This window comes from Providencia sp. PROV116 (assembly GCF_028482485.1).
In the GTDB taxonomy this organism is placed as follows: domain Bacteria; phylum Pseudomonadota; class Gammaproteobacteria; order Enterobacterales; family Enterobacteriaceae; genus Providencia; species Providencia rettgeri.
Map to the genome: position 1 here is coordinate 1 of NZ_JAMPQO010000019.1, position 115,343 is coordinate 115,343.

Annotated in this window: 91 protein-coding genes and 1 tRNA gene (1 of these 92 running past the window's edge); 49 read left to right on the plus strand and 43 right to left on the minus strand. The window is 40.9% G+C overall.

The genetic code is table 11. The features are described from left to right. Nucleotides 1-1,188 precede the first annotated feature (1,188 nt). Nucleotides 1,189-1,482, plus strand: a complete 294-nt coding sequence (locus PSE72_RS13340; protein ID WP_004912555.1) for a helix-turn-helix domain-containing protein — start codon at nt 1,189-1,191, stop codon at nt 1,480-1,482. A gap of 246 nt (nt 1,483-1,728) precedes the next feature. Here the strand turns inward: PSE72_RS13340 and PSE72_RS13345 are convergent, their stop codons facing one another. From PSE72_RS13345 to PSE72_RS13365, 5 genes are all read right to left on the minus strand, one after another. Then, nucleotides 1,729-3,495 (minus strand): potassium/proton antiporter, encoded by a 1,767-nt coding sequence (locus tag PSE72_RS13345; RefSeq protein ID WP_232800858.1) that lies wholly within the window; start codon nt 3,493-3,495, stop codon nt 1,729-1,731. 360 nt (nt 3,496-3,855) lie between these two features. After that, nucleotides 3,856-4,524 carry a methionine ABC transporter permease gene (locus PSE72_RS13350; RefSeq protein WP_004264861.1) on the minus strand — a complete coding sequence of 223 codons (669 nt, stop codon included), beginning with the start codon at nt 4,522-4,524 and terminating at the stop codon, nt 3,856-3,858. Beyond that, the gene (locus PSE72_RS13355) at nt 4,521-5,534 is read right to left on the minus strand and encodes a methionine ABC transporter ATP-binding protein (RefSeq protein WP_198641530.1); all 1,014 of its coding nucleotides are present in this window, start codon (nt 5,532-5,534) and stop codon (nt 4,521-4,523) included. Before PSE72_RS13355 ends, PSE72_RS13350 begins: the two co-directional genes overlap by 4 nt. A 3-nt stretch (nt 5,535-5,537) precedes the next feature. Next, a complete protein-coding gene (locus tag PSE72_RS13360; RefSeq protein WP_115166990.1) occupies nt 5,538-6,998 on the minus strand; it encodes an NAD(P)-binding domain-containing protein in 1,461 nt (486 codons plus the stop codon). A 4-nt stretch (nt 6,999-7,002) separates the two neighbouring features. Next, on the minus strand, nt 7,003-8,127 hold the full coding sequence (locus PSE72_RS13365; protein ID WP_115166991.1) for a CMD domain-containing protein: 1,125 nt from the start codon (nt 8,125-8,127) through the stop codon (nt 7,003-7,005). Between the two features lie 213 nt (nt 8,128-8,340). On the opposite strand from PSE72_RS13365, the gene PSE72_RS13370 reads away from it, so the two are divergent. Further along, nucleotides 8,341-9,183: a MetQ/NlpA family ABC transporter substrate-binding protein gene (locus PSE72_RS13370; RefSeq protein ID WP_004912542.1), complete on the plus strand. Its 843-nt coding sequence runs from the start codon at nt 8,341-8,343 to the stop codon at nt 9,181-9,183. A 227-nt stretch (nt 9,184-9,410) separates the two neighbouring features. Then, on the plus strand, nt 9,411-10,148 hold the full coding sequence (locus PSE72_RS13375; RefSeq protein ID WP_198641532.1) for a cyclase family protein: 738 nt from the start codon (nt 9,411-9,413) through the stop codon (nt 10,146-10,148). 52 nt (nt 10,149-10,200) lie between these two features. On the opposite strand, the gene PSE72_RS13380 is transcribed toward PSE72_RS13375, so the two are convergent. Continuing rightward, complete coding sequence (locus tag PSE72_RS13380; RefSeq protein WP_115166992.1) at nt 10,201-11,436, minus strand: SLC13 family permease; 1,236 nt, start codon at nt 11,434-11,436, stop codon at nt 10,201-10,203. Nucleotides 11,437-12,065: 629 nt separating this feature from the next. On the opposite strand from PSE72_RS13380, the gene PSE72_RS13385 reads away from it, so the two are divergent. The 4 genes from PSE72_RS13385 to PSE72_RS13400 all read left to right on the plus strand — a co-directional run bounded on the left by PSE72_RS13385 (nt 12,066) and on the right by PSE72_RS13400 (nt 16,334). Beyond that, on the plus strand, nt 12,066-14,015 hold the full coding sequence (locus PSE72_RS13385) for a PTS mannitol transporter subunit IICBA (protein ID WP_109911503.1): 1,950 nt from the start codon (nt 12,066-12,068) through the stop codon (nt 14,013-14,015). An 11-nt stretch (nt 14,016-14,026) separates the two neighbouring features. Next, the gene (locus PSE72_RS13390; protein WP_115166993.1) at nt 14,027-15,187 is read left to right on the plus strand and encodes a mannitol-1-phosphate 5-dehydrogenase; all 1,161 of its coding nucleotides are present in this window, start codon (nt 14,027-14,029) and stop codon (nt 15,185-15,187) included. Nucleotides 15,188-15,287: 100 nt separating this feature from the next. Continuing rightward, the gene (locus PSE72_RS13395; protein WP_004912528.1) at nt 15,288-15,818 is read left to right on the plus strand and encodes an MltR family transcriptional regulator; all 531 of its coding nucleotides are present in this window, start codon (nt 15,288-15,290) and stop codon (nt 15,816-15,818) included. Between the two features lie 96 nt (nt 15,819-15,914). Next, complete coding sequence (locus tag PSE72_RS13400; RefSeq protein ID WP_115166994.1) at nt 15,915-16,334, plus strand: GNAT family N-acetyltransferase; 420 nt, start codon at nt 15,915-15,917, stop codon at nt 16,332-16,334. Nucleotides 16,335-16,348: 14 nt separating this feature from the next. Here the strand turns inward: PSE72_RS13400 and PSE72_RS13405 are convergent, their stop codons facing one another. The 22 genes from PSE72_RS13405 to PSE72_RS13510 form a co-directional block, all read right to left on the minus strand. Beyond that, nucleotides 16,349-16,684 (minus strand): hypothetical protein, encoded by a 336-nt coding sequence (locus PSE72_RS13405; RefSeq protein WP_147281935.1) that lies wholly within the window; start codon nt 16,682-16,684, stop codon nt 16,349-16,351. A 613-nt stretch (nt 16,685-17,297) separates the two neighbouring features. Next, a complete protein-coding gene (locus tag PSE72_RS13410; RefSeq protein ID WP_115166996.1) occupies nt 17,298-18,641 on the minus strand; it encodes a VasL domain-containing protein in 1,344 nt (447 codons plus the stop codon). A gap of 22 nt (nt 18,642-18,663) precedes the next feature. Beyond that, nucleotides 18,664-19,092: a type VI secretion system baseplate subunit TssE gene (gene tssE / locus PSE72_RS13415; RefSeq protein WP_115166997.1), complete on the minus strand. Its 429-nt coding sequence runs from the start codon at nt 19,090-19,092 to the stop codon at nt 18,664-18,666. 1 nt (nt 19,093) lies between these two features. After that, entirely contained in the window at nt 19,094-19,633 is a 540-nt protein-coding gene (gene tssJ / locus PSE72_RS13420) for a type VI secretion system lipoprotein TssJ (protein ID WP_115166998.1), read from the minus strand. 15 nt (nt 19,634-19,648) lie between these two features. Further along, a complete protein-coding gene (gene tssG / locus PSE72_RS13425; protein WP_198641534.1) occupies nt 19,649-20,740 on the minus strand; it encodes a type VI secretion system baseplate subunit TssG in 1,092 nt (363 codons plus the stop codon). Continuing rightward, nucleotides 20,716-22,467, minus strand: a complete 1,752-nt coding sequence (tssF, locus tag PSE72_RS13430) for a type VI secretion system baseplate subunit TssF (RefSeq protein ID WP_115166999.1) — start codon at nt 22,465-22,467, stop codon at nt 20,716-20,718. The genes tssG and tssF overlap by 25 nt, the downstream gene beginning before the upstream one ends. A 23-nt stretch (nt 22,468-22,490) precedes the next feature. Continuing rightward, the gene (tssA, locus tag PSE72_RS13435; protein ID WP_217007923.1) at nt 22,491-24,101 is read right to left on the minus strand and encodes a type VI secretion system protein TssA; all 1,611 of its coding nucleotides are present in this window, start codon (nt 24,099-24,101) and stop codon (nt 22,491-22,493) included. A gap of 19 nt (nt 24,102-24,120) precedes the next feature. Then, a complete protein-coding gene (locus PSE72_RS13440; RefSeq protein WP_217007924.1) occupies nt 24,121-27,498 on the minus strand; it encodes an ImcF-related family protein in 3,378 nt (1,125 codons plus the stop codon). Between the two features lie 43 nt (nt 27,499-27,541). Further along, on the minus strand, nt 27,542-28,759 hold the full coding sequence (locus tag PSE72_RS13445) for a hypothetical protein (RefSeq protein WP_272690982.1): 1,218 nt from the start codon (nt 28,757-28,759) through the stop codon (nt 27,542-27,544). Nucleotides 28,760-28,763: 4 nt separating this feature from the next. Then, nucleotides 28,764-29,030 carry a PAAR domain-containing protein gene (locus PSE72_RS13450; protein WP_129466700.1) on the minus strand — a complete coding sequence of 89 codons (267 nt, stop codon included), beginning with the start codon at nt 29,028-29,030 and terminating at the stop codon, nt 28,764-28,766. A 165-nt stretch (nt 29,031-29,195) separates the two neighbouring features. Then, nucleotides 29,196-30,143: a DUF6708 domain-containing protein gene (locus tag PSE72_RS13455; RefSeq protein ID WP_109911515.1), complete on the minus strand. Its 948-nt coding sequence runs from the start codon at nt 30,141-30,143 to the stop codon at nt 29,196-29,198. A gap of 2 nt (nt 30,144-30,145) precedes the next feature. Next, nucleotides 30,146-32,791, minus strand: a complete 2,646-nt coding sequence (locus PSE72_RS13460) for a T6SS effector BTH_I2691 family protein (RefSeq protein WP_217007925.1) — start codon at nt 32,789-32,791, stop codon at nt 30,146-30,148. Next, the gene (locus PSE72_RS13465) at nt 32,788-33,657 is read right to left on the minus strand and encodes a DUF4123 domain-containing protein (RefSeq protein WP_109911517.1); all 870 of its coding nucleotides are present in this window, start codon (nt 33,655-33,657) and stop codon (nt 32,788-32,790) included. Before PSE72_RS13465 ends, PSE72_RS13460 begins: the two co-directional genes overlap by 4 nt. An 8-nt stretch (nt 33,658-33,665) precedes the next feature. Further along, nucleotides 33,666-36,062, minus strand: a complete 2,397-nt coding sequence (locus tag PSE72_RS13470) for a type VI secretion system Vgr family protein (protein ID WP_115167002.1) — start codon at nt 36,060-36,062, stop codon at nt 33,666-33,668. After that, complete coding sequence (gene tssH, locus PSE72_RS13475; protein WP_213942554.1) at nt 36,059-38,722, minus strand: type VI secretion system ATPase TssH; 2,664 nt, start codon at nt 38,720-38,722, stop codon at nt 36,059-36,061. The genes PSE72_RS13470 and tssH overlap by 4 nt, the downstream gene beginning before the upstream one ends. Nucleotides 38,723-38,889: 167 nt before the next feature. Continuing rightward, nucleotides 38,890-39,381: an Hcp family type VI secretion system effector gene (locus tag PSE72_RS13480; RefSeq protein WP_004912469.1), complete on the minus strand. Its 492-nt coding sequence runs from the start codon at nt 39,379-39,381 to the stop codon at nt 38,890-38,892. A gap of 2 nt (nt 39,382-39,383) precedes the next feature. After that, nucleotides 39,384-41,120, minus strand: a complete 1,737-nt coding sequence (locus tag PSE72_RS13485) for an OmpA family protein (RefSeq protein ID WP_198641544.1) — start codon at nt 41,118-41,120, stop codon at nt 39,384-39,386. Between the two features lie 2 nt (nt 41,121-41,122). After that, a complete protein-coding gene (tssL, locus tag PSE72_RS13490) occupies nt 41,123-41,779 on the minus strand; it encodes a type VI secretion system protein TssL, short form (RefSeq protein ID WP_198641545.1) in 657 nt (218 codons plus the stop codon). Further along, on the minus strand, nt 41,776-43,113 hold the full coding sequence (tssK, locus tag PSE72_RS13495) for a type VI secretion system baseplate subunit TssK (protein ID WP_004912456.1): 1,338 nt from the start codon (nt 43,111-43,113) through the stop codon (nt 41,776-41,778). The genes tssL and tssK overlap by 4 nt, the downstream gene beginning before the upstream one ends. A 22-nt stretch (nt 43,114-43,135) precedes the next feature. After that, nucleotides 43,136-44,680, minus strand: a complete 1,545-nt coding sequence (tssC, locus tag PSE72_RS13500; protein WP_115167003.1) for a type VI secretion system contractile sheath large subunit — start codon at nt 44,678-44,680, stop codon at nt 43,136-43,138. A gap of 19 nt (nt 44,681-44,699) precedes the next feature. Next, the gene (gene tssB / locus PSE72_RS13505) at nt 44,700-45,197 is read right to left on the minus strand and encodes a type VI secretion system contractile sheath small subunit (RefSeq protein ID WP_110732011.1); all 498 of its coding nucleotides are present in this window, start codon (nt 45,195-45,197) and stop codon (nt 44,700-44,702) included. 651 nt (nt 45,198-45,848) lie between these two features. Next, a tRNA-Arg gene (locus PSE72_RS13510) sits at nt 45,849-45,923 on the minus strand. A gap of 354 nt (nt 45,924-46,277) precedes the next feature. Here PSE72_RS13510 and mlaA point away from each other — a divergent pair. Next, the gene (gene mlaA / locus PSE72_RS13515) at nt 46,278-47,030 is read left to right on the plus strand and encodes a phospholipid-binding lipoprotein MlaA (protein WP_004912414.1); all 753 of its coding nucleotides are present in this window, start codon (nt 46,278-46,280) and stop codon (nt 47,028-47,030) included. Between the two features lie 567 nt (nt 47,031-47,597). On the opposite strand, the gene fadL is transcribed toward mlaA, so the two are convergent. After that, nucleotides 47,598-48,923, minus strand: a complete 1,326-nt coding sequence (gene fadL, locus PSE72_RS13520) for a long-chain fatty acid transporter FadL (protein ID WP_115167004.1) — start codon at nt 48,921-48,923, stop codon at nt 47,598-47,600. Nucleotides 48,924-49,276: 353 nt separating this feature from the next. Between fadL and PSE72_RS13525 the strand changes: the two genes are divergently transcribed. The 4 genes from PSE72_RS13525 (at nt 49,277) to sixA (ending at nt 54,213) form a co-directional block, all read left to right on the plus strand. Beyond that, the gene (locus tag PSE72_RS13525) at nt 49,277-49,573 is read left to right on the plus strand and encodes a YfcZ/YiiS family protein (protein WP_004912408.1); all 297 of its coding nucleotides are present in this window, start codon (nt 49,277-49,279) and stop codon (nt 49,571-49,573) included. Between the two features lie 271 nt (nt 49,574-49,844). Next, nucleotides 49,845-51,164 carry an acetyl-CoA C-acyltransferase FadI gene (fadI, locus tag PSE72_RS13530; protein ID WP_115167005.1) on the plus strand — a complete coding sequence of 440 codons (1,320 nt, stop codon included), beginning with the start codon at nt 49,845-49,847 and terminating at the stop codon, nt 51,162-51,164. Continuing rightward, nucleotides 51,164-53,386 (plus strand): fatty acid oxidation complex subunit alpha FadJ, encoded by a 2,223-nt coding sequence (fadJ, locus tag PSE72_RS13535; protein WP_115167006.1) that lies wholly within the window; start codon nt 51,164-51,166, stop codon nt 53,384-53,386. The genes fadI and fadJ overlap by 1 nt, the downstream gene beginning before the upstream one ends. Nucleotides 53,387-53,730: 344 nt before the next feature. Further along, nucleotides 53,731-54,213: a phosphohistidine phosphatase SixA gene (gene sixA / locus PSE72_RS13540; protein ID WP_004912397.1), complete on the plus strand. Its 483-nt coding sequence runs from the start codon at nt 53,731-53,733 to the stop codon at nt 54,211-54,213. A gap of 19 nt (nt 54,214-54,232) precedes the next feature. Here sixA and smrB read toward each other — a convergent pair whose 3' ends face one another. Further along, entirely contained in the window at nt 54,233-54,775 is a 543-nt protein-coding gene (smrB, locus tag PSE72_RS13545) for an endonuclease SmrB (protein ID WP_004912393.1), read from the minus strand. Between the two features lie 224 nt (nt 54,776-54,999). Here smrB and hutI point away from each other — a divergent pair, with 224 nt between their 5' ends. The 11 genes from hutI to PSE72_RS13600 all read left to right on the plus strand — a co-directional run bounded on the left by hutI (nt 55,000) and on the right by PSE72_RS13600 (nt 67,054). Continuing rightward, complete coding sequence (hutI, locus tag PSE72_RS13550; RefSeq protein WP_115167007.1) at nt 55,000-56,247, plus strand: imidazolonepropionase; 1,248 nt, start codon at nt 55,000-55,002, stop codon at nt 56,245-56,247. A gap of 255 nt (nt 56,248-56,502) precedes the next feature. Beyond that, nucleotides 56,503-57,240: a histidine utilization repressor gene (gene hutC, locus PSE72_RS13555; protein WP_042851623.1), complete on the plus strand. Its 738-nt coding sequence runs from the start codon at nt 56,503-56,505 to the stop codon at nt 57,238-57,240. Between the two features lie 322 nt (nt 57,241-57,562). Continuing rightward, nucleotides 57,563-59,242, plus strand: a complete 1,680-nt coding sequence (gene hutU / locus PSE72_RS13560; protein WP_115167009.1) for a urocanate hydratase — start codon at nt 57,563-57,565, stop codon at nt 59,240-59,242. A 12-nt stretch (nt 59,243-59,254) separates the two neighbouring features. Then, nucleotides 59,255-60,787, plus strand: coding sequence for a histidine ammonia-lyase (gene hutH, locus PSE72_RS13565; protein WP_109911528.1), 1,533 nt, complete (start codon nt 59,255-59,257; stop codon nt 60,785-60,787). An 89-nt stretch (nt 60,788-60,876) separates the two neighbouring features. Beyond that, the gene (locus tag PSE72_RS13570) at nt 60,877-62,268 is read left to right on the plus strand and encodes an amino acid permease (protein ID WP_004912378.1); all 1,392 of its coding nucleotides are present in this window, start codon (nt 60,877-60,879) and stop codon (nt 62,266-62,268) included. Between the two features lie 213 nt (nt 62,269-62,481). Continuing rightward, complete coding sequence (prmB, locus tag PSE72_RS13575) at nt 62,482-63,414, plus strand: 50S ribosomal protein L3 N(5)-glutamine methyltransferase (RefSeq protein WP_004912375.1); 933 nt, start codon at nt 62,482-62,484, stop codon at nt 63,412-63,414. 115 nt (nt 63,415-63,529) lie between these two features. After that, on the plus strand, nt 63,530-64,618 hold the full coding sequence (gene aroC, locus PSE72_RS13580; RefSeq protein WP_109911529.1) for a chorismate synthase: 1,089 nt from the start codon (nt 63,530-63,532) through the stop codon (nt 64,616-64,618). Between the two features lie 177 nt (nt 64,619-64,795). Further along, nucleotides 64,796-65,599: a TSUP family transporter gene (locus tag PSE72_RS13585; protein WP_217007692.1), complete on the plus strand. Its 804-nt coding sequence runs from the start codon at nt 64,796-64,798 to the stop codon at nt 65,597-65,599. Between the two features lie 17 nt (nt 65,600-65,616). Next, on the plus strand, nt 65,617-66,165 hold the full coding sequence (locus PSE72_RS13590) for an elongation factor P hydroxylase (protein ID WP_125891342.1): 549 nt from the start codon (nt 65,617-65,619) through the stop codon (nt 66,163-66,165). Nucleotides 66,166-66,193: 28 nt separating this feature from the next. After that, nucleotides 66,194-66,466: a YfcL family protein gene (locus PSE72_RS13595; RefSeq protein ID WP_004257217.1), complete on the plus strand. Its 273-nt coding sequence runs from the start codon at nt 66,194-66,196 to the stop codon at nt 66,464-66,466. 72 nt (nt 66,467-66,538) lie between these two features. Beyond that, nucleotides 66,539-67,054 carry a GNAT family N-acetyltransferase gene (locus PSE72_RS13600; RefSeq protein ID WP_115167010.1) on the plus strand — a complete coding sequence of 172 codons (516 nt, stop codon included), beginning with the start codon at nt 66,539-66,541 and terminating at the stop codon, nt 67,052-67,054. Nucleotides 67,055-67,058: 4 nt separating this feature from the next. Here the strand turns inward: PSE72_RS13600 and mnmC are convergent, their stop codons facing one another. After that, nucleotides 67,059-69,098: a bifunctional tRNA (5-methylaminomethyl-2-thiouridine)(34)-methyltransferase MnmD/FAD-dependent 5-carboxymethylaminomethyl-2-thiouridine(34) oxidoreductase MnmC gene (mnmC, locus tag PSE72_RS13605; protein WP_115167011.1), complete on the minus strand. Its 2,040-nt coding sequence runs from the start codon at nt 69,096-69,098 to the stop codon at nt 67,059-67,061. Between the two features lie 201 nt (nt 69,099-69,299). Between mnmC and fabB the strand changes: the two genes are divergently transcribed. Beyond that, nucleotides 69,300-70,514: a beta-ketoacyl-ACP synthase I gene (gene fabB / locus PSE72_RS13610; protein ID WP_115167012.1), complete on the plus strand. Its 1,215-nt coding sequence runs from the start codon at nt 69,300-69,302 to the stop codon at nt 70,512-70,514. 159 nt (nt 70,515-70,673) lie between these two features. Next, a complete protein-coding gene (locus PSE72_RS13615) occupies nt 70,674-71,510 on the plus strand; it encodes a hypothetical protein (protein ID WP_115167013.1) in 837 nt (278 codons plus the stop codon). 33 nt (nt 71,511-71,543) lie between these two features. Here the strand turns inward: PSE72_RS13615 and PSE72_RS13620 are convergent, their stop codons facing one another. Further along, nucleotides 71,544-71,996, minus strand: coding sequence for a hypothetical protein (locus tag PSE72_RS13620; protein ID WP_217007693.1), 453 nt, complete (start codon nt 71,994-71,996; stop codon nt 71,544-71,546). Between the two features lie 183 nt (nt 71,997-72,179). Here PSE72_RS13620 and PSE72_RS13625 point away from each other — a divergent pair, with 183 nt between their 5' ends. Further along, nucleotides 72,180-72,407 carry a hypothetical protein gene (locus PSE72_RS13625; protein ID WP_115167015.1) on the plus strand — a complete coding sequence of 76 codons (228 nt, stop codon included), beginning with the start codon at nt 72,180-72,182 and terminating at the stop codon, nt 72,405-72,407. Nucleotides 72,408-72,523: 116 nt separating this feature from the next. Here PSE72_RS13625 and PSE72_RS13630 read toward each other — a convergent pair whose 3' ends face one another. From PSE72_RS13630 to PSE72_RS13640, 3 genes are read right to left on the minus strand one after another with little or no spacing between them, the layout of a single operon-like run. After that, on the minus strand, nt 72,524-74,029 hold the full coding sequence (locus PSE72_RS13630) for a tripartite tricarboxylate transporter permease (RefSeq protein ID WP_198641548.1): 1,506 nt from the start codon (nt 74,027-74,029) through the stop codon (nt 72,524-72,526). Between the two features lie 11 nt (nt 74,030-74,040). Continuing rightward, nucleotides 74,041-74,472, minus strand: a complete 432-nt coding sequence (locus PSE72_RS13635; protein ID WP_109911536.1) for a tripartite tricarboxylate transporter TctB family protein — start codon at nt 74,470-74,472, stop codon at nt 74,041-74,043. Between the two features lie 11 nt (nt 74,473-74,483). Continuing rightward, a complete protein-coding gene (locus tag PSE72_RS13640) occupies nt 74,484-75,458 on the minus strand; it encodes a Bug family tripartite tricarboxylate transporter substrate binding protein (protein ID WP_196718720.1) in 975 nt (324 codons plus the stop codon). A 311-nt stretch (nt 75,459-75,769) separates the two neighbouring features. On the opposite strand from PSE72_RS13640, the gene tctD reads away from it, so the two are divergent. Both tctD and PSE72_RS13650 read left to right on the plus strand, forming a co-directional pair. Next, nucleotides 75,770-76,438, plus strand: a complete 669-nt coding sequence (gene tctD, locus PSE72_RS13645; RefSeq protein WP_115167017.1) for a transcriptional regulator TctD — start codon at nt 75,770-75,772, stop codon at nt 76,436-76,438. Beyond that, nucleotides 76,435-77,865, plus strand: a complete 1,431-nt coding sequence (locus PSE72_RS13650) for a sensor histidine kinase (RefSeq protein WP_115167018.1) — start codon at nt 76,435-76,437, stop codon at nt 77,863-77,865. The genes tctD and PSE72_RS13650 overlap by 4 nt, the downstream gene beginning before the upstream one ends. Nucleotides 77,866-77,934: 69 nt before the next feature. On the opposite strand, the gene PSE72_RS13655 is transcribed toward PSE72_RS13650, so the two are convergent. The 3 genes from PSE72_RS13655 to PSE72_RS13665 all read right to left on the minus strand — a co-directional run bounded on the left by PSE72_RS13655 (nt 77,935) and on the right by PSE72_RS13665 (nt 86,215). Continuing rightward, a complete protein-coding gene (locus PSE72_RS13655) occupies nt 77,935-80,025 on the minus strand; it encodes a hypothetical protein (protein ID WP_272690983.1) in 2,091 nt (696 codons plus the stop codon). Nucleotides 80,026-80,274: 249 nt separating this feature from the next. Next, nucleotides 80,275-84,939 carry a tetratricopeptide repeat protein gene (locus PSE72_RS13660; protein WP_272690984.1) on the minus strand — a complete coding sequence of 1,555 codons (4,665 nt, stop codon included), beginning with the start codon at nt 84,937-84,939 and terminating at the stop codon, nt 80,275-80,277. A 355-nt stretch (nt 84,940-85,294) separates the two neighbouring features. Beyond that, nucleotides 85,295-86,215, minus strand: a complete 921-nt coding sequence (locus PSE72_RS13665; RefSeq protein ID WP_004912327.1) for a DMT family transporter — start codon at nt 86,213-86,215, stop codon at nt 85,295-85,297. 101 nt (nt 86,216-86,316) lie between these two features. Here PSE72_RS13665 and PSE72_RS13670 point away from each other — a divergent pair, with 101 nt between their 5' ends. The 12 genes from PSE72_RS13670 to PSE72_RS13725 all read left to right on the plus strand — a co-directional run bounded on the left by PSE72_RS13670 (nt 86,317) and on the right by PSE72_RS13725 (nt 98,015). Beyond that, nucleotides 86,317-87,129: a helix-turn-helix transcriptional regulator gene (locus PSE72_RS13670; protein WP_004912323.1), complete on the plus strand. Its 813-nt coding sequence runs from the start codon at nt 86,317-86,319 to the stop codon at nt 87,127-87,129. An 86-nt stretch (nt 87,130-87,215) separates the two neighbouring features. Then, nucleotides 87,216-88,352 carry a 4-phosphoerythronate dehydrogenase PdxB gene (pdxB, locus tag PSE72_RS13675; RefSeq protein WP_109911542.1) on the plus strand — a complete coding sequence of 379 codons (1,137 nt, stop codon included), beginning with the start codon at nt 87,216-87,218 and terminating at the stop codon, nt 88,350-88,352. A gap of 74 nt (nt 88,353-88,426) precedes the next feature. Further along, nucleotides 88,427-89,437: an aspartate-semialdehyde dehydrogenase gene (locus PSE72_RS13680; protein WP_004912316.1), complete on the plus strand. Its 1,011-nt coding sequence runs from the start codon at nt 88,427-88,429 to the stop codon at nt 89,435-89,437. After that, a complete protein-coding gene (gene truA / locus PSE72_RS13685) occupies nt 89,437-90,252 on the plus strand; it encodes a tRNA pseudouridine(38-40) synthase TruA (RefSeq protein ID WP_109911543.1) in 816 nt (271 codons plus the stop codon). Before PSE72_RS13680 ends, truA begins: the two co-directional genes overlap by 1 nt. A 65-nt stretch (nt 90,253-90,317) precedes the next feature. Further along, nucleotides 90,318-91,004, plus strand: coding sequence for a DedA family protein (locus PSE72_RS13690; RefSeq protein ID WP_042851864.1), 687 nt, complete (start codon nt 90,318-90,320; stop codon nt 91,002-91,004). Between the two features lie 104 nt (nt 91,005-91,108). Further along, the gene (accD, locus tag PSE72_RS13695; RefSeq protein ID WP_004912308.1) at nt 91,109-92,080 is read left to right on the plus strand and encodes an acetyl-CoA carboxylase, carboxyltransferase subunit beta; all 972 of its coding nucleotides are present in this window, start codon (nt 91,109-91,111) and stop codon (nt 92,078-92,080) included. After that, nucleotides 92,070-93,359 (plus strand): bifunctional tetrahydrofolate synthase/dihydrofolate synthase, encoded by a 1,290-nt coding sequence (gene folC / locus PSE72_RS13700; RefSeq protein WP_115167021.1) that lies wholly within the window; start codon nt 92,070-92,072, stop codon nt 93,357-93,359. The genes accD and folC overlap by 11 nt, the downstream gene beginning before the upstream one ends. A gap of 5 nt (nt 93,360-93,364) precedes the next feature. Beyond that, the gene (gene dedD, locus PSE72_RS13705) at nt 93,365-94,006 is read left to right on the plus strand and encodes a cell division protein DedD (RefSeq protein WP_004912302.1); all 642 of its coding nucleotides are present in this window, start codon (nt 93,365-93,367) and stop codon (nt 94,004-94,006) included. 179 nt (nt 94,007-94,185) lie between these two features. Continuing rightward, complete coding sequence (cvpA, locus tag PSE72_RS13710) at nt 94,186-94,689, plus strand: colicin V production protein (protein ID WP_004912301.1); 504 nt, start codon at nt 94,186-94,188, stop codon at nt 94,687-94,689. A 14-nt stretch (nt 94,690-94,703) separates the two neighbouring features. Further along, nucleotides 94,704-96,221 (plus strand): amidophosphoribosyltransferase, encoded by a 1,518-nt coding sequence (purF, locus tag PSE72_RS13715; RefSeq protein WP_004912298.1) that lies wholly within the window; start codon nt 94,704-94,706, stop codon nt 96,219-96,221. Nucleotides 96,222-96,513: 292 nt separating this feature from the next. Next, nucleotides 96,514-97,338 carry a YwqG family protein gene (locus tag PSE72_RS13720; protein ID WP_115167023.1) on the plus strand — a complete coding sequence of 275 codons (825 nt, stop codon included), beginning with the start codon at nt 96,514-96,516 and terminating at the stop codon, nt 97,336-97,338. A 104-nt stretch (nt 97,339-97,442) separates the two neighbouring features. Next, nucleotides 97,443-98,015, plus strand: coding sequence for a UbiX family flavin prenyltransferase (locus PSE72_RS13725; RefSeq protein ID WP_004912293.1), 573 nt, complete (start codon nt 97,443-97,445; stop codon nt 98,013-98,015). A gap of 3 nt (nt 98,016-98,018) precedes the next feature. On the opposite strand, the gene PSE72_RS13730 is transcribed toward PSE72_RS13725, so the two are convergent. Beyond that, nucleotides 98,019-98,930: a TIGR01777 family oxidoreductase gene (locus tag PSE72_RS13730; protein WP_217007696.1), complete on the minus strand. Its 912-nt coding sequence runs from the start codon at nt 98,928-98,930 to the stop codon at nt 98,019-98,021. 353 nt (nt 98,931-99,283) lie between these two features. On the opposite strand from PSE72_RS13730, the gene yfcD reads away from it, so the two are divergent. The 5 genes from yfcD (at nt 99,284) to PSE72_RS13755 (ending at nt 104,593) form a co-directional block, all read left to right on the plus strand. After that, nucleotides 99,284-99,826, plus strand: coding sequence for an NUDIX hydrolase YfcD (gene yfcD / locus PSE72_RS13735; RefSeq protein WP_004912292.1), 543 nt, complete (start codon nt 99,284-99,286; stop codon nt 99,824-99,826). A 238-nt stretch (nt 99,827-100,064) separates the two neighbouring features. Further along, entirely contained in the window at nt 100,065-101,309 is a 1,245-nt protein-coding gene (locus PSE72_RS13740) for a M24 family metallopeptidase (RefSeq protein WP_115167024.1), read from the plus strand. A gap of 10 nt (nt 101,310-101,319) precedes the next feature. Beyond that, nucleotides 101,320-101,517 (plus strand): DUF3311 domain-containing protein, encoded by a 198-nt coding sequence (locus PSE72_RS13745; RefSeq protein WP_115167025.1) that lies wholly within the window; start codon nt 101,320-101,322, stop codon nt 101,515-101,517. Beyond that, nucleotides 101,514-102,956 (plus strand): sodium:solute symporter family protein, encoded by a 1,443-nt coding sequence (locus tag PSE72_RS13750; protein WP_109911547.1) that lies wholly within the window; start codon nt 101,514-101,516, stop codon nt 102,954-102,956. Before PSE72_RS13745 ends, PSE72_RS13750 begins: the two co-directional genes overlap by 4 nt. A 278-nt stretch (nt 102,957-103,234) precedes the next feature. Then, a complete protein-coding gene (locus PSE72_RS13755) occupies nt 103,235-104,593 on the plus strand; it encodes a hypothetical protein (RefSeq protein ID WP_115167026.1) in 1,359 nt (452 codons plus the stop codon). A 100-nt stretch (nt 104,594-104,693) separates the two neighbouring features. Here PSE72_RS13755 and pta read toward each other — a convergent pair whose 3' ends face one another. Both pta and ackA read right to left on the minus strand, forming a co-directional pair. Further along, the gene (gene pta, locus PSE72_RS13760; protein WP_198641588.1) at nt 104,694-106,823 is read right to left on the minus strand and encodes a phosphate acetyltransferase; all 2,130 of its coding nucleotides are present in this window, start codon (nt 106,821-106,823) and stop codon (nt 104,694-104,696) included. Between the two features lie 87 nt (nt 106,824-106,910). Beyond that, the gene (gene ackA, locus PSE72_RS13765) at nt 106,911-108,113 is read right to left on the minus strand and encodes an acetate kinase (protein ID WP_198641555.1); all 1,203 of its coding nucleotides are present in this window, start codon (nt 108,111-108,113) and stop codon (nt 106,911-106,913) included. 593 nt (nt 108,114-108,706) lie between these two features. On the opposite strand from ackA, the gene yfbV reads away from it, so the two are divergent. From yfbV to PSE72_RS13785, 4 genes are all read left to right on the plus strand, one after another. Further along, nucleotides 108,707-109,162 (plus strand): terminus macrodomain insulation protein YfbV, encoded by a 456-nt coding sequence (gene yfbV, locus PSE72_RS13770; RefSeq protein WP_217007697.1) that lies wholly within the window; start codon nt 108,707-108,709, stop codon nt 109,160-109,162. Between the two features lie 150 nt (nt 109,163-109,312). Then, the gene (locus PSE72_RS13775) at nt 109,313-109,807 is read left to right on the plus strand and encodes a YfbU family protein (RefSeq protein WP_004912269.1); all 495 of its coding nucleotides are present in this window, start codon (nt 109,313-109,315) and stop codon (nt 109,805-109,807) included. Between the two features lie 465 nt (nt 109,808-110,272). Beyond that, nucleotides 110,273-110,947, plus strand: a complete 675-nt coding sequence (locus tag PSE72_RS13780; protein WP_115167029.1) for a sugar phosphatase — start codon at nt 110,273-110,275, stop codon at nt 110,945-110,947. A gap of 88 nt (nt 110,948-111,035) precedes the next feature. Further along, nucleotides 111,036-112,865 (plus strand): SLC13 family permease, encoded by a 1,830-nt coding sequence (locus PSE72_RS13785; protein ID WP_115167030.1) that lies wholly within the window; start codon nt 111,036-111,038, stop codon nt 112,863-112,865. A gap of 636 nt (nt 112,866-113,501) precedes the next feature. Here the strand turns inward: PSE72_RS13785 and yfbR are convergent. Next, complete coding sequence (yfbR, locus tag PSE72_RS13790; protein ID WP_004912262.1) at nt 113,502-114,083, minus strand: 5'-deoxynucleotidase; 582 nt, start codon at nt 114,081-114,083, stop codon at nt 113,502-113,504. A gap of 408 nt (nt 114,084-114,491) precedes the next feature. After that, nucleotides 114,492-115,343 carry the 3' portion of a pyridoxal phosphate-dependent aminotransferase gene (locus tag PSE72_RS13795; protein WP_004259802.1) on the minus strand. Its footprint extends 363 nt past the window's final position, so 852 of the gene's 1,215 nt are visible here — the last part of the coding sequence; the start codon falls outside the window, past its right edge — the gene reads right to left on this strand; it ends in the stop codon at nt 114,492-114,494.

Sequence of the window (115,343 nt, forward strand, 5' to 3'; positions counted from 1 at the left end):
GGCATGAGCTACCATCCAGGTATAGTGTTATTGCAGACTAAATCTTGCGAATACACACATATTATGGCAGTTTCATTTCTTAAAGGACTCAATAAGGATTAAAGTAATTAGCAATTATACTGCTTGCCTGATATGTAGAATAATTCAGAATACGCTTTGCAATGATCATTTCGTTCTTACACCTATATTTCTATATGGCATTAGCAGAATATATTTTACTACTAATAGATAATAAAGGAGTAAGCGATAGACTATAATGATTTAATTAGGCATAAATGACAAAATAAAATTGTATAAATGAATGTCTAATTGCTATTTTGTGGAATAGAGAAAGTACATATCAATTTTTTATAAACTATTTTTATTATATCGTAAATGTGAGACACTACATCTTGGTTATAAACTCTGAGATCGTGTTTGTTTTTGAAATATTATAGCAATCTGCGTACTGTAAAAAATAGAAACTAGTAAGAACCAAATTAGATTGTCGATGAAAGTCATTTTTCATAATTTTGTGATGCTCATCTAGTAAAATGAATAATAAGCTTTCTTAACGTTATGGTTTTGTTATGTTTGGTACTTGAATATTATAAATTTTATTCTTGCTACTTTAAAAATTTACTATTTCGCTAATTGTAACAGGTTAACTGGCTTTTTAGCGTACTGATATTTTGTCGAATCAGAGAGTTTTAGAGATAAAATTGATTGTTTTTACTATTTTTTACATAAAAGTACCATCTAAACTGGGTTTATCACATTTCTCCAACTTAAATTGTATCAATAACATTAATATTGTTACAGTGTTAAATAATTCTGTTTATTTCCTTTGTTTTTAGATTATACATCGGCTATATGGGTCTTTTTTAGATAAATATTCCAAAGAAAGGTGGGTGTCTTATGGAATATAAGCATGAGGTATTACTCATTTTGTGCGTAACTAGGTGATATTACAGCACTATTTTGATTTTAAACATGAAGTGTATAGAGTGAAATACTTTGTTACATAGTTGCAATGTCAATTTAGGACTAGTTGAAACTAATTATAATGGTAGTATATCATTCTTTCCGATATATGCTGAATCGACTATAGCATTATCAAATGTTATACACATAAATATAAAAATAAAATATGTAGATAATTATCTGCTAATTTTTATTTCCTTAATATAAATTGAAGCGAGAATGTTTATGAACACGAAATATCCTGTCGCTTGTGCAGTTGGACAAAAAATAAAAGCCCTTAGAAGAGCTCAAGGCTTTACTGTTTTTCAGTTAGCTAAAGAGATAGATATAAGTGAACAGCAGCTATTTCGTTACGAGCGCGGTGTTAATCGTATTGATATAGATTGCCTTGTTCGAGTGTTAAAAGTTTTAGACGTTAACATGGGTGAGTTTTTTAGTGAAGTCCTACAAGATGATACTCAAGTAGATGAGAGCACTGGTGATAAAGGGTTTGAAAGCTCTGCATATACCCTTGTATAACCAAATATCCATATTGTCTCAGAATGAAACGTAATTAACTTTCGTTCTTAATTATTTCAATTGGGAACGTAAATTAAATGTATCTGCTGTGTATGATTTAAATAAGACAATAGCTATTTTTAGCTTATGTTTCATAATAGAACAAATAAAAGCCCGAAAGGGCTTTTATTTTTATATCCTTAAACTAACAATTACTTAATATTTCACTCGGTATGGGGGTAGTTTTTCTGGCGTGCTTATGCTTAGTTAACTTTCTTGTTCTTGAATTGGCTCTAATATTACTGTGACGATACGTGTTTCGATCATTTCTCCAATTCTTAATTGCAGTTGTTCTAGTTTTATGACGGTATCTTGTAAAGGACTCGATATAGAAGCATAAATAAATTGGTTAAGCGTCCTTTCATCGCCGTTATCAATTTGAATACCATAAGAGGATTGGATCTCATTTAATCGCGTCGTTCCTTTTAGACTTAACCCTGTATCGGGTAGCTCAATAGGTATGTGCTCAGAGATATTTTTTTCTGAAAAAAGACGTTCAAGGAAAATACGGTTTTCAGGTTTAAGAACAACGAATAAATGGTCATCAGTGTGAAGAATAGTTGACCCCCTTGGTGGTAAAACACTTTTTTCTCGCGTAATCATTGCAATGACAGTTTGGTCTGGTAATGCTAATTGTGATAACCGACGACCTACCGCAGAGCAATCCTCCCCTAAAGTATATTCCACTAAATCAGCATCTATTTGGTCTACTGCGGTAATATCTAAAGTTGCTGCAGGGATCAATGGAGGTGGCTGCATTAAATTCAATTTACGTGCTACATAAGGCAAGGTTGAGCCTTGTAAAGTTGCTGAGATTAATACCACAAAGAAAACCACGTCAAAAATCAGATGGGCATTAGGTAGCCCGTAGATAAACGGGAAAATAGCGAGAATAATAGGCACTGAGCCACGTAAACCTACCCAGGAAATCAATGTTATTTCAGGTTTTGGAAAACCAAATAATTTTAGGACAGGTATTACAGCCAATGGCCTCGCAATAAAAGTTAAGACAAGGGCGATAACTAAGCCTTCAAGCCAGACTTCAATAAGAGAACTTGGGTTGACAAGTAACCCTAACATAACGAACATGATAATTTGGCTTAGCCATGCTAATCCATCATGGAATAAAAATGTATTACGTTGAAAAACAAACCGATGATTACCAATTACCACACCGGTAACAAAAATAGATAAGAAACCACTGCCTTCTAAGTTACTGGCGAGCCCGAAAGAAAGTAGTCCACATGCAGCGACAAGGACAGGATATAATCCAGTTGCTAGTAGCTTAATCTTATTGATAATTTTGACTGAAACCCAGCCAACACTCAAGCCAACAACTGTCCCTATTCCCATCTGGCTAAAAAATAGCAAAATTAATTCACTACCTGAAGCTTGTGGATTCATTAAGAGTTGTAATAAACCAACCGTTAAGAATATGGCAGTAGGATCATTGGTTGCACTTTCTATTTCTAAAGTAGATTGCAGACGCTCGTTTAAATAGATCCCAGCGTTGCGCAGTAAGGAAAAGACAGCAGCAGCATCGGTAGAACCGACGATAGCGCCAAGTAATAGCCCTTCAAGCAGAGGGACGCCGAGAATATAAGCTGCTGCGAGCCCTGTCACGCCAGCGGTTACAAGAACGCCAAGTGTTGCTAGCGTAAAAGACGGTTTCCAAACTAAACGAATTGACTTTACGGATGTTTGCAGACCTCCATCAAATAAAATTAAAGCAAGAGCAAGAGAACCAACGGCATACGAAACATTAACGTTATCAAACGTAATCTTACCTATCCCATCTTCACCGGCTAACATGCCAATAAATAAAAACATGACTAGCATGGGTAAACCAAGTCTAGCTGACAATTTGCTAGAGAAAATACCCAAAAGAATGAGTATAGAAATCAATAAAATGAGTTGTTCAATAGTTGGCATAATCAGTTTAATCTGTAAGTGAATAAAACGCTGACGATGCATCGTAAAGCGCGCGTAGAAAGCAAAAAATGTCAAAATAGCAAGATAACTAAATATACACTGAGAATAGATTATTTTAGCGAAAAGCCGATAATATCCATTAAAAAGTATATCTACATGATTATAATATAAATAAATTTAAATAATTTGATTATTTATCGCATTTTTTGTCATTAAAGTGAGTTAAAGCACGTAAAAAAACGATAAATTTGAATAAGTAAGCATCGAGGTGGGCTTATTATATTTTTTTAATCAAAGATAATTATGGCGTGGGGAGAGAAGTATTGAAGGGAGGGAATAGGCATTTATAAAGTAAGGTCAAAATAAAGAAGGCCGAAAAAATTTTCGACCTTCACCATTACACTAATGATAGCGAGCTTTTTTAGCTAAATAGTCGCCAATAAATTGCATGCCTTGAACGATAATTACCAATGTAACAACGGTGATAGCCATTGCGACATTATCAAAACGCTGGTAACCATAGTTTAAAGCTAAGTCACCCACACCACCACCACCAACGGCGCCTGCCATGGCGGTTGCACCAACTAAAGTAATACTGGCAGCGGTTAAACTTAGGATTAATGATGACTTCGCCTCAGGTAAAATAAAGTGCCAAACAATTTGCCAATTTGTTGCTCCCATAGAATCAGCCGCTTCAATAATACCTGAATGTACGCTGAGTAATGAGTTTTCAACTAAACGTGCAGTATAAGGAGCAATAAAAATAACTAATGGTACAATTGCTGCAGTTGTTCCTATTGAGGTTCCAACCATAAAGCGTGTTAGGGGGATCATTGCAACTAATAATATGATAAAAGGCAATGAGCGAATAATATTAATAATAGGGTTCACTATACGATAAATACATTTATTTTCCCAAATACCGTCTGGCCTCGTTACAACAAGTACGATACCTAACAGAATCCCAAATATAGAGCCTAATACGAGTGCAACGCTGACCATCGTAAAGGTTTCTGACATCGCTAATAAAAACTGTTTAGTTGTTAAAGCGGTTTCGAATAATTGTGTCATATTGCCCCCTTATTGACAGCAACCCCACGTTGACGAAGAAAAGAAACCGCCTCATCCATTTTTTCTTTATCACCAATAAATTGGACAAACATGCTACCTAGCACGACACCACTGATTTCTTTCATGTTGGCAAATAAAATATTTATTTTGACAATTTCTTTCAGTATTAACTCATTAACAATAGGTTGTTGAGCGGAAGTTCCTAAAAATTCAAGACGATAAACATCTTGTTGATGTTCTAAGTTATGTAGAACGCGCTCTGGAATTTCTTCGTTTAACACGGTTCCTACAAACTTTCTGGTTGTGTCTTGGCGTGGGTTGGCAAAAATATCAAGTACGGTTCCTTCTTCGACAATTTTACCTGATTCCATAACAGCAACACGGTTACAGATTTGTTCAATAACTTCCATTTCGTGAGTCACGAGTAAGATAGTAATATGTTGTTCTTGGTTGATCTTTTTTAATAATTGCAAAATTGAGCGAGTCGTTTGTGGGTCAAGTGCTGAGGTGGCCTCGTCACATAATAAAATTTGTGGGTTATTGATCAAAGCGCGAGCAATACCAACTCGTTGTTTTTGTCCACCAGATAACTGCCCTGGGTATTGGTTTTTTTTATCGCTAAGTTCGACATATTCAAGAATGCTATCAACCCGCTGAGTGATTTCCTGTTTATCGATACCTGAGAGTACTAAGGGCATCGCAATATTTTGTGCGACAGTTTTCGTTTCCAGCAAATTAAAATGCTGGAAAATCATACCGATGCTTTTTTTATGTGAACGAGTTTCTGCTGGGGTATGCTCAGCAATATTTTGGCCATTAATGATAACAGCACCACTGGTTGGTTTTTCTAATTGATTCACTAGGCGGATAAGTGAGCTTTTACCAGCTCCGCTATAACCAATAAATCCAAAGATATCCCCTTTATTGATATGCAAATTAATATCTTGCAATGCAACTAAAGACTGCCCATCTTTTTCATAGACTTTTTGAATATTTTGAAAGGTAATCATAATTTACTCTACATTATCAGTTAATTGCATACGTTCTGAAGGTGGTGCAGCGGGGAGCCACTCATCACCTAATAATTCAGCTTCTTGGCTATTTTTGACTTGCTCAAGATGTTGTTCTTGATGGTTCAGATACAATTGAGCGGCAATATGGTCAGCCAATCGTTCAGCTCCAACATTCGTTCCGGGGATTAACCCTATAACGGGCCCCATGCTGAGTGATGCGCTTAAATTAAAACAATATAACTGATTGATTTTTAATGTGTCTGTGTTGCTTTTAGCTTGAAATTCAAAGTGATTACCTAAATAAGGGTGTGAAGCTAACTCTGCATTTTCCTCATGGAAAGATGGTGTGTATGCATCCCCCCATGTTTTGACTAGCGGAGATAATTGATGAAAAGCTCTGTCCTTAGCCCAATTAATTCGATAGCCAGTTGCCAAGATTAAATAATCTAATATGAATTTGCCTGTTGTGGTCGTGACGTGCAACTTTTTGTTTTTTACTTCAATAAATTTAACTTGAGTATTGAAATTGAAATAAGCATTTTCATGGCGAGAGACTCTCAAGGTACTTCCGTGAGGGGCTGGTGTTTTAGCTTTAGCAACATAATCCGTGTAATGCCACTTTTGAGCATCGGTAAAATAGGTATATGCATTGGTAAAACCTGTACTTCCAGCAACTTTTCCTCGGTTTACACGAGGCATATCGTTAGCTCGGATCAAAATTTCAACCGAATTAGCGCCATTTTCTAATGCCGTTGCTGAGCTATCCATCGCTCCTGCACTATAACCTACAACACCAATATCTAAGCCTTTAAAACGGCGATAGTCAGTGCCTGCGTAGGAGTGTTCCCAATAGGCTGTTGGAATATCATTCATAAAGCTAGGGATATTGGCCTCACTAAAAGACTCCATACCCGTTGCTAAAATAACATGTTGTGCTTGATAACTGACTGTTCCTTCAGGGGTATTAAAAATTAATTCACGGTAGTTATCATTAAGTTGTACATCAACGAGATGGTATTGATTAAGCACATGGGGTTCAGTCATGGTTTTATACCATTGCAGGTATTCACCCCATTGCAAACGTGGAATTTTATCAAGTTCATCCCATTTTTGAATACCAAATTGGGCTTTAAACCAAGCTTGGAAAGTTAATGAGGGAGATGCAAGTGCAGGGCCAACCACATGTTTTGGTGAACGTAATGTTTCCATTAGTGCAGGGCTTTGCCATGGGCCTTCTTTGCCAGAAGCGGCCTGATCGAAAACAATGGCGTTAATTCCGCGTAATTTCAGAGCGAAAGCTGCTGTAATCCCTGACATGCCCGCGCCAATGATAGCGACATCAATAACTTGGTTTTCAGGACAGTTTTTTGATAATGACCAAGACGTTATTGGTAAATTTAAATATTGCAAATCTTGTTTTATTTGCGCTTCTAATGCCTCTAAACCCATAATCAGTTCCATTGAATTACTCCTTGTCCTCGGCTATTTCAAAGGGTTCTCCTAGTGATAACATTAAGCGGTTCGCCCATGAAAAGAAGGCTGTTGATTGAACTAAATCGAGTAATTCAAGTTCAGACAAGCCTAGCGTTTGTAACTCTTTAATTTGTGATGATGTCGCTTGGATGGGGGTTGCAGACAAGGAAGCAACCAAATCTGTGATGGCTAGCAGTCTGTCATCAAAACCTTCTGCAAGTACTGAACCTGTCGCCGTTGCTAATAGTTTATCAACATCAGCGCGTCGCTCTTTTGCATATTGACTGGCTTTTCTTGCGTGAACAGAAGCACAGTATATGCAACCATTAACTTTACTAGTTACAGCTGCTGCAAATTCACGTTCCCAGCGAGGTAGCCCTTCAGAGGTATAAAATACGCCACGGTCAATTAAAGTTCGTAATTCTAAAATTTTGCTTTGATGGGCAAGTAGTAAAAAATATTCAGAGTTTAATTGACCAAATTTTTTCATAACTTGGGCTTCTTCAGCGGATAATGTATTCGCATTTCTTGCTGAAATCCAAGCTTCCCATCCTAAATTATCTTGTGTAAAAGCGGTTGGGGATGAATTTCCTTTGCGGGTTAAAGGTTGGTGGTTCCACTTACCTGCAACAACTTTAGGTGCACTATTTGTAAGATTACTACTATCCGTCAGTAACAGAATCCCTTCGATTAGCCGAGCTTGATAAGTGACATAAGTTATTAATTGAGCAAGTAAAATAATGTCACTTTCTTGCCAACCTTGGTTAGTTAATTCGGCAATCAATTGGTAATGAGTGTCTTTCGGTGACTGTGTTAAAACTTGCAGATATTCTTTCGCTGTGGCAAGTGGTTTGCTAAGCGGTTCATCAGGAATTGAGTTTATTAATTGCAAATAAAATTCAGCAAGGCGGGGACTTCCTGTAATTTTTGCAACTTCATGGGCAAAATAATATTTCACATCACTTGTTAGCCGTGTCGAGGGCGCTGAAAAAATGGCTTCAAATACGGCTTGAGTATTTTCAGTCGCCACATTACGTTCATGGCGAATCTTAGTTAGACTGGAATCTGGTGTTAAGTTAGTTAAATAATTAATTACATCATTATTGGAAATAGTCATAAAGTAACTCACTTTTTTTAAACGTTTTTTATCTCCTTCATTACATATCAATCACATCACTAATCGAACGATCTATTTGTTATATGCTTATAACCAAAAGAAATTAAACTAAGCCCTTATATTACTTTTGTATTAAGTTATAACGATATAGTCTAAGTCGTGCTCTCTAATTATGATTATACTGCCCAAAATATCTTTACAGGGTTGTTACATATGTTAAAACAAAAAATAATAGGCTTGTCTTTAATTACTACGGCTTTAGTTGCGTTGGCAGGTTGTGGTGATAATAGTGAAAAAGATAATCCGAATAAAAAACAAATTACGATAGGCTTTGGTGTTGGTAATTATATTGACCAAGTGGATAAAGGTATCGTCCCGATTTTAGAGAAAAAAGGTTATACGGTTAATTTGCGCCAATTTTCGCAGAATAGGCAAATTAATCCTGCTTTTGAAGAAGGTTCAATCGATGCTTCTGTTAATCAAAGCCGCGCCTATATGGAGGCTTATAACAAAAAGAATAATATTAACATGGTGGCATTGACGGATTCACCGAGTGCGCCACAAAGTCTGCGGTCAAATAAACATAAAACACTGGATGATGTGAAAGATGGTATGATCGTCGCGCTATCTAATGACCCTGTTAATGCAGAACGTGGTGCTAGAATTCTGGAACAGTTAGGTTGGATTAAAATTAAGCCAAATGTGAGTACATTAAGCTTTAGTGTTAATGATATTTCGCCTGATAAATATAACTTAGATATCCGAGAAACTGATGCAGCACAAGGGTTACGATTATTAGATGATGTCGATTTTGTCGTTGTGAATGGCAACTATGTTGCAAGTGCAGGTCAGCGCATTGCTGATGGCTTGGTCGTAGAAAATTCACCGCTAGAGCATCGTGTTATTGTGACTGTCATGCAAAAAGACCTAGATGCTCAGTGGGCAAAAGATTTGAAAGAAGCTTTTGAGTCTAAAGAATATGCAGATTATATTCGTTCGCAGCGTATTTACGATGGTTTTATTGAACCTGAAAGCTGGAACAAATATCCTAAATAAAACCCTAGTCTGTTTTTTTATTATTAGTATTACGTTAACCACTAATTTTTATTAATTAGTGGTTTTTTCTATATAAACTAAATATCTTACTGATTTAATGTGAAAAATATTCGTGTTGAATTTGTAGACAATCTGATGTTTTTTCGTTATTTAATAGATTAAGAGCTGAATTATAAAAATAGAATATAGATAAGTTTATGTAAAAAATAAAACTGACAGGGGAAAGTATGAGTAACGAATTAATTGATGCATTTAATGTAATAAAATCTAAAAGATGGGTTGATTTGACACATAGCTTCGATAAAGATTCACCGCATTTTTTTATGTTTGATTCTGCTGAGTTTAAAACATTATTTGGTTATCCAGAGGGTTTTTTTGCACAGCAATTTACATTTCCAGGCCAATATGGCACTCATATTGATGCTCCTTGTCATTTTGTCGAAGGAATGCGTTATTTACATGAACTTGAATTAAAGGAACTTGTTCTGCCATTGATTGTTATTGACCAGTCAGAAAGGGCAAAAGAAGATCCAAATTTTGCATTTTCTCAAGATGATATTCTCAATTTTGAAGCACAAAATGGCCGAATTGAATCTGGGAGTTTTGTTGCATTACGCACCGATTGGAGTAAACGTTGGCCATCACAAGAGCTTATGGATAATAAAGATGATGAAGGCAATAACCAAATACCGGGTTGGGGTATGGACGCTCTCAAATTTTTATTTGAAGAACGTGGAATAAAAGCTATTGGACATGAAACATTTGATACTGATGCAGCAAAAGATTTTCGAAAAAATAATGCATTACTCGGTGAGTATTATGTATTAGAGCAAGATACATACCAAGTTGAATTACTCGCTAATTTAGACCAAGTACCCACACGTGGTGCCGTGATTTTTAATATTGTCGCTAAACCAAATAATGCCAGTGGTTTTCCTGTGCGTTCTTTTGCAATACTTCCATAGGAAATATAATTATAACCAATCTGCTAATGTAATAGCAGATTGGTTAAAACGGCTATAAAGCAATTATAATCCATGCAGCGGCTAATAGCATACACAATAGCGCGACAACTCCTCCAGATTTAGAAAATTCACCGAAAGAGATTTTTACACCATATGCCGCTGATTGTTCAACGACAATAATTCCAGCAAGGCTACCGAAGACCAGTAAATTACTTGAAAAGCCTGAACCCAATACAAGAGCTGCGCCTAATGAATCGGCATTACCATCAGGTGTTAAGAATGGGACGAGTAACATAACTGAGGGATTATTTCCAACGATAGTGCTTAGAACACCTGTCACTAAAAATAGGGCTAATGGATTATTGAGATCCACACCGTAGCTTCGTAAATCCGTTAATAATTGCTGAGGAAGGCCTGTGGCGGCAAAAGCAGCGTTAACAACAAATAACCCCATGATGAGTAATAGAAGATTACCGTCGACGAGTTTAAGCATATCACTCGAGGCAATGGACCGGTTTAATAATAAAAAACCAGCAGCAGTCAATGCTATAAGTTCTTTAGGAATATCAGTCACAATAAAGGCAATGATGACTGCGAAAGTAATAACACCAGCTTTTGCTGTCTCCCATACATTTAATGTTTCTTGGGTTGTTTGTGGGGAAGCTGCTAGCGTATTTTCTTTAGCCAAATACCAACGATTACGATATAACCAAACGAGTACCAACCATGTTAATGGTAAAGAAAGTAGGGCTGGTATTGCTGATGCTTGTAATAAGCCAACAAACGATATATCAAGCCCTTGGGCTGCGATCATATTTTGTGGGCTACCAATTAATGAACCGGCCGCGCCATTATTCGCCGCGAAACAAAAACCAAGTAAAAATGGAATTGGGTTTAAACCGCGAGATAAACTAATTGATACTAATAATGGTGTCATGGCGACAACAACAACATCGTTAGTGAGTAATGCAGAAAGAAAGCCACCGACAAGAATTAAAACCGCGAGTAATGTAGGGGGTGAAACTTTTAGCATTGCCACTCGGTTTGCGGTCCAACTATAAAAACCAGACACAACAAAAGAAGCAGAAACGACCATAAGCCCAAATAGCATACCAATCGTTCGGTAATCGATAGCATTCCACGCATGAGGCGGTGTAATACTGCCGATAGCCATCATAGCGAGGGCGCCAATAACCGCAGTGCCCGTTCTATCAACTTTGAAGCCAGGTAGCTTACCAAAGCCCATTGCAATATAAACCAAAAGAAAAACAATAACGGTCAACGTCATGATATTCACATTTTAATTAAGAAAATTAGAGGTAATTTATCGATGAACACTCAGCGAAGCAAGGCTAAATAATGTATTGATAATAACATGTTGCAGTTAGCTCCATTTAAGATTGTCGCCAAAAGATAACAATAATGAAATTAAGAATGAAGTTTACAAATTGCGATAACAAGCATTGATTATAAGAAACGATAATATGATTTATTGCAGCATAAAAAGAAAAACAAAGAAAATACATTTGGTAATTTTATTACAAAATTAAAAAAATACCTGTACAGGTGAAAATTTGATGGCAGCTCATAGGATTAAAAAAGAGAAATTGAAAATTAATTGTGATAAAAGTCACTATTTGAAGATAAATAACGGTTTTTGATTTGTGATTAAAATCACATAAAGTGATTTTTTAGTGCAAAAAAAGAGCAGTGTAATTTAGCAACATGAATTTTTTGTGAACTATATCAATATAAACATAGAGTGGATAGGGGGGGAATGGTGACGTTGATCACATAAAGGCCCACGTGGTGCGAATCTGATAAAGCTCATGCTAGAGTGAAAGTGTTGAAAAAATCACGGACGTTATTTGGCGATAACGTTACAACTTTATCATTCTCGTACCACGGGGTTCTGTCATGGTAACATCAAATATCAAATTAAAGGTACAGAATTTTGGGCGTTTCCTCAGTAATATGGTTATGCCTAATATCGGTGCTTTTATCGCTTGGGGATTAATTACTGCGTTATTTATCCCAACTGGCTGGTGGCCTAATGAGACATTAGCTCAACTTGTAGGCCCTATGATCACCTATTTACTACCACTATTAATCGGTTATACCGGTGGCCGTTTAGTCGGTGGAGAGCGGGGTGGAATAGTCGGTGCAATAACAACAATGGGCGTAATTGTTGGTGCCGACATGCCAATGTTTATGGGGGCAATGATTGCTGGCCCATTAGGCGGATATGCAATAAAACGTTTTGATTTGTGGATAGAAGGCAAAATTAAAACGGGTTTTGAAATGTTAGTGAATAATTTTTCATCTGGCATTATCGGTATGTTATTAGCCATTTTGGCTTATTTAGCGATTGGGCCTCTTGTTGCAGGGCTATCCAAGATATTAGCAGCCGGTGTAAATGTGATGGTGGAGAATAATTTACTTCCACTCACGTCTATTTTTGTTGAACCTGCCAAAATCTTATTTCTTAATAATGCTATCAATCACGGTATTTTTTCACCACTAGGTATTCAGCAAGCATCAGAAACAGGTGCATCCATCTTTTTCTTAATTGAAGCCAACCCTGGACCCGGTTTAGGTGTTTTACTCGCGTATATGTTTTTTGGCAAAGGTAATGCTAAGCAGTCTGCGCCAGGAGCCGCAATTATTCACTTTTTTGGTGGCATCCATGAAATTTATTTTCCTTACGTCTTAATGAATCCTCGGTTAATTCTTGCTGTTATTCTGGGTGGAATGACAGGGGTATTTGTGATGAACCTTTTTCATGCTGGGTTAGTCTCTCCTGCATCCCCGGGCTCAATATTTGCAGTTCTACTGATGACGCCTAAATCATCACTTATCGGCGTTATTTTATCGGTCGCAAGTGCTACAGTTGTTTCTTTCATCGTTTCAGCTCTTTTATTAAAACGAACACGAATTGGTGATGATGATGAACTCGAGAGTGCGACGAAAAAAATGCGTAATATGAAAACGCAATCAAAGTCATCATCAGTAAATTCAATCAATAAAGATGCTTCTATCAATTTAGCTCAAGTGCACAACATTATTGTCGCTTGCGATGCAGGCATGGGCTCAAGTGCAATGGGAGCGGGGGTATTAGCCAAAAAAGTACGTGATGCTGGCTTGCTAGACATCACCGTCACTAATATGGCAATCAACGATTTACCAGAAAATGTTGATATTGTTATCACCCATAGAGATTTAACGCAAAGAGCGAAATCATTTGCGCCAAATGCAATCCATATTTCTTTAACAAACTTCTTAGATAGTCAAACGTATAATGATTTAGTCACGAATTTAATAGCTAAAAAAAATCCTAAGGCAGCTAATGATGGGCATTTAATTAAACAAACTATTGTTGCGGCTAATGATGAGTCATATGACATAACCGAACATGAAGAGGCTTTGTTTACTTTAAGTGCGAAGCACATTCATTTAAATCTGGCGGCAGAAAATAAAACCCAAGCTATCCGCTTTGTAGGGCAGAAGCTAGTTGAAGGCGGGTATGTTGAGCCTGAATATATAGAGGCTATGCTAGCTCGTGAAAAACTAACACCAACATATCTTGGAGAGTCTATTGCGGTACCTCACGGAACAATAGAAGCCAAAGACCGCGTATTAAAAACTGGCATTGTTATTTGCCAATATCCTAAAGGCGTACAATTTGGTGAAGAACCCGATGAAATTGCTCGCTTAGTGATTGGTATTGCAGCACAAAATAATGAGCACATTGAAGTTATTACACGAATTACTTCCGCTTTAGATGAAGATGGGGTCATTGAGCGTTTATGTGAAACCCAAGATGTTCAGGAAGTACTCGAAATTTTAGCGTCTCAAAGTGCAGCATAAGGAGAATAATAATGAAAGTCATTCATTTTGGTGCAGGAAATATAGGCCGCGGTTTTATTGGTAAATTATTAGCAGACGCAAATTCACAAGTCACTTTTACGGATGTCAATCAGCCATTAATTGACCAACTAGCACATCAACAATCTTATAATGTTCATGTTGTTGGTCAGGAAAATCGTATTGAGAAAGTCCAACACATTCACGCTGTTAATAGTAATGACCCTAAAACGATAGAGTTTATTGCAACGGCAGATATGCTTACAACAGCAGTCGGGCCTCAAGTGCTTGAAAAAATTGCCTCAACAATAGCTAAAGGCATTATTCATAGAAAATCGTTGGGAAATAACCAGCCACTCAATATTATTGCATGTGAAAATATGGTGAGAGGAACTAGCCAATTAAAGCAACATGTATTGGCTCAATTGCCTGAAGAGTTACATCAATGGGTTGAGCAGCATATTGGTTTTGTAGACTCCGCAGTTGACCGTATTGTTCCTCCGATGGAGGCAGCGAATGATGACCCGCTTGATGTTACCGTCGAATCCTTTAGTGAGTGGATTGTTGATCAGACACAATTTGTTGGTGATATTCCTATTATCGAAGGAATGGAATTAACGGATAATCTAATGGCATTTGTCGAACGTAAGCTATTTACGTTAAATACAGGCCATGCAATAACAGCTTATCTGGGACAATTATATGGATACCAAACAATTAGTGAAGCGATTGGCGATTTGAGGATCCACACTATTGTTAAATCGGCAATGAAAGAAAGCGGGCAAGTATTAATTCAACGTTATGGCTTTGATTCGAAAATACATAATCAATACATAGATAAAATACTGAGCCGCTTTGCGAACCCATATTTAAAAGATGATGTTAGCCGAGTAGGACGACAACCTATGCGAAAATTAAGTTCAAATGATCGCCTAATTAAGCCGTTATTAGGTACATTTGAATATCAATTATCACATGAAAATCTGATCATAGGTATTGCAGCGGCATTGCATTTTAGGTGTGAAACTGATCCCCAAGCAAATGAAATGGCAAAGTTAATTGCAGACAAAGGACTTACCCAAGCGGTCATTCAACTTTGTGGAATAGAGCAATATCCAGAGGTAATTGATAAAATTTGTACTCAATACCAGTTAATGATGTTGAGTAAAAAGTAATATTACGGATAATGGGTTAATTATTGAGGTTCAATCACTTTATGGCTACCTACTATGTGAAAGCAAGTAATATAGCCATAAAGTGATAAAAGAAGCTAATATGGAAAATAAACAAAACATTGAAAATCAAATTCTTGAGCGGTTGAATCAACGACCAGAGGTGCACTTATTTGTTCAAGATGTCGTTATTTTAATTTCACAAGCTATTGATAAATTAATGTTAAAAGTTTTCAGAAAGGATGACTATGCAGTAAAATATGCAGTTGAGCCTCTTTTAACTGGAAATGGCCCATTAGGGGAGTTATCGGTTCGTTTGAAACTCTTATTTGCGTTAGGGGCTATTTCTCGTGAAACCTATGAAGATATAGAATTATTTCTTGCTTTGAATGAGTCATTATCTGCAGAAAAAATAAATATAAATTTTACGGATGATGAAATTTTAGGCAGTATTAAAATGCTTCATTGTATGGAACCATTACCAGAAATGATGAGATTTAATCAGCCGGAAGATCTTATTGATAATCAATTAATTGAATTGCAAAAACACCGTTTTCAGCAAATGATCAAATCTTCATTGATATTGTCTGTAACAGCCTTAATTACCCAAATTATCGAAACGGATGTATTTTAAAATAGGTTATTCTATTATCTCTATTTTACTGTTTACTTACCAAGGTAAATATGTTTGAAATAATACGTTATTAGCCGAGAATCAGCAGAGTATCGAATGAATATTATTATTGCACATGAAATCACCACTGAAGATAAAGAGGAGTTACTTGCAGGGTTGCGTAGTTTTAATACTCAGTTTTTAAATGCCGACCGGTTTGGTTCATTAGGAATTTATTTTAAAAATGATGATGGTGTGATGCTTGGTGGTTTACTTGCCTCAATTAAGGCAAATTGGTTATGTATTGATTATTTATGGGTTAGTGAAATTGTCAGAAATGATGGATTAGGGCGTGAATTGATGTATACCGCTGAACGGGAAGCAATAAAATTAGGTTGTATTCATAGCTTAGTTGACACATTTAGTTTTCAAGCCTTGCCATTTTATGAAAAATTAGGATATGTGAAACAAATGTCATTACCTGACTTCCCGGAGACAGGCATGCAACGACATTATTTAACTAAACGTGATATATAAAAAGTACCTATAAATTATGGCATGATCGGTTTAGTCGATAAATATTGTGCTGCATAATCAGGTAGGCGGGCCTTTATTTTATCAATTGTTATTTCAGCAATGACACCACTTGTCGGTACTAACTCGTTTGTTTCAACGAAAATATTCTCTGAACAAAAGAACTGATTAGATGAGAATGATTTTTCTGGTGAAGTAACTAATGGTTTACTCTTAGTCCTATTGATAAAGCGATTAGAGAAAACCAGATAATTTTTAATATTAATAGATTTATCTTCAGTATCTACAAAATTTTGCCAATAGCTAATTAAAGCGTCAGATAAATAATTATTAAAAATGAAGGTGTCTTGCATAATTAACCGATTAATAAGCATTTTGACGAACTTTAAAGGGTTGTAAAATCCTATTCCAGATTTCAATCATTTGTTATATTTGTCTTAATAATGAATTCTAAAATTTCTTTAAACATTTCTTTTCTATCTAAATTTATAGAATATTTAGGCACTGTACCGTCACCGTGCCCGCCCTCATAATCCATTGATGGCGTACTTTTCCATTTATTGCTAGATTTGAGTAACGCATATTTGCGCTTATCGCCATACATCTCAGTAGAACGGTTGTCGTCAGACAGAATCGCCCGTATCTTTATGTTTTAAGTTAGACTCCATAATGCCAGGTAAAAAAATAACAGGAACCACTTTGGTTGCAGGGACATAAAGGTGGGCTTTGGCGTTCCGTGATTGATGTTCAGTCGTACATTCCCAAGAAACCCGTTTTTTCACATCAAATTGACAAAATGGTGCTGGATATTTTCGCCTTGTTCATCCTGACTCATTGTATTTTCTTCAAATTGAGCATGCCGATGATTGATTTGATATTCCCACTTATACTCAAATACATTTATTTATGAAAAATAAGGCGAGAATGATGACAATATCGATGAGCAATTTATCGAGTGATAGGAAATTATTTATTTTGCTGAATCAATGCATACCGGTTCAATAGTTGCTTAAAGTGGGTATCAATACGTTGATATTCTGATTCAGGTACAGTGCCTTGCGCTTGTAATTGTTCTAGTTGGCGTAGCTCTTCTTCGAGTGGCAACCCTTGATGAAAATGTTGACGTGCATTAAAAATAATCGTTTTTAATTCAGACCCAGTGATATAGCTGCGAGGTTTACCATCGAGACTGTCTAAGCGCGTACTGAGATTATTTAACTCTGACATTCCTTCAGACCACTGTTGGAGTTTATCGCGAGATGACGCATTGATTTGCATATTTTGCTGCCATTTATCGTTTAACGCTCTGACTTCTTGCCGTTCACCATATTGCTTCGTGAGGTAACTCACCATGCTTAATCCATACTGTTGAGACCAAATTGGGGAGACGGACTCTAATTCTACGAGGTAGTTATCGATTACCTTGAGTTTTTCAGGAGAAAAACTATTCGGTTGCGCGGCATTAGGTTGTAATTGTTGCTCAAGAATTGAGGCAATATTCGGCGTAAAGTCAGGTAACTGGGGTAGCGCTTGCGCTAAAACGTGGTTATTGATTTGCGGGTGTAACACATACAAAGTTCCTGCACACAGCGCGCCTGTGAGCACAATACCGAAAGCCAGACCCACACAAATGCCTTTGCGGTAAGAAGGCTTGGTCGGTGTCGGTGTGCTGATAGTGGCATTGGCCTTGATGGAAATTGGCGTTGCTGCGGCACGGGCATGAAATGATGATGGCGAAGTTTTTGGCAATTGCAGTGGCGTTGGTGGAATAAAGCCACTGTCGGGAACATCGGTATTTTCGAGCTGCTTGGCTTGGGTGGTGAGCAAGTTTTGCAGTCGTTCCAGCTGAGTGAGGTGTTTGAGCTCTAATGTTTGCAGCAACTGTCCGATTTGGTTGAGGGTGGCTTCAGTTTGATACAGTGCTGGCAGGTCTGCATAAACAGGTGCATGAGCGCGTAACCCTGTCATGAGTTGTTGGCTCAGCGTAGCGAGGATCTCAACCCGGGCATGGGTCTGTTGTGGCCATAATCCTTGCCAGTGGCGGCTCAGTAAATGTTGGAGTAAAGATAAGCCTTCGTTTAATCCCGCAATGCCATTTTGATGCTGGCGGATCAGGGTAAACCACGCGCAAGTTTGTAAATCAGCGCCATTTTGGTTGAATAAGGACAAACATAGCCCATGAGCTCGAGCCCAGTCAACATCAGGGCGGGCAGGGTGGAAGCGTTTGTTTAACTCGTCTTTAAGGGCAGAGAAATCAGTCAAGGTGCGAGGGTCGCCACCAAGGCGTAATGTGTTTAAATCTGGGGTCATAGTCTTCTCACGCTATCGTCGGTTAAATCGTATCGAATTGTTTTTTCAGATGGTGGACGAGAATGCGTCCATCCGGCATAAACTCAGTGCCATAACGGATTAACCCTTGCGCATGTAATTCAACCTCAAGGGCGTAATGGAGTGCCCCAAAGCTATTTTGCGGTAATAACACTAAAGAGAGTGATTTGATACGGGGCTCATACTTGAGTAACGTTGCTGATAAAATGGTCATCATATTGTGAGCGGTACCGGGGAGACCTTGGATCATTTTACTCATATCGGGGAGTCCGTAGTCGGGAAGATGTTCGATGCTACCCGCTCTGGCGTTGAGAATGCGGCGAATATTGTCCATCACGGACACCATCACTTGGTCATGTTCTGGGATAGCATCAATATCTAATCCTCCCGCAAAATACCCCGTCAACATTTCATATAATGAAGGCTGGGACATGCTATTTTTCTCCGAGTGGTTTCAAGGTCATGGTGTTATCCGCGAGGGTAAGTAAGCGTGGGTCATCGGGTAATAACCGCTTTTTGGGGATCACCACGCGCCAATCATCGGTGACAAGGTCTGGATGGTGAAACATCACGGCGATAGCAACAAACTCAGCGCCTTCTTCGAGAGGCATATCAAGAGAAATTGATTCGCCAGGGCGAATTCGCAGGTCTTTTTGTGTGACTAATGAGGATTTGAGTACTTGGCTATCTTTAGCGAAAAGGGTGGAATAGTCGCTTTCTACAAAGCTTTCAAAGTTTTTTAGTTGATAAACACGGATAATCGTTGATAACGATGCGCCAGTATCATCGGTATTTAATGCTTCACGTGCGACAAAATCTAAGTGTACGACTTTCACTTGCTTATAAAATATCGCATTTGCTGCACTGCGAGTGCCATCGCTGACCATTTGAGTAAGTCCGCATCCAGTGAGGTTTAATGCTGTCAGAAGCACCAATGTCTTGCCGCAAAATGACAATAAAGGGAGTTGTTTCATAGGTGAGTCCCAGAATTAGAATCGATAATTAGCATAATGTGAGGGCGGCGTAGAGTGTGATGTTGCCGATAACCGCTGATAGCGCCCCAAATTTAAGGTAATAATGTGTTCTCGGTGAGGGGCATTAGGCGCCAATGTGCCCATCGCGGCGGTACGTCCCAGTTGAACACCTTGGCGAGATTGCGTGCTTAACGTTGCGTTAGGGAGCAACTTTCTGGGTAATTTGAGACAAAGACGGGCATTGACTCTTGACCCTAGGTAAACATGCAACAGCGCCATTAAATCTTGATACAGTTGTCCGTCAGGCAGCCAATTGCGGGCTTCATCAAAGTTATCTGTCTGTAAGGTAATCAAAATTTGGCTGTTTATATCGGTAGAATACTGACCTAAAACAGGCTTGTTGGTTAAGGTCATCGGTGTTCTGCAGGATAACCCTGTTTGAGTGGCTTGCTCAATGCGTCTTGGGTCATGAGGCTTGATGTTAACTTGGGTATCAGGCGCGAGTAATTTAACTAATGATATAACCCCTTCGGCGGTACGAGTTGGAAAACGTAGCGTACCCAGTAATGCGAGAAATCGGGATAACGGAGCTTGTATATGTTGCGCCGTGCCGGGGATCCCCAAGCCAATTAACCCATATAAATACTGGGAAGTTTCGTCTTCACCTCCCGCTAAAAATGTTGCAGGGTAAGAGTATTTTCGCCAAATACGATAAAATTGCGTCGTCAGTCGGTGGTTAAAAATATCTAAAAAATCGGTAAGAGACTCGGTTCCCTCACGTCGTTGTGCAATGTCATCAAGGTAGGTTGTCGGTAGCGGGGAAGTGACACCATATAACCCTAAAAATGTCGTTCGAATACTGGGTGTGTTGCTATCTCGGTAGCGGTCTTCAATGTCGATGCCTTTAATTTCGGTGACAGGAAAACCCATCCCACGATGGGGACGAAACCGGATAACATCTGTTTTCGGGTCTTGGGTGCTACCGAGTGGCGGGCGCTGTTTATTACTCTGTTCTAGCAGTTGGCAAAAACGATAGAAGTTAACCAGTGGTAGACGCTCCCCTAGTGCATCAAAAAGCTGATTTACTGAGGATGATTCTCTGTCCATGTGAGGCTATTTCCTTTTGGTACAATATGGAGAGTTAATTGGTTAAATAGATGCACGTCGGTATAAAGCGCGAAAAAGCGATTGAGCATTTCACCAAAGAGATGAATATCACCTTCACCGTTAAATCCGTTGCTATCAAGGGTGATATCGATGGCAATACCACGCTGTAAAAAGCCTTTTTCAAATCGTTCGATGAGATGCTGCTCAACGTGGATCATGGCATCGAGTTTACGGCTGTTTAGATCATCATCTCGCCAGTCATAGAGTGCCAATGTGCCACGTAATACTTCTACGTTATCCATCATATTGAGGAAGCTAGCGCCAAGGTGACTGAGGACACGCCAATGGAACCGATCTTCTGCAGGGGGATAGCACGGCAGGGTTGGCTTACATAAATTACGAACCTGCAATTGGGTTTGTAGCGTTTCTTCGGTTCTGTCGAGCAATGTACTTTGCAGCGCTTTGCGTGGAAGTTGTCCGTTAGTGCCGGTTAATTGTAAAGATAAGGTTTCACTTTCAAGGGTAGCGGTCGGTTGTTCGCGTTCTCCCCCTAAAATCAGCCATGTATCATGTAACCCACTGACACCACGCTTAACACGAGTGTGGTAGTAGTGTTCTGGCGCATTGCGGCGCAACATGCCGCCTCTGTGGCGGAAACTGCTGAATGGAACATAGTGAATGTGTTCATCTCGTCTTGTGCCATGAACCGTATCGACAGCATAAATTTCGGTGTGCCCATCTTGTAGGCGACGGGGACGCAGTAAATATTCACTTTCTAACCCGTTAACGGTGAGTGGGTCAGCTTCAATATTGAATAAGTTGATCACCGGAACGCTGTGCAGTTTTAGGTTATCCGTACTTAATGGAATGTCGCTATCCCATAGCGTATCAAGCACAATTTCGAGTTCAAAATGATTCAATCCTTCAGGTAATTGAATCTCACCGAGCCCGTTTAAGTTGACGAAAAAAAATTTTTCACGGAAAGAAAAATACTCCAGTAATAGCTGGTAGCCGCTGAAAGTGCTATCGCTTTTAGGCCACAGTTGGTCTTCTTCAGCAAAGCCCCCCGGGGAAAACCAAAGGGGTAAACGAATACGATCAGGGGACGATGGCAGGCGAATATAGATGGCTGCAACTTGCTTAGTCAGCGCTAAATGGAGTGCATAGGTCGTTGGAACGTCACCAGAGAGATAAAAGGAGAGTGCATTAAGTGCGGTTTGTTTCCAGTCAGCGAGCTTCGCACAATCGAACTGCAAACGAATTACGGAACGGCCATCAGGCTCTGTGGTTAAATTAACGGTTGATAGCACAATGGGATTGAGCGTTAAGTCTCGCGTTGTGCGATAGCGACAGACTGTCTTTTTGGGACCAATCGGGCGCGAAAGCACTTCAAAGTTAGCAGGGATCACCGATGAGAGTTTCATATCGTGAATATCTGGCGCGAGTTCAACGACAGAAAGTGATGGAATGGTTTGTAGATAATGAGGCCAAAGTAAGCTAACTAACCCTTCTGTTAACTCAGGTAAATCATCATCAATTTTTTGGCGCAATTGCCCCATGGAGAAGGCAAAACCTTCAAAAAGTCGTTCAACAAAAGGATCAGGAATGCCCACTTTGTCTAAATCTAATAACGCCGCACGATCGGGGTGAGCTTGAGCGAATTCTTTAGCTGCTTCACGCAGATATCGCATCTCCGCATCATAATAGCGAAGGGTTAAATCATCCATTTGTGTGGTTCTCATTGATTAATTTAGGGGTAGAGCACTAAGGCTCGCACAGGATCTAATCGTGTTAGTTGAGCCAGTAACTCAGACATCTGATGATGCAGTTCAGCTTTGTCAGGCGTATTACGCTGCGTTTTCCCTCGCAACAGTTGCAATTGGCGGGCTTTAACTTCAAATAACGAGTGTGGTTCCCAATCAGCGAGACGCATCTGCTCAGCACTGTGGTCTAATTCACGAAGTAAATTCAGTGCCAAATCATAACGAGCAAATTGTTCGGCCACTCTTGCCATCACTAATTGCAGCAACCATTTTTGACGGGGTGTTTGGATATTCGGACGTGACATTAACCAGGCTAATGCGGCTTCAACGCCTTCAGTGTCAGCTTGAGTTAACGCTTCTTGTTCTAACGAAAATATTGAGTCGTTATCATCGTCACTTGTGCCACGAACAGGCATGTGATGGAGAGACTGAATATTCTCTTCTAGAATATGCTGTTTGATCCACGCTAATGTGACTTCATCAGCGAAAGGTGTGCCATCTTCCCAAGCGAGATTTTCTAAACCCGGCAAGCGAAGTAAGAACTGCTTTAAATCAGAAGCAATCACCTCTGCCCAGCCGTCCCACGGCGCAGGGGATTTACTCAATGCCTGATGCAAATACCACTGCACATCTAACCAAAAATGGTTAACTCCTTCTGCAAACAATCGATCAGCTTGCTCGGTGAGTTCGAGCCAATTTTGTTGCAGATATAAACGTTTTAGCTGCGCTTTGGCATCTGAGCGTGGTGGGGCTAATCGAGTACAACCTTGCTGATTTTGTGGTGGCGATTGGTGCAGGGTATCCCAACGGACAGATTTCATCAGCCGGTGACCCGACAGCCAGCCGTTCGGTTGATTACGCAGATAATTGGCGAGTACTTTGGCTTGATCAAGTAATTCTCGACCAGACTGAATAGGCGTGATAGCGCTGATACCCGATGATGTCTGTTTCGTTGAGATATTTTCTGTTGATTTAATATTTTGTGGAACAACACTATTCGCACCACCAGATTGTGCAAGTCGATTTTCTAATGCGCGTAGTAGTGGTGCAAGATTAGGACGGTTTGCTTCATCCCATGTACTAAATTCATCCACAATCGAGCTAAGTAACGCCACGATACGTGCAAATTCGTTACTATCCACTTCAGGATAAAGGGATAAGCTGTCGATAACCCGTTGACCCGCCAACCATTCAATGGCCAACTTTCGGCTATTTGGGCGATTTGGTAGCAAGTCATCATGGTAACGGTGGAGTAACCCTGACAGTAATCCTAATCCATCGGCTAGGCCCGTTTCACCTTCTTGATGCAAGCGTGCCCAAACGTAGTAAGTGATCACGCGTGCGTCTTTACAGACATGAGTTAAGAGATTTTCGGCAAGTGTACAGATTAATTGTGTATCTGAGCCTGATAACTTGTTGACTTCTTCTTTCATGCGTTCGAAGTCATCGTCATAGCCAGGGTCTTCCCCAACCGGATTTTCAGCTGTGATTGGCAATAACCAGCGTTCCCATAACACGACTTGTTGTTCCACTAATTGATTAGCGACAAGCGGATTTCCGGTAAAACAGGCTGTGCGTAAGGCAGTTAATAAAGGCATAGGTGATGTCCTATCGAGGCTAATCCAAGAAGATTTTTTCAGGTAGCACAAAGTTACGTAGTTTTAATAGCGCCAGCGGGCCTTGGCCCATTTCAGTGCGCAGTTGGTAATTGAGCGTGTTGCTATCTGGTGTTACCCATGACACGGTATAGCTACTGGTGCTTCCTGCATAAGGCGCGACATTGGCTGTCTCGAGTAAACGGATTAACCCCCAGACACCAGGATGATCGCCATAGAGTCGGGTACCGGTGGAGGTCGTCATCCAAGACAATGAGGCGCCTGACGCGACGGTATCGGCAGGCCATACAAACCGTTGCCATTGCGGGAACTGGTTATCGTAGGTGAGATTTTGCTTATCGATCACCAGTACGGTCTGCATCACCTGTTTACTGGTTCCCGGACGCATTTCAAAATAGAGACGTGCTTCTCCGTTTGCGAAAGCCACATCGCCTAGCTCACTCAAGGTATTCATCGCCTGAATAAACTCAGGGTTAAAGCGTAAGCCTTGAGCATTCGTGCTATTGGGTACCCAATGGTTGCCTTCTTTGCGTAAGACACCTTGCAAACGTGTTTCTAAGAAACGCTGAATACGTCCACTATCAGGGCGAAGATATTGTGCCATCAGAGGCAAAGAAATATCACTTTGCGTATCTTTCAAGGGATAGCGACCGCCAAATGCATTATTCCATTCATTGACAATCGCATTTTGCCATTCGCTATTGATCCCTTGAGCGGTAGGTGTGAGTAGCTGTTGCCATGCCTGAGTCATGGGCTCCACCAACAGTGCATAGCCAAAAGGTTGCCACTCTTGCCCAAAACTGGCGGCAATCAAGCTCCCCATATCCCGCGTTTCGGCAAAATCGACACTTTTACCTTCTAGAATACTTTGTGCGAAGGCTTGGGACATGGCTTGTGGGTCGGGGGCATTCACCACTTGCTGAAGTTTTAAACGCACACGAGTAATACGGGTTAAATACGCTTGTAAACTCAGATTATCACCGGTTTGTGAGGTGGCTTGAGGATCAACAAAGTTTAGGATAGGACCAAACGTCTCTTCCAATGGCCCCGTAAAATCGGCTTTTTGGTTAATCACCGGTTTTTGTTCTTTGTTGAGCAGCTCTTTTGCCGAATTAACAAACGAGTCGGCCAGTTTTTCTGCCTGACGTCCGGTTTTCCCTTGGTAGGCGAGGGTATTCATCAGGGCAATGACCGGAGATTGGCGAACATCGCTCATTAATGTGAGCTGGTCAATAGTATCGGACAGGCTGTCGGTCTGTCGCCATTGCAGGCTGTTTAAAAAATTTAACCAGCTACTTGAAAAATCGGCAAAATAACGCTCGGTGAGTTGCTGTTTAAGTACGTCAGGCGAAATATCTTGGCTCAGTTCGTGTTGGCTATCACTCAGTACCCAATCAATTTCATTGCGGCGCGACTCGACCGTTTTTTTGATGGCGGGTTGAATGGATTCTTCCCACGCTTTGCGGGTAAAAATGCCCGGTACAAACTCTTCTGTCGTCAATAAAAAGCTAACATCAGTATCGTTTGTCATGTCATTGAGAGTCATATCCGGAAATTGATTCTGTGCCTGCAAAAGCACTTTTTGGTATAGCGAAGCACTTTCGCTGCGTTGGCCGATTTGTCGAATGAGTAAGGTACGGCTTTGATTAATCAGGTTATTGTTAGCCGATAATTGCCAGTCAGGATGCTTGGGTAGCTGCTGCGCGTAGAACATGAGCAACTCTTTGCCAAGAGTGTGCCATTCTCCTTCATCTATTCCCTGAGGGGCGGGTAGGGTAGTTAGGATACTATCAGTGAAAAACGCCGGATCCATGCGCTCAGGCGTACTCATCATGAGATAAGTTTTTAAATCTTGATATGCACGTTGTGTCGCTTGGCGACGCTCATCACTGTTTGGCGATAATTGTGCATAGGCTTGCAATCGTTGCTCAAGTTGTTGACGGATATTATCTCGCAGAGGAGGGAGTACCGTCTGCTGATACAGCGGCCATAAATGCGCTAAGAGCGGCTCATTGCTATTCAAGCCAAAATGCAGCCAAAAAGGCACTGAGTTCTGTTCCCGATGAGTTAACAGCCCAAGAGTTTGCTGAAAATCATACTGAGCTTTGAGGCGTTCAGTTTCCGACAATTGGCTGTTAGCGGCGACGTTCGCGCTTTGGTAGCTCTCTTCGATAAGCTGGCGATTGGCGAAATAAGAGACAATCATCCCTGCACCCCACAAGGTCATGGCGGTGGCAGCACCGTATTGAACGAGACGTTTTTTGTCAAAGCCTAAAGAGGCAGGCTGTAAACCGGATGCCAGTTCAGATTGCACATTCAACCAGCTTGTCCAGCGGGTATCAGGGTGCCAACTATTGGGTAACCGTTGCTGATTTAACGAATTGATAGAAGGGCTAAATGCGATGCCAGAAAAAGGCAGCGTACGCAATTGGGTGTTGAGTGGCGCTAATGCGGTCGCGAGTTGTTGGCTGCCACCGTTTTGTAAAAATTGGGCTAGAGCAAGCAGATAGGTGTGTTTCTGTTCATGCAATAACGCTTGGGTTCCGTTGATCACAAGTGTGGGGATCAGGCTTAATAAGCTAGGTGATAGCGCCTCGGCGGGCATATTTTGCTCTGTCATGCAGAGGATAGAGGGCGTTTCAACTGCGCTGAGGGATTGTTGGTCACTGACACTCCATACCCAAACAGGCGCACGCCAACCTAATGCTTGGAAGAGGTTTTGGATTGCACGCCCTGCGTTATGGGCTGTTGCGGTATTGAGGTTAGTGAAAGTGACGCTGTTGTCTAAAAGCTGAGACGAAATGCTGTTTTCTGTCACCCAAATCACACCATCAAGTGGACGACGTCGGCGCAGGTGTTTGAGAGTATTGAGTCGCTCGGAGTCTATTGTTCCACCGATATCGCCGCCGTAAATCAGTAAGGTGCCGTCACACTCTTGCCAGATTTCTTGCGTCAGGCTAGGGGCGAGTTTTTCGACGGCGGAGTGGGAGCCGAGGAGGAGCTGAATGGAGACTTTGGAATGCCAGAAAGTGCCATATTGGGATTTTAGGGTGTTTTGGATTTCTAGTAGTAATACATTCTCCGTATCATTATGATTTTTAATGATGTTATTTGTTTTTTCTTTTGTTCCACTATAAGCATGTTTACCTATCCAGCGACTAACAGTAAAAACAACAATAGAAGCCAAGCCAATAAAACCACTAACCCATACGAGGGTATTCAGAGCATTATATTGTTTTTCCGAATTAGGCTGAATTTCTAATATTTCTGGTGAGAAATAAAGAATGAAGCCAAGGGTTATAGCTATGCTGAATAACACTAATAGAATAACCCATGGTTTTTCTAAATTTTTTAGTATGGAGAGTAAATAAGATTTCATATCGTGGCTCCAGATACGATGAAAATAAAGTAATTAATGTGTTTCAATGTAATGAAGCATTAAATTCCGATGGGAGGGTAACTATCCAAACAAATATTTCATTATTTTGATGTGTAATCGCAAGTTGGGCAGCTTCGGTTTTTATTAAACATGAAATGCTAATATAAAGGTTAACCCAAGGGGCGGCATGCTGAGTACAGCCAATAATATTATCAATACTATATAAAGGAATTTTCCCTCCGTTTTCGGTAAATAGAACTTCTGTTCTAGTATTATCCAGATTGCTGATTGAAAAAGCATTAATAAAAATAGACTTTACTTTGGTTAGCTCGACATTCCCCCAAAGGAGAGCATTATCAATAGATTTACTTAACTCCAGCGTATTGTTCTTATGCTGGGGTATAGATTCAGGTCGGTGAATAAAAGCGATATATTTGTTAAGCGTTTTTTTAGGCGATGATAATAAATGAGCCACACTAACCTCTGTGTATTTATCAATAGGGTGTTTAATCAGGTAAAGGTTTATAGTGAGTAAGTATTCAAAATCATCAACTTTATCTAACCAGTTATCTATAATGCTAATTGGGATATTTTTTTTATAATTAATACGGAATGGTCTTTCGAGTAATTGAGATATTTCTTGATTAATTTGTTTAGTATCATTTTCACTTAGAATGATACTTTCACCAATCGAAACTAAAATATTTAATGATACATTGTTAGATAGACATTTGATTGCGGTTAGCATTGATGGCTCACTAATTAACGCTTTAATTCTATTGATAACTCTTTCTACATCTGATGTGTTGCTATCAATGAACTGAGCACAGTAACTTGCTTTACCGTTGACTAGGTTAGGAGGCAAAAGAGATGTTTTACTGGCAATTATTTGTGTTGATAAATCTTTGCAGTTTGTTATGTGAGGAAGAATCATGGCTTGTGCTAAAAGTGTAACTTTTCTTTGGCCTATCGATATTCTTTTATCTTTGTCTATTTGTCTTTGTGTATCCCATCCATCAGCTGCCCATTTATTAAAAAGAAAAAATATGTATCTAACAGAATATAAACCTAGCCAAATTATGATGGTGAAAATGAGTAAATTAAACTCTGGTATTTTTTCTATTAACGACTGGGAAACTAAAAATCGATGTGAAATATAAATGACTACTGATAGTAAAACAAAAAAAATGCTCCATCGTTTAATTGATGGGAAATCTTGACGTTTTGCTTTTGGCGGTAGTGATAATAAATCAACAGGCATCAGTTTAGAGGCTCGCTTTGGCATTAGGAAGAGAGGATATCAAGGTGCAGCCACAGCTACATTTATGACCATCAAATGCAACAGGGATCCCATTATCTAAAAATGTGGGATGGCCTTGTGCAATAACCACATTATTGTGTCCTTTTTTAGGACAATAAACGGGATCACCTAAGCGAGCCACACCAATACCATTAAATACCATGAGTGATGAGCCGGAGAGAACTTGACCACCGCCTGTAGTTTTATCGCCAGTTCGAATAATACCTTTCATGATGAGGAGCCTTTAGATTGTGATTGATAGAGTGTAAAATTGGATTGATGAGGAATGCATTCAATGTTTTTATGGCGTGCAAAATGAATCTGTGACGGTAAGGTAAAAGACAATCACAGACTCAGGGAGTTAAAATCCCCAATATTGTTAGTATTTTTTTGCTATTTAAAAAAAAGTTTTCCACAAATTTTTAGGGTTGGTGGAGGCATCCAAATAGTAAGGGTCATTTTCATCTACTATCGCTTGCTTTTGAATATTATCAGGCCAAACAGGGCGACGGCTGGTTAAAATTGCAATATAGCGAGGTATTGCGTATAAAAAAGCTAAAGGGACTGTGATAGGGAACAGTATCACGGGTGTACCATTATGTTGCGTCATGGAGTAGAAGAAGGTAAATCCAAAACTTTCTTTTTTATTGGCGATTGGTAAACAAAAAGGAATACGTTCTTTCATACCTTGTGGGCCTTCTTCCATATAACGACGCACAAATTCCCAGTGGGCTCTCAGCTCTTCAAGATTGCCATGTGAGGCAGGTAGACAAAAGGTATCGATAATCGTGATGCCATCTTCAGCCAAAACATGCCCACTAATATAGTAATCCTTGCCAATTTCTTTGCGATGGTTTAATCCGGTCGTGAAAAATATGTCTTGCCAAGGGACAGTAAAGACCGAGCCATCAATGCGAGTTGCGTGGACCAACTGATTTTTACGATCAAATCGGATAGGGTAATGAGTCCATGCGAACCACTCTTTTTTTAATAAGAATAGCATCCAGAATGCCATCGGAAATATTATTAGCAAACCAACTAGAATAGCCAGTAAATACCCTACTTCATAGAATGACCGAGTAATAACATCAATAGCTAGCCAAGCAAATGTACCTATAAAAAATAAGCAACCAAAGGAAGCGGCAAGTGATAATAATCCCTTGGAAGAATAAAATTTATCCACCATTTCTAAGTAATTAGAGTTTATAGTAATAACTTTTAAATCCGGCATGAGTTGTTTTGTATCGATATTTACTCGTATTTTTTGCTCTAATTTTCCAGAAAACTCACTTTCATTTAATGGTCTATTGATTTTAAATTGTGGAAATAACCCGTAATAATCCATATTTATTGTCCTATTGCGCGTTTAAACTCAGCCATTTCCATCCACATAGAGGGGTAGATTTCGGGCCATTTATCTACAGGGATATGTTTGGGGACGCGTCGCCACCAGCATTGCTCTAACCATTTTTGAATATTGTCCTGTCCTTCATACGCAATGAAAATAGCAGTTCCTAATGCGATGAGTACGGCAATCACGGTGCCAAAAACAGGTATTGTTGATACAAGTGCAGCAAAAATAAGCAAAACACCACTGGCAGCAGAAAGAAGATAAGCAATAAAAAGCCCATAGTTGTTCTTGCCTATCTCATCTATGGCATTAAAAATATCAAACGCAACAGCTACTATCCCAGCCCCTACACCTAAACGTACTCCAACTGTTTTAAGGGTGTTATATGCCGTGATATTTTTGAAGCTTCGTAATAGCACAAATCGTTGAACACTTTCATCCAATACACCGATAGTTCCACTGATGATACCAGCAATGCCTGATAAGAAACGGCTATGTGCTTCAAATTGATCTTCAGAAAGTGTTTTTTTATCACTTAAATCGGCGGAATGGAACAAGGCTAAGCTTTGTAAAATTACTGATAATCCACCAGCACTGACAATTATCGCGGATTTTCCTGTCCCAGAGGTCATACTGGTGCGATATTGGGCGTAATTTGTTGCTTCGGTTTCACTGAATAGTCGTAAGAGTTTAGTTAAAGCCCTCTCTTGTTGTTGCGGGGGAAGCTGTTTTACTCGGTCAAGCTCTCTAGTATCAATATCAACCCAATAATCCAAGATTTTATTTTTGTTCATCGGTAAACCTGAAACCCGTAAACGCTTTAGCTCTTCGTGGGCAAGCCGCCTAATTTCAGACTCATTTAATGTATTGTTGCTATCGCTTAATCGAATCAAGGCGTCTGACACTTTTTTAACAAAATGGCCAAATTTTGCCTTTTCATGAACTCGTACAATTTCTTTATTTTGAAATGCACCTATTGCGATAGCAAAAGCATAAACTTTAGGGGAGCTGATGGTGCTATCAAATGCTTTCATTGTAATGGTGGCTAGCCGCCCTAAATAGATTGCTATGACTGATTGTGATGCTAAACGCTGAGGCTCTATCACTTTTGCAAAAGCATCAGCTAGTCCAGACCAAGGCAATGTAATTTTGCTGACGGAAATATTTTGGTCGATGGTAGACCATGGTAGCTCAAGCACTTCAATTGATTGCTGTGCTGTTGCTTCATCAATTTTCTCCGCTAAAATTGCTTGATTAAGTACTAAAGCTCTTCCCAGAATATTACTAGGATCAGACAAGTTATTTAAAAGTGACTGATGAAAAAAATCCAGGCTACCTTTTTTGTCTGACATATTCGTAATGCAGTAGCTAACAATCGTTGTGTAAGCAATGCCGCTTAACAAATCATTAGGATCAAAGTATTGTTGAAAATAGTATTGTAGTGTTGAAGACTGAAACCAATCCAAATAGAGTTTTGTTCGAGGGCTGACAACACGCTGATTATATTCGGTTAATATTTTTTGGAATTTGAGTCTAAAATCATCAACGGCATCCGCATAATAATACTGTTGATATTTTGCCCAGTTGGCATCTGCAGCTGCTGACATGCGTTTATCACGAACAGGCGTATATATTGTTTCAATCGCGGGTTTGTTTCTGACATGGAGGTACTCAAAAACACCACCTCTAGCGATCTTATCATTAAACTCTGTTTCTGCGGTATAAGCTCTTTCAAAGTCTGTTCTCATACCCGCTTTCAAGCTGGATATAGCTCCATAGAGTGCTACTTTTCGCTCAATATCTGGTCGGCTATAGACGTTTTTATCCAGTTCATATTGAATTAATGTCGGGAGGTCTTTTAATATTCCCGTAGGGTCTTGCAGAACAAAAATAGCACCACGAGGATCTAATTGGTCATTTTGGCTTTGAACTGCGGTTTCAATTTTCTCCCCTGAGGCCGTTGGCGTAAACCACTGTGTTTTAAATCGGTAAGAATAGGTAATAAATCCATCAAGTGCTCGAGATAATAGCGAGGTAGACCAGTCTCGCATTTGACTTTTTTGGGCATGTTGGTTGTATTCTGCAATGGTGTTTTCAATTTGTGCTAATGGCAAGGCTTGCTCAGTATTTTGGTTATTTAGCCAAGCATCCATATCAAAGCGTTGCATATACTGTTCACGATGACTTTTCTCTTCGAATTGTTTTCGAATGGTATCGGTCCATTTGACTTCAGACCAAGCAAACCAGAACTGGCCATTTTTCATGCCTTTCGGCATCATAGGCAATGCAATGAGTGAGGCTTTTGCTAATTCTTCAGGCTGGGAGATGCAAGGTTTGATTTTCCCTGAGACTACATTGTCAGGTACATCCCCATCAGGTGGTAAGGGGTAATAAAATCCCTCCTCAGTAATATAGTAATTGATCCATTCATTGCCGATTTCATCCCAAATGTTTAAGTAGCCAGAGCGCAATAATCGCAAGGTATACGCTGTTTCCCCTTGGGCTTCAACGGGAACGTGTATGCTTTGAGGCATGACAGGGAGAATATCCTGTTTAGACATGATGGCTGGGCGAGCAAGTAAGATGGGCAATCCCTGACGAATACAGAAATTGCACCCTTGCGATTGATTTTGTTCGGTCATCTTGAGAGTCCTTTAGAAAAAGCCAATATGGAGGTGTGGGATTTAATTTCTTGCCAATGAGAGTCATGCCAGCTGGATGTTATGCGGCTGTAATAGTTGGGGTTGTGGGCTGAGATTTTTAATAACGCTTGAACATCATGATGTAGCCAAAAAGCACATTGCAAAGAACAGCCTTGTTTGACAAAAGTCATAATATCTTCGTTTGTGTTTAAACCATATTCAGTAGCTCTTAATAACAATGAATCAATCTGTTGACTAAGGATATTCCTTTCGTCTAAAGAGACGAACGGTGAATACTTGCTCAGAATTTGATTAATAAGACCGATACGGTGTAATTGAGCTAGTGGCAAATCAATAGGGGTATTTTTATGATAATTGATTTTTTCTGAAAAATTTAATGTATGCCATTGTTTATCTAGCCAAAATGTCCATGAAGGAACCACTTGAGTTTTTAAATAAATTTGTAATTGCCAAGGGGTGAGCATCCATGATAACTGAAATAACACGCGTGGATCGTAGTAGCGTAGCAGATAATTTTGGTGTTTTTCATCGCTAATTAATAGGGCGTTAGCTAATTCATTACATAAGGATTCAGCGGATAATAGACTCTCTAAAAATAAACATACTTTTGGTGTCGATGAATCGACAGACTGCTGTTTTATTTCTGCCAGCAGCATTTGCCAGTCAGATGCGGGCAATTCATGTAGTGATATTAACGCAGGGTACAAATGTGCTTGTGGTTTAAGGTGTGCAGAGACCATATCTAATGAGGGAAAACGTTCAACTAATTCGCTGGCGAACGCTTTGTCAATGATGGCAAATTGATGTTCACCAAGCGCTTTGGGTTGAGATAAATAATATTCCATATAAACTCCTAGCGCAGTGGAACCGTACCCGTTCCATTTTGGGCAGCTTCTGAAGCCATGGATTCACAAGCTGTAAATTGTGGATATGGCATATTCAATGTTGCAGCATCCATATATTGAAGATTTGAACTTTTTACATTGAAATCTCCACTAGTTCCGTGCTCAATTTGTGAACCTTCAATGGTGATATACGAGCTACCAGATTGCAGTGTAATTTTTTTCTTCGCACTGATGATAATTTCATCATTGCTACTAGTAATATTCAGCCCTTTTTGTGCAATGATGTCGACTTCACCTGTTTGAGCTTGAATTTCTATCTTGCCTGCCGCACTCACTAACTTCATGCCTAACTCATGGGCGAATAACACCATCTTTTTCTTAGCAAATAAAACCATACGTTTGAGTGATGATATTTCTGTGTTACCTGCCGCTGTGTAGATTTGATTGCCATTACTACTGTGCTGAATATGTTTGGGGGTGGATACTGCAATACCACCGGGAGCTCCTGCAAGGATCACGGGTTCTTGTAATTGCGTAATATTGCCATGTAAAAAGGTCTCTTGCGTTTGATTATCTAAAGGCTCAACCTCCGCTTTCTCTAATATTGTTGAGAGAGATTCAGCCATGGATAATGCATCAGAAAGTTGACGTTTGATTTCATCGATATTGAGTTGTTGCTCGTTCGCTTTTTCTTGCTCATGAGTACTTATTAACAACCCTTTACCCGCACGGATCGCGCCCCAGCTATCTGTGCGTAACTCAAAACCGTCGCCGCGTTGTTCGCGCTCGGCGTTCACCAAATGCCCCAAGTTTAACTGGGTTTTTCCACCATACTCGGTGCTGAGCTTAATATGCTCTTGCCCGCGCTTATCCTCCATACGCAGTTTGTTATTCGCAGGCGTGCGGATCACATTGCGGGTGTTATTTTTATCCGTTACGTGGTCGGGGTGGCGGGAGTCATGGAGTGCATGAGCAATGTAAGGACGGTCTGGGTCACCTTCATGGAAGGCGATAGCGACTTCGGTCCCTTGAATCAGTGGGAAATGCATCCCATACGTATCGCCGGCGTAGGGTTTCGCCAAACGTACGGGCATACTTTCATAACCCTTGGTTTTATCATCACGATCCGCATCGAATTTTACCCAATAAAACCCATGTTCATTTTGGTGGGCATAAATATCGTGGTCTTTTGCGCTGGTGACGCGCGCCATTAATGTTCCTGCAATGACTGGGCGCGGTTTTAGTGCAGGGCGCCAGCACAGTGATTCCGTGTAAGGCACAGCATCGAAACGGACGGTTAGCGCTTTATCTCGGCTGGCGGTAAAGCGTAGGCGAGTAATTAAAATCGGTGATTTGAATACGCTGGGTAACGTCGAACTGAGCGGGTTATCTTGAATACTTAGCACTAATAATGGCGTCAGATCCGCCGCGCTACTTTCTCCGCGTAGTAAAGTCTGGCGAGCTAAAAAACGCTCGTGATCGAGTCTTGCCCAGAAGTTAGCGGTTTCAGTTTCAGGGCGAATTTTATCCCCACGGGTGAGGTGGCGGCCTTTATAGTGATAAACATCGCCGTAGTTGGTTTTCTCTCCATCACCACGAGTCATGTCCGCCACCGCTGAAATTAAGGTATCTTCCGCCAGTCGGTGGTTATAGTCTTTAGTAAAAACAGTGCTTTCAACCACTTGATGACGTAAAGATAATCCCCAAACACTGTCGACATAATTATCACTGAGTCCCGACGGACTATTTAATGGCAGCGTTTTGTCATACACATAACCGCGTTGGCTATCGGTAAAGTGGAGCACCTCGGTTTGGGTATCATCTTGTAAACTGAAACGGTAGAAAATGCCGACTTCACTGAGTAAGCGCTCAATAAATTGGCGGTCGCTTTCATTGATTTGATTAATTTGCTCGCGCTTTGGATATGCTTTTTCGAGATGAAATTCGAATTCCCAGCCTTTGAAATTATGTTCACGCAGAATTTGTTCAACCACATCAGGGATGGATTGGTTGATAAAAAAACGGTGGCTGCGAATTTGATGGCGCAGTAGCGCAAAAAAAGGCTCGATAACTAACTGGTAGCGGGCTTCATCTGCAGAGCCAGAGAGGCGACGGAAATCCGTCACCACGCCATGAACGCGCTTGGCAACGCTCGGCTGAGTGGCGAGTCCCATTAAGTTATTCATCGGTGCCGAAAAGGTCAGGCTAGCATTACGACGCAGTAATTGTTGAGCAGAAAGATCTTGAGCGGAACAGGTAAACGTAATCTGGTAGCGATAGGGTTCGCTAGCGGCTTCACGCCCGGTAAAATGTTCAACGTCCAGTAGGTCTGAGCAGCCTTGCACTTCAAGGCGATAGCGGTTTTGACCTTGAAGGAGGTTTTTGGCTGTATCGAGTAGGCTCATGGATTTATCTCCTCAATATCACTGAAACTCAGGGTGATCCCGTCTTCTTCGCTATACCCTAACGTCAGGCTTTGTGCTTGCTGCTGGTTAGCTTGGCGCATAAGTAATTGTTGGCTAAGTACCGGTAAAATTTGTTGGTTAAGTAGGCTGTCTATATTGCGTGCGCCGGTGTCGGGTAATAAACAGGCGCTCACGAGGGTGTCATACAGCGCTTCTTCGATAATACCCTCAAGCTTGTAGTGGGTGTAGAGACGCTTAATGACGCTACCCAGTTTCATTTCAACAATTTGGCGCAGTGCCACAGGGCCTAATGGACGATAAATTAGGGTTTGGAAGCGGGCAAGTAATGCAGGTTGGAAGTGGTCACGCAAGGTTGGGCGCAGCAGTTCTTGTAACTCGCCGTCGGTCGACTCAGGGAATTCTTCGAGTTGTTGCATGATCAAGTCACTGCCCAAGTTGGCTGTCATTAAGATCACGGTATTGCGAAAATCAATTTCACGGCCTTCGCCATCGCGCATGAAACCACGGTCAAACACTTGATAAAACAGGTTAAGTACATCGCGGTGCGCTTTCTCCACTTCATCGAGTAATACGACGCTATAAGGGCGCTTGCGAACAGCTTCCGTTAAAATCCCGCCTTGACCATAACCCACATAGCCTGGAGGCGAGCCTTTTAATTGGCTGACGGTATGGGCTTCTTGATACTCAGACATGTTGATGGTAATTAAGGATTTTTCGCCGCCAAACAGGACATCAGCCAAGGCGAGGGCTGTTTCCGTTTTCCCTACGCCACTTGGGCCGACCAGTAAAAATACCCCTTGCGGACCATTTTCTGAGGCGAGACCTGTGCGAGCTGCACGCAGTCGTTGTCCAAGCGCCAATAATGGGCTTTCTTGACCGACTACGCGTTTACCTAGCGACTCTTCTAACTCAAGTAGCTCGGTTTGTTCATCTTTTAATAGGCTGGATAAGGGCACGCCTGTCCAATCAGCGATGACAGTGGCCACCGTTCTGACATCCACATCGGGGGTGATTAGCGGTTCATTTTGCTGAATAAGTTCTAACTGTGATTGGATATCGCTGACATCTTGGGATTGACGGCGCTGTTCTAAGAGCTCACTGATAAGATTTTTTTCTTGCTCAAAACGCTGTTCTAATTCAGTCAGCTGTATGGCGATTTGCGCATCTTGAGTGACTAATTCGCTCAGGAGGGGTTGGTTGGTGGTGTTGCCAATCACCAAATCATCAAGGATCGCTTGCTGTTCAAGTTCTAATGCAGTGCGCTTGGCTTTTAAACGTGTCAGTTCTTCAGGGAGTGTATCGAGGCTCATCCGGATACGAGCGCTGGCGGTATCAAGTAAATCCACAGCTTTATCGGGGAGTTGGCGACCGGTTAAGTAACGGCGAGATAAGGTGACAGCGGCTTTGACCGCATCATCGGTAATGTGAACACCGTGATATTTTGCATAGCGAGGTTTTAATCCACGCAGCATTAAACAGGCTTTTTCATCATCAGGTTCATCGACTTTGACCACTTGGAAGCGGCGTTCTAAAGCGGCGTCACGCTCGAAATATTGCTTATATTCAGACCAAGTGGTTGCGGCAATCGTGCGTAATTCACCACGGGCAAGGGCAGGTTTGAGTAAGTTAGCGGCATCTGCGCCACCGGCTTGGTTGCCTGCGCCAATAATGGTATGGGCTTCATCGATAAATAGTAAAATTGGTGTTGGGGATTGTTGTACGGCTTCAATCACGTTTTTTAAGCGCTGCTCAAATTCCCCTTTGACGCCAGCCCCCGCTTGCAGTAACCCTAAATCTAAGGTGCGTAATGAGGTTGTTTGCAGGCTGACAGGCACATTGCCCTCAACAATGCGTAAGGCTAAGCCTTCCACTAACGCCGTTTTCCCGACACCCGGTTCGCCCACGAGAATGGGGTTGTTTTTGCGACGGCGAGAGAGAATATCCACCATTTGACGTATTTCGTCATCACGTCCAAAGACAGGGTCAATCGCGCCTTCGCGCGCTTTATCGGTGACATCCACCGTAAATTTATTCAGCACTGCCAGTAAGGCATCGTTCAGTGTGTTACCGATGACATTCGGTGCTGTAGTTTCGTTTGTTGATTGCGTTTCAAGTGGCGCTTCTGCCGGTAAAGATTGATTATGTACCGCAAGTTGCTGAACTTCCGGGCGCTCATCGGATTGCGCATCAAGCATCGGTCTTAAGCGTTGTAATTGTGTGATGCTTAAGGTCATTAATGGCCAAAGGGCGTCGTTCGGAACTAAAGAGGGTTGCTTCACCATTGCCGCAAGAATATGGACGCTGCGAATGTGCTCGATATCTTCATCCAATGAGGCTATCACCCAAGCGTTTTGAATTAAGTTTAGGAGTGATTTTGAGAGGGAGGGGCGGCTATGGATAGAGCGCGGTAAGCTATCGATTTTAGTCAATAAGCTTTGCCAAAGTGTGGACATATCCCATTCATAGCGGCGAGCTAACACCGTGATATCACTTTCCCCCATTTCCAATAATTTGAGCAACCAATGTTCAATGGTAATTTCCGCATGCGCTCGTGTCTGGCAGAGTGAAGCTGCCGCTTCTAATGCGCTGGCACAGTAAGGGTTTAGGCGACGTAATAGCATCACGGATGAATTGTCCATATTCTCTCTCTTGTATTGGGGGGAAAATGGTTAGAGACAGCAAGGAACGCTACCGCCCCTAACCGTTAACCGAGGTTCATTAGGTATCAAGATAAATTGTGTGTTGTGTGTCATCGGCGTACGAATACGTACAAAAAAGCAGACGCCGAAACGCCTGCTTGTCTTAATTAAGCGGTAGCACGCTCATTCCACGAGTCGGAATGAATGATGTTGCCGTCTTTGTATGTCCAAGTGATTTTTTCATAGCGCAGCTCAATCTCTTCGAGATGGTTGTGCTTCTCTTTATTAGGGTCTTTAATGTCGTGCATTTTTGGCGCGACTTTGACCACTTTGACGTTTTCGAGCTTGGTATTGAAATATTCGACTTCTTGTCCCGCATCATCAATGCGGTACCATTTGAATTCGGCTTCTTTCAAGGTTTGGCCAGTCGTTACCGCTTTGTACAAATAAGGGCTTGATGCATCAATTTCTTTCACGAAAATAAACGGGGTATGAATACGTGTACCCGTTAACTTACCGGTATTGTTATCGGTTGGGATGTACAGGTTATGGTCTTGTGCGACCACTTCAATACTGCCTTCACGGTCTTGTACATTAACAGAGCCCTTGATATCTGCGCCGCCGTCATCTTTTAGCCATAAATAAACAGGAATAGCCATTGTTACTTCTCCTTTCGGGTCGAATGTGTGTCATCGTCCATCGGTGACACGGTTTGATTATCTGTCTCTTGGCAAGCATCTGCCTGAGGGATGAGTCGTATTTCAACGCGCCGATTCTTCGCTCGGCCTTCAGCGGTTTGATTATTGGCAACAGGGTTATTCTGGCCATCTCCTCGAACGGCAAAACAGGCTGGACTGATATCACTGGTCTTTATCATCCAATCTCTGACCGATTCGGCGCGTTTCAGGGATAGTGTTTGGTTGAGTGCTGGGTTTCCGGTGTTATCGGTATAGCCTGAGATGACAATCAACCAACCGGGTTTCGCTTTAATATTGAGTAAGGCGTCGACCAAAACCTTGGTGGCACCTGCTTTTAGCGACGATTGTCCCACATCGAATAGCGATAAGCTGTCAAGGCTGACTATTTCGGGGGCATTTTGAACAATGATAGGCGCAGGAGGCGGTGGGGGAGCCCAACCACTTAATAGTGTGTGCAAGTAGGGTAATATTCTCGCTCCCTGATATAACGCTAAAGAATGAGAGGTTGGGACTCCTTCGCGTTCCCAGCGCGCTAATTGAGCTGCATCATCTTGCAGTTGCTGGTAAGCAGTCTGTTTTGGTGCAAGTGGTGTATCTGACAGTTGCGAAAAACGCGCAATATCTTCACCAATATGACGAATGAGTTGCTGATTATGGTAGTAACTTCCGATTAATGTGCCTATTAAGAAAACACCAAAAATAATTCCGATAGCGCCGAGGGTTCTTTCTGTACGGCTTAAGCTAATATCATGGTGTAAGCGACGCAACATTACATCGGGCAAAGGTAGCAAATCAGTAGTTTGAATTGATGAATATAGAGGCAGCATGGTTTTTTCTTGAATAAATTGCTGCCATAAATTGTTTGGTTGGCTAGTGATATCAATCCACTGAATAGCCCATGCTGAAGGGATTTGTTTCGGTGCTCCAGCTTGAGGTAGTATGAATTGAGGAACTAAAACTTGGTTTAGCCAGCTTTGTAAGGTATCTAGCCATAGAGAAAATTGCAGGCTTTGTTCTGACTGACCGATATGCGTGGGTAGCCACACAGAGTAAGGGACTGACATTGTACCTTCTTGCTCCACCTGAAATTCAGTTTGGTGGCTGAGTAACGTCATCCAAGGGGTATGTTCATCATCAACATGCATAGCGGTATCAGCGTGATGAGGTTTAGAAAGGTATACCGTTACCCAAAATGGCAATTTAGCACCGATTTTTTGACGACCTTCCCCAATAGCTCGACGCCAATTGAGTAGCGCTTGTGTTAGGGTTTCTTGTTGTGTCAGTTGCTCGGGTAATACAACGTATAGTAAGGATAAGTGCCCAGATAGCGATGGGGCATATTCCACCAATGCGGCAATCAGTTTAACGAGCTCAGTGGGCGCGGATACACGAATATACCAACCTTGATTTGTTTCTCTGTGTAATTGGGCATCCAGAAATAGCGCTTGAGATTGACCACAAACTAAAATGACAGGCCCCTGATAATTATCAGCCGGAAATGCACCTGTATAATCATGTTCAGTGGATAACACTTGGCGTTGTTGTTTATATTGCCAAAACAACATTCCACCCGTCAGTACTAAGACGAAGACGGAAACAAAAATGGAGACACTTTGCCCTAGAGACCAAAACCCCCAAAGTAGCCACAAGAAAAGTCCCGTAGCAAAAAGCGTCAGACACGGTTTGATTGGATTTTGCATGCCTATCCTTGTGTCATCCACTGTTGTAGTAAATGTTCTAGCGAAGCACTGAACCCCCACCACATGGCGGCGAGTATGAGAATGCCGCCTATCCAACCAAACCAGTAAAGTCTGCGACGGCTAAACTGTAATTTAGGTTTTACGACGAGAGGTAATTCTGAAGTGACCAGATAGTCCGGAAGTTGAACATTGAGTTGAGCGACGATCCGCTCACGTTCTGGCGCTTCTTTTTGACGAAACTTACCGACAAACCCGAGGGTAAGCACACGATGAAAACAGAGCAAAACGTCAGGATTCGGGGCGGTTTCGTTTAAAATGCTGCGTAGGCGATCCCAAAGTTTGTCTCCCGCTTCTAATGTATTGAAATAACGTGCTTGCAAAGGAGATTGGATCCAAGTGTTGTAGCCATCATCTTGGTGCTGGCGATTCATCACGCTTTCATCAATTAGCGCACATTGGGCATATTGCATATGCTCAATGGCGGATTCAGGGTAGCCATGTTCGAGTAGTTTTTGACGTGTTTCATCAATGAGTTGGCAAACACGACGATAAAAACTATCCCCTTGAGTGATGGCAGTGCCTTGATGTAATTGGCAAACCATCAGCCAAGTTTGAGCGAAGATCATGTCGATAGTATGGTGCGATGTTGTATTGTTCATGAGCGAAGTACCGCAAACAGCTCTAATTGAATGTCACCTAACGTGCTTGGAACATAGAACGCACACTGCCCAGAAGAGAGCATGGCTTGACCCGCAGGTGTTTCAATATCTAGCGCAAAATATTGATTTTCTAAGCGAAGAGGGACCGCCGTTGGGACATGGCTGAGCGGTTTCAATGGAATACCATTGAGTGCCACATTAACGACGTCAGCCACATCATCACTACTACCCGCTTTGCAAAGGAGTGGAAATTGAGCGATTAATAAGTGAGCAGGTAATGATGAGCGAACCGATAAGTAAAAATCGGCTTCTTCACGTAATCGACCGTCATGGAGTTGACCTTTCCAGAATGGACCTTCTTTTACTAATTCAATACTGATAACACGCGAAGGTAAGCTGGCTTCAAGTAGCGTATTTAATAAAGAAAAAAGCGGTGGAAAAACCTGCTCAGGCTGCTCATGTTTGTATAGTGGTATATCTTCCAATTTATGTTCTAAAGAGAAGGTTAATAAGCTCCCTGCTAAACGAGCAAGTTCTCGGTAGAGTAATTCAGGATGACGATGTAATGCAGACCCGAGTTCATTGAGTACGGGTTCAGCGCTGTTTAGTGAATTCAATAGCCAAAATAATGAGACATCAGCAACCACAAAGTCGGCCATTTTTTCATTACTTTCGCGACGTAGCGCCATTAAACGGCGGCGTTTAGCTACTAATCTATGCATAAACTCCGAGAGTAATGAACGTAATTCAAGGCTACCCTGACAAGCAAGCAAGGGGGGAATAAAACGGTTGTCGAATTCCCACATCCCTTGAGCGTTGCGGATAAGCCGTGCAACCGGACAGGTCATATAGGCTTCATTCTCATCATGGGCAAAACGTAGCGTTGCCACATGACGCAATACTGCAATATCCGTTTCCTCATGTCCGAGCAGATCTTGAACTTTAACCCACTCTTGACTAAATCGACGAGGGCGATCGGTACCCGCTTCAGAGGCTAAGTTGCCACCATTTGCTAGCATTAAAGGTAATGCTAAAACGATGTCTAACGACTGGCGGTCTGCGTAGTCAGCAAGGGATAACACAGGAGGAAGCGCATCAGCTAGAGTGGTATCAATAAGTGTGCCATCATGGAAACGCACAACCATTTTTTGTGCGCTAACGCGAGATAAGGTTAACGCACTGGCATCAAATTCCGCGCTAATCACCCCCCACGTTGAGGCAATGCCCATTTGAGCAACGACTTCAGCGACATGGCTGTCCCAACGGGCTTGTTGTTGAAATTGTTGAGGGGCCAAAAAGGCCCCGTCTGTCCATAGGGGACGGTAGATTTTCATCCTGAATGACCTTTATGAACCGTTAGGCTTTGGCTTTAGGCATTTGTGAAACTAACGATAAATCAACATCCATACCTTCGACTTGGAAGTGTGGGACGGCATACAGTTTCACGCGGAAGAAGCCAGGGTTATCTTCAATATCTTCGACAACCACTTTTGCATCGCGTAAAGGATGAGAGGCTTGTAAATCATCCCCCGGATCGGTCATTTCAGTCACTAAACCACGCACCCAGTTGTTGAGTTCTAATTCAAGGAGGCGTCTATCTTTGGTGGTACCAATGTTTTCACGTTGAATAAGTTTCAAGTAATGGGCGATACGAGACAGTAAGAAAATGTACGGTAAGCGGGCGTTGATGCGGCTGTTCGCGGTGGCATCAGCGGTATCGTATAACGCCGGTTTTTGCGCCGAATTAGCGGAGAAGAAGCAGGAGTAATCACGGTTTTTGTAGTAAGACAGCGGGATAAAACCAAGGTTCGCAAACTCAAACTCGCGGGTTTCTGGGATCATCACCTCAGATGGGATTTTGACCTGACTACCTGTTCCTAAATCAAATAAATGAATAGGTAAATCTTTCACTGCGCCACCTGCCTGCGGGCCACGAATTTGCACACACCAGCCATTATTGATAAAGCTTTTTACCATATTAGCAGCAAAGGCAAATGTGGCATTCGTCCACAAATATTTCTCGTGATCTGGCCCTTTTACTTCTTCGACGTAATTGAAGCTACGAACAGGTACTGTATCTGGACCATAAGGTAGGCGACCCAATACACGCGGCATGGTTAAACCAATATAACGGGCATCATCCGAGTCACGGAAGGCTTTCCATTTGATGTATTCAGCACGATCAAAGTAGTTACCAATATCTTTGATTGCAGCCACTTCTTCCATGGTTTCTTTGCCAAAGAATTTTGGTCCAACAGAGCCAATAAATGGCATATGGGCAGATGCGGAGACTTTAGAGATACTACGTAATAAGGCGATATCTTGAGGGCTGCGATCAAATTCATAGTTAGAAATCATCGCTGCAATAGGCTCACCACCTGGAGTGTCATATTCCGCAATGTAGGTATGGTGGTAAAGGCCACTTTGGATAATTTCCGGGCTATCTTCGAAATCTTGGCGTAGGTCATCTTTGGCGATATCCAGTAGCTCAATTTTGACGTTTTGACGAAAATCAGTGCGATCAACGAGGAATTTTAAACCACGCCAAGTAGATTCAACTTTTTGGAAGTCTTGATGGTGCATCACTTCGTCAAGTTGTTGACTAATTTGCTTATCAAGTTCAGCAATATGATGATCAAGTAAGTTGCGGTCTAAACGTTCCACTTTTTGACCGGATGATTTTAAACGGTCTAAAAAGACTTGAACAGCAACCGTGACACGTTCATCCGCAGTTGCATCCGCTAGTGCAGCATTATCTTGGAATTCATTAATATCACTGATTGTAGCAACAGGGGTTAAATTAATTTTTTCAAATAAAGAAGCATAAACACCATGATTAGACGTATCATCAAGTACAGTCGTTGCACCTTGGGTTGATTCAGTTTTTACAGACATCAGCATAATCCTTTAGTAATCCAAATTAATCTTTCTTCGGTGCAAGTTGGGCTAGCTCTTCGCGCAGTTCATCACTGAGTGTTGGATCCTTAAGGATATTTTCCAATTCACGGCGAAACGTGGCGTTATCGAGGAGATTAGATTTTAGGTCGCGTAACAGATTACGCATGGCTAACATTGCGCGCAGTTGTGGGATTTGACGAGCCACTTGCTCGGGTTCAAAGTCCGCCATGTTTTTAAACGTTAATGCGATACTTTCTTCACTTCCATCCCCTGCTAAGGTGTTTTTAACCGTTAGATTGACTGACGGTGAGAATTCATTGAGGACGCTGTCAAAGTTATTTTTATTGATATTTACTTTTTCACGTTCAGATAGCGCACGATCATCTTGCCCATGACTATAATCACCAACCGCTAACAGCTTCAGGGGTAACTCGACTTTTTTCTGAGCCCCCCCCGTGTGCAGATCTAATTTAATATTAACCCGCGCTTTAGGGACTTCATTTTGAAAGCTATCTGACATGAGTGAATTTCCTTGAATTTTAACAGGTATATTTCTTGGTTATTGTTAAATGGTTACAATTGAATTTGATATATTTAACTTATGTAGTTATTTTATTTATATCTTCACCAAATGAATAAATCAACTTTTCTTATCAATAAGTGTGAGTGCAAATTAATGTATTTTTTTGAGTTATCTTAGTTTTGTAATTTGAAAAACCAATCATATCAACATCTAATGGCTTTATTTTCTTATTGTTATGATTTTCCTGTGTCAACCAAACCTTTTTGTAACACTTTATTTCAAGTTGTTACAGAGTGATTCATAAGAATATTTACTCGTTTGTTGTGTAAGAACCCTGATTTTGAAATAGGAAATTACTTTATGAAAAGGAATTGATGAACCCTATGAAAAATCATCGTTTTTAATGGTCGTTGAAAGAAATGTGTGACATCGGGCATTATTACGACCGCAGTAAAAAAGGGATATTGCAAAACAGCCACGGCCATTTGAATACAAACGCAAAAATTGGGTTGTCATCAATCTAAAAAGCTATTTTGGTGTGAGGATGAAAAGGTAAATACATCAAGCTTGCGGAAAGCTTTAAAAGAAGGATATAAAGAGATTTAATTGATTAGAAAGGATTTTTATTGAGTCAGGTAGACTTCGGCATGGTGTCCCCTGCAGGAATCGAACCTGCAACTAGCCCTTAGGAGGGGCTCGTTATATCCATTTAACTAAGGGGACTTTTGGAGTCAAAATTACGACAGCGAGGGCATTTTACTGTTCAGACCTAATTGAATCAAGTTGTTACGAGCAAATAATCGAATTTATCTACCATAAATGTTTTTTTGACTGTTTTTTATTCGAAAGTAGGGTGGTTGTCATTTTTAAAATTGAGTGAGGGAGTATTTCTGTTTTGTACTAATTGTTCAATTTTCTTATAATAAGAACATGATTAAATGGCTTATAATTAGTCTTTAAGATAATCAAATAACTCAAAAGGATTAACATAATTCTTTTTTTAGCCTTACTATAAGCAAAATAGTTATTACAGTGGAAAGTACCGTAGTAGAACGGTGCAGGGAATGGAGAAATGTTATGAAGTTTCGCATGACGGGTGTTTTTCTGGCAGGGGTGCTGATTGCAGGTTGTGCAAGTAGCATTGACCCAGAAACACATGAGCGTTCAGACCCTTTAGAGGGGTTCAACCGAGCAATGTTTAATTTCAACTATAACGTCCTTGACCCTTATGTCTTGAGGCCTGTAGCGGTTGCTTGGAATGATTATGTCCCGATGCCTGCTCGAAATGGATTAACCAATTTTTTCGTTAACCTTGAAGAACCTGCAAGTATGTTAAATAGCTTCCTACGTGGTGAAGTGACTCAAGGTTTCAAACATTTTAACCGCTTTTTCCTTAATACTGTCTTTGGTATGGGGGGCTTGATTGATGTGGCATCAATGGCCAATCCTCAGCTAGTTAAGGAAGAACCCAAACGCTTTGGTAATACCTTAGGTTATTACGATGTGGGCTATGGTCCTTATGTGGTGCTACCGGGATATGGTAGTGCAACACCAAGGGAACAAGGTGGTGATTTAGTTGATGATTTATATCCAATGCTAAGCTATCTCACATTCTGGATGTCAGCGGGTAAATGGGCACTGGAAGGAATTGAAACCCGAGCAAGGTTATTAGATTCAGATGGATTGCTGAAAAACTCTTCAGACCCGTACTTAATGATGCGAGAAGCCTATTTCCAACGTAATGACTTCTTATCAAGTGGTGGGGCGTTAAAAGCAACAGAAAACCCAAATGCGGCAGCGATTGAAGACCAGCTTGATTCGATAGATTAGTAAATTGAATTGTTTTGGAAGGTTTATCACTCTCTTGTATACGAATGATACTAGAGAGTGATAAATAAAAAGCTAATCATTGTCTCTTTTTCCTCGTTGAGAGATAGTGTCAATCAGGGCGATTACCCCTAATACACCAATAAAACCGACAGTAAACAGTGTTCCCATAAAGCCTCCTAAGTTTTTGTCATTGTTGCCTCTTTTACATGCCTTCACGGCCGTAGCCAATAATAGAATATAGCGCGATTAATACAGTTTGATGAAAAGCCATATATATTAGTGGGTGTCATCAGTATAAATTATGCTATTGGGTTGTAATTGCAAATAAGAACATTCAGAGAATGAATTATAATTTAATGAAATATAAAGCGATTTATATCAAAAATGCGATTGCGTATATTTTATAAAGAAATGATAAGGTGAGCTATATACTTAACATTTAATTTACATATGATGCGGGTTAGGGTCAAGAAAATTTATGTTAAGTTTTGAAAATTAGTTCGTCGAATATTTGAAGGTAACTTCAGCATCAGGAAGAGAACCCCCTGATGCTGAAAATTCAATTAGCTAGAATGTATAGTTGAAGTTCACACCGTATAACCAAGCAGAACCTTCAGATTTGAAATGATATGCAGGAAGAGTGCTCTCTGGAATGTTCTCACTTAACCGTTCCTTGATATCAACTTTCTTACCGTGCATGTAGGATATACCGACATCAACAGAAGCATTTTCATTAAATGCATAAGTGGTACCGGCACTTAACCAGTAACGATCTTGGTCAGGTATAGAAATTGAACGGTAGTCAGAGCGTACAGGCGTTTGGTCGTAGGCAATACCTGTACGGAATGTCCAGTTTTCATCATAGAAATAAGTGGTACCCAGTGCTAAACGCCATGCATCTTTAAAGTGCTCAGGTTTATGGAATAATTCTTGGCCGTCACTTTTTCTGTAGGCGGTTAATTCTTTAAATTCACTCCAGCCAGTATAGGCAACGCTATAGTGTAGAGCCCACTTAGGTGCAACTTTATGGTACCCAGAGAATTCCCAGATATCAGGTAAATTAAGGTCTAACTTACCTTTGATTTTTTCACCACCAGTTCCGACAAGTCCTCCTGGGAGTGGTGTGTTAGGTAAATCGTTGGAATATTTACCATCTTCAAATTTCACTTTAACTTTTGAACGATAGCTTAGGCTTAAACGGTTATCATCATTGATTTCATATAAAATACCGGCATTCCAACCATAACCCCAGTCATCGCCTGTTAGTTTAGCCATCGTAGTGCTGGCTGGAAATGGAGATAATCCCAATGCAGGAGCTAAAGTACCTAGGTCGCCAGCATGGCGTGTAATCTCAGCATCTGCATATACTGCGTTAGCACCTAAACCGAAACTAAAATTATCATTTAAGCGGTATGCACCACTTAAGTTTAGATTAACCGTTTTTAGATCTGTCTTACCGCCGATAGGGCCTGCTGCATAATTTTTATTAAAATCAGTGGCTAAACCAAAGTTGGTGGTCATTGACGTACCGACTGCCCATTTGTCATTAATTGGGAAGATAAAGTGTGCATTTGGTACAACAGCACTTGGCGCAATGTCATTTGCGGTGGTATTGCTACCGAGACGTGAACCGCCTTTGCCTTTAATATCAACACTTGGGTCAATATAAACGGCACCAATAGAAAGAGAAGGGCGATCAAACAACATCATGGCAGCAGGGTTTCGGCTTCCCTCACTTGCGTTGTCGCCCATCGCACCAGCTCCCGAAAATGCGCGTCCCAGTGCGGATGTAGAATATTCATTAAGCAAAAAACCAGCCGCGCCTGCGTTGGATGATACAATTGCCACTGCTATTGCTAAAGCTGATCTAGAAAACAGGTTTTTCTGGCTCATGACCAAAACCCTCTTATGTTTTATTTTGAATAAAGCGACTTCTATCGCAAGAAGCGCAGAATTGTAGGGTCCCTTGCCGTTATGACAAATCAGACCAGTTACTAGAGTATAGGTCTGACCACCTGATATGTTGCAAGCTTGTTTTGTGGTTATTGTGATTTTGTTTTCAAAAATGCGACATATTTAACAAAATAGCAACACAAGCGAACGTATTGAGAGCAATAAGTATGCTAATACGGGGTGAGATCAAACTTATGTTTAATTATTAGCGATATATTTTGATACACACTAGTTTTTAGCACTTTTTCAGCGTTATGATAGCGACTTAACAGTTTGTTTATTTGGAGAGTAAAATGACTGATGCGATTAACCGTTGTAGCGCGGATGAAACCGCAGCCTGCTGCTGTGTAGATGTGGGAACAGTATTGGATAATAAAGACTGTACTGCGTCGTATCAGCATGTTTTTGCTACACAAGGTGAAGCTGAAACTATGTTGAAAACACTCACAGAAAAAGCAAAGTCTGTTGAGTCAGATCCTTGTGTAATAACCCATTCTATTAAGCCTGTAGAGGGTGGTGTTGAGCTGACGGCTGAATTTAGTTTTAGCTGTGAAGCAGAAAGCTTAATTTTTCAATTAGGCCTTCGTTAATCAAACGTTTGAATTTGCTCTGATTTGCCTTTTATCGCTAAAACGGTGGTCTGATTAACACTCAGTGATAAAAGGCTTCCTTCATCCCCTCGTTTTCCCTTACTGCAATTTGTTGTATTTTTACTCTAAGTTGCGTACCTGCTCGCATTTTTTATTAATACCCATTGATAATTGTGAATTTTATGTTAACAATCATTACAGGTCAGACCTCTTTATTCGGTTAGTGAGTGAGTTAACTATAATTTTCATTTTTGCTTTAGCAGGAGCGACCATGAATCAACATCTCCACCATGGTGAAAATACAGATAAAACAAATGAAAGGATCGCCATTGTCAGTGGTCTACGCTTGCCTTTTGCAAAGCAATCTACGGCATATGCAGGAATTCCTGCAGTCGATTTAGGTAAAGCGGTAGTTGCTGAGTTATTAGCCCGTAGTGATTTAGACAAAAACCTGATTGAGCAACTGGTATTTGGGCAAGTGGTGCAAATGCCAGAAGCGCCTAATATTGCGAGGGAAATTGTTCTTGGAACAGGTATGAGCGTCTCAACGGATGCTTATAGTGTATCTCGAGCGTGTGCGACTAGTTTTCAAGCAATTGTTAATGTTGCACAAAGCATGATGGTAGGTGATATTTCTATCGGTATTGCTGGCGGTGCTGATTCATCTTCTGTGCTTCCTATTGGCGTATCAAAAAAATTGGCAGAGACATTGTTAGCTTTAAGTAAAGCAAAGTCTGTTGGGCAAAAATTATCATTGCTAACGAAATTACGTTTGAAAGATTTAGCGCCTGTCGCACCGGGTGTTGCGGAATACTCTACGGGGCTACGCATGGGGGATACCGCGGAGCAAATGGCGAAAAGTTATCAGATCAGCCGAGCCCAGCAAGATGAACTCGCTCATCGTTCGCATATGTTAGCGGCAAAAGCGTGGGAAAATGGCGTTTTAAATAATGAAGTTATGACCGCCTATATGCCTCCTTTTAAGCAAGCATTTTCCCAAGATAACAACGTGCGTACAAACTCAGTTTTGTCTTCTTATGCGAAATTAAAACCCGCATTTGACCGCAAGCATGGCAGCGTTACTGCAGCAAACAGCACGCCGTTGACGGATGGCGCCGCTGCGGTATTGATGATGACAGAGTCTCGAGCGAAATCTCTGGGTTATACACCGCTTGGTTATATTCGAAGTTATGCGTTTTCCGCAATAGACGTATGGGAAGATATGCTATTAGGGCCTTCTTATGCCACTCCACTCGCTTTAAAACGTGCAGGGTTATCGTTGCAAGATTTATCCCTGATTGACATGCATGAGGCCTTTGCTGCGCAAACACTTGCTAATTTAAATATGTTTGGTAGCCGTAAATTCGCACAAGAGAAACTGGGAATGGATCACGCCATTGGCGAAGTGGATATGGACAAATTTAATGTCTTAGGCGGTTCTATTGCTTATGGGCACCCATTTGCGGCTACAGGCGCACGAATGGTGACACAAACTTTAAATGAGTTACGTAGACGCGGTGGTGGGTTTGGGTTAACAACAGCTTGTGCTGCGGGTGGTTTAGGTGCAGCAATGATTTTAGAGGTGGAATAATGGCTCAAAATTCTGCTATAGAAGTTACAAGAGAAAAAACACAACAGGCCTTTAGCTTAGAAATTTATGACGGTAATGTGGGGGTTATCTTCATTGATGTCCCCAATGAAAAAGTAAATACACTAAAAGCGGAGTTTGCGGAACAATTTCTGGCGATTTTACAACAAGCGCAGTCGACTTCAGGCTTGAAAGGCTTAGTTATTACCTCAGGAAAAAAAGACAATTTTATTGCAGGCGCTGACATTAGCATGATAGCAGGCTGTGAAAATAAGTCTCAAGCCAGTGAGTTGTCAAAAGCAGGTCACGTACTGTTTGATAAAATCGATAACTACCCATTGCCAATTATTGCTGCGATACATGGTGCGTGTTTAGGGGGTGGGCTAGAACTTGCCTTGGCATGTCATGCGCGGGTTTGCTCCAATGATGATAAAACGAAATTAGGCTTGCCTGAAGTACAATTGGGGCTATTACCTGGCTCCGGGGGAACTCAGCGTTTACCTCGGTTGATTGGTATTCCGCATGCATTGGATTTAATGCTGACAGGCCGCCAACTAAAAGCTAAACAGGCGCTGAAAATAGGGTTGGTTGATGATGTAGTTCCTGAGCCTATTTTACTCGACGTTGCGGTGAAAATGGTAAAAAAAGGGGGCGTTCAGCGTCCAGCTATCCATTGGCAACAGCGTTTATTAAGCAGCAAATTACTACGTAATAAAGTGTTTGAGAGTGCCAAACAAAAAACACTCAGCAAAACTAAAGGCCATTATCCAGCCCCAGAAAAAATTATTCATGTCGTGAAAACCGGCATGAATAAAGGTTTGCAAGCAGGCTATACGGAAGAAGCGAAAGCTTTCGGTGAGCTCGTGATGACACCAGAGTCTGCTGCATTACGTAATTTATTTTTTGCGGTTACCGCATTAAAAAATGACACAGGGGCACAAGCAACGCCATTGAAGATTAATCAAGTTGGTGTGCTTGGTGGCGGGTTGATGGGCGGTGGAATTGCTTATGTCACCGCTTTTCAAGGTAAATTACCCGTCCGCATAAAAGATATTTCAGACAAAGGCGTCACACAGGCCTTGCGCTATAGCTGGGATCTACTGACCCAGCGAGTTATCAAGCGGCGGTTATTAGCCCGAGAACGTGCAGCTGTTATGGCTAAGGTATCAGGCACATTAAATTATCAAGGGCTTGAAAATGCGGACATCGTGATTGAAGCGGTATTTGAAGATTTAGCACTGAAACAAAAAATGGTTGCTGAAGTTGAGAAGATGTCGAAACAGCAAGTTATTTTTGCTTCTAATACATCATCTTTACCTATTCACCAAATTGCACAGAAAGCGATTCATCCCGAAAAAGTGATTGGCTTACACTATTTTAGTCCCGTCGATAAAATGCCTTTAGTTGAAGTGATCCCCCATCAACAAACAGATGAAACTACAATTGCGACAGTGGTTGCTTTAGCAAAACGCCAAGGTAAAACAGCGATTGTTGTGGGGGATGATGCAGGTTTCTATGTAAATCGCATTTTAGCGCCATTCTTATGTGAAGCAGCGCAATGCCTTGTTGAAGGTGAATCAATAGAACACATTGATCGTGCTTTAGTTGAATTTGGCTTCCCTGTTGGGCCATTTAATTTGTTGGATGAAGTGGGCATTGATGTAGGAACAAAAATTTTACCGATTTTAGTTGAACGTTTTGGTGAGCGTTTTAAGGCGCCTGATATCCTCGACAAAGTGGTTAAAGATGACCGTAAAGGTAAGAAAAACGGCAAAGGTTTTTATGAATATGGTCATCACACCAATAAGTTGTGGTTTTGGAAAAAAGCCAGTAAACGTCAAGTTGATAAAACCATTTATTCACTAATTGAAATGGTTCCCAACAATAAACTGACTAAAGCGGATATTGCACAGCGCTGTGTCATGATGATGCTTAACGAAGCTGCTCGCTGCCTTGATGAAAACATCATTAGAAATGCTCGTGATGGGGATGTGGGAGCGGTATTTGGTATCGGTTTCCCGCCCTTCTTTGGTGGCCCGTTTAGGTATATGGATAGCCTAGGGATTGCAAAAACGGTGGAAACTCTGAATAACCTCGCCGTGAAATATGGTGATAAATTCCAGCCTTGTGGATTGCTATGTGACATGGCAGAGAATAATCGAACCTTTTTTTCTACCAATGTAGAAGGTGGAGTTGATGTAACAAAACCAAGTAATGAACAATAATGGCGCGGTGAGCTAGCCTATTAACTGTTTGTTGCTTTTTTAATAAAACCAATCAATGCCTGATACCAAACATATTTTTGGTTGTCAGGCTCTTTTTCGTAAAGCTCGTATGATTAGAATAAATCATTATATTAAATTTAACTAATTGATAATAAATACTAAAATTTAACATGCGACATGGACTGCTAAAAAAACATACACAAAAATTTACTCAAATCATTTTCTTTGTTGATCATTTCATGCAGAATCACATTTCACCCCAACTGATGGTTACTTTTACAACAATTAGCTTAACAACAAAAGAATAACCTCCTTAATTAGGTAGGTTACTCAGATGGTGGATTATGCAAGTTTATATTATGCGTCACGGTGATGCAGCGATACACGCGCCTAGCGATGCTGAGCGCCCATTGACACAAAAGGGAAAAGACGACTCAGTATTGATGGCTCAATGGCTACAGAATCAAGGTATTAAAATTGATTCTGTGTTAGTGAGCCCCTATTTAAGAGCAGAACAAACTCGGCAAGTTGTGAGCCAGCACCTTGATTTGCCAGCAAAGTCGGAAGTTTTAGGGCAATTAACGCCAGGAGGGAATGCCGCATTTGTGGCTGACCATATTCGGGATGTTGCTGTGCTAGGCGCAAATGCGATATTGGTTGTATCTCATTTGCCACTGGTTGGCTATTTAGTGTCGGAGTTGTGCCCACATAAAGAACCACCGATGTTCACGACATCAACAGTGGCATGTGTTGACATTGATGTGGCTCATCAAAAAAGTCAGTTTGAATGGATGTTGAGCCCATCTCAATTGCTATTTGCTAAATAATACAGAACAACATGAGCGCTTAGCGGCGAGCGCTCTCAGCAGTTTCTATAAGCAGCAATAAGGCTGCATTACCGCCCCATTCTTTAGGTGCTTGGTGAAAAGCAATAATATCAGGGTGTTGGGCAAGCCAAAGTGGTGTTTGCTGCTTTAAAACATGTTTACCATGGCCGTGCATAATGCAGGCGCAATAGACATTTTCACGCTTACAGGCCGCAATGAGCGCGCCAATTTCTTGCTTTGCTTCCATTTGTGTTAAGCCATGTAAATCTAAAAACAACTCCGGAGCGTAATCACCGCGGCGAAGTTTTTTTAATTCATAAGGGTTAGCATCGGGCCTTAAATAACGCGTTGGGCCTTCATTTTCAAGTTGAGGTTGAAATTCATCTGAAAAATAAAAGGAGGCGTCAACCTGTTCCTGTATGACTTTTTTATTAGATGGTTGTGTCACTTTGGCGCGGACAGGTGCGTGCAGGACTTGGTCCTGACGGATTTTTTTTGCTCCATTAATGGCTTCTTTGAAAAGACGAATATCTTCATCTTCTAGACCAAATTTTTTCTTCATAATTTTACTAATGTATTTTTGTGATTAATTTTTCTGGTTGGTAGTGTAACTCATTTTTGATGAATGGTGATAATCGCAGATTGTTCGTGCGAAGTAACATATTTATAACCTTTTTACAGCTAAGCATTGACAAAAGGGGACTTGCTAGTCTAATTGTATATACATATCTATACGATTTATTAATGCAATGAATAAAACTGAATTCAACAACAATAGGAAAAACGATGGTATTCAAAACACACTCTCGGGATGTCGTTTGGCGTAATGGCCGTATTGCCACTATGGACCCAGTACTATCAGCTCCTTATGGACTGATTAATCACCATGATTTAGTTGTTCGTGATAATAAAATAGTTGCAATTGTTCCTACTCAAAATATTGAATTGAATGACTGCGAACTTATTGATGTTGAAGGTAAATTAATAACCCCTGGATTAATCGATTGCCATACACATTTAGTTTTTGGCGGTGACCGAGCTTCTGAATGGGAACAGCGAATGAATGGGGTTTCTTATGAAACTATTAGTGCGCAAGGTGGCGGAATTAATTCGACTGTACGTGAAACCCGCAAAATGAGCGAGAACGAATTATTTGAGCGGGCAAAGCCAAGGCTCGAAGCATTAATTCAAGAAGGTGTCACAAGTATTGAAATGAAATCAGGCTATGGGCTCGACTATGAAAATGAAGAGAAACAATTATTAGTCGCAAAGCAGTTATCTGCACAATATCCTATTTCAGTCAGTTCAACATTGCTTTCTGCTCACACCGTCCCCGCTGAATATAAAGATAAACCTGATGAATATATTGATTTGATTTGCCAAAAAATCATGCCTGAATTATGGGAAAAAGGCTTGTTTGAGGCAGTAGATGTCTTCTGTGAAAGTGTGGGGTTTTCCCTCGCTCAAAGTGAAAAGTTATTTTCAGCGGCTCAGAAATTAGGGATCCCAGTAAAAGGGCATGTGGAGCAGTTATCAAACTTAGGTGGGAGCGAACTGGTTGCCCGCTACAAAGGTTTGTCGGTTGACCATATTGAATATTTGGACCTAGAAGGGATTAAAGCACTTAAAGCGAGCGGAACCGTAGCCGTCTTATTACCGGGGGCATTTTATTTTTTACGGGAAACCAAACTACCACCAATTGAGCTGTTACGGGAACATGACGTTCCTATGGCGGTTTCAACAGATTTTAACCCAGGAACCAGTCCTTTTGCCTCATTGCGTATTATTATGAATATGGCGGCCGTATTATTTAAACTGACACCTGAAGAGATATGGGCTGGGGTGACACGTAACGCGGCTAAAGCGTTAGGCCGTGAAAATAGCCATGGACAATTGAAAGCGGGCTTTATTGCGGATTTTGTTGTGTGGAATGCGCAAGAGCCCGTAGAAATGATTTATGAACAAGGGAGTAACCCACTGTTCATCAGAGTACATGAAGGCAAAATTACCCATCGTAATGGGCGAAATGGGTGAGTCGCTGTTTTAACTATAACAATAATGAATAGCGGTGAATGAGGTTGTTTGCCGCTTTTGACCCTAAAAGTTTGCTGTTTTTTGTTTGCTTTTATTAAAATTGCATCGTTTAATTATGTTAATGCTTAATAATTAAGCATGATGTTTTTATTCGCGACTGTCAGGATAAAAAATGTCCGATAGCACTAAGGTCGTGTTGTATGCTATTCAACGAATAGCATATTAATACTTAAGATTTTAATCATTAAATTGGAAATGACTGTGACAGCCGATAAAAAGGATAAACAAGGGGCACCGCTCCCGCTATATTTGCAAGTAAAACAATCAATAATTGAAAAGATCCACACCGCAGAATGGCAAGCAAATGACCGTATTCCATCCGAGTCTGAGCTCGTGACACAGTTTCAATGTAGTCGAATGACGGCTAACCGGGCACTACGTGAATTAACCGCTGAAGGGTTATTGGTTCGCTTGCAAGGTGTGGGAACCTTTGTGGCTGAGCCAAAAGGGCAATCTGCACTATTTGAAATACACAGTATTGAAGCGGAAATACTGGCAAGAAACCACAAATACAGCTGTAGGATAATTAAGCTGGAAGAAATTCAAGCGTCACCTGCGCTCGCAAATGAGTTAAATATCAGCCCAGATACCATGGTGTTTCATTCGATTATTGTCCATTTAGAGAATGATGTTCCTGTTCAAATTGAAGACAGATATGTCAATGCGTTAGCGGCTCCGGATTACTTACAGCAAAATTTTTTATCGATTACACCACATGATTATTTGTCTCAAGTTGCTCCTTTAACACAAGGGGAGCATATTGTGGAGGCCGTGGAGGCAGATGAACGTTCCGCGAGGTTATTGCAAATTAATACAGGTGCATCTTGCTTGTTAATTACAAGACGTACTTGGTCTCAGTCCTTTACGGTGACAAGTACAAAATTATTGTTCCCGGGTCATCGTTATAAGCTGAAAGGCAGTTTCACGTCATAAGTTTTTTTCACCACGTCAAAGTATGGGCGGAACGATATAAAGCATATTTTCCGCTTATCATCTCGAGTGCATGCCTTCTTTACCTATTTTGTGTGAATTTATTGTAAATCAAATGTGATCTAGTATGCAGATTTAGAATAAAGAAAATACAGCAAAATATCAGGTGATTTATTTATTCCATTGTTTTATTTGACTAAAAATATTTTTATATCATATTTTTTTAATCTTTATGTTAAAAGATTAATTGATCGTACATGTATATACAACTATATCTATAGGAACAAGAAAGGTAGCTAATGGACAGATAAAAGAGGGTATACAAGTGACAGCATTGAATAATAAATATCGAAATATCGAAATTAGGGCACCGAGAGGGAATACATTAAATACCAAAAGTTGGCTGACAGAAGCCCCATTACGCATGTTAATGAATAACCTTGACCCGGATGTTGCAGAAAACCCTCATGAATTAGTGGTATATGGCGGTATTGGGCGTGCAGCACGTAATTGGCAATGCTATGACCAAATTGTCGAGTCCCTGAAGCAGCTTGAGAGCGATGAAACACTACTGGTTCAGTCAGGTAAGCCTGTCGGTATTTTCAAAACCCATGAAAATGCGCCACGTGTTTTAATCGCCAATTCAAATCTCGTACCACATTGGGCAAACTGGGAGCATTTCAATGAATTGGATGCGAAAGGCCTTGCCATGTATGGGCAAATGACCGCAGGTAGCTGGATCTATATCGGCAGCCAAGGCATTGTTCAAGGAACGTATGAAACCTTTGTGGAAGCCGCTCGCCAGCACTTTAACGGTGATTTAACTGGGCGTTGGGTCTTAACTGCAGGGCTTGGTGGAATGGGGGGAGCCCAACCTCTTGCTGCCACACTGGCGGGGGCCTGCTCATTGAACATTGAGTGCCAACAAAGCCGTATCGATTTCCGTTTAAGAACTCACTATGTGGATGAACAAGCGACTGACCTTGATGATGCGTTAGCGCGTCTGAAAAAATACACATCGGAAGGAAAAGCCATTTCTATTGCACTATGCGCCAATGCCGCTGAAATTCTTCCTGAGCTTGTCAAACGTGGGGTGAAACCGGATATGGTGACCGATCAGACAAGTGCTCATGACCCTTTGAATGGTTACTTACCCATTGGTATGAGCTGGGAAGAGTACCGTGAACGCAGTGTTCAAGACCCGCAAGCCACTGCATTGGCTGCAAAAAAATCTATGGCTGAACATGTTAAAGCGATGCTGGCATTTAAACAGCAAGGCATTCCCACCTTTGATTATGGAAACAATATCCGCCAAATGGCACTGGAAATGGGCGTAGAAAATGCGTTTGATTTCCCCGGTTTTGTACCTGCTTATATCCGCCCGCTATTTTGTCGCGGTGTTGGTCCATTCCGCTGGGTTGCGTTATCAGGAGATCCTGAAGATATCTATAAAACAGATGCGAAAGTGAAAGAGCTGCTGCCGGATGATAAGCACTTGCATCGCTGGTTGGATATGGCTCGTGAACGTATTAGTTTCCAAGGTTTGCCAGCGCGTATTTGCTGGGTTGGCCTTGGGGATCGCGCTAAATTAGGTTTGGCATTCAATGAGATGGTAAGAAGCGGTGAGGTTTCAGCGCCGATTGTTATCGGCCGTGATCACCTAGATTCAGGTTCAGTGGCCAGCCCAAATCGTGAAACGGAATCAATGAAAGATGGTTCTGATGCAGTTTCAGACTGGCCATTACTCAATGCGTTATTAAACACAGCCAGTGGGGCGACGTGGGTATCTTTACATCACGGTGGTGGCGTAGGTATGGGCTTCTCTCAGCATTCTGGAGTGGTAATTGTGTGTGATGGAACGGATGAAGCAGCAGAGCGCATTGCCCGAGTACTGCACAATGACCCTGCAACTGGTGTCATGCGCCATGCCGATGCAGGCTATGACATAGCTATCGCATGTGCGCAGGAAAAAAATCTTAATTTACCGATGATTAAAACACGTTAAGGAGTGCCATTAATGACTAAGTTAACTATTCACCCAGGAAAAATGACACTCGAAGACCTGCGTATTGTTTTCCAACAATCGGTAACAGTGGCATTAGATAAACGCGCTCACGGTGCTATCGAGAAAAGTGTTGCGACGGTCAATAAAATTATTGAAGAAGATAGAACCGCTTATGGTATCAATACCGGCTTTGGTTTACTTGCTAATACGCGTATTGCGACTAAAGATTTGCAATCATTACAACGATCTATTGTGATGTCTCACGCTGCTGGTGTGGGTGAACCGTTAGATGATGACCTCGTGCGCTTAATCATGGTACTCAAAATTAATAGCTTAGCTCGTGGTTTTTCAGGGATCCGCCTTGAAGTTATTAATGCCTTGATCGCATTAGTGAATGCGCAAGTTTATCCATTTATTCCTGCGAAGGGGTCAGTGGGGGCTTCTGGCGACTTAGCACCATTGGCTCATATGAGTTTAATTCTGTTAGGCGAAGGAAAGGCGCGTTATGAAGGCAAATGGATTTCAGCGAAAAAAGCGTTAGAAAAAGCGGGGTTAGCACCTCTAAAATTGGAAGCCAAAGAAGGTTTAGCCTTATTAAACGGCACGCAAACATCGACGGCTTTCGCGTTGAAAGGGTTATTTGAGGCAGAAAAATTGCTGCTATCTGGCATTGTTTGTGGTGCGCTGAGTGTTGAAGCCACTCTGGGCTCTCGCAAACCCTTCGATGCTCGAGTTCAAGAAGTTCGAGGACAAAAAGGGCAAATTGATGTTGCGGCGATGTTCCGTGATGTTTTATCACCGACCAGTGAATTGGCGAAGTCCCATGAAAACTGTGTGAAAGTGCAAGACCCCTATTCATTACGTTGTCAGCCGCAAGTGATGGGCGCTTGTTTAACCCAAATTCGCCAAGCAGCTGAAGTGATATTAATTGAATCGAATGCTGTGTCGGATAACCCGTTAGTCTTTACCGATAATGGCGATATTATTTCAGGCGGTAACTTCCATGCAGAACCTGTTGCTATGGCAGCCGATAATATTGCGCTGGCGTTAGCAGAGATCGGTGCGTTATCCGAACGTCGCATTGCATTACTTATGGATACCCACATGTCACAGTTGCCACCTTTCTTAGTGAATAACGGAGGAGTTAACTCAGGATTTATGATAGCTCAAGTCACTGCGGCTGCATTAGCCAGTGAAAACAAAGCATTAGCCCACCCTTCGAGTGTTGATAGCCTACCGACATCGGCCAACCAAGAAGACCACGTATCGATGGCGCCTGCGGCGGGTCGTCGTTTATGGGAAATGGCAAAAAATGTCACGGGTATTTTAGCTATTGAATGGCTTTCAGCGTGTCAGGGAATGGATTTCCGTGAAGGTTTGAAGTCGAGTGAAACCTTGGAGAAGGCACGTAAAACACTGCGTGACCAAGTGGCTTACTATGATAAAGACCGTTATTTTGCCCCTGATATCGAAGCGGCAATTAATCTAATTAACCAATATAAACTGTCTGCGCTGTTCAAGGCTGGCGCTGTTTTCCCTAACTAGTTTATCAAGCAAATAAAAGGTGGTCGGCAATGTACTGGCCACCTGAAGTATTTATCTGCACGACAATAAAATAATACGAAGGATAAATCATGCAAAGCACATCACAACTTGCGCGAGGGCTTTCTGCGCGTCACATTCGATTTATGGCTTTAGGTTCTGCGATTGGTACAGGTTTATTTTATGGTTCAGCTAAAGCAATAGAAACCGCTGGGCCTGCGGTATTACTCGCTTATATTATCGGCGGTGCCGCTGTATTTATGGTCATGAGAGCACTGGGTGAAATGGCCGTCCACCGGCCACTTGCGGGATCGTTCTCACAGTACGCTAGCCATTATTTAGGGGCTAGAGCCGGTTTTTTTGCGGGTTGGACTTATGTTTTTGAAATGCTCATTGTTTGCTTGGCGGACGTGACAGCATTTGGTGTGTATATGAAACTGTGGTTTCCTGAGGTTGCGCAGTGGATCTGGGTATTGAGCATTATTTTCTTTATTGGTGCAATAAACCTATGCCATGTGAAAACTTTCGGCGAAATGGAATTTTGGCTGTCAATCATTAAAGTTATCGCGATTATTGCGATGATTGTTGGTGGTGCCGCTATTATGATGTTTGGTTTTGGCCAAGCGGCTGATCATGCGGTTGGGGTATCAAACTTATTTATTCACGATGGGTTTATGCCAAATGGTATTGGTGGGGTGATTGCGTCCTTTGCCGTGGTGATGTTTGCGTTCGGGGGAATTGAAGTTATTGGCATTACAGCGAGTGAAGCGAAAAACCCTGAAACCACGATTCCAAGAGCGATTAATGCCGTGCCAATTCGTATCTTACTGTTTTATGTCCTGACTTTATTTGTCTTGATGTGCATTTACCCATGGAACCAAATTGGGCAGCAAGGTAGCCCGTTTGTGCAAATTTTCGATAGTTTAGGTATTCAATCTGCAGCGAATATCTTAAATATTGTGGTGATCACTGCGGCAATTTCGGCAATTAACAGCGATATCTTTGGTGCTGGGCGTATGATGTATGGCATGGCACATGAAGGACAAGCACCGAAAGCCTTTACTAAGCTGACAAAAAATGGTGTGCCTTGGATGACGGTATTAGTGATGGTCGCGGTATTGCTGGTGGGTGTGGTATTGAACTATGTCATCCCTGATGATGTGTTTGTGGTGATTGCGTCAATTGCGACGTTTGCAACGATTTGGGTATGGTTGATGATCTTACTGTCGCAGTTTGCAATGCGCAAAAAAATGTCGCCAGAAGAAATTAGCCAATTAAAATTTCCTGTACCTATGTGGCCTGTTGCTCCTATTTTAGCCATCGCATTTATGGTATTTGTTTTTGGTGTTTTGGGATATTTTGAATCGACACGAATTGCATTATATGTCGGCGTTGTTTGGTTAGTATTGCTGACTATCGCCTATGCACTTTGGGTAAAAAAGCCAGCGAAAGAGGCGGAAGTGGTACTGCAAAACGAAAGTTAGTATCGTGACTTCTTTACTGAACAGGTTATTTTTCTTCACGCCCTTTAGCTAAAATAAAGGGCGTTTTTACGACCAAAGATGCTTCAATAAGCGCGATAACCAGATTTCCTCAGCAAATTTTATTACATTAATCTGCTGATTTGTCTTTCACTTCGTGGCAAACTTTAGCTATTCATATATTCCCTTTCAAAATACAGGCTGGAGAACCCCTTCTTGGAAAAGATTTTCGTTGATGAAGCCGTTGCAGAACTTCATACCATTCAAGATATTTTACGTTGGACAATGAGCCGCTTTAATGCTGCCAATGTGTACTATGGTCACGGTACAGATAACCCATGGGATGAGGCGCTACAATTGGTGTTACCAACACTTTACTTGCCTCTAGACCTGCCCGATGAGTTATTAACATCCCGCTTAACGCCAACAGAACGCCACCGCATTATTGAGCGTGTCTTGCGACGTATTAATGATCGTATTCCGGTTGCATATCTGACTAATCGCTCATGGTTCTGTGGCCATGAATTTTATGTTGATGAACGAGTGCTTATCCCTCGCTCGCCAATTGGTGAATTAATCAATAACCACTTTGTTGGCTTAGTGGCGGATGAGCCACAAACTATTCTTGATTTATGTACCGGAAGTGGTTGTATTGCGATTGCTTGTGCTTATGAATTCCCTGATGCAGAAGTCGATGCGGTTGATATTTCAAGTGATGTGCTAAGCGTTGCTGAGCAAAATATTGCTAATCATGGTTTAGATCACCGGGTGATACCGATTCGCTCTGACTTATTCCGTGATATGCCAGAGGTCAAATATGATCTGATCGTGACAAATCCACCGTATGTTGATGCGGAAGATATGGACGATTTACCAGAAGAGTTTCGTGTCGAACCTGAATTAGCACTTGCTGCCGGAAGTGATGGTTTGAAACTGGTGCGTCGTATTTTAGCGAATGCACCGCGTTTTCTGACGGAAGAAGGGGTGTTAGTGTGTGAAGTGGGTAACAGCATGGTTCATCTGATTGAACAATATCCTGAAATTCCATTTATTTGGCTGGACTTCGAATACGGCGGTGATGGTGTGTTTATGTTAACTCGTGAACAACTTGTTGAGCATCACGCACATTTTGAGCTTTATATCGATTAATCAACAGTTGCGTGATGTTCTAAGATCATGTAATCAATAATAACGACACAACGATATAATAATTAACAACCAAAATTCTTGATAAAACAAGAATGGCTTAGAATAGGAAACTCCGATGGCAGGAAATTCAATTGGGCAACTGTTTCGTGTGACCACATTTGGCGAGTCACATGGCATTGCATTAGGTTGCATCGTCGATGGGGTTCCCCCAGGTTTAGCATTGACAGAAGCCGATTTACAAAAAGATTTAGACCGTCGTCGCCCGGGAACATCACGTTATACGACTGCGCGCCGTGAACCTGATCAAGTGAAGATTTTATCGGGTGTCTTTAATGGTGTGACAACCGGAACTAGCATTGGCTTACTCATTGAAAACACTGACCAACGTTCGCAAGATTATGGTGCAATCAAAGACGTGTTTAGGCCCGGCCATGCAGATTACACATATGAACAAAAGTATGGTCAGCGTGATTATCGTGGTGGTGGTCGCTCATCAGCACGTGAAACGGCAATGCGTGTTGCAGCAGGTGCGATTGCGAAAAAGTATTTACAAGAAAAGCTTGGCGTGCAAATTCATGGATGCTTAACACAAATGGGATCAGTCGCATGTGAAATTAAAGACTGGTCAATTGTCGAAGAAAATCCATTCTTTTGTCCAGATCCTAGCAAATTAGAGGCTCTTGACGAGTTATTGCGCGGTTTAAAGAAAGAAGGTGATTCGATTGGCGCTAAAATTACCGTTATTGCAGAGCATGTGCCTGCGGGCTTAGGTGAGCCGGTATTTGACCGTTTAGATGCCGATCTCGCTCACGCGTTGATGAGTATTAACGCAGTGAAAGGTGTGGAAATTGGTGATGGCTTCGGTGTTATTGCGCTCAAAGGCAGTGAAAACCGTGATGAAATTACCCGTAATGGTTTCACATCAAACCATGCAGGCGGTATCTTAGGCGGTATTAGCAGTAGCCAGCCTATTATTGCGCATATTGCGTTAAAACCGACATCCAGTATTACCGTTTCAGGTAAAACACTCAACCGTGATGGCGAAGAAGTTGAAATGATCACCAAAGGGCGTCATGACCCTTGTGTGGGAATTCGTGCAGTGCCGATAGCAGAAGCAATGATGGCGATTGTTCTAATGGACCACTATTTACGTCATCGTGGTCAGTGCTCGGATGTAACGCCAGCAATGAAACCGTTTGAATAATCGGTTTTACTGTGTTTTATGTAGTGACAACAAAGCGGCCTAGTAGGTCGCTTTGTTGATGATGAAGGTTCGGATGAAGCCTCCTAAAAATACCTCATCTAGGTTGTGATATTACCAAAGCTGTTTGGCGATATATTCACATCAACATCATGATATTTCTTCTCTTTGGATAGTAAAATGGATTGGCTAACAGCCGTTGCTCCTGAAGTTTACGCTTTACTCTTCTTTGTTGCGCTATTTGCAGGGTTTATTGACTCCATCGCGGGTGGTGGTGGGCTATTAACGATCCCAGCTCTGTTATCCGTGGGAATCACACCAGTTGAAGCGTTAGCAACCAATAAATTGCAAGCTGTTGGCGGTTCGTTTTCTTCAACACTCTATTTTGTCAGGCGCAAAGCTATAGATTTACGAGAACAATTGTTTCCGTTCATTATGACCATGATTGGTGCCATGTTGGGTGCGATTGTCATTCAAATGATTGATACCGCGTTCTTAAAACAACTGTTGCCTATCTTGGTGATTTGTGTCGGTTTATACTTTTTATTAACGCCATCAATCGGTGTGCAAGACCGCCAACAACGTATCAGCATGCCATTTTTCGGGGTGGCAATTGGGATGACACTGGGTTTTTATGATGGTGCATTTGGCCCCGGAACCGGTTCATTTTTGGCGTTAGGCTATGTTCTGCTGCTCGGCTATAATCTTGCTAAAGCCACCGCCCACGCGAAGTTACTTAATTTTGCCTCTAATTTTGGCTCTTTAGTGTTCTTTATTATCGGGGGTCATGTTCTTTGGGCCTTAGGTTTTGTTATGCTAATCGGCCAAATGGTTGGCGCTCGTTTAGGTGCGCGTTTGGTCTTAACCAAAGGACAAAAACTGATCAGGCCAATGATCGTGGTGATTTCGTTACTGATGAGTATTAAATTACTCAATGATAGCCATGGTGACGTGATTAAAGCTTGGTTTCTCTCATTATTTTAAGATGATTTAAATTATTCATGAGTACACATAATTATCAGGATCTAATCAATATCTTTGATGAATGTTTTGGTGTGACATATAACACCAGGCTGGTAAAAGGGGATGATGAACCCATTTATTTACCTGCTGATGAGGCTGTGCCTTATCATCGTATCGTATTTGCACACGGTTTTTTCACTAGTGGTCTGCATGAAATCTCACATTGGTGTATCGCAGGGGAAGCAAGGCGCCAGCAAGTCGATTACGGCTATTGGTATTGCCCTGATGGTCGAGATGAAAAAACACAGTGTGAATTTGAAGTGGTGGAGATCAAACCTCAAGCGCTAGACTGGCTGTTTTGTGTTGCCGTTGGCATTCCATTTAATGTCAGCTGTGACAACTTAGAAGGAGATTTTGAGCCTGATCGCATTGCGTTTATGCGCAAAGTTCATGCGCAAGTGATGCTTTATTTAGAAAATGGTATCCCTGAACGCCCATTACGCTTTATTAATGCGTTACAATTGTTTTACAATACGCCACCTCTTTGTGCAGAAGCTTTTCCTTATCCGGAAGATATTTTTGCCTAATGAACACACATTTAAGTAAGGATTAAGCATGCTTGCGGATTTAGAAACACGCATACTAACGAAGATTGATGATATGGTTGAGCACGCGAGTGATGATGAACTCTTCGCTGGCGGCTATTTGCGTGGTCACTTAACCCTTGCTGTAGCTGAGCTGGAAGAAGAAAACGAAACTAGCTCTGAAGCATTATATCAACGTGTCGAAGTCAGTATTCAAAATGCCATCAAAGCTGGCGAATTGACACCACCAGACCAAGTACTGGTATTAGATATGTGGAAAAACTTATTAAATAACGCAATTTAATTTGTAATGTTATACATTGAAAGCGGGGAAACCCGCTTTTTTGTTAGCTAAATTTTGTTGTGAGTAAAAATTATGGCGAATATTCGTTTAGCAACCCCCTTCGATGCCAAACATCTTCCTGCCGTGGAAATTTCTGCAGGGCAGGCATTCACGAGTATCGAAAAATATCAATGGCTTGCCGAAGGTGATGGGCAAACAGAGCAAGACCACCTCGATTTTATTTCCGAGCAATTAGAATGGGTTGCGGTGAATGATTGCGATGAACCAATTGGTTTTATCAATGCTGAAGATCATCATACTAGCCTACATATTTGTGAGGTTTCTGTCTGCCAGCAATGGCAAGGGCAGGGTTGGGGTAAAAAGCTGATTAAGCAGGTTCTTGATGCCGCTTTGGCACGGAATATCACGGTAGTGACATTGACCACTTGCCGTGATGTGCCTTGGAATGCACCTTATTACCAACGCTTAGGTTTTAAAATTCTTGCAATTAATGAGTTAACCACCGAGTTACAGGCTATTTTACAGTCTGAAGTCGAGGCGGGGTTTGCCGCTGAAGACCGTTGTGCAATGGCTATCTCATTAACATAAGGTATTAATAAGGGAGTTTAATAGGGCGACCTAATAATAATTTCCTTACCCAAAAACGGTTTGGGTTCAATTCTGCAAGGGTTTCATCGTCGAGCGGGAGTATTTGCCCAAAAATTTGAGCAGCCAGCAATTCCGCACAAAGGGGGGCAGTGGATAACCCTCTTGACCCTAATGCCCCAAAAATAAATAAATTTGGGTGCACAGGCGCTAGTGCAATAGGCTGCTCTTTGGCAATTTTGCTGGGTAAATCATGGTAATGCGCCAGATGTTGTTCAAAATCAGGCACATTGCCTAATAAGGGAAAGTGGTCGCGAATAACACAACGAATACCTTGGCGTGAATGTTGTTGCGAGATGTCGATATCCCTAGGCCAAGTTACATCAGGTAGGTTATCAATCAGTTTTTGGCGGTTTCCTTGTTGCTCTTCCTCGCTATAATCTAAATCGAGTCGCTCACGTTGGTAGCTAGCACCTAAGCAATGTTGTGTACCGGAGGCATCGGCAGGGGTTAAATATCCTTCAAAACACAGAACATTTTTCAATTGTTGTAGGGTGTGATTGGTAGGAATGTGGCTCACTTGCCCACGCACAGGTGAGATAGGTAAATTGAAGGTTTGAGCAAATTGGCGCAGTTTGTGCCCATTGGCAATAATGACAGTTGAGTGAACACGTGTTAGCTCTTTTTGTGATGTTGTTTTAATCGATAATTGCCAATCTTGCTCAGTTTGTTTTAATTCCACCACATTATGTTCAAAACAGAAGGTAACGCCTTTTTGCTGCAAATATTGCAGCAAACTCTCACAAAATTGGGCAGGGCAAAGCCATCCTCCAGACGCATAATGAATGCCATCATGGTTGACATCAACGCCACAAATATCACTCAGTTGTCGACGTTTTTTACCAATAGCAAAATCGTCAGGCCACTCGGTTTCTAACATTCCCGCTATTTTACGAGCTACTTTGTCGTTATACGCTAATTGGCTGACACCGCACCATTGCCCTTCAAATGCGATCCCCTGTTTCGCCAATTGATGGTAAAAACGAGAAGCAAAAGGGAAAGCGCTGACAAAAAAGCGCTCAAGTGGATCGTTATTGCCTGTGAGTAAGGGGTAAATAGCCCCTTGGCGATTGCCTGAAGCATTTTGTGCAACTTGGGCATCTTGGCAGTATAAAGTGACTTTAGCACCGCGCTTATGAAGAGCGTAGGCTGCCGTTAAACTGGCGAGCCCACCGCCAATGATGGCAACATCCGTTGGGTTGTCTGCTTTTCGTCTTGCGAACCAAGGGGTTGGGATATCAATTTCTTTTTCAGCTAATACTCCAGTTAACATTTCTCGCTTGTTACCAAAGCCTTTGACTTTTTTAAGGGTAAAACCCGCTTGTTGCAGGCCTCTCTTGACCGCACCTGCCACGGTAAATGTCGCAAAAGTCCCATTAAGGCGAGCTAATGTTGCCATGTTAGTGAACAGCTGTTCACTCCACATTTCGGGATTCTTTGATGGTGCGAAACCATCTAAAAACCAAGCATCTATCTTATTGTTTAAGTTGCTTTTTAGTAAAGATATTTGCTCATTAACATCGCCAAACCATAAATCTAATATGATATGGCCATTTTCTAAAATGATCCGCTGATTACCCGGTAAGGCTTGCGGCCAACTTTCACAAAGGATTTGCGATAAGCCAGCAAGTTCAGGCCAGCAGCGATGTGCAGCGATTAAATCTGTTTTTGTTAAAGGGTATTTTTCGAAACTGATGAAATGTAATTGCTGTAATCTTGCGTTTGGGTTTTCGGCTTTAAACTGATTAAAAGATTGCCACAATGCTAAAAAATTCAACCCCGTACCAAACCCTGTTTCGGCAATCACACAGGTTGTAAAAGGGTGCGTCGCAAAGCGGTCAGGAAAATGATTTCCTTGCAAAAACACATGGCGAGCTTCTTCTAAACCATTTTGGTTAGAAAAATAGATATCTGCAAACTGTTCAGACATAGGAGTGCCTTCGTCATTCCAGCTCAGGCGTGCGGTTTGTACAGCGTTCTTTTTCACGATAAGCCTACATTGTTTATATCATTCCTAAATTTTACCGCTGATATCGGTGTAAGGCTACCGTCATAAAAAAGTCTTATTCGCGTCACAAAGAAAAAAATACAAATATTTACCCTGATCGGACTTGTTCAGCGTACAAGTGTAAGCTAAAGTGACAACCTGTAATCCCGCAATCATATAATTATAGTCATGAGGTAACGAATGAAGCGTGCAGTCATCACTGGTCTAGGTATTGTTTCCAGCCTTGGTAATAACCAGAAAGAAGTACTGGCTTCTCTGAAGGAAGGTCGTTCCGGGATCACTTTCTCAGAAGAATTCAAAGAGGCAGGGCTACGTAGCCATGTCTGGGGTAATGTCAAAAATTTAGACCCGAAAGACTTAATCGACCGTAAAATTTTCCGTTTTATGAGTGATTGCTCCGCCTATGCTTATTTATCAATGGAACAAGCGATTGCGGATTCAGGTTTAACAGAAGAACAAGTTTCAAATTTACGTACAGGTATCGTTGTTGGTTCCGGTGGTGGTTCTCCACGTAACCAAGTTGCGGGTTCTGACGGTATGCGTGCCAAAGGTTTACGTGGTGTGGGCCCATATATGGTGACTCGTGCAATGGCATCGGGTATTTCTGCTTGTTTAGCAACACCGTTTAAAATCAAAGGTGTAAACTACTCAATCAGTTCTGCTTGTTCAACATCAGCGCACTGTATCGGCCATGCCGTTGAATTGATCCAATTAGGCAAACAGGATGTGGTTTTTGCTGGTGGCGGTGAAGAACTGAGCTGGGAAATGACCTGTGAGTTTGATGCGATGGGCGCATTGTCGACTAAATACAATGAAACTCCAGACAAAGCATCAAGAACTTACGATAAAGACCGTGATGGTTTCGTTATCGCGGGTGGCGGCGGTATCGTCGTCGTTGAAGAGTTAGAGCATGCTTTAGCACGTGGTGCGCATATCTATGCTGAAATTGTGGGCTACGGTGCTACATCTGACGGTGCAGACATGGTTGCGCCATCAGGTGAAGGTGCTGTGCGCTGTATGCAAATGGCAATGCAAGGTGTCGATAAAATTGATTATATCAATACACACGGTACATCAACGCCAGTGGGTGACACCAAAGAGTTAGAAGCTATCCAAGAAGTGTTTGGTGCTAACTCTCCTGCAATTTCTGCAACGAAAGCGATGAGCGGTCACTCATTAGGTGCTGCGGGTGTCCACGAAGCAATTTACAGCTTGCTGATGTTAGAACACAGCTTTATTGCACCAAGCATTAACGTCGAAAATCTAGATGAGAAAGCAGCGGGCCTGAATATCGTGACTAAACCAACGGAGCAAGCGCTGGAAACAGTCATGTCTAACAGTTTCGGTTTCGGTGGAACTAACGCCACATTAGTGATGAGCAAATACAAAGCATAATTTGTATCAGATTAACTAATTGAATAAACGAGAACTTCGGTTCTCGTTTTTTTATGTGAAAGTAATTGAGCATTTCATCGTTGTTTTATTAAATAATTAATATGTTTAATATGGGAGTATATATCAAATAAATAAAGTTAATTGATATAGGAATAAGTTATGGGTATTAAAACTCTCATTTATAAACTCAACAATAGTTCTACCAAGATGCTTGAAGTCTATAAGAAAAATCCATCTGAAGCCAATAAGAAAATTTTACTTAGCATGGCAATTTCTAAAATAAATAATACATACAGTCAGTATGGGTGGGATATTAAATCGGAAAATAAAGAGAAAATTACAAAGAAAATTAATATTATAAATAGCTTTATAAGTATTAATACAGAAAAATCAAATACCAAAGAGTTGAACAGTAGTCCCCTAATACAAATTAAATCAGGACATAAACTAGATAGGTTTGCAGCATACTATGATTATTCGAATAAAATAATAACTGCTGAGGATATGTCAAAACTTTTACTTAATAGTACCTATGATGGACCTATTCATATTAGTAGTACAAATATTGATTTTTCAGGTTCAAATCTATCGAACACAGTTGTGGATACAAGCAACAACATGCCTTTGCTAAGAGCGAATTTTTCTGATGCAATAGCTGAAAATACACAGATTAAAATCCCAGTTAAGGTAGATGTTGATTACAACTTTACCAATGCTAATTTAAAGGGGGCTAAAATAACTCTAGATATTGATTATGATAATTTGAGTGATACTGTTATGAATAGCCTATTTGGTAGTGATAGCACCAATTATAAAAATGTTTTTAGTTCAATATCGACAATTGACAATAAATATCTTGGGATTAAACAAGCAGCATTTAAGATGCTTGCGAAAGCATATGCTGGAAGAAAGGATTATTTTGAAAAAAACAGAGAGATTAAAAAATATTTTTCGAAGCAATATCGTGACATTAATATGGTGCTAGAAGATAAGTAATATACTGGTAACCAGGCTGTTTAACTAAATTAACTAATCTCCATCACTTCCCCCTGAATCGGATGATGAACAATCAGAACTTGAGTTATCATTAGAACAATAATGGCTACTTGAGCGGTGGTTATCATCACTGGATGCGCTGTCATAATAAGGGGGCGTGTAGCTTGAACTCGAATTATTTGAATTCACTCGATATGCAGTTTCTTTCACATTTTTACGCACTTCAAATATTTGACTTTTGCCTTTCGACCAACCAATAGTCACCAAAGTGGTATTTTTCTTTACGCTGATATGCAGCATTTTACCACAAAAAATATGCATTTTACCCAGCGCTTTTATTTGGATATAACCGCTGTCTTTTTCCGTGATAGTTACGGGTTTTTGGCTATGAATGGTGTAACGGTCGCCATAGACATCAATGGTACGCGTATACGCTAACGGTTTCGGCTGGATATTAAAAAGGGCGAAAAGTAATCTATCGAACATTGTGTTTTATGTTTTAATAAATGAGATGACTAAAATAATTGATTGACGCTATTCAATATATCGTCATTATCTTAATCAATGATTTATTAATGACTGAGTGAATATACATCATTTTATTAAATTTTTTTATCCAAAACAGTGACATGATATTAGCTCAATTTTTAGTTGAATAGAGGAAATTATATGAGTGTAACAAGGTTTCATGCGGCTATTTGGATGCAGGATTTTAAAATTTTAGGCAAGGCATTATCTCGTTATATCCGCAGTAAATTTAGTGGGATGATTAGTAAAATACATAATACTGAAAAAATATTTCCACTGCATAGTTATGACCAAAAGAGAACGAACACAACCACTAGTTTGCAATCAAAACATGTCTATTATGGCGCAGGACTCATGATAAATCAGTAGTTTTATTAAGTTATATAAAGCTCCCTATTTATTAATAAAAAATGCCCCAAAATCACACTGGGGCAAAGTTTTACAGAGATTGTATGAACAACAGATATCGTATGAACAACCGTGAATTATGAAATAGTGGAATGTTTACGTTTACGAATGCGTTTTACAATAGGCGGAAGAATTAGTACTAATACCGCCAGTGTTAATAAACTTTGAGAAATCGTACTGCTCCAAAGAATATCGAAATTTCCATTACTGATGGATAATGAACGGCGTAAGTTTTGTTCTAGCATTTCACCTAATACAAACCCTAAGATTAATGGCGACAATGGGAAGTTCATTTTTCGTAGAATAAACCCAAATACGCCAAGCCCCATCATGAGTAACAAATCAAATGTCGTACTGTGAACGGCATATACCCCGACAGCAGAAATGCAAGCAATAGCAGGGACTAAAAACCATAATGGAACCGTTAGCATCCGTGTGAATAAGCCAATTAATGGAATATTCATGATGAGTAGAACTACGTTAGCAATTAACAAAGCCGCAATTAACCCCCACACAATATCAGGTTGCTCAGTAAACATACCTGGGCCTGGGGTGATATTATAGAGCGTTAGCGCCCCCATCATTACTGCAGTTGTCCCCGACCCCGGAACGCCAAGGGTTAACATTGGGATAAATGAGCCACAGGCAGAGGCATTATTGGCTGCTTCTGGTGCAGCGACACCGCGAACATCGCCATTACCAAAATCGCCTTTTTCGCCACTGATTTTCTTTTCAGTCATATAGGTTATGGCACTGGCAATGGTGGCGCCGGCACCTGGTAAGACGCCAACAAAGAACCCAATAAAAGAGGAGCGTAAAGCAGGGCCAGCACACGCTTTGGCCTCTTTGCGATTAAACAGCATTCTGCCTGTTTTACGGATCAGCCCTTGTCCTGTTGCCGTGCCTTCGAGCATCAATAAAATTTCGCTAACAGAGAACAAACCAATAACCACGACGATAAATTGCACGCCATCCGATAAATGTACGCTATCAAAGGTAAAACGATATTCCCCAGAGTTGGCATCTACGCCCACAGTAGCAAGTGATAAGCCAATTAATGCCGCCAATAGTGATTTGATTGGGTTTTGGCTCATCATACTGCCCAAACAGGCAATAGCAAAAACCATCAAAGCGAAATACTCAGCAGGCCCGAAAGCCAAAGACCATTGCGCTAATAAAGGAGCAAATAAAATAATACCCACAATCGCAATCGTTGAGCCAATGAATGAACTCACCGCAGAAATTGACAGTGCAACACCACCTTTACCTTGTTTTGCCATTGGGTAACCATCTAGCGTGGTCATGATTGCAGCGGCATCACCAGGGACATTGAGTAATATGGATGAGATACGTCCACCATATTCACAACCTAAATAAACCGTGGCGAGTAAGATTAATGCAGACTCGGCCGGTAATTTAAGTGCAAAGGCCAGCGGTAGCAAAATAGCGACACCATTAATTGGGCCGAGGCCGGGAAGCATCCCAACGATAGTACCGATAAAACAGCCAATTAAGGCGATCAAGATATTTTGAGGAACAAGAGCAACCTCAAAACCTTGTGATAGGTACATCCAAGTTTCCATGATTTCGTTCCTTAATTAAGCAAGCTACCAATAGGTAAGGTTACATCTAGCCATTTATCAAAGGCATAGAATAGAAAGATACCTAAGACGGGGCCGGAAATAACCGCGGCGATAGGTGTTGCGCCAAATAGCAGGGCAATACTAATGGTGAGCAAACTGGTGGCAATCGGGAACCCCAACCATTCAAAAGCCCATGCATAGATAACAAGTGCAACGACTAATAAAACTAAACGACGTAATACATAGGGTTTTGGCCACTCAACGGCTTCTTGCTTGCCAAATAATAAGGCAAGGGCACAAAGCGCCATTAAAGAGAGTATGACAACCGGAAAAGGGCGGGGGCCCAGTGGTTCATAACTAAACTCACTCTGGATCCCCCAACCAATATAAATTCCGATAGCACACAGTATTAGCCAAACTATGGCAAATATGCGTTGGCTCATCGTTCACCCCATTATTTGGCTAAACCGAAGGCACGGGCTTGTTCACGGTATTGCTCGATTTCTTTTTTGACATAACTATCGAGTTCTTGCCCGGTTAAGTTGTATTCAAATAAGCCGCGGAGTTCGCGTTGTTTTTTGAATTCGTCGGTTTGTTGCAGTTTTTGGAAGGCTTCAACCCATTGGTTATAATCGGCATCAGACACTTTGGGGCCCATATAGAAGCCGCGGATGATTGGCCAGACAATGTCATAGCCTTGTTCTTTGGCTGTTGGGATGTCAGATAAACCATCTTCAAGGCGTTTATCTGAGTAGACAGCAAGGATACGAATTTTACCTTCATTGATATATGGCGTCATTTCGCTGATATCCCCTGAAAGGACTTGAATATGGTTGCCCAGTAGTGCCGTTAAGGTTTCACCGCCCCCTTCAAAAGCTACGTAACGCATTTTGCGAGGGTCAATATCAATGGCTTTGGCTAACAAGGCCGTTTTCATCCAATCTTGGCTACCAATCGACCCTCCAGCACCAAAGACGATGCTGTTCGGATCCTTTTTGAAGGTATCCATTAAATCTTTCAGAGTCTTATAAGGTGAATCTGCACGCACGGCAATCATACCGTAATCGCTTCCTACACTAGCCAGCCAACGCACATCGTTTTCGTTATAGCGACCAAACTTACCTTGAGCAAGATTGAGTAAAGAACCGCCGGAGAAAGCAACAATGGTGCCGGGTTCAGCAGGGCGTTGAGCGACTATGGCGTTATAAGCGACCGCGCCAATACCGCCAGGCATGTAGGTCACTCGCATTGGTTTTTCGATTTCTTTGGTTTCTAATAGGGAAACTTGGACTAATTTACAGGTTAAATCAAAACCACCGCCGGGTTTGGCGGGGGCAATACATTCTGTTCGTTCAGGTAGGGCATTTGCTTGGTTGATGCCAACTAAAAATATTGCTGTTGCTAAGGCCTTCTGTGTGAATTTTTTCATTCTTTTTTCCTTACTAAGACAATAATTAGAGGTATATATTGTTTACTTCTTGTTGTGTTGGTATGGCATCATTGACCGACGAAGCTTTCATTTACCTTTCATTAACAAATATTATTATTTTTATGTGATATATATCAGATTGTTTTGTATTTTTGCTTTTTTGTTATGTTAACTTAATGTTAAATTAATCACGTTAATAGTGTTTATTAACAATAGTTGTGATGGACACAGTAAATATGCGCACATTTGCTTTCCATTCATTCAATGGAATGCCAACGTATACTGATAAATAATTATAATGAGTATGCGGAATGAGAATTTTATTGGTTGAAGATCATGACGAATTGTCATTATGGTTACAGAAGGCTTTGTCGTCATCTGGGTTTGCAGTTGATGTTGCTAGTGATGGCGCGATAGCAGACCAGCTATTACAAACTGAGCACTATGAATTAGTCGTGTTAGATGTATCACTTCCGAGAATGAGTGGGCTTGAGGTATTAGCGCAAATGCGCAAACGTCATCAAGAAACCCCAGTCTTGTTATTAACGGCGAATTCAGACGTGGCCGACCGAGTTCAAGGGCTAAATGCAGGGGCTGATGACTACCTGACTAAACCTTTTGATATTGAGGAATTAGAAGCACGTCTTCGCGCTTTATTGCGACGTAGTCAAGGGCAAGTGAATGAATCACAACAGTTTGGTTTGCTTAGTTACCATGAGGACGGTTATTTCCTATTAGGACAAGAACCACTTGGCTTGACGCCAAGAGAATATGCGGTGTTAAACACCTTATTTCATCGACGAGGGCGCCCTGTTTCTAAAATGCAATTATTTGAACAGGTGTTTTCGTTGTCAGATGAAGCCAATTTACAAAGTATTGAGTTATATGTTCACCGTGTTAGAAAAAAACTTGCCGGTTCGGATGTTAACATCAGTACCTTACGCGGATTGGGATACCGATTAGAGCAGTGTAGTGTATGAAATTAGTCTCTCATCCACGCTCTCTCTTTCATCAGTTGCTGCTCTTTTTCGGTATCCCCCTCATTTTATTGGGGAGTTTTTCGGTGTATACGCACTACTACAGTGCAAAAAATGCCGCAAACTTAGCCTATGACCGCACATTATTAGCTTCAGCTCGAACCGTCGCGGAGCGTTTGCAAGTGGTCGATGGGCACCTCTCAGTCAGTGTGCCTTATGTCGTGCTTGATAGCTTCGAGCTGAATAATAATGACCGAATTTTTTATCAAGTTATTTCCCCGGACGGTGAAACTATTTCTGGTTATGATGACTTACCGCCGATCCCCCCGTATTGGATGCGCTCACAGCATTATACTGCGTTAGTTTATTTTTATGATGCGCAGTACAAAGGCTTGCCTATCCGTATTGCTGCATTTTATCAACCCATTAATGAAGGCGGTATCACTGGGATGGTTGAAATCCGTGTGGCGGAAACGGTCTATTCGCGACAAGATCTCGCTAATCAATTATTAATTTCTGCCCTGATGAGCCAAGGTACTGTGGTGTTTTTAACTTTGGTACTTGCCTATATTTTACTTAGTAAGTTATTGGCACCGCTAAAAAAATTGTCCCATTTAATGTTAAGCCGTTCCGCTAATGATTTAACCCCTTTGCCTGATTTACTGCCGTGGTCTGATTTATCACCATTAATTGATGCATTAAACCGCTATATTTCCCGCCTAAAGCGGATGGTTCGACGGCAAGAACGCTTTAGTGCGGATGCCTCTCATCAGCTTAAAACACCGCTAACTGTCCTCAAAACACAGGTTTCTGTTGCAATTAATAGTCCGGATGAAATCCAACGGCAACAGAGTTTACAAGCCATCGATAAAACTCTTGATAACACGATCAATTTGACGGATAGGCTTTTGCAGTTATCACGTTTAAAAGCCCATGAAAAAGAAGCCATTACACAGTATCGTGCTATCAATTTGGTGGATATTGTTCACCAAGCCTGTTTCACTCGATTACCCCAAGCAGAAAGTCAACATATTGATTTAGGTTATGAAGGTGCGGAAACGGCATGGATAAAAGGCGAGCCTATTTTATTAGCAGAGATGTGTGCAAATTTAATTGATAATGCTATTAAATATACCCCTGCAAATGGGGTGGTGACCGTTCGTGTGGTCAGCAGTGATGACCATCTTCATTGGGTTTTGGAGGTAGAAGATTCAGGTCCTGGGATCCCAGACGCTAAAATTAGCCGTTCTATGGAGGCCTTTACTCGATTAAATAACGCGTTAGGAAAGGAAGGTGCAGGGCTAGGCCTCGCTTTAGTGAAAGATATTGCCAGCTATCATGGTTCTGAACCACAGTTATTAAAAAGTGAGTTACTTAATGGATTGTTGGTTAGAATTGCATTTAAAGCAAGCCAAGCACCATTGTTATAGAAATCACCTATTAATAGGTTAATAAGTGACTTCTATAGAAAAATTTCAAGTAATAGATATTAACGCTGTTTATTCACGTAACATAGTGAAGATGGTGGCTGGATTGTTATGTGATGGTTGGTAGTTTATCTCATTCGCCATCGTGTCTTGCTGAAATTCTGCCATGATAGACGATAATAATGACGCGAGATCTTTATCATTTTCATCTATATTAATAAAATCTGCATTTGTTTTAGCTAATTTTTCGCCAATCATCTTTTCGATCGATATGATTTTTGTTTTTTTATTGCTGATTTCTGTCAGCAAGGGAGTAATATCTGAAAAAATGGAATTGGTGCCTTTATTTTCTGAATGTTCATTAATATACAGAGAGATATCTGTTTTCACGTTGGATATTTGTTTTTCTACTGAATATAGATTATTAATATATTCTGGTAGTTCAGTCAATTTCTGAAATTTATATGTTTCAACTAATTGTTCTTTTAGCTCAATTAAGCGTAATACAGTATGCATTCTATTTTGAATTGATTTAATGTATGCCTCTTCACTGATAGGGGAGGCTGTTGATTTAGGCGGTACCTGCATGTGAATATTAGAAATTGACCTACGGATTTCATTTTTCAGTAGTTTTTTCTCTACAGCTAACATATATATATTGGAGTTTATTTCATCTAAACCATTGTAGGTAGCGTTCATTGCATGTGAGGAGGAAGATAACTGCAGAGTATTTTTTAATTCTAAATTAACAAATTTCAGTAATATCTTTGTTTTGATTAACTCATCAGAAAACTGAGTTGTTAATTCATCAAGGTTCTTCTGGATATTATTCTTATTTGTAAGCGTTGTGTTCTCAAGGATATAATTAGATAACTCTTCTTCCATGGCAGAAATATCATTTTTTAATTGAATAATTTTAGTCAAGTAGCTAGATTGTCCTGAATATAATTTTTCTTCATTTTTTAGTTCTATTTTTATCTGTTGGTAAATGAGATTGAATAATTTATCGAATCTACTTTCAATATTTTGTAGGTAGTTAACTCTATCTTTTGAGGTGAATGGGAATGTTATTTCAGAGGGTAATGTTTGATTTTTAAATTTTGATTTAGATTGGGATATTAATGCGTTTAATTTATGGTGTGAGTTTGATAATTCATTGATTATGATAAATTCTTTGCTGTCTTTTTCTATCGCAAGGTTATTGGTGTCAATCACTTTATGTTGGTCGAAATGCTTTTGAACATCCTCTAAATATTCTAGATTTTCAGTTTTTTTTATGTATGAATTTAAATGTTCCACTTTCAAGCTATATTTTTTAAACTCTAAGAGACATTTTGTTATATTGCTAGTGGTATTTTCGTCATTATGTAAATTTAATACATCGTTATTAAGGTTGTTTAGTAATGTATCGACCTCATTCTTTTTTTTCTTTATTTTATTATTCAACAAGTTTATTGCTATTTCAGTATGATATGTTTCTTCTATCACAAGTAATCTGTTTCTTACCGTAGAAAATGTGTCATTTACATACTGTTTGGATAAATGATAGCTGTCGTTTAAATTGGCGTTAAATTTCTTTAATTCATCACCTATAGCGTCTTGAGTAATAATATCTTGATAAGACGTTATTTTTTTGGGGGCAAAAAATTGATTGGTATTATTTTTTAACTCTGATAACTCTGATAACTCTGATAACTCTGATAACTCTGATAACTCTGATAACTCTGTGTTATATTGGCTAATTAAATTTAGAATGGCTCTTTCATCAATCAATGGAAATTGCTGAGTTATATCATCCATCGGTATTTTTCTGTTTTTATTATGTAATTCTTGTAACTTATTGATGTTTTTTTCTTGTTTATCAATTTGGTCGATAAGCTCGAGTTCTATAGCTTGAAGCCTATTCCATTCGGGACCAAAAAATTTAACATTATTTTTTAGCATCCCAATTTTACTAAATAGCGTATTAATAAGATGATTATTTTCCTCTAGATTTTTTTTTACATTATAGATTGTTTTTTCTAAAAAAAGTGTACTGATAGAGGGTTTATTACTAATAGATAGAGTTTTAGAATAATTAGTTCTATTGCTCAAATTGAACTCATTTATATCAGATTGTGACTTTGTTTTTTTGCTAAAGGTGAAATTTTGTTTTGAACTCATAGTAAACACTCCATGTTAATGATTATTGAAATATGCCTGTGAATAGGCTTAATAAAATATAATCTAATATAAGGAGGTGGACTAATTTTTATTTAGTATGAAAATGCTATTAATATAATTAAAATTATTAGCTAATAATTTTTTAGTTATACCATAAGTGAGGTCTATGATATATTTTTTATCGGTCAAGAAAATGATTGTTGTAGAGAGATGAAAGCGCCAAAGGAAATTAGCGCCTTCATAATTCAATTATTTATTAATTAGACTGAAATCCCACTCTTTGAGAGCTTTCATGGAATCCTTATCTTGGTACTTAGCACCCAGTTCAAGGTAGTCATGGGCTTTTTGGATATCTTCCTTGGTTTTGTTACCTACCCAGCCGTTATAGTACATATAAGCCAGCTTATATTTTGCCATAGCGTGGTGGCTACCTTGTTCAAGGTCTGTCATATCGTAATATTTTGCTGCGCGGACATAGTTTTTTGGCATGCCTTGGCCAAAGTAGAGCATATCCCCAGCCAAATGCGCAGTATTACTGTCATTTTGTTGCGCGCCTAAATCAAAATAATAAAGCGCTTTCGGGAAGTCTTTTTCAATGCCACGTTCATTATCTTTACGGTAAAGATTGCCTAAAATATTATAGGCGCGAGGGTAGCCATTTTTTCCTGCTAATTCATAGTAGTAGATCATCTTTTGTGTATCTTCGGGGACACGTTCTCCACGTGCGTAGGCGATACCTAATGAAAAGGCTGACATTTTGTCTCCTGCCTCAGCTTCGACTCGCTGTTTTTCAATTTGCTCGGCAAAACGGCCATATTTCTCGTAGGCTTTTTCATCGGCAACTTGTTTTTCAATCTCTTGTTTATCTTGAGCTGAAAGTTTATCCATTAGCTCAATAGAACTTGGTTTTTTATCAAGTTGCAATGCGTAGTAATAGGCTTGTTTGGCATCACCTTTTTCTACATATGCTTCATAAATTGCGTCAAGTGCATATGTTGGGTGGTAATATAACGAAATTTTATACCATTCGATGGCTTTGTCGATATTGTTATCAACATTACAATCACCTTTTAAATAGGTGGTTCCCATCTCTTCAGAAAGACTTTCTGGGTAATGAATATAGTGTTTGTCGGTATTTTTCTGGAAATTGCTTTTTTCAATCCACTCCTTCAAATATCGGCTTGCTTTATCCATATCTACATTATCGCTATTGCTACAATATTTACCGGGGTAATAGATCTGATAGAGCTTTTTGGTTGCGGCTAAATCGCCCTTATCATAAGCCTGTTGTAGATAAGTTAAGGCTCGAGTGTTATCACTATTGGCATAATAGTGATACAAGTTCACTAGTGCTCCGGTACGATGGTTTTCTTCACTGAGTAGCAACGCTAAATATTTTTGTTCATCTTTGGGGCGGTTGAGCTTCCTTTTTTCATCTTTAATCCCATCTCGATACAAATCCACCAGCGCATTGAAGGCGTTATTAGAAAGTTTCTCATCGGTTGATTTCATACCTTCTTGTAGATATTGAATGGCTAAATCATATTCAGGAGAGCCAGAAACAATTTCGCTATCATATAAATAAGTTTGGGCTAATTGAACTTTAGAAAATAGGTCACCTTTCGCTGTGCCATCAGTATAATTTTGACGTTTTGCTTGGCTATCTTCAGTCACGGAATCAAGCGGTTGATAAGCGGCTAAATTGCCAGCCTTGATACTTTTCTTATACCAATCTTGCGCCGCAAGATCTCTACCGCGTGAACTATACCAATCCCCAAGTTTAATATAAGCGGCTGTATCGCCTTTTTGGGCAGGAACAACGAGGGTTTCATAGACTTCAATATAATCATCAACCCGTTTGGGATTAGAATGTTTGCGTAAATAAATGATGGCTTCATCCCAATCAGGTGCCATTAACCAAGCGTTTTTTTCGTCATTTAGCACGCCCATATAGCGCATCTCACTATAGAGTGCGATGGCATAGTCATTCCCTTCATCACTCGCTTGTTTTAGGTATTCAGCCGCTTCAAAACGATCTTCTTTGACACCTTGGCCATAGAAATAAGCTCGACCTACTTTGTATTTTGCCGAAGGGCTGTCATTGAGCGTTTTCATGCCAATTTCATAGTCATCCATGTACTTGATGAATTCATTGCCCCAACTTCCTGATTTAAGGTAATACTCACGTGCTTTTTGTCGATTAGGCTCAACAAGCTGACTACCTTTTAAATACTGGTGTGCCAGCTTACGGGTATAGTCTTTGCTGCCAAGGGCGGCTAATTGGTCGTAATAACCTAATATTTTCGCTTTATTGGCATCAAGATATTGATCTTGTTGGTAATAATCAATGAGCTCTTCAAGTGCGCTTTCTTGATTGAATTTTGCACTTTTCTCTAAATATTCAAGCCATTTTTTCTGATCGACTTTCTGTCCATAATTACCATATTTATATGCATTGGCCAGTGTGCGTAACGCGTCAGGGTCGTTTTGCTTTACTTTTACTTGAATATTGGCAAACGAGGCTTTAGATTTTTCAATTTCTCGTTTACGGGATTTTAAAAAGCTATAATCAGGATCAGAAATCTGGTTGTAATAGAAAAGGGCGGTATCATAATTGGCATCTTCCCCGTAGTTACCTTCTTGGTAAATTTCCCCTAACTCATATAAGCAGCGGTTGTTTTTAAGTGCTGCACATTTTTTATATTGAGGAATTAAATCTTTTTGAGTCAGTCCAGTAATTTGTTGGAAGCGAGATTTATAATACGCCTTATCATTGTGATAAGTGACGCTATCAAGGTTTTGTGCGATATATAAATAAGCGGATGCACTGCCTAATTCTGCCGCCTTTAAAATATAATCGTATATTGGTTTTATTTCAGCATCACTTAACGTGTCAACTTGAGTTAATTGAGTCAGTTTATTGATCCCGTATAAATAGGTGATATCAGCATCATGATTAATGAGTGGCTCAATTAATTTTTGTGCCTCAGCATGGTTATCATATAACGCCATTTTTACCAAAATTGCTTTTGTGTCAGCGCGATTTAAACCAGTTTTTAACAAAACATCTTGAGCGATTTGTAGCTCATGTGGGCGTAATTCAGCTTGTGCTTGAGGCGAATGGAGTACATTGACAACTAGGTTAGCAATTTTATCGGTTTCTGTTGGTCGGTATTTTAATAATGCAGCGGCATAATTAACTTGGCTGTTAAAATTACGTTTAATTGATTTTTCATATAAATCAAAAGCTTGTTCGCTATTTTTTTCTGCATCTTCTTTGAGTAAATAATCAGCATATAAATAAGCTAAGGAGTAATTTTCGCGTTTAATTACATCTTCTTTGAGGATATCGATAACCGTTTTTTCATCGATAAGTGCTTTAATATCATAACGATAATATAATTGAACTAATAGGCGCTCAGCGGTTGATGGATAACCATTTGCATTAAGGTTGTCGATGAGTAACTTAGCCGCTTTTTGCACATCCTGCTTAGTACCAAATGCAATAATATAATAACGTGCTAATTGCATTTGAGCATCATAAGTGGGGTCTATACGATTTGCTTTTTCTAAAGCCGCGAAGGCTTTCTCTGGTGAAAACAACGGACTGCCTTTAACACTATAAACATCACTGGCTACCACTAACGCTTCTGCGGAGTTTGGGTATTTTTCCACTAAGATAGGCGTGTATTTAGCGACAATATTACTGAGTTTTTGGGTTGGGAACTCGTAACTGGAAATCGCTCGTTGGTTGATGGTAACGAGCGCGTCTAAATCACCGAGATCTGCTGCAGCGGTGAGATATTTTTCAGCTAAAGCGTCATCACGCTTAACGTCGCTAAATGTACTGCCTGAATAGACTTTATAAGCCTGATACATTGCGGGAGGATATTGGCCTTCGGCGGCATCAGTTAAATCCTGAATACGATCTTTGTCGGCTTGGTAATTTAAATACAAGGCTTTAGGTTGTTTGGCCTCAACAAGCGGCCGGATATAAGCCATCGCACGGTTTTTATTTCTCCGCACGCCATCGCCAGTCATATATTTTTGGTACAGAACATAGATAGCGTTCTCGTCACCACGGCTAGCACGCTCTTCTAAATTAGTGATGACTTTTTGTTTTTCTTCTTCTGTTTGTGAACCATACAATGACAAAGCCCCAGGTTCTAATTCACTTGCGTCAGAAATGTATTCTAGCGCGGAGGAAAAAGAGAGGCGTTCGTACTTTTTGGCTAGCAATGGGTTCGGTGGTACGCCGTTACCGCCATCTTCATAAATTGATGCGAGTAACATCGCGGGTAAAGGAAAGTCGTTGCTGACAAGCGGTGTTAATATTTCAACGGCTTTTTTACTGTCATTCTCAATGTCATGAGCGATATAACCCAAGGCAAATTTGGCCAATCTTGAGCCTTGGTCAGAGGCCAACGTAAAATATTGGCGAGAGAGTTCGATATTTTGCGGAACCTCTTCATATTTATCAGCTAGATAAATACCTCCAACCATTTCTTGTGCTTCTTTTACACCGAGATCAGCGGCTTTAGTTAAAGAGGTTAAACCGTTTTCATCAGTGGAAGTGTCTTCTATTAGGTGTTTATAACGGAAAAAACCAAGGTTATATAACGCATTTTTATTGTTAGATTCCGCCGCTTTAATTAGCCAGTTTTGAGCTGCCACATCATCGGCTTTCGTGCCAATACCGTCTTTATACATCATCGCTAAGGCAAAAGCAGATTGTGAGTCTTTCTCTGCAGTTTTTTGGAATTGTTCAAACGCTGCTTGAGATTCACCTTGTTGATATAAATCATAGCCTAATTGTGAGGGAGAAGATGAGTTGGTGGCATTGACGAAATAAATACCAATGGCTACAGCAATTATTATCAATACGAACAACCCAACTTTAAACGGCTTAGCCATTGTCATTCCTTATCATAGTGGTTACTTGCCACGATCCATTTAGATTTATCGCGCTATAACGGCTTATTGAGTGGAGTTAATACTCCTAAAGGGGTATTTGATTTTGCTTAAGTCTAATTGGAATTCCAGAAGATTCAATCGGATTATCCTTCATCTGAAAAACGGTAATCCGATAAATGATACCAATGATGGGCGGACTAAAGGTGAATTGAGTGATTTTAAAATATCACAAAGTATTAATAATGTTGAATATTAAAGGAAAATAAACGAAAGAATGAAGAGGATTTCAAACATAGCCCCACAAAGTGGGGCATATGAGTAACGACATTGTATTTATTGCTTTTGTAATTCTATTCTACTGGCAAGAATCTTCTTGAACCACCTTTTTTTCACGGCGGAATAATTCTGTCAGTGGCGTACGTAATTGTTGCGCTAACATTACCCCGAGTAAAACTACTCCGCCACCGATTAAATGGTAACTTTTGAGTTCTTCACCTAAGGCGAAAATGGCGATAATAGCGGTGAAAACGGGGGCTAGGTTCATAAAAATGGAGGTTGTATTCGCCCCAAGGCGCATAACTCCTTGGATCCATAATGCAGGAGCAATAATGGAAGCCGCAATACCAGCAAATACCACTAAACCGATATTTTGGCTGTTCAGCGAGACATCTTCAGCTAATAAGAAATTAGGGAATAGCATGATAACGCCAAAGAAAACTTGAACGTACAGTGAGTCCCAACTGGATAACTGGATTGACCAACGCTTAGTAAGCACACCGTACAGGGCATATGCTGCAGACGCAACTAACATCATGGCTTCCCCTTGACCTAAGCCTTGTGAGAATAATGCGCTTGGGCTTCCTTGGCTCACTAACCACACTAACCCACATAATGAAAGAATTGAACCTAGCACAATCCCCACGGTAGGAATAACGCGTAGTACAAAGATACTAATAATCACTGTTAATAATGGGATCATGGAGTTCATAATTCCCATAAAAGTAGCGCTCACGCTGTGTGCGGCATAATAAGCTAAACTTTGGTATAGCATCATCCCTAAAGCGCCCAAAATGGCAAGTTGCCACCAATGCTTCCTGACCATTTTAAAATTTCGAAGCACAGAACGTAATACAAAAGGCGTCATGACAAGCAAGGCCAGCGCCCAACGGTAAAAAGAGATTGCCGCAGGGTCAATAGCGGTTGATGCCGCTTTGTTTACAATGGCATTAATTGACCATAATAAAACCGCAATCAGCGGAAAAAGAAGATTTTTCATTAAAACACTCTCCCATATTGAATGGGCGCTAGTATACATCTGTCCGATTTTTTATATATACTGATAACCAGACAATCGATAACGCTTTTCAGACAGGTACCATGGAAAATTTAAAATCAGACATTTGGCAAATCAGCGAATGTAATATCGCAGAGCCTGAATTGGTTGCTTTTCGGCATGAGCAAACTGCCGCCCTCACTGAGTATAAATCCCATTCGCATCCTTTTGGTCAAATGCTGTATGTGGTGTGTGGCATCATGGAAATGGAGGTGGCTGGTCAACATTATTTAGCACCGCCAGAATTTTGCATTTGGATCCCTGCGAATATTCCCCATGCTAGCTTTAATAAAGAAAGTGTCAAATTTCGGATTATAGATTTTGCTCATGAATACAACCAAGTGCTGGCTCAACGGCCGTGTGTGATTAAGCTTAGCCCGATATTTCAATCAATTATGACGGATATGTATCAACGCGGTATTGTTCAGCCCGAAACAGAGCAAGACTTGCGTTTGGCTCATGTGCTTATTGATCAATTTCCATTGTCTCCCTGCCAAGACACCTATTTGCCTGTTTCAAAAGATAAATTTCTTGCTCCCATCTTATTAGAGTTACAAGGTGACCCAGCAGATAACACGACGTTAGCACAATGGGCAAAACGCTATTATACATCGGAACGCACGTTATCAAGGCGTTGCCAGCAAGAGTTAGGAATGTCGTTTAGTGAATGGCGTCAACGTTTACGCTACCTACATGCCGTTGCCGGGCTAGAAAAAGGAAAAAGTGTCCATGAAGTTGCATTGGATGTCGGATATAGCTCGGCATCCGCCTTTATTGCGATGTTCCAACAAATATCAGGTGTCACACCAGATCGCTTTCGAGCGAAAGAATTTACAGTAGAAGGTAACCTCTCATAGGCATCTGGCTTAAACCGTGGCAAAATATTGCTCCACTTATTTATATAACGACACACAACAAACAAGTGATTGATTGGGACAACAGCGTGAAAATTTTAGTCGATGAGAATATGCCATATGCTCAAACTTTATTTAGTGAGCTTGGTGAAGTGAAAGCAGTACCGGGGCGTCCTATACCAGAACAAGAATTAATTGATGCAGATGCATTAATGGTACGTTCTATCACTAAGGTTAATGAATCACTGCTCGGTAATACACCGGTTAAATTTGTTGGAACCGCGACAGCGGGTTTTGACCACATTGATACCGAGTGGTTATCAACCGCAAATATTGGTTTTTCATCAGCACCGGGTTGTAATGCGATAGCGGTCGTTGAATATGTCTTTTCCTCACTATTACTGCTAGCGGAACGCGACAACTTTGATTTGCGTGATAAAACAGTAGGAATTATTGGTGTTGGTAATGTCGGAGGGCGTTTAGCGGCTAGGTTATCGGCTTGGGGAGTCAAAACATTACTCTGTGACCCACCGCGTGCAGCCAAAGGGGACGACGAGCTATTTGTTTCTTTTGAAGATGTGCTCAAGCAAGCTGACGTGATAACCTTTCATACTCCGCTAAATATGTCTGGGGAATATCAAACTTTCCATTTAATGGATGAAACGGGTTTAGCAAAATTACGAGATGGCACCATTTTAATTAACGCAAGTCGAGGTGAGGTGGTTGATAATAAAGCATTATTATCTGTGCTTAATCGCGGGAAAAAAATGAGCGTTATCTTAGATGTGTGGGAGCCAGAACCAGATTTAGACACCGCACTTTTAGCATTAGTGGATATCGGTACTCCGCATATTGCGGGTTATACGCTAGAAGGTAAAGCACGAGGAACGACGCAAGTTTATGAAGCTTACTGCCAGTTTCTCGGCAAATCGTCACAAATTTCCCTTTCATCCTTACTGCCTAAGCCTGATATCAATCAATTGACTTTCAATGGTAAATTAACGCAAAACCAGCTCAAAAGGTTAGTGCATCTCGTGTATGATGTGCGCCGAGATGATGCAGCATTAAGAGCGGTTGCAGGGGTAACAGGCGAATTTGATAAACTGCGCAAAAATTATCAAGAACGTCGTGAATGGTCATCCCTTGAAGTGATTTGTGATGATGAACAAACGGCATCAAAACTCAATGCACTTGGTTTTAAGGCAAGTTTAGTTAGCACAAAATAAATGAGTTAAAATGATCACCTGTTAAATAGCGCCAATTGGGGCTATTTAATTTTTTATTTTTTAGAGGAATAGCCATGACTGAAGGTTGGAATATTGCAGTATTAGGCGCAACCGGTGCTGTAGGTGAAGCTATTATTTCACTGTTACAAGAAAGAGAATTCCCAGTCGGCGAACTGTATTTACTGGCCAGTGAGCGTAGTGCAGGGGAGAGCGTACGTTTTAATGGTAAAAGTATTCAAGTTGAAAATGTGACTGATTTTGATTGGTCACAGGCACAAATTGCCTTTTTTGCAGCTAATGAAGGTGTAAGCCTACAATACGCTGAATTAGCGGCGCAGGAAGGGTGTATTGTCATTGATACTAGCGGCGTATTTGCTCAAGAACCGGATGTGCCACTGATTGTCCCAAATGTGAATCCGCAAGTACTCGCTGATTATCGCAACCGTAATATTATTTCATTGGCAGACAGCTCAGTGAGCCAATTATTAACGGCAATCAAACCGCTGGTGGACGCGGCAGGGTTAGGGCGTATTACTTTAACCAATATGTTGTCGGTTTCCAGTTATGGTAAAGCCGCTGTCGATGAGCTAGCAGGGCAAAGCGCACGTTTATTAAATGGTATCCCTGCGGAAGAAGGCCGTTTTAGTAAGCAATTAGCCTTTAATATGTTGCCATTATTGGCTGACATGGAAGGCAGTGTCGTTCATGAACGTCGCTTGGTTGAGCAAGTGCGTAAGGTACTGCAAGATGATGGCTTACCCGTGGCCGTTAGCTTTATTCAATCCCCTGTTTTTTATGGGAATGCGCAAGTCGTTCATTTAGAAACGTTGCGCCCAATGAGCGCAGAAGAAGCTAACGAAGAACTTGAACGTTTTGAAGATATTCAGGTCTCAGAAGAGGGTGATTATCCTACCCAAGTGACTGAAGCGTCAGGTCATGACCAATTAAGCATTGGTTGTGTACGTAATGACTACGGTATACCCGAAATTTTACAATTTTGGTCAGTGGCTGATAACGTGCGTTTCGGTGGCGCATTGATGGCGGTAGAAACAGCAGAAAAACTGGCTCAGGAGCTGTTTTACTAATGTCTGAGTCTACACAGTTGTATCGAATCGCATTAGGTATTGAATACAACGGCAGTCGTTATTTCGGTTGGCAACGTCAGCAAGAAGTTAAAAGTGTTCAAGGCTGTTTAGAGGACGCTTTGTCAAAAATTGCCGCGGAGCCAATTAGCGTGTTTTGTGCAGGGCGTACTGATGCTGGTGTCCATGCTACGGGGCAAGTGGTGCATTTCGAAACCTCTGCCATTCGTAAAGAAGCGGCTTGGACCATGGGGGCGAATACCCATTTACCCGCGGATATCGCTGTTCGCTGGTGTAAACCGGTGGCTGAAGAGTTTCATGCACGTTTTAGTGCAACAGCGCGTCGATATCGTTACGTGATTTTTAATCATCGTTATCGGCCAGCGATTTTATCGAGTGGTGTAACGCACTTTCATTACCCACTCGATGAAAAAAGAATGCATGAAGCGGCACAGGCACTATTGGGTGAACGTGATTTTACCTCATTCAGAGCAGTCCAGTGTCAGTCGAAGTCGCCATGGCGTAATGTGATGCATGTGAATGTCAGCCGCCACGGTAATTATGTGGTGGTAGACATCAAAGCCAATGCATTTGTTCACCATATGGTGAGAAATATTGTCGGAAGTCTGTTGGAGATTGGTTGTGGCAACCAAAGCATTGATTGGATGGCACATCTTCTTGAATTAAAAGACCGTACAAAGGCAGCTGCAACTGCGAGAGCTGAAGGGTTGTATTTGGTGAGTGTCGATTACCCAGAGAAGTTTGAGCTACCTCAGAATGTGATGGGGCCGCTTTTTCTGGCAGATGAACTGATGTAAAGCGAATTTTTATTTATCTCATAATTATTGCAAATAGCATGGATGCTATTATTGATGAGGATTATATGGAATTTATCACTTTTATTATCGACTTTATTTTACACATCGATGTGCACCTTGCTGAACTGGTCAGAGATTATGGTACGTGGGTCTATGGTATCCTGTTTCTGATCCTATTTTGTGAAACAGGGTTAGTGGTCACACCATTTTTACCGGGAGATTCGTTATTATTCGTTGCTGGCGCGATTTCGTCATTAGACAGCAATGACCTGAATGTTCATTTAATGGTCGCGTTGATGATTACGGCGGCGATTATTGGTGATGCGGTAAACTACACCATTGGGCGTATTTTTGGTGAAAAATTATTCAAAAATCCGGACTCGAAGATTTTTCGTCGCGTTTATTTAGATAAAACCCATGCTTTTTATGAAAAACATGGCGGTAAAGCGATTATACTGGCGCGCTTCGTGCCGATCGTCAGAACTTTTGCACCATTCGTTGCAGGAATGGGTAAAATGTCTTATCGTCACTTTGCTTTTTATAATGTGACGGGCGCGTTTATTTGGGTATTATTATTCACTTATGCGGGTTATTTCTTTGGTGAATTACCGTTCGTACAAAAGAATTTGAAATTACTGATAGTCGCGATTATCTTTGTTTCAATTTTGCCGGGCGTTGTTGAAATTATTCGTCATCGCCGAATAGCTGCGAAAGAAAAGCGTGCGGCAGCGCAAAAAATCGATAACCACTAGATGGTTTAACAAGTTTTTATCCACAGTGAGATATCATTGTGGTTTAATGGCAAAAAATTACATACTGGTGATAACCAGAGTGAATCAGACAAAAAGGTCCATTAATGAGCTGGATTGAAAAAATTTTAAAGAAAGGTAACTTGACCCAATCACACAAAGCCAACATCCCAGAGGGAGTTTGGACTAAATGCGATAGCTGCGGGCAAGTATTATATGGTGCTGAATTAGAGCGTAATTTATCCGTGTGTCCAAAATGCGACCACCATATGCGAATTCACGCCCGTCAGCGCTTAGAAACCTTCCTTGATGAAAACTCAACAACAGAATTAGGCAGCGAACTTGAGCCTAAAGACATTCTGAAGTTCAAAGATTCAAAAAAATATAAAGATCGTATTGTTGCAGCACAAAAAGAAACGGGTGAAAAAGACGCGATCGTCGTGATGAAAGGCACGTTGAAAGGCATGCCAGTTGTGGCTGCAGCGTTTGAATTCGCCTTTATGGGCGGTTCAATGGCTTCAGTTGTCGGTGCACGTTTTGTCCGTGCTGTCGAACAAGCTTTGGAAGATAACTGCCCGTTGGTATGTTTCTCTTCAAGTGGCGGTGCGCGTATGCAAGAAGCACTGTTATCATTAATGCAGATGGCCAAAACCAGTGCCGCATTAGCAAAATTGCAAGAGCGTGGCTTACCTTACATTTCAGTATTAACTGACCCAACCATGGGTGGGGTGTCTGCAAGTTTGGCAATGTTAGGTGATATTAACGTGGCAGAGCCGAAAGCGTTAATTGGTTTCGCAGGGCCACGTGTTATCGAGCAAACTGTTCGCGAAAAATTACCGCAAGGCTTCCAACGCAGTGAATTCTTACTTGAGAAAGGCGCGATTGACATGATAGTTCGCCGCCCTGAGATGCGTGACCGTTTAGCTGAAATATTGGCGATGTTAACCAATAAACCAAGCTTTAATGAGACACCAATCATCGTAGCGGAAACGGTTGAAATCGACATCGATGCCGTTGATGAACTTGATGCCCAAGAGCCAAAAAAGGATTCTGAAAAGCATAAAAAAGATGATGAGTAATCTAATCATTCCTAATGCCAAGTCTCCATTGGAGGCTTGGCTTTCTTATCTCACCGACTTACATAGCCAAAATATTGATATGGGGTTGGAGCGAGTCGGTCAAGTTGCTAGGAAAATGAACCTAACGCAGCCTGCTCCCAAAGTTATCACTGTGACGGGAACCAACGGGAAAGGGACAACTTGTCATACACTAGAGTCCATATTTATGGCGTCTGGGTTAAAAGTTGGGGTATACAGTTCACCGCATCTTATCCGTTATACCGAACGCGTTCGTATTCAAGGCCAAGAACTTCCCGAGCCTGATTTCTGCGAGGCATTTGCCATAATTGAAGCTCAGCGAGCAGATATTTCTCTCACCTATTTTGAATATGGCACTTTGGCGGCGTTACAGCTATTTAAACAAGCTAAACTCGATATTGTGATTTTAGAAGTCGGCTTAGGTGGGCGGTTAGACGCGACAAATGTCGTTGATGCAGATATAGCCGCAATCACCAGTATCGCACTTGATCACACTGATTGGCTTGGTTCAGACCGTGAACATATTGGTTATGAAAAAGCTGGTATCTTCCGTGCTGGCCATTATGGTGTGGTTGGTGAGCCGGATATGCCAGCTTCAATCAGTCAAGTGGCTGAGCATTTAGGTACGAAGCTATTTCGTCGTGGGACGGATTGGCAATACAGTGAGCAAGCAAATAGTTGGTCATGGCAAAGTTCACAGCGTGAATGGCATAATTTACCGTTACCGAATGTGCCTTTAGCGAACGCAGCAACAGCGCTAGGTGTGGTGAGTTGCTTATTGGAAATTGATGCTCATTTTGCCCAAAAAGTGACTGAGTCCGCTATTCATCAAGGTTTGAAATCAGCTCAATTACCGGGGCGCTTCCAAATTGTCGGTGAAAAACCGTTGATGATCTTGGATGTGGCGCATAACCCTCATGCAGCAGGGTACTTAGTTAGTAAATTGGCTGCCTTGTCTGAAACTAAAGGTCGTCATATTCGTGCGGTTGTCGGGATGCTAGGTGATAAAGACATCAAAGGTACGCTTGAGTGTTTATCACAACAAGTCACCGATTGGTACCTTGCGCCATTAACTGAGTTTAGGGGGGCTGATGTGGCTCAACTGAGTCAACATTTACCGACAGCTAACCAGTTTGACAGCGTAGAAAAAGCGTGGCAGCAAGCTTGCATCGATGCAAATGAGCAAGATGTGATTGTGGTGTGCGGGTCATTTCATACCGTTGCTCACGTCATGATGTTATTGGAAAATCAAGAAGGATAGTGCCGGTGGCTAGTAAATTTCAGAATCGACTTGCTGGCGCCATTGTGCTTGTTGCAGTGGGAGTTATTGTGCTTCCTGCTCTGCTTGATGGCGATAAGAAATACAATGAAAATGAATTTGCGGCCATTCCTATTATCCCTAAACCGGGTGATGAAGAAGATATTGAAGCAATAGCGCCTATTGTGAGTACGACTACCACCGCTTCTTCAGAAGGTGCTTCTGAAGCCATGTTGTCAGAAGCCATTACGCAGCAACAAAATGAGCAGGTTGAAACCCGTCCATCGACGACAACTCCTGCGCCGAGCGTAGTTGAACCCGTCAAGCCGGAGCCTAAGCCTGAACCTAAAGTTGAGCCGAAACCACAACCAAAACCCGAGCCTAAGCCAGAACCTAAGCCTCAACCACAGGGCAAAGCGTTTGTTGTGCAAGTGATTGCATTGAACAATGCAAGTAAAGTTGAAGAGATTGTCGCTAAACTAAGGTTGTCCGGTTACCAAGTTTATACGGTTCCTGCCAAACCAGTGAATAATAAACTTACACGGATCTACGTTGGGCCTGAGGCTTCAAGGCAGAGGCTAGAAGCAGCTTTACCAGAACTGAATAAGATTACGGGGACGAAAGGGATAATCCAAAGCTATAAACCTTAAAATAGAATTTAAATAATCCCTAAAAGGTAAGGGGATTTAGTAACTTACTGCGGCGATTATGATTTTTTATTTTCGCCGCTATTTTTTTTAATTTGATAGAAAAATGGTTACGCAAACGTTTTCGTTTTCTGTTAGAATGCACTTCGCTGATGTCGTGAGTGCGAATTTTGGAATGAAATATGGTCTGGATAGATTACACAATTATCGCCATTATTGGCTTCTCGGCACTAGTTAGCTTGATCCGTGGTTTTGTACGAGAGGCGCTCTCTCTGGTGACATGGGGCTGTGCTTTTTTTGTTGCGAGTACGTTTTATCCTTACTTAGCGGGCTACTTTACCCGTTTTGAGGATGTGCTGGTTAGAAATGGCATTGCTATCGCTGCACTGTTTATTGCCACATTAATTGTTGGCGCGGTGGTGAACTATGTGATTAGCTCGTTAGTACAAAAAACCGGATTATCAGGTACAGATCGAGTTCTGGGGATCTGCTTCGGTGCGCTGCGTGGTGTGTTAATAGTTTCGGCATTACTGTTTTTTCTCGACACATTTACACCATTACCTCAAAGTGAGGATTGGCAGCGTTCGGAACTTATTCCGCAGTTCAGTCATATAATCAGGTGGTTTTTTGACTACCTGCAAAATGCGTCAAGTTTCCTACCGGAGAACATTTCTCCGTCTGGCTGATGAGGAAAGACTAAATGTGCGGTATTGTCGGTATCGCCGGTGTTACACCGGTAAACCAATCAATTTATGATGCTCTCACGGTGCTTCAGCATCGTGGGCAAGATGCAGCAGGTATTGCCACAATTGATGGCAAAAACAACATTCGTTTACGCAAAGCAAATGGTCTTGTTAAAGATGTGTTTGAAACACGTCATATGTTGAGATTACAAGGCTGCATGGGGTTAGGGCATGTCCGTTATCCAACAGCCGGTAGCTCGAGCGCTTCTGAGGCGCAGCCTTTCTACGTAAACTCACCTTTTGGTATTACACTTGCACATAATGGTAATCTGACAAACGCTCATGAGCTCACTCGGAGTTTATTTGAAACAGCGCGTCGCCATGTTAATACTACTTCTGATTCTGAGATATTATTGAATGTATTAGCACATGAGCTGGATAGGTTTGACCATTTCCCTCTTGAGCCAGACAATGTTTTCAGTGCGGTGTCGGCCATGCATAAAAAATTACGCGGTGCATATGCCTGTGTAGCGCTAATTATTGGTCATGGTATGTTGGCCTTCCGCGACCCTCATGGAATTCGCCCATTAGTACTAGGGCGCCGCATTACTGAAAGCGGTGAGCATGAATATATGGTCGCTTCAGAAAGTGTTGCGCTTGATACTTTAGGGTTCGAATTTTTACGCGATGTTGCTCCGGGCGAAGCGGTCTATGTGACAGAAAAAGGGCAACTATTTACACGCCAATGTTCTGATAACCCGCAATTGACCCCATGTATCTTTGAATATGTGTATTTTGCTCGCCAAGACTCCTTTATTGATAAAGTGTCTGTGTATAACGCAAGATTACGCATGGGGCAAAAATTGGGCGCCAAAATTGCTCGAGAATGGGAAGATTTAAACATCGATGTGGTAATTCCTATTCCAGAAACATCGTGTGATATCGCACTAGAAATCGCTCATATTCTGGATAAACCTTACCGCCAAGGTTTTGTGAAAAATCGTTATGTTGGTCGTACGTTTATCATGCCGGGTCAACAAGAGCGTCGCAAATCAGTCCGTCGTAAGCTCAATGCGAACCGTGCAGAGTTTCGTGATAAAAACGTTTTACTCATTGATGATTCTATTGTCCGTGGAACCACGTCTGAGCAAATTGTTGAACTTGCTCGCGAAGCAGGGGCAAAAAACGTTTATTTCGCCTCAGCGGCACCTGAAGTTCGTTTTCCAAACGTATATGGTATTGATATGCCCAATGCCAATGAACTTATCGCCCATGGCCGTGAAGTCGACGAAATTCGTAAACTGATCGGTGCTGATGGCCTGATTTTCCAAGATTTAACCGATTTAGTCGCTGCCGTCCGTGAAGAAAACCCTGAAATCACCGAATTTGAGTGCTCCGTGTTTGATGGTATTTATGTGACCAAAGATATCGACCAAAGTTATTTAGATTATTTGGAAAACCTACGTAAGGACGATGAGTTAAAGTTGAAGGATCAGAGTGAGGTTGAAGACCTAGAGATTTATAACGAAGGCTAAATTTTCGTCAATTTTCGTCATAGTTTGGGCTACAGCGTTGTTGGCTTCACAAATTCGCCCTAGTCACGTAGTTTTCTACGCTCCTAGGGTCTCTTTGCTAGCCGCCTAGCTGTAACCCTAACTATATAGAAAATCCACAGTGATTCTGATTTTTCCCATCTTTAATCTGTAGCCTAAAATATCAAGAAAACTATGACGTCAAATGAAGGCCTAAGTTACAGTTATATCTGATTTAAAATACGTAAAAATCGAGTAAGCTAGAGGGACATTAACTGCCTATTTGGAGCGATATATGGCTGATTTCAACTCCCTTCCTGATGTGATTAAACCTTTTGTAGATAAAATCAAATCCACTAAAAAATCCCTTGTTGAAATGACGTTAACCCCAGTTGAAGACTATATTTTATGGGATAGTCGTGTCGGGGGAATGCCGTATTTGCCAATAAATGAAAAGTATCCGACGAATAGCGCAGGAACGCCGCTCAAATTACTTGCCCAAATTAACTTTGCACAAATGCCTAAATTAGAAAATTACCCTGAAAAGGGTATTTTACAGTTTTTTATTGGTGGTGATGACTTATATGGAGCCGACTTTGAACAAAGGCAAAAACAGGAAGATTTCCGCATTATTTATTGGAAAGATATTATTGAAGATGCCAGCCAATTAACTCAAGATTTTTCTGCCGTGATTGCGGCTCATTCCGATGATTACTATACCCCTATAGATCACCAATACAGTATTGAATATACGCCTGCGGAGCAGTACATCAGCATCGATGATTTCCAATTTGGTCAGAAAATATTAGGGGTTGATAACCTCTATGATTATGAGGACCAATTTGACGGTGAAGACTTTTACGACGAATGGGTTGAGCCTTACAGTGATACTTTTGAATCAGGGGCACATTGCATAGGCGGTTATCCGTTCTTCACTCAAACCGACCCAAGAGAATACGAAAAAGATATTCAACAATATGAATTACTTCTCCAAATAAATACCGATTATGAAATAGGGATTATGTGGGGAGATATGGGAGTGGGTAATTTCTTTATTCACCCCGATGACCTGAAGAAAAGAGATTTTAGTCGAGTCGTGTATAATTGGGATTGTGGCTGATGGCTTAAATTTTCGTTATAGGTAGGATTGCAGCATTGTTGGTATCTGCAATTTTAGTGAATATTGTATATAATGCGCTGAGTTATCGTGAATAGGGCAGCGAAATGAAAAAACTGATCATTGGGTTAACAGGGGCGAGTGGGGCTATTTATGGCGTCCGTTTGCTTGAAGTGTTGAAGCCTGTCAAAGAGGTAGAAACCCATTTGGTGATGAGTGCAGCTGCCCGCCAAACATTAGCATTAGAAACTGACTATAGTGTAAAAGAGGTTCAGCAGTTAGCTGACCATAACTATGATAGTCGCGATATCGCCGCTGCAATTTCTTCAGGTTCGTTTCGCACTGCTGGAATGGTGATCATGCCCTGCACCATGAAGACACTGTCTGGCATTGTTCATAGCTACACTGATACATTAGTCACAAGAGCTGCCGATGTGGTCCTCAAAGAAGGCAAAAAGCTAGTGCTGGGTGTGCGTGAAACGCCGTTGCATGTTGGCCATTTGCGTTTAATGGTACAAGCGGCAGAGATGGGAGCCGTGATCATGCCCCCGATGCCAGCGTTTTATCACCAACCTGAAACAATCCAAGATATTGTAGACCAAACGGTGAATCGCATCCTTGATCAGTTTGATATCGAACTGGAACAAGACCTATTTCACCGCTGGCAAGGGGTGAAATAACCCTTATTCATCTGTATGTGGAATAAGCAAGTCAGTAAGTGCTTCTTTTAATTCGATATGTTCAAACTGGAATCCTGCTTCCTCCAACCTTTTGGGAATAGCTTGCTGGCCACCCAACACCAACGCTGCAGATTCCCCCATGATGGCCTTAATCACAAAAGCGGGCGTTCGCACAAATGAAGGGCGATTGAGAACATCACCTAACGTGGCAGAAAATAAGTCATTATGGACTGGATAAGGTGAGGTCATATTAAAGGGCCCAGAAAGCGTTGGGCTATCCAATAGAAAACAAATTGCCCGAACCATATCGTTGATATGTATCCATGGCATGTATTGTTTTCCGTCACCGATTGGGCCTCCCGCCCCCATTTTGAAAATGGGGAGAATTTTAGCCAGTAAACCGCCATTCGCCGATAGCACTAGGCCAGTGCGTAGTAAACAAACGCGAGTTTTTTCCGACTGTGCATTAACGGCTAATGCTTCCCAATGCTGTGTGAGTTGGTGAGTAAATTCATCGTGGGGTTGTTCGTCTTCAGTCACGACCGATTGGCCTTGGTTACCATAATAACCAACAGCAGACCCCGATAAAAATACACGAGGTGGCGTTTCACTGGCGAGGATTAATTCACTTAGTTTTTGCGTCAATTTCCAACGACTATCGCACAATAACTTTTTTTGTTCTTCGGTCCAGCGCTTATCAGCGATCGGTTCGCCAGCAAGATTAATAACAGCATCAAAGTCATTCAGGTGAGTTTGCTCATTAAGAGACGTCCAGCACTCAACAGCCTTACAAAAATGGCTATAAACTTTTTGCGGAGAACGGCTTAACACAGTAACCTGATGCCCAAGAGAAATCAGTTTTTGGATAAGTGGTGTTCCGATTAGCCCGGTGCCGCCTGTTATGAGTATTTTCATCGCCATCCCCGTCATATTTCAAACCGCAGCGTTGTTGCTTGCGTTCTATCACCTTAGTCACAATACACCAACTTTGCGTATTAACTTCTCATTAGTGTCACAAACTACAGCGTTATGATTTAACTATAGCATTTGTGAATACAATTTGTATGATTTGCTTGGAGTATCATAAAGAAACCTGGCTTCATTATCATTGCAATAAAGAAGTGCTTTTTATGATGGCAACTAATCACAAATTCAGCTAGGATCATCTCCATAGGTGCGGATCAATGCGGATTGGTATTGTCTGGCATACAATAATAATCAGTCTAATGATATAAGCATTTTTAGCTTAAAAATAAAAGGTTTACAGGATGGAACAACCAACCGAAGTCGTTGAATGGGTCGATATTGTTGATGAAGACAATACGGTGATTGCTCAGGCAACACGTAGCCAAATGCGGGCAGAAAACCTACGCCACCGTGCAACTTACATTGTTGTTCATGACGGAATGGGCAAAATATTGGTTCAACGACGCACTGATATTAAAGATTTTCACCCCGGTTTCCTCGACGCAACAGCAGGTGGAGTCGTGACAAAAGGGGAAAACATCCTTGACTCTGCAAAGCGCGAAGCTGAAGAAGAGCTGGGTATTGCAGGCGTTCCTTTTGCGGAACATGGCCATTTTTATTTTGAAGATGCGCATTGTCGTGTATGGGGTGGGTTGTTTAGCTGTGTGAGTCATGGTCCATTTGCTTTACAAGAATCTGAAGTTGTTGAAGTCAGTTGGTTGACCCCTAAAGAGATCAGCGCGCGCTGTGATGAATTTACGCCAGATTCACTCAAAGCACTTTCCTTATGGTTAACTCGCAATAATGAGTTAGAAAAAACCATCACTTGTGCTGAAAATTCATAACCGATCAGATTTAAATTATTAAAGGGCTGTTTTATTTAGCCCTTTAATTTTTTTCTCCCAAAATCAAATCTCTAGCAAAGTTAATTTCTGGCTAATATATAACGATTAGTTATAACCAACTTGCATGCTAAACGATGTATTCATTTCCACACTAGATATAATGTGACAGAACTTAACATTTATCGTTTGCGATATGATGCACTGCTTGATGTATATATAACGCTTCGAGAGAATAAAAATGACAATTGATAAACAGAATACTTTTTTGAAACAACAACACCTTGAGAACGTAACCAATAAAGCTCGCGAGATTATGGAGCGTGAAGGAATTGAAGCATTAATCGCAACCGTGGGTGATAACTTCTATCACCTAACCGGTTTTGCGAGCTTCTTTATGTATACTTTCAGGCAAACAGGCTCTGCGATTGCGGTTATTTTTCGCGATCCTTCCATAGAATCATTGGTTATTATGAATGAATTTGAAGCAGCAAACTTGTCACTTCAAATGCCTAATGCAAAGATTAAAACATTCCCAATTTGGGTGGATGTAGACGACCCTTACAACCCTGAAAATGGCAAAGTGGTAAAACCAAGGCCAATTAATAGCCCAATAGAAACAATTTTCAATTTACTCAAAGAAGCATTGTCTGAAGCGGGGGTTTATGGAAAACCAGTTGCGATTGAATTAAACCAAATTACACATACCGGTAAAGTATGGTTGGATAGGATTATTCCTGGTTTAAATTTGGTTGATTCTTCGCCGTTATTTAATGAATTACGCATGATTAAAAGTGAGTGGGAAATTGCTCATCTCAGAAAATCTGCACAAATTACAGAAGCCGGTATCGCTGCTGCGAGTAAATTAATCAGGGTTGGCTGTACTTCAGCGGAATTAACCGCTGCTTTTAAAGCTAAAGTGATGGAATTCCCTGAAACGAACTATAGTCGCTTCAATTTAATTTCAGTGGGCAGTGATTTTTCACCCAAAATGATCCCAGATGATCAACCAGCAAAAGAAGGTGACTTAATTAAATTTGACTGTGGTGTAGATGTGGCTGGTTACGGTGCTGATATTGCAAGGACATTTGTGGTTGGTCAACCGAATGAAAAAGTCGCTGATATTTATCAAACTATCTTAAAAGGCCATCAATATATGTTAAGCCGAGTTGCACCTGGCGTTGCATTAAGTGATGTTTTTAATGAAACAATGGCCCTCATTCGTTCTTCAGGCTTGCCTCATTATAATCGTGGGCACCTAGGTCATGGTGATGGGGTGTTCGTTGGGTTAGAAGAAGCCCCTTTTGTGAGCGCGGCGACGACAGAAATATTTAGAGCTGGGATGGTGATGAGTTTAGAAACACCGTATTACGGGATTGGTGTTGGTGGCATTATGATTGAAGATATGCTGCTTATTACTGAAGATGGAGTCGAAATGTTAAGTCATTTGCCTCGTGAATTAATTTCTTTCGGGCAAATGGAATAAGGGGCGGTATATGAAGTGGTATCATTATTTAGTTATTTTTCCAATCCTCGCATTAACCGTAGGTATCTATTATGCCAATCAAGTAGAGCCTTTTGTGATGGGCTTGCCATTTTTAATGTTCTGGATTGTCTCATGGGTGATTGTTACAGCCTTAGTTATGTTATTAATCAATGTATTAGATAATAAAAATACGAAGGAAAGCTCATGAGTTCCGCATTAATTATTATTACAATTTTTTTCCTATTTAGCATTTATCTTGCTATCCGTGCTAAAAAAGGCAAAACGATGGATCACGAAGGGTGGTCTGTCGGTGGGCGCAGCTATGGTGCATTGCTAGTTTTCCTTCTAAGTGCAGGGGAAATATATACCACGTTTACTTTTCTTGGTGGAAGCGGCTGGGCTTACGGTAAAGGACCTGCAATTTTATATACCTTAGCGGTCAATGCTTTTATGGGGATCTTTTTATACTGGGTACACCCAAGAGTATGGCGCTTTGCAAAAGATAATGATGTCAGAACGATTTCTGAGTTATTTACCAAGAAATACCAAAGCCCGGGGTTAGGGTTATTAATTAGCTTGATTTCTATTGCTGCGATGGTGCCTTTATTTGTTTTGCAGCTTAAAGGATTAGGCATTATTGTTTCACAAGCGTCTTATGGCGCAATTCCTGCAGATATTGCCATATGGATTGGAATTATTGCAGTGACGTTGTTTGTGATGATCTCCGGTATTCATGGGTCAGCTTGGACATCAGCACTGAAAGATTTAATGATTTTAATTGTGGTCGTATTTATTGGTATTTATATCCCACTTCATTATTACGGTAGCTTTGGGGAGATGTTTAAAGCGATAGATACGGCGATGCCAAGCTTTTTAACATTCTCCGAAACGGGTCTAAATATTCCTTGGTATATTTCCACAATATTCTTATCTGTGGTCGCCTATTTCTGTTGGCCACATTATATGGCTGCGGTATTTACGGCTAAAGATGAAAAATCCTTAAAACGCAATAGTATTTTAATTCCTGCCTATAGCTTAATTATGTTATTTGCATTTTTTGTGGGTTATGCGTCTATATTACAAATTCCGCATCTTGAAGGCTCAGCTGTGGATTTATCGCTGTTTGAGATATCTAAAAGCACCTTCTCACCTATTGTGGTCGGTTTTATTGGTGCCGCGGGTATGCTAACCGCATTAGTCCCAGGGTCGATGTTGCTACTAACCACCTCTAATATGTTAGCGGGCGTTGTACAAAAAGCGATGGGAGTGAGTGAGGAAAAACGCCAGTCTGGTGTTTATGCACGCTTTATGGTGCCTGTTGTTGCGTTAGTCAGCTTGTATTTTATTTTCCACAGTAACGATACCTTGGTGGCTATTATGTTACTCGGGGTCAATATTGTTGCGCAGTTTTTCCCAGCTTTGTTGATGAGTTTTAAACAGAAAAATCCAATGACCCCTGCGGGCGCTATTTGTGGGATTTCCGCGGGGGTTTTATTTCTCGCGGTAACCTATATCGAGAAAATTTCTTTAGCGCAATTGTTCCCTTGGTTAGGGGAAAGTTTAAGTTTCATGAATATCGGTATTGCTGCATTTATTCTGAATATTATTGTGGCGGTAATAATTTCATTATTTAGCAAAACAAAGTAACAAGTGATATTTTAATTTTTTATTAATATTGCACCTTGTGATTATATCGCAGGGTGTATTTTTTTATTTGATTAGTTTGAATTTAAATTCATTTAATAATTAACAATCAATTGATGAATATTATTATCTTATTTATCTTGTCAGCAATAAATTTAACCTTATAGTAATTTAAGCTACTTATATGAATCTTCCTTTAGGCTAATTTCTTACTGTTTTAAAAGGTGGGTTTCTTAAGTTTTTACATGCTTAAATATTATTTGATATGAAGGATTCTTATTATGAAAAAAAATGAGTCAGTTGAATTATTGAAAAATCAGAAAGGAAAAGATAAATGCCCACCTAATAAATTAGCACTCTATACAAATATTGATTATAACAATTCAGAAATTGGCGATATTCTTTTAATATCTCCAGATATTCAACTTGATCAGAAGGAACTTGAATCATATGGATTTGATGTGGGGCATCATGATGGCGTTTCCTGTGTTGTCAACAATATGTCTAAAGCAGCTACGCTTGTCGCAGGTCTTAACCTTGATGGTGAAATATTACGAGTCCCTGCATTGTCTTCAATCGCGTCATTGGTTGGTTTAGGTTGGAATGATCTAACACGTTCTGTTGTTGCTGCCCCCGTTGAGTTAGTTACTTTAGAAATATCTTCTGAAAGTCCTCTCCAAAGTACATTAGGTAAAGTTAATAATATTGAAATTGATATAGTTAATAAAGGCAATGTTGCTGTTTATGGTGTCACATTAGAGATAACCACAAAAAATAGTGATGTAGCCAATGTCATTTCATACCCTGAATTAATTGATCTTCACTCAAATATGATCACCACAATCCCTGTATCTCTTGAAGGGAAAAATACGGGTGAAACACTATTAAGTGTTCGGATCCACACTCCGATTGGTGTTATTAATCAGGGAAGTAATACTTATGATGTAAAAGTCGAGGTAAAAGCTAGGGTTGAATTAAATTTAACGATAGATACGCAAGTTACGTTATTAACCGGAGAGTCAAAGTCAGTCCCACTTAAGATTACGAATAACAGTGATACATTGGTTCGTAGTGCGATTATAAATGCGAATTCAGGGAATAGCTCTCTTGTTATAGTGGGTGAATTTGGCTCAACGGTTGATATAGACCGAAATAGTTCAAAGGTTGTAAATATTCCATTAAATGCAAGCTTAACGACAGTAGGTGATACGCAATTAGCCTGTAGCCTGACACTACCGAAAGGCTATGAAAATGAAGGCAATAATAATGCAATTTCTGCGATTACGGTGACAGCAGAAAGAGAATTAGAAGTTTTACAACAGTATCAAGCTAGTTGGGCTGGGGAAGGTGGTTATCTTTACAGCTACATGTTGACATTAAAATCACAAAATTCACGCGTTAATAAATGGCAACTCACATTCCAATTACCAGCTGGCGCTAAAGTTTCTGAAAACTGGTATGAAAGCCAAAAAAACTGGTTGACGAAGGAAGAAGTAGGTGGAAATGTTATTTTAGGTAATACGAGTGGACATACTATCGACCCGGGTATTGAACTTCCATTGCAAATACAGGTAGTTTATCTTGAGCAGGCAGAGGTGAATGAGTACATCTATGACTTGCACCTTCGACAAATAGGATAATATTTTTAAGTGATAATTCAGTCTTTATCATCATAAAAAAATGCCAATCAGTTTGAACTGGTTGGCATTTTTTACTTATAAAAGATAAATAAAATTTTAGTTAAGCGTTTTCGTTTTGTACTGCTTGGATAGCGGTTAACGCAACGGTATAAACGATGTCATCAACTAACGCACCACGAGACAAGTCATTGACCGGTTTACGCATACCTTGCAACATTGGACCGATGGAGACAAGGTCAGCAGAACGTTGTACGGCTTTATACGTGGTGTTACCGGTATTTAAGTCTGGGAAGATAAATACGGTCGCTTTACCTGCAACTGGAGAATTAGGTGCTTTGGATTTAGCCACATCAGCCATTACCGCGGCATCGTACTGTAATGGGCCATCAATCATCAGATCTGGGCGTTTTTCTTGAGCTAAACGGGTTGCTTCACGCACTTTCTCAACATCACTACCCGCACCTGAATCACCTGTAGAGTAAGAAATCATCGCAACGCGTGGGTCAATACCGAATGCTTTTGCAGAATCAGCAGATTGGATAGCGATTTCTGATAATTGCTCTGCAGTTGGGTCTGGATTGATAGCACAGTCACCATAAACAAATACTTGTTCAGGTAATAGCATAAAGAAGACGGAAGAAACTAATGAGCTGCCCGGCGCTGTTTTAATTAATTGCAGCGGTGGACGGATGGTATTTGCTGTCGTATGAACAGCACCAGAAACTAGGCCATCAACTTCGCCTTTTTCCAGCATTAATGTCCCTAATACGACGTTATCTTCTAACTGCTCACGAGCAACAACCTCTGTCATTCCTTTGCTCTTACGTAATTCAACGAGGCGAGCAACGTATTCTTCGCGTACTTTAACTGGGTCGACAATTTCAATGCCAGTGCCGAGTTCAATACCTTGTGCGGCAGCAACACGACGAATGTCTTCTGGGTTACCTAACAGTACGCAAGTTGCAATACCGCGCTCTGCACAGATAGATGCAGCTTTAACTGTGCGTGGTTCGTCGCCTTCAGGAAGAACAATACGCTTGCCTGCTTTACGTGCTAACTCTGTTAACTGATAACGGAATGCAGGTGGTGATAAGCGGTTAGGGCGTTCAGAGTCGGCAACCAGTGATTCAATCCAATCGCTACTAATATGACGAGCAACATAGTTTTGAATTTTTTCAATACGCTCATGGTCATCTGCCGGAACTTCTAAGCTAAAGCTTTGTAAATTCAGTGATGTTTGCCATGTATTGCTTTTCACCATGAAAACGGGCAAGCCAGTTTCGAAGGCTTGTTCACAAAGTTGGCGAATAGGCGCATCGATATTGTAGCCACCAGTGAGTAGAACTGCACCGATTTCAACCCCGTTCATTGCTGCTAGTGATGCAGAAACTAATACATCAGGGCGATCCGCTGAGGTCACTAATAATGAGCCTGGGCGGAAGTGTTCAAGCATGTGCGGGATGCTACGTGCGCAGAAAGTCACAGATTTAACGCGACGAGTTTTGATTTCACCTTCGTTAACAATCTCTGCACTTAAGTGTTTTGCCATGTCAATTGCACGGGTGGCAATTAAATCAAAGTTCCATGGAATAGATGCCAGTACCGGCAGATTCAGCGCAGAAAGTTGCTTAGTATCGAGGTTAGCTACAGTTGCCTTAGTTGAATCGTCAAAGATTTCAGATAAGTCAGGGCGAGTACGACCTTGTTCATCAACAGGGGCATTAACCTTATTGATGATCACGCCAATAATATTTTTATTACGTTGGCCACCAAATTCGTTACGTACTAACTCTAAACGCTCTTGCATTTGTGTGATTGAGCTGTTGCCTGGTGCAGTGACGAAAACAATTTCTGCACCTAATGTTTTGGCAATTTCATAGTTTAATGATTGAGCAAATGAGTGTTTACGCGTTGGCACTAAACCTTCAATTAAAATCACTTCCGCATTTTTTGTGTGGTCATGATAGCGAGCTACGATTTCTTCCATTAATACATCTTTTTTGGAAGAGGTCAGTAGCGATTCAACGTATTCCATTGTCAGTGGCTCAACAATGGTAGTAATACTTGAATGAGAACGCAGGACTTCAGTGGTTTGGTCTTTATTGCCAGAGACGCGTGGCTGTGCGATAGGTTTGAAAACGCTTAATTGAACACCTTTTTGTTCCATTGAGCGAACGACACCTAGGCTAACGCTAGTTAAGCCAACGCTGGTGCCAGTAGGTATTAACATAATTGTACGGGACACGGGAACCTCTTTCTTTCGGTTACTCTAATGACAAAACGATACCGCCAGCTAGTTGCTGGCGGTAGAAGTTGCTTATGCGGTTAAACGCGCAGTATCTTGGGCAATAACCAACTCTTCGTTGGTTGCGATAACCAGCGCTGGACGGCTGTTATCGGTAGTGATTAAACCTTCTTTACCGAAGCGTGCCGCTAAGTTACGTTCGTGGTCATATTCGAAACCAAGGATTGCCAGTTTCTTCAAGGTGATTTCACGAACTTGTGCTGAATTTTCACCAATACCACCAGTGAAGATGATAGCATCAAGACGGCCTTCCATCAGTGCACTATATGCACCAACATATTTCGCTAAACGATGGCAGAAAACATCCATTGCGCGAGTTGCATCTTCTTTAGTGCCGTAGTTATCTTCAACATAGCGGCAGTCGCTTGTTACGCCAGTTAAACCTAATAAACCAGATTCTTTGGTTAGCATTTTGTTGATTTGATCAACGCTCATACCTAAAGAATCATGTAAATGGAAAATAATTGCAGGGTCGATATCACCGCTACGTGTTCCCATTACCAGGCCTTCTAATGGCGTTAAGCCCATTGAAGTATCAACACATTTACCGTTAACAATGGCAGTAACAGAACCACCGTTGCCTAAGTGGCAAGTGATAACATTGAGCTCATCAATAGGTTTGTTAAGTTTTTTCGCAGCTTCACGGGAAACATAGTAATGGCTTGTACCGTGTGCACCATAACGGCGGATACTATGCTCTGAATATAATTCGTATGGCAGTGCATACAGATAAGCTTCCTGAGGCATGGTCTGATGGAATGCGGTATCAAAGACAGCGACATTTTTGTTGACCAGATGCGGGAAGGATTTTCTTGCTTCTTCAATACCGATGAGATGAGCAGGGTTATGCAATGGCGCGAATGGAATAGCCGCTTCAATGCCTTCGATCACTTCGTCTGTAATTAATACAGAAGAGGTAAATTTCTCACCACCATGAACAATACGGTGACCAATGGAGGTGATTTGCTCTGATAGCTCAGGTTTTTCAGCAAGAATAGTGTTAACAATGAAATCCAATGCTTCGCTATGCGCTGCACCAGCACCTAAAGGCGCTTCTTTCTTAGCACCATCCATTTTCCACTTAATACGGGCTTCCGGGAGGTTAAAGCACTCAGCTAATCCAGATAAAAATTCATCGCCATTAGTTGGGTCGATGATGGCGAATTTCAGTGAGGAGCTACCGCAGTTTAGAACCAGTACCAGCTTACTTGACATGGAAATACCTATCGTTAATTGTTGTTGTGAAGCCTTTTAAACAACATGAAAAGACTCAGATTAAAAATATACCGCTAGAGCCTAGCGTATTTATGACCTGAAACATCATGATTGATATCATGTTAAAGGCGAAAAAGTTAAAGATCGTGAGACCTTAGGGGTTTGATAAAACAGGCGCTATCTTTTTTGCCAAGGTATATAAAAGTAAACCTACGCACCTAGTGTTGAAATAACGACCAAAAACCCCAATATATATAACTGTTGTCTATCTTCAGTTTTGAAGATAGATAAAGCTACAAAGTAACAAATGCAACAGCAATTCTAAATGTGGCAGATTCTACTAAAATTATTTTATATTTTATACGTTTTTTTTAAAAATAGGGACTTTGATTGATTAAAATCATAAGTGACGTATAAAGTAGTGTTATAGCACAGGGTTACGTTGCTATTAGAATAGCTGATATTTAGTAAATTGACTTAACTTAAGGTAAATGTAATGAAATAATTTCGTTACCTTAAATGTGCTATCATTTTACCATGCGTAATTTATAAATTATTGCCTCAGTTTTTAAGAAGTCGATAGGAAACGTTTCATGAGTACATTGCAAAGTAGACCGCCCGGTTTTTTTAAGCGCTTTAGATTAGGTAACCGCTATCTGAAGGCTTTTCCTATGGAGAAAAAACTGTCGCCGATATTCCCCGAAATTCGTATTAACAAGGCGGTACGCTTTGGTATTCGCTTTATGCCACCGATTGCAATTTTTACATTAGCATGGCAAATCGCGTTAGGTGGGCAATTGGGACCCGCCATTGCTACGGCACTTTTTGCCTGTAGTTTGCCAATGCAAGGTCTATGGTGGTTAGGAAAGCGTGCTTCGACGCCTCTGCCATCTAGCTTATTGAGCTGGTTTTATGAGATCCGTGATAAGTTTACAGAGGCGGGGATCGCTATGGCGCCGGTTGAGCACCAACCCGATTATATGGCGTTAGCTGACTTGCTAAAACGTGCATTTAACCAGTTAGACCGCTCTTTTATGGAAGAAATTTAAGCAAAAAGTGTGGGGAAATTATTGTTAAAAGGTAGATTTAACAATAAGTAATGCAAAAATGGTGTTTAGATCAATAAAAGCGATGTTTTCACTGTCTATGATTGATGTTGAATGCGAAGATAAGCCATACTTTTTAGTAGGAGACTCATGATGGAAATGACTAACGCACAACGCTTGATCTTATCTAATCAATACAAAATGATGACCATGCTTGACCCCGATAATGCAGAACGTTATCGCCGCCTACAAACCATTATTGAACGTGGCTTTGGTTTACAAATGCGCGAATTGGACCGAGACTTTGGTCATTTAAGTGAAGACACTTGCCGTACAGTTATTGATATCATGGAAATGTACCATGCGCTACAAGTCTCCTACAGCAATATGGCTAACAAGGAAGACATTGATGGCCGACGCGTGCAATTTTTAGGTTTTGATGCAGCAACAGAAGCACGTTATTTGAGCTATGTTCGCTTTATGGTTAACACAGAAGGGCGTTATACCCACTTTGATAGCGGAACGCATGGCTTTAATTCGCAAACACCGATGTGGGAAAAATACAATCGTATGTTAGCGATTTGGCATGCGTGCCCGCGTCAGTATCATTTATCAGCGGTGGAGATTTCCCAGATCTTAAACGCCTAATGCTCGTCATTCTTCGCGCTGTCGCGTTGTTGACTGCGTTCGGCTACTCGGGTCACATACTTTTGTATGCTCCCCGAGATATCCTCTTTAGTCGCCTAGCGACAACGCGAATAATTTAGAGCAAGTTTGCTCGTCATACTTCACCTTGTCTCGTTGTTGACTGCGTTCAGCTACTCGGGTCACATACTTTTGTATGCTCCCCGAGATACCCTCTCTGGTCGCCTAGCGACAAGGCGAATTATTTAGAGCAAATAGAGTATAAAAAGTAAATAAAGTTTTAAAAAATCCCAATTTCAAATCAACATTCCTTTCCTGTTTTAACTCTCAAGTGCATTCAAATCTAAGTTATTAACGCAAATCTTGATTATTTTTGTTATTGAGGTTGCGCATTGGCGTCTATTTAGCGTTAACTAGTGGGCCAGAATCGATTCAATTATTATGTGAATAGCAAATAAAGGGGTAGACGTGAAATTAAAGGCAAAAGGGTTTCTATTTGATTTAGATGGCACATTGGCAGATTCCTTGGCAGTGGTTGAGCGCTGTTGGTGTAAGTTTGGCGAACGAATTGGTGTAGACTCAGCCGAAGTCATTAATTTTATCCATGGAAAACCCGCGTTAACCAGTTTGCGTCACTTTTTACCCGAGGCGAGTGATGAAGAAATTATGGGGTATTTTCGCTGGTTAGAAAAAATGGAAAGCGAAGATGTGGAGGGCGTGGTTGCCCTGCCTGGCGCGATTGCCTTGCTGTCACGTTTAAATGAAATTGGCGCTCCGTGGGCAATTGTCACTTCTGGTACTGTACCGATTGCCCATGGACGCCAGCAAGCTGCTGGTTTACCAGAACCTAAACATTGGGTGACATTTGAAAAAGTCACGAAAGGAAAGCCGGACCCAGAACCGTTCTTGCTTGGTGCCCAAGCACTTTCTTTTCCTGCAAAATCCTGTATTGCCTTTGAAGATGCGCAAGCAGGCATCCATTCAGCATTAACAGCCGGTTGCCAAGTGGTGGCAGTCCATGCACCAGAAGGGATGCCTCGTCGTGATGAAATTCAAGTAATTGTAAGTTCATTGGCTCAAATTTCTGTTATGGGGCCTGACAATAATGGTGATTATGAACTTTTCGTGTCTAATTTGACTTAATGGTGATTTAATCAAAGAAATTCTCCGTAAAACATGCTTAACTGAATAAAATTCTTAGCAATGTTTTTTTTCGTCGAAAGGGGATATTTTGAACGGAGAATTGCTGTGGGTCTTAACCCTCCTATTAATTGCGATAGTTTTGTTTACCACAAATAAAATTCGCATGGATGTGGTCGCATTGCTTGTCATTGTCGCGTTTGTGTTGAGTGATACCTTAACATTAGAGCAAGCTACCGCAGGTTTCGCAGATCCTAACGTTCTGCTAATTGCCGCATTATTTGTTATTGGTGATGGGCTGGTTCGCACAGGGATCGCTTACCAAATGGGAGACTGGCTTGTTCGCGTTGCAGGAAGCAGCGAAAGTAAAATGCTGGTTTTCCTCATGCTCACCGTTGCTGGGTTAGGGGCTTTTATGAGTTCTACAGGAGTGGTGGCTATCTTTATCCCCGTCGTATTAAGCGTTGCATCACGCATGAAAACGTCCCCTAGCCGGTTGATGATGCCATTAGGCTTCGCGGGGCTCATCAGTGGGATGATGACACTGGTGGCCACGCCGCCTAATATGGTGGTGAACAGTGAATTGGTACGCGAAGGGATCAAAGGCTTCCAATTTTTCTCTATTACCCCGATTGGTATTTTAATTTTATTCGCAGGTATTGCCTACATGTGGCTGACAAGGCGTTGGCTAGGCAGTAACGAACCAGATAAACTCCCTGAGCGCTATCGACGCACCTTTCGTGACTTAATTCGTGATTATAAATTGACAGGTAGAGCTCGCCGCCTTGCTATCCGCAAGGGATCGCCACTCATTGGCCATACACTTGACGAACTGCACTTGCGTTCCCGTTATGAGGCCAACGTGGTAGGGATTGAGCGTTGGCGTAAATTTCGTCGAGTGATGGTGAGTGCAACTGGGGGAACAGAGTTACGCGAGCGAGATGTCTTATTAATCGATATTTCGGTGAGCGATGACGATTTACGCCAATTTTGTAGCGAACAACTCCTTGAACCGATGATTTTACGGGGAGATTATTTTTCAGATCAATCACGTGATGTGGGAATGGCTGAAGTATCGATGAATCCAGATTCTGAACTCTTGGGTAAATCTTTAAGAGACATTAAATTCCGTACTCGTTATGGCTTGAACGTGGTTGGTATTCGTCGAGATGGCAAGGCGTTGGACGGCAAGTTGGTAGATGAACCGCTTCGATTGGGTGATATTTTATTAGTCATTGGTGATTGGAAATTAATTCGCATTTTATCGACTAAGCCACGGAACTTTATTGTATTGAATCTGGCTGCTGAAGTAGAGGCGGTAGCACCTGCTGCATCTCAGGCTCCTCATGCCTTATTTTGTTTGGCATTAATGGTCGCAATGATGGTGACCAATGAAATTCCTAACTTTATTGCAGCACTTATTGCCTGCTTGTTAATGGGGAAATTTCGCTGTATTGATATGGAAAGTGCCTATAAGTCAATTCACTGGCCGAGTATTATATTAATTGTTGGGATGATGCCTTTTGCACTAGCACTGCAGGAAACGGGAGGGATTGCCCTTGCCGTTGATGCGTTAATGAAAGTTGCTGGTGGGTTAGGGCCACATGTGATGCTATTGTGCCTGTTTATTCTGTGCGCCTCTATTGGGTTATTTATTTCTAATACCGCAACTGCAGTGCTAATGGCTCCGATTGCCATTGCTGCGGCTCGCCAAATGGATGTCTCACCGTTGCCTTTTGCGATGATTGTTGGCATTGCCGCATCCGCAGCCTTTATGACCCCCGTTTCATCACCAGTTAATACCTTAGTTTTAGGGCCTGGAGGTTATAAATTTTCGGACTTTTTGAAAGTGGGTGTGCCATTCACTATTATTGTGATGTTTATTAGTATTGCAGTTGTGCCTATTTTATTTCCATTCTAAGAAATTACATTAATGGTTAATTGATATTTTTAATTAACCATTCCTCTTTTATTTATCAATTAAATGATATTAATTATAATTTACTCTCCTGTATTTTAACTTACCATTAATTTCGAATCAAAACACATAATATTAATTCAATTATTAAGAGGTGAATTTATGGTTCAAGTCAAAAATATACAAGAAAGGTATTATTATGGTTATGCAACATTTGAGAATTTTTGGGGAAAAGATATAAAAATGTGACTCTAACACATCTCGCGTCTGTTCCTTGGATGAATACGAAAGATCAGTAACATATTGAACATGTACCGAATAAAGGTATTTTAGAAAATTGTTTTGGGTTCAAATACTATATAGGTGTAGGCTTTGATATTTGGCATATTAAATTTTGGACGTTACGAACGTGAGGTTTATGAATGTAAACATGATGTTAGTTGTAATATAACATCTGGGGATGGTGGTGGAGTTATATTAGGAATTAATGGCGAGTCTAGAAAATTATACGCACATTTTTCTTCATCTTCAGATTGTTGGACGGGTATCAGTTCGGCATAAAAAACTGAATAATTACATAAAAATATAAAGTTATCGAGTGTTAAAATAAGGAACGATACGCTCATTCCTTATTTTAAATTAATTACTAATTTCATCTAATGATAGGGTAAAACTTGGCACAAACGTTTTCATAAAATACTCCATTTCTGGACTATTTCTTTCCGCAAGCATTTTTTCTAGCCGTCTTTTGGCTAATTTAAATTCACTATTGCCCGCGGACAGTTCTTCTAAACATTTTAAATAGGCACACAGTGTATCGGCTTGTTTAACAATAAAATGCTCTTCTTCTGATTGTATATCTTCAATTAATAGTGCTTTAAAATCCTCTTGTAGTTCTTCTGGGAGCATATCGAGTAGTTTTTGCTGAGCGAATTTTTCTATTTTTTTGTATTCATGAGCAATTTGCTGGTTGTGATACTTTATTGGAGTTGGTAAATCCCCCGTAATCACTTCACTAGCATCATGGTACATCGCATATAAAGCGATTTTTTCTGCGTTAACGTTCCCTGCGAACTTACGGTTTTTAATGATAGCGAGCGCATGGGCAACCATGGCTACTTGAAGACTATGTTCAGAGACATTCTCTGTTCGGACATTGCGCATTAACGGCCAGCGGTGGATTAACTTCATTCTAGCAAGGTGGGCGAAAAAGTAGCTCATAAGTCCTCTTCTTTAGTGTCTGCAAACGAAAAAAATTATAACGGAAATAATGTAGCAGCGATATAATTTTATTGTTTTTTAATAAGTTACTCTCTAGTAATTATGTTTTAATATTTATTTTGCATATTAAGATAATCATAATAATATAATCAATTTTAGATTATAACTTAACTGCTATTTTAATTGTGTTGAATTATGTAATCAAAAAAATATAATGGTTGTTCAACCCAGAAATAACGAGGCAATATGAAATATTTTCCATTTATATTATTGGGCTTTTTCCTTGTGGCAATTTATTTTATTTCTATTCTTTGATTATCAAAATAATACAGTCTATTAATGATGGCTAAATTTAGAATAAAAAAAGCCTCCGGAATTAGGAGGCTTTTTATTATTTTGAATAAATTTTTATTGGCGATAGCCTTCAAGGAAGCGGCCGAATTTATTAATCGCCATTTCAAGGTCATCCGCATAAGGTAGCGTAACGATGCGGAAATGGTCAGGTTCAGGCCAGTTAAATGCGGTACCTTGAACTAACAACACTTTTTCTTGTAGTAACAGGTCTAAAATCATTTTTTGGTCATCATAGATATTAAATCGTTTAATATCTATTTTCGGGAACATATACAGGGCACCTTGTGGTTTTACACATGAAACGCCGGGTATTTGGTTGATCAATTCCCATGCACGATTACGTTGCTCATATAAACGGCCGCCTGGTTGAATGAATTCACTAATACTTTGGTAGCCACCCAGTGCAGTTTGAATAGCATGCTGCATCGGCACGTTTGCGCATAGGCGCATAGAGGCTAGCATTTCTAAACCTTCAATGTAACTTTTCGCATGTTTTTTCGGGCCGTTTAATACCATCCAACCTTGGCGGAAGCCAGCGACGCGATACGTTTTAGATAAGCCATTAAATGTAATGGTTAATAAATCAGGGGCGAGGGCGGCAATAGAGTGGTGCACTGCATCATCATAAAGAATTTTATCGTAAATCTCATCAGCATAAATAATAAGATTGTGCTGGCGAGCCAATTCGACAATTTCCATTAATAGGTCTTTGCTGTAGACCGCACCCGTTGGGTTATTGGGGTTAATGACCACAATACCACGTGTTCTTGGTGTGATTTTTTTGCGAATATCTTCAATGTCAGGCATCCAACCTTGCTGTTCATCACACATATAATGAACTGCTTTTCCTCCCGAAAGGGAAACTGCAGCAGTCCATAATGGATAATCAGGCGCTGGTACTAACAT

Coding starts and splice junctions, on each gene's coding strand:
- PSE72_RS13380 (WP_115166992.1), bottom strand. CDS start 11,436: ATGACGTTGACCGTTATTGTTTTTCTTTTGGTTTATATTGCAATGGGC.
- tssF (WP_115166999.1), bottom strand. CDS start 22,467: ATGGATGATTTAACCCTTCGCTATTATGATGCGGAGATGCGATATCTG.
- PSE72_RS13690 (WP_042851864.1), top strand. CDS start 90,318: ATGGAATTTATCACTTTTATTATCGACTTTATTTTACACATCGATGTG.
- PSE72_RS13615 (WP_115167013.1), top strand. CDS start 70,674: ATGGGTATTAAAACTCTCATTTATAAACTCAACAATAGTTCTACCAAG.
- PSE72_RS13340 (WP_004912555.1), top strand. CDS start 1,189: ATGAACACGAAATATCCTGTCGCTTGTGCAGTTGGACAAAAAATAAAA.
- ackA (WP_198641555.1), bottom strand. CDS start 108,113: ATGTCAAGTAAGCTGGTACTGGTTCTAAACTGCGGTAGCTCCTCACTG.
- PSE72_RS13455 (WP_109911515.1), bottom strand. CDS start 30,143: ATGGATTATTACGGGTTATTTCCACAATTTAAAATCAATAGACCATTA.
- yfbV (WP_217007697.1), top strand. CDS start 108,707: ATGAGTACATTGCAAAGTAGACCGCCCGGTTTTTTTAAGCGCTTTAGA.
- hutI (WP_115167007.1), top strand. CDS start 55,000: ATGGTATTCAAAACACACTCTCGGGATGTCGTTTGGCGTAATGGCCGT.
- PSE72_RS13395 (WP_004912528.1), top strand. CDS start 15,288: ATGGAAAATAAACAAAACATTGAAAATCAAATTCTTGAGCGGTTGAAT.
- tssC (WP_115167003.1), bottom strand. CDS start 44,680: ATGCTGATGTCTGTAAAAACTGAATCAACCCAAGGTGCAACGACTGTA.
- PSE72_RS13620 (WP_217007693.1), bottom strand. CDS start 71,996: ATGTTCGATAGATTACTTTTCGCCCTTTTTAATATCCAGCCGAAACCG.
- tssJ (WP_115166998.1), bottom strand. CDS start 19,633: ATGAAACAACTCCCTTTATTGTCATTTTGCGGCAAGACATTGGTGCTT.
- folC (WP_115167021.1), top strand. CDS start 92,070: ATGATGAGTAATCTAATCATTCCTAATGCCAAGTCTCCATTGGAGGCT.
- mlaA (WP_004912414.1), top strand. CDS start 46,278: ATGAAGTTTCGCATGACGGGTGTTTTTCTGGCAGGGGTGCTGATTGCA.
- PSE72_RS13445 (WP_272690982.1), bottom strand. CDS start 28,759: ATGCCTGTTGATTTATTATCACTACCGCCAAAAGCAAAACGTCAAGAT.
- PSE72_RS13625 (WP_115167015.1), top strand. CDS start 72,180: ATGAGTGTAACAAGGTTTCATGCGGCTATTTGGATGCAGGATTTTAAA.
- PSE72_RS13460 (WP_217007925.1), bottom strand. CDS start 32,791: ATGACCGAACAAAATCAATCGCAAGGGTGCAATTTCTGTATTCGTCAG.
- PSE72_RS13440 (WP_217007924.1), bottom strand. CDS start 27,498: ATGAAATCTTATTTACTCTCCATACTAAAAAATTTAGAAAAACCATGG.
- PSE72_RS13660 (WP_272690984.1), bottom strand. CDS start 84,939: ATGGCTAAGCCGTTTAAAGTTGGGTTGTTCGTATTGATAATAATTGCT.
- PSE72_RS13640 (WP_196718720.1), bottom strand. CDS start 75,458: ATGAAAAAATTCACACAGAAGGCCTTAGCAACAGCAATATTTTTAGTT.
- PSE72_RS13725 (WP_004912293.1), top strand. CDS start 97,443: ATGAAAAAACTGATCATTGGGTTAACAGGGGCGAGTGGGGCTATTTAT.
- cvpA (WP_004912301.1), top strand. CDS start 94,186: ATGGTCTGGATAGATTACACAATTATCGCCATTATTGGCTTCTCGGCA.
- PSE72_RS13450 (WP_129466700.1), bottom strand. CDS start 29,030: ATGAAAGGTATTATTCGAACTGGCGATAAAACTACAGGCGGTGGTCAA.
- PSE72_RS13745 (WP_115167025.1), top strand. CDS start 101,320: ATGAAGTGGTATCATTATTTAGTTATTTTTCCAATCCTCGCATTAACC.
- truA (WP_109911543.1), top strand. CDS start 89,437: ATGTCTGAGTCTACACAGTTGTATCGAATCGCATTAGGTATTGAATAC.
- fadJ (WP_115167006.1), top strand. CDS start 51,164: ATGGCTCAAAATTCTGCTATAGAAGTTACAAGAGAAAAAACACAACAG.
- fadI (WP_115167005.1), top strand. CDS start 49,845: ATGAATCAACATCTCCACCATGGTGAAAATACAGATAAAACAAATGAA.
- PSE72_RS13405 (WP_147281935.1), bottom strand. CDS start 16,684: ATGCAAGACACCTTCATTTTTAATAATTATTTATCTGACGCTTTAATT.
- PSE72_RS13525 (WP_004912408.1), top strand. CDS start 49,277: ATGACTGATGCGATTAACCGTTGTAGCGCGGATGAAACCGCAGCCTGC.
- yfcD (WP_004912292.1), top strand. CDS start 99,284: ATGGAACAACCAACCGAAGTCGTTGAATGGGTCGATATTGTTGATGAA.
- PSE72_RS13775 (WP_004912269.1), top strand. CDS start 109,313: ATGGAAATGACTAACGCACAACGCTTGATCTTATCTAATCAATACAAA.
- PSE72_RS13655 (WP_272690983.1), bottom strand. CDS start 80,025: ATGAGTTCAAAACAAAATTTCACCTTTAGCAAAAAAACAAAGTCACAA.
- PSE72_RS13680 (WP_004912316.1), top strand. CDS start 88,427: ATGACTGAAGGTTGGAATATTGCAGTATTAGGCGCAACCGGTGCTGTA.
- smrB (WP_004912393.1), bottom strand. CDS start 54,775: ATGAAGAAAAAATTTGGTCTAGAAGATGAAGATATTCGTCTTTTCAAA.
- PSE72_RS13410 (WP_115166996.1), bottom strand. CDS start 18,641: ATGACCCCAGATTTAAACACATTACGCCTTGGTGGCGACCCTCGCACC.
- tctD (WP_115167017.1), top strand. CDS start 75,770: ATGAGAATTTTATTGGTTGAAGATCATGACGAATTGTCATTATGGTTA.
- PSE72_RS13635 (WP_109911536.1), bottom strand. CDS start 74,472: ATGAGCCAACGCATATTTGCCATAGTTTGGCTAATACTGTGTGCTATC.
- PSE72_RS13665 (WP_004912327.1), bottom strand. CDS start 86,215: ATGAAAAATCTTCTTTTTCCGCTGATTGCGGTTTTATTATGGTCAATT.
- PSE72_RS13650 (WP_115167018.1), top strand. CDS start 76,435: ATGAAATTAGTCTCTCATCCACGCTCTCTCTTTCATCAGTTGCTGCTC.
- tssE (WP_115166997.1), bottom strand. CDS start 19,092: ATGTCCCAGCCTTCATTATATGAAATGTTGACGGGGTATTTTGCGGGA.
- yfbR (WP_004912262.1), bottom strand. CDS start 114,083: ATGAGCTACTTTTTCGCCCACCTTGCTAGAATGAAGTTAATCCACCGC.
- PSE72_RS13755 (WP_115167026.1), top strand. CDS start 103,235: ATGAAAAAAAATGAGTCAGTTGAATTATTGAAAAATCAGAAAGGAAAA.
- PSE72_RS13365 (WP_115166991.1), bottom strand. CDS start 8,127: ATGACTATTTCCAATAATGATGTAATTAATTATTTAACTAACTTAACA.
- PSE72_RS13740 (WP_115167024.1), top strand. CDS start 100,065: ATGACAATTGATAAACAGAATACTTTTTTGAAACAACAACACCTTGAG.
- PSE72_RS13385 (WP_109911503.1), top strand. CDS start 12,066: ATGGTAACATCAAATATCAAATTAAAGGTACAGAATTTTGGGCGTTTC.
- tssL (WP_198641545.1), bottom strand. CDS start 41,779: ATGAACAATACAACATCGCACCATACTATCGACATGATCTTCGCTCAA.
- PSE72_RS13390 (WP_115166993.1), top strand. CDS start 14,027: ATGAAAGTCATTCATTTTGGTGCAGGAAATATAGGCCGCGGTTTTATT.
- PSE72_RS13585 (WP_217007692.1), top strand. CDS start 64,796: ATGGATTGGCTAACAGCCGTTGCTCCTGAAGTTTACGCTTTACTCTTC.
- PSE72_RS13370 (WP_004912542.1), top strand. CDS start 8,341: ATGTTAAAACAAAAAATAATAGGCTTGTCTTTAATTACTACGGCTTTA.
- PSE72_RS13350 (WP_004264861.1), bottom strand. CDS start 4,524: ATGACACAATTATTCGAAACCGCTTTAACAACTAAACAGTTTTTATTA.
- PSE72_RS13570 (WP_004912378.1), top strand. CDS start 60,877: ATGCAAAGCACATCACAACTTGCGCGAGGGCTTTCTGCGCGTCACATT.
- PSE72_RS13400 (WP_115166994.1), top strand. CDS start 15,915: ATGAATATTATTATTGCACATGAAATCACCACTGAAGATAAAGAGGAG.
- accD (WP_004912308.1), top strand. CDS start 91,109: ATGAGCTGGATTGAAAAAATTTTAAAGAAAGGTAACTTGACCCAATCA.
- tssK (WP_004912456.1), bottom strand. CDS start 43,113: ATGAAAATCTACCGTCCCCTATGGACAGACGGGGCCTTTTTGGCCCCT.
- pta (WP_198641588.1), bottom strand. CDS start 106,823: ATGTTAATACCTACTGGCACCAGCGTTGGCTTAACTAGCGTTAGCCTA.
- PSE72_RS13360 (WP_115166990.1), bottom strand. CDS start 6,998: ATGGAACTGATTATGGGTTTAGAGGCATTAGAAGCGCAAATAAAACAA.
- aroC (WP_109911529.1), top strand. CDS start 63,530: ATGGCAGGAAATTCAATTGGGCAACTGTTTCGTGTGACCACATTTGGC.
- PSE72_RS13595 (WP_004257217.1), top strand. CDS start 66,194: ATGCTTGCGGATTTAGAAACACGCATACTAACGAAGATTGATGATATG.
- PSE72_RS13355 (WP_198641530.1), bottom strand. CDS start 5,534: ATGATTACCTTTCAAAATATTCAAAAAGTCTATGAAAAAGATGGGCAG.
- PSE72_RS13630 (WP_198641548.1), bottom strand. CDS start 74,029: ATGGAAACTTGGATGTACCTATCACAAGGTTTTGAGGTTGCTCTTGTT.
- PSE72_RS13600 (WP_115167010.1), top strand. CDS start 66,539: ATGGCGAATATTCGTTTAGCAACCCCCTTCGATGCCAAACATCTTCCT.
- tssG (WP_198641534.1), bottom strand. CDS start 20,740: ATGGACAGAGAATCATCCTCAGTAAATCAGCTTTTTGATGCACTAGGG.
- PSE72_RS13670 (WP_004912323.1), top strand. CDS start 86,317: ATGGAAAATTTAAAATCAGACATTTGGCAAATCAGCGAATGTAATATC.
- PSE72_RS13345 (WP_232800858.1), bottom strand. CDS start 3,495: ATGCATCGTCAGCGTTTTATTCACTTACAGATTAAACTGATTATGCCA.
- fadL (WP_115167004.1), bottom strand. CDS start 48,923: ATGAGCCAGAAAAACCTGTTTTCTAGATCAGCTTTAGCAATAGCAGTG.
- tssB (WP_110732011.1), bottom strand. CDS start 45,197: ATGTCAGATAGCTTTCAAAATGAAGTCCCTAAAGCGCGGGTTAATATT.
- PSE72_RS13485 (WP_198641544.1), bottom strand. CDS start 41,120: ATGCAAAATCCAATCAAACCGTGTCTGACGCTTTTTGCTACGGGACTT.
- PSE72_RS13750 (WP_109911547.1), top strand. CDS start 101,514: ATGAGTTCCGCATTAATTATTATTACAATTTTTTTCCTATTTAGCATT.
- purF (WP_004912298.1), top strand. CDS start 94,704: ATGTGCGGTATTGTCGGTATCGCCGGTGTTACACCGGTAAACCAATCA.
- sixA (WP_004912397.1), top strand. CDS start 53,731: ATGCAAGTTTATATTATGCGTCACGGTGATGCAGCGATACACGCGCCT.
- PSE72_RS13590 (WP_125891342.1), top strand. CDS start 65,617: ATGAGTACACATAATTATCAGGATCTAATCAATATCTTTGATGAATGT.
- PSE72_RS13375 (WP_198641532.1), top strand. CDS start 9,411: ATGAGTAACGAATTAATTGATGCATTTAATGTAATAAAATCTAAAAGA.
- hutC (WP_042851623.1), top strand. CDS start 56,503: ATGACTGTGACAGCCGATAAAAAGGATAAACAAGGGGCACCGCTCCCG.
- PSE72_RS13730 (WP_217007696.1), bottom strand. CDS start 98,930: ATGAAAATACTCATAACAGGCGGCACCGGGCTAATCGGAACACCACTT.
- tssH (WP_213942554.1), bottom strand. CDS start 38,722: ATGGACAATTCATCCGTGATGCTATTACGTCGCCTAAACCCTTACTGT.
- tssA (WP_217007923.1), bottom strand. CDS start 24,101: ATGCCTTTATTAACTGCCTTACGCACAGCCTGTTTTACCGGAAATCCG.
- PSE72_RS13720 (WP_115167023.1), top strand. CDS start 96,514: ATGGCTGATTTCAACTCCCTTCCTGATGTGATTAAACCTTTTGTAGAT.
- PSE72_RS13465 (WP_109911517.1), bottom strand. CDS start 33,657: ATGGAATATTATTTATCTCAACCCAAAGCGCTTGGTGAACATCAATTT.
- hutH (WP_109911528.1), top strand. CDS start 59,255: ATGACTAAGTTAACTATTCACCCAGGAAAAATGACACTCGAAGACCTG.
- PSE72_RS13480 (WP_004912469.1), bottom strand. CDS start 39,381: ATGGCTATTCCTGTTTATTTATGGCTAAAAGATGACGGCGGCGCAGAT.
- fabB (WP_115167012.1), top strand. CDS start 69,300: ATGAAGCGTGCAGTCATCACTGGTCTAGGTATTGTTTCCAGCCTTGGT.
- PSE72_RS13470 (WP_115167002.1), bottom strand. CDS start 36,062: ATGAGCCTACTCGATACAGCCAAAAACCTCCTTCAAGGTCAAAACCGC.